The organism is Rhizobium sp. 01L419, assembly GCF_056400025.1.
Map to the genome: position 1 here is coordinate 57,524 of NZ_JBFTSM010000016.1, position 115,343 is coordinate 172,866.

Consider the following 115,343-nt stretch of genomic DNA (forward strand, 5'->3'; position numbering starts at 1 on the left):
TTCAAAGGTGGTCGATCTCGATGAAGAGGACTATCATCGGGAACCGGACGGCAAGTCGCCCTGGTCCGGCAAACAGCTCGGCGACTGATGCGGCGACGTATTGCTGCGCCGGGCGCCCAGGGTTGTAAGCCCATCCCCGAAATGTTAGATGGCGGCACCATCCAATGCCCCTCGAGGAAAATCCCATGGCAGACGACAACAACAGCAACGGTGCAGCGAGCCCGACCCTTTCGATCCTTGCCCAATACGTCAAGGATCTTTCCTTCGAAAATCCGGGCGCACCGCGTTCGCTTCAGGCTCGTGACAAGGCACCGGCGATCAACATCAATGTGAACGTCAATGCCAATCCGCTGTCCGATACGGATTTCGATGTCGTGCTTTCGCTGATCGCTGAAGCCAAGGAAGGCGACAAGACGGTATTCCATACCGAGCTCGTCTATGGCGGCGTCTTCCGCGTTGCCGGCTTCCCGCAGGAGCACATGCTGCCGGTTCTCTTCATCGAGTGCCCGCGTATGCTCTTCCCGTTTGCACGCCAGATCATTGCCGACGTCACGCGCAATGGCGGCTTCCCGCCGCTGATGATCGATCCGATCGATTTCGCGCAGATGTTTGCGCAGCGCGTTGCCGAGGAACAGACCCGTTCCAAGGTTCAGGCCGTTCCGAACTAAGCGGTCTTACCAGACGGATATTCAATGCCCGGGTTTTGCCCGGGCATTTTTGTTTTCAGTTGAGCTGATCGTATTTCGACCAGACCGCCTTTTGACCAAGCTTGGCGATCAAGGCGTCGTGGGCCTCGGCCTCCGCTTCGCTCAATCGCGGCGCCAGTGGACGGGGCCGCTCGATGATGGCGGCGATCACGACCTCCTCGACCGAGACGTCATCAGCGCGCTGTCTCGCGGGGCCGGCAAGACCGAGTGCTGTCTGCCGACCACCGATCATCTCGATATAAACTTCGGCGAGAAGCTCGGAGTCGAGAAGGGCGCCGTGTTTCGTACGGTGCGAGTTGTCGATGCCATAACGACGGCAGAGAGCATCCAGCGAATTCGGACCCATCGGATGCTTGCGTCGAGCAAGCGACAGGGTATCGATGACGCGATCCGGCAGGATCGGCGGCAGGCTGATCCGGGCTAGTTCGGAGTTGATGAAGCCCATATCGAAGGTAGCGTTGTGGGCGATCCATTTGCCGTCGCCGAAGAATTCCAGGACCTGCTCGACGACATCGGCAAAAGGCGGTTTGTCCTTCAGGAATTCATCTGTGATGCCGTGGACGGCGAGTGCGTCGGGATGAACTTTCTGATCGCCCGGATTGACGAAAAGGTGGATCGTCCTGCCTGTCGGAAAATGGTTGAAGAGCTCAATGCCGCCAATTTCGATGATACGGTCCGTGCGATTGTCGAGGCCGGTGGTTTCCGTATCGAAAATGATTTCACGCATGCGGGGCTTCTTCCTTCGCTATCCGTCTTTTCAGGTCGGCGATGATCTCAGCCACCTGTTTTCTTGCCGCCTCGATGCCGTGGCCGGTATCCACGATATAGTCAGCCCGGCGACGCTTTTCCGCATCTGATATCTGGCGGGAGAGAATCATATTGAATTTTTCCTCCGTCATGTTCGGACGCGCAAGCACTCTTTCGCGCTGAATCTGTGGATCAGCGCTGACGACGACGATTGCATCGACCCTTTGTTCGGCGCCGGTTTCGAAAAGCAGGGGTATATCGAGCACCACCATGTCCGCGCCCGCCTGTCGCTGTCGGTCCAGGAATTCGCTTTCTCGTTTGCGGACCAGCGGATGAACGATTTGTTCGAGCCGTTTGAAACTGTCCGGGTTTTGCGCGAGCTGACGGCCGAGCTCCTGACGGTCGACGGCACTGCTTTTCATCGTGCCGGGAAACGCGGCATCGACCAGGGGGGCTGCCTCGCCGGCATACAGATCATGCACGACAGCATCGGAATCGTTGACGGGCACATCGGCTTCGGCAAAGAGCTTCGCCGTCGTCGACTTGCCCATCCCGATAGAGCCAGTCAGGCCGATCCTCAGCATCAGTGTTTTTCCATATCCGCGATGATCAGAGCTCGCAGCGTTTCATCGACGACCGGCCGTTTGCCGAACCATTTTTCAAACCCGGGCGCGGCCTGGTGCAGCAGCATGCCGAGACCATCGACGATGGCGAAACCCTGTTGCGCCGCCTGAGCGAGGATCGGCGTTTTCAGCGGCACGTAGACGATGTCGGTGACCACGGCATCCGAGGCAAGCGGCGAGAAGTCGATCGCGGGCGCCGCCTCGCCATCCATCCCGAGCGATGTGGTATTGATGAACAGCCCCGCACCTTTCATGACTTCACCAAGTGCGCCCGTCGGATGGCCATGGACTTTCGAGCCAAAGCGATCGGCCAGTTCACGTGCTCTCTCGACCGTACGATTGACGACGTGGATTTCTCTGAAGCCGCGCTCGCGAACAGCCTGGATGACAGCACGGCTCGCGCCCCCCGCGCCGAAGATGACGACCTTGTCATGACGGTCCCAGCCGGGGTGACGGTCGTCGAGATTGGCGGTGAAACCGCGGCCATCGGTGTTGGTGGCAAGAAGTCTTCCATCCTCCAGCCACAGCGTGTTCGACGCGCCAAGCTCTTCCGAGAGCTCGTCCGGCTGGTCGGCAAGTTTGGTCGCCAGTTCCTTGTGAGGGATCGTGACGTTGCCGCCGACAAAACCGGCGCTGCCATCCCGCAATGAAGTGATGAAATCCCCAAAGGCTTCCGGGGCAACTTCATGGGCTCGGTAGCTGCCGGGCAGATTGAGCGTTTTCAGCCAATGTCCATGGATCAATGGCGAGCGCGAGTGCTTGACGGGAAAGCCCGTGACAAACGCTTTCGGCCCATGTGTTTCACGTGAATCATCCATCGATCGCTTCCAGTTTCCGGAGTTTTGCAAGAAGGGGTAACATCGGCAGGCCAAGGATCGTGAAATAATCGCCGTCGATCTTCTCGAACAGCTGGATCCCCTCCCCTTCGAGCTGATAGGCGCCGACACTCGCCAGTGCTTTTGTGCCAACGCGTTCCAGATGACGCGCGATAAAATCATCCGCCAATGGGCGCATCGTCAGTTCGGCGTGCGCAACGTACCGCCACAAGACTTCTGCGCCACGGACGATTGCGATTGCGCTATTCAAGCGATGCGTCTTACCCGCGAGTACACGCAGATGATTGGCAGCATCATCCATATCCTTCGGCTTGTGAAAAACCCGCGAACCGAGTGACATTGTCTGGTCGGAACCAATGACCAGCGCGCCGCTGAAACGCCGGCTGACGTCGTTCGCCTTTGCTTGCGCGAGAACGAGCGCCACCTCATCCGGCGTTGCACCCGATTTTTCCAGCGGCGCCTCGATTGACCGTTCGTCGATTTGAGCGGCATGCGCTTCAAACGCAAGGCCCGCATTTTCCATCAGCATCCGCCGGAACGGGCTCGACGATGCAAGAACGAGCTTCGGTGTCATCAAATCCTCGGCAGCGATTCGGTTATTCAGCGCTTAACGTAGCTTCGGCCGCAGGGCAACGATGGCCGCTGCCGTTTCCTCGATCGAGCGTCGCGTCACATCGATCATCGGCCAATTATGCCGGGCGCAGAGAGATCGTGCATATTTCAGCTCCTCGGAGATTGCGGCACGATCAGTGTAGTGTTCGCGGTCGAAACCGGGAGTCGTTCCGAGCAGGCGATTTTCGCGAACTTGAGAAATCCGGTCGGTGGTAGCGATGAGGCAGACGACAAGAGGTTTGGTCGCGGTCAGCAAGCCCTCCGGCAAAGGCACGCCATAGACGATGGGTATGTTCGCAGTCTTGATGCCGCGGTTTGCGAGATAGATGCTGGTCGGCGTCTTCGACGTACGACTGATGCCGACGATGACGACGTCAGCTTCATTATAATCCTCATGCATCTGACCGTCGTCATGATCCATGGTGAAATTCAGGGCTTCGATCCGGGCGAAATATCCGGCGTTCATGACGTGCTGGGCGCCGACGCGACGCCTTGATGGCGCACCAAGATAGATCTGGAACGCACCGATGACTGGCTCCAGGACATTGACCGATGCTACGCCCATCTCCGCGCAACGCTCATCTATGAGGGTTGCGAGTTCGCGGTCGACGATCGTGTAGAGCACGATGCCGGGTTCATTGTCGATTGCCTGTAGGACCGGCAGCAGCTGTTTGCGATTCCTGATCAGCGGGTAGACATGTTCGATTGGCTGGCTTGACTTGAACTGCGCCGATGCAGCGCGGCCGGCAGAGATGAGAGTCTCTCCCGTCGAGTCAGAAATCAGATGCAGATGGAAGAAGTTCGTTCTGTTCTCCACGCTATTTTCCGTCGCCTGTTGAAAAGACTGGATGGCGAAGAGCTAATGGGCCGGGGTGGACCGAGGCAAGGGAAAACCTGCCTCCTTATCCACATTCCGGTTTTTGCGATGTCATATCTTCGATGCTTGTGGATGACGGGGACGATATCGATATGTCCTACATTCATCCACAGTCTATCCACAGAGAGGGTTTCAAACCGGTATCGACGAAGCCTCTGGAATCTCTTCAGGATTCGAATTTTCCATAGTTTTTGAAACGATAGGCGATTTTTTATTCGAGTTGTTCCGGGCTGCGTGACAATTGGCGTCGGCGGTGGATGGATTTTAATCCTTGATAGACACCGACTCTAAGAAATAGAAACCTTTTAAAATATCTTTGATTTTTTATAGGGAAGAAGCGCTTGAGCGAAACGCGCCGGAAAATTATGCGGGTTCTCGATGGTGAGACCCTCACGCCCCCTCCCCTCTGGTTGATGAGGCAGGCAGGTCGTTATCTGCCGGAATACAGGCAAACACGCGCCAAGGCAGGAAGTTTCCTCGATCTCTGTTATTCGCCCGACTATGCGGTGGAGGTCACGCTTCAGCCGATACGGCGCTATGGCTTTGACGCAGCCATCTTGTTTTCCGATATCCTGGTCATCCCTGATGCGATGAAGCGCAATGTGCGCTTTACCGAAGGGCATGGTCCGGAAATGGATCCGATCGATGAGACAGGCATCGCCGGACTGGATGGAGAATATGTCGTGGATTATCTGCAGCCAGTCCTGGAGACGGTGAAGCGTCTGAGGGACGAGCTTCCTCCAGAGACGACGCTCCTCGGCTTCTGTGGCGCTCCCTGGACGGTTGCGACCTATATGATTGCCGGTCACGGCACCCCGGACCAGGCGCCTGCCCGTCTGTTCGCCTACAAGCATCCGCGCGCGTTCGAGCATTTATTGATGCTGCTTGCCGATGTCTCCGCCGACTATCTCGTGGCGCAGATCGATGCCGGCGCCGATGCAGTCCAGATCTTCGATTCCTGGGCCGGCGTTCTCGGCGAGAGGGAATTCGAAGCCTTTGCTATCCGTCCGGTTGCCCGCATGATTGCTTCGATCAAGGCTCGGCGGCCGCAAGCGCGGATCATCGCCTTTGCCAAAGGTGCCGGCTACCAGCTGAAGACCTATCGGCAGAAGACGGGCGCAGATGCGATCGGGCTCGATTGGTCTGTACCGCTTGCCTTTGCGGCCGAGTTGCAGAAGGACGGACCGGTTCAAGGCAATCTCGATCCGATGCGTGTTGTGGCGGGCGGCCGTTCGCTTGAGGATGGTATCGATGATATTCTTCAGGCGCTTGGAAACGGGCCGCTGATCTTCAATCTCGGTCATGGCATTACGCCACAGGCGGACCCGGAGAACGTGCGCCTGCTTGTCGAGCGCGTGCGTGGCGCTGGGGTTGCGTGATGGAAAAGCAGACGGATCAAAAACCGGGTGCCTATGCCCGCCGGCGTGCCCATTTTGCGCTCGCCTTTTTCGCTCTTCTTGCAGTCGGCCTCTTCGTCTGGACCCCCGACAATCTCTATCTCTGGATCAAGGCGCTGCATATCATCGCCGTGATCTCGTGGATGGCCGGGCTTTTCTACATGCCCCGCCTTTTCATCTACCACACGGATGCGGAACCCGGTTCGATTCAATCCGAGACCTTCAAGGTGATGGAACGCCGGTTGCTCAAGATCATCATGAACCCGGCGATGATGCTGACCTGGATCTTTGGCCTTTATCTTGCCTGGTCGGTTTATGATTTCCAGGGCGGGTGGCTGCATGCAAAGATCGGACTGGTTGTTCTCCTGACGGTCGTCCATGTCTTTTTCAGCAGGGCTGTGCGGGCCTTCGAGCGCGATGAAAACCGTCGTTCGGCGCGTTACTGGCGCTTCATGAATGAAGCGCCAACAGCCCTAATGATCCTCATCGTCATCCTGGTGGTGGTGAAGCCTTTTTGAAGCCCAGGAGTTGCTGCAGTTAAATTTCAGTCATTTTAAGCAGCCCCCTTGCGGGAGGGGTTCTGACTCGCTATTTTCCGGCCACCTCATCTTCGTGGCATGTGTGTAGAGTTCAGTCGCCTGCGAGCCCTTTCGCAGTACCGAAAACGACCCAACATCGCCTTTCCCCTTATAAAATAACGAGTATTGGTCACTTCATGGCTGAAATGAAGCTTCAGGAACTTAAGAGTAAATCCCCGACGGATCTTCTGGCTTTCGCCGAATCGCTCGAGGTCGAGAATGCGAGCACGATGCGCAAGCAGGAGCTCATGTTTGCAATCCTCAAGGTTCTTGCCAGCCAGGACATCGAAATCATCGGCGAAGGCGTCGTTGAAGTCCTGCAGGATGGTTTCGGGTTCCTGCGCTCTGCAAATGCTAACTATCTTCCCGGTCCGGACGATATCTATATCTCCCCGTCCCAGATCCGCCGCTTCTCGCTGAAGACCGGCGATACTGTCGAGGGTCCGATCCGCGGTCCGAAAGAGGGCGAACGTTATTTTGCGCTCCTGAAGGTCAACACAATCAACTTCGACGATCCGGAAAAGATCCGTCACAAGGTTCACTTCGACAATCTGACGCCGCTCTATCCGAACGAGCGCTTTAAGATGGAACTGGATGTCCCGACCACCAAGGATCTTTCGCCTCGCGTGATCGATCTCGTGGCGCCTCTCGGCAAGGGCCAGCGCGGCCTGATCGTTGCTCCGCCCCGTACGGGTAAAACGGTTCTCTTGCAGAACATCGCTCACTCAATTACCGCGAACCATCCGGAATGCTATCTGATTGTTCTATTGATCGATGAACGCCCGGAGGAAGTCACGGACATGCAGCGGTCGGTCCGCGGCGAAGTCATTTCTTCCACATTCGACGAGCCGGCCGTCCGCCACGTTCAGGTCGCCGAGATGGTGATCGAAAAGGCTAAGCGCCTCGTGGAACATGGCCGCGATGTTGTCATCCTGCTCGACTCGATCACCCGCCTTGGCCGAGCCTACAATACGGTCGTACCTTCTTCTGGCAAGGTTCTGACCGGTGGTGTTGACGCAAACGCGCTGCAGCGCCCGAAGCGCTTCTTCGGTGCGGCACGTAACATCGAAGAAGGTGGTTCACTGACCATCATTGCGACGGCTCTGATCGACACCGGCAGCCGTATGGACGAAGTCATCTTCGAAGAGTTCAAGGGTACCGGCAACTCGGAAATCGTTCTTGATCGTAAGGTCGCGGACAAGCGTATCTTCCCGGCAATGGATATTCTCAAGTCCGGCACACGTAAGGAAGACCTGCTGGTTCCCCGTCAGGATCTGCAGAAGATCTTCGTTCTCCGTCGTATCCTTGCCCCGATGGGCACTACCGATGCGATCGAATTCCTTATCGACAAGCTGAAGCAGACGAAGAATAATGGTGACTTCTTCGAGTCGATGAATACCTGATTATTAGCCGGATTCTTCGGATCGAGGCTGGTGAGTCGTTCGTGCGACCGCCAGCCTTTTCTGTTTTGAATTGATTCGGAAACGAACCGATAGGCCGAACACAATATGGAAATGTGGAACGACACCATATTCGCTCTCTCCAGCGGTGCTCCTCCGTCAGGCGTATCTGTCGTTCGTGTCAGTGGAGTACAGAGCCAGGAAATCCTTCAGAGACTGATCGGGGAGATCCCGTCACCGCGAAATGCTGCTTATCGAACGATTCGGACTCGGAACGGTTTGCCGATCGACGCCGGACTGGTCCTTTTCTTTCCTGGTCCAGCGTCTTTCACCGGTGAAGACTCTGTGGAATTCCAGATACATGGTTCAAGAGCGGTCATATCGGCTCTCTTGGGCGAATTGGCAACATTTCCCGGGACCCGGCTAGCAATGGAAGGCGAGTTCAGTCGTCGCGCATTCGAAAACGGCAAGCTTGATCTTGTTGAAGTTGAAGGCCTAGCGGACCTAATCGCGGCCGAGACCGAAATGCAGCGTCGTTTGGCGCTCGAGCAGAGCTTAGGTGGTTTGTCGCGCCTATACGATTCGTGGGCGGAACGAATTACGCGATCTCGTGCTCTGATCGAAGCGGAACTTGATTTTCCGGACGAGGATGACATCCCCGGATCTGTTTCCGACCAGGTCTGGGCGTCGTTAATGGAGCTGCGCGGGCAGATAGAGAATCATGTTTCCTATGCCGCAGTAGGAGAGATTGTCCGCGACGGTTTTAAAATTGTCATTGCTGGCGCGCCCAATGCAGGCAAGTCCAGCTTGATGAACTGGTTTGCTCAACGGGACGTGGCAATCGTCACTGATATCGCCGGTACGACACGCGATGTGCTCCATGTTGATATCAATCTGAACGGCTATCTGGTGAGGCTCTACGACACCGCGGGGTTACGAGAGACAGCCGATATCGTCGAGCAGGAAGGCGTCAGGAGAGCACATGTTGCGGTGGGCAATGCCGATCTCGTCGTCTTTTTGGCGGATATGGGATCTCCATCGCCGATAAATCCTTCCGACTTGGAGCGAGCATCGTCGCATGTTATTGTCGGCACCAAGCGAGACCTATATCCTTCCGCTGCCTTATATGACCTTCAAATTTCGACAGTGACGGGTGACGGCCTACTCGAGCTTCGGAGCTTTGTTTCTTCCTTCATCGAGCAGAAGTTCGGAGGATTGTCTTTGTCTGTACCCACCAGGCAGCGACACAGAAATTCGCTCTTTGAATGTTTGAGTGCTTTGTCGATGGCGATTGATCAGACGGGCCAGAGCTTGGAGATCAGAGCGGAGTCTTTAAGACTTGCAGGCGATCATCTGGGGCGTATTACCGGACGGGTTGACGTGGAAGATCTTCTTGGCGTGATCTTCTCGGAATTCTGTGTCGGAAAATGATTCACGTGGAACAATATTCGTCGAGGTCGCGAATAGTTTCACGTGAAACCTTTTGTGGAGTTGCGCATGAGCGCCAATAATTTTGATGTTATCGTAATCGGCGGTGGTCACGCTGGATCCGAAGCAGCTGCGGCTGCGGCGCGGATGGGTGCAAAAACCGCTTTGATCACGCATCGACGCGATACGATAGGTGTCATGTCCTGCAACCCGGCCATTGGCGGCCTGGGTAAAGGACATCTGGTTCGTGAGATCGACGCCATGGATGGCCTTATGGGCCGAATCGCTGATGCTGCCGGAATTCAATTCCGGATGCTGAATAAGAAAAAGGGTGCAGCGGTTCGCGGTCCACGCACCCAGGCGGATCGAAAGCTCTACCGCCTGGCGATGCTGGAGGCGATTGAATCCATCGCGAACCTTGAAGTTGTCGAGGGCGATGCGTTCGATCTCGATGTGAAGGAAAATCGAGTCGCTGGCGTAATAATGCAGGATGGGAGGCTCTTCTCGAGCCCTTCGGTTGTCATTACCACAGGAACGTTTCTGCGGGGACTGATCCATATCGGAAGTGAAAAGACTCCCGCAGGCCGCACCGGAGAGCCGCCTTCGACTGGACTTTCAGCGACACTTGGTCGATTGGGCCTGAAGTTGGGTCGACTGAAGACCGGAACTCCTGCGCGGCTAAGTGGAAAGACGATCGATTGGGATTCGGTCGGGCGCCAGGCGGCGGATGAGGAACTGGTTCCCTTTTCTTTCATGACGGATCGCATTGTGAATCCGCAGGTCGATTGCGGCGTGACGCGGACGACCGAGGCAACGCATCGTATCATCGTCGAGAATCTGCAAAAATCGGCGATGTATTCGGGGCAGATCGAAGGTGTTGGCCCTCGTTATTGCCCTTCGATTGAGGACAAGCTTGTTAAGTTTGGGGAGAGAGACGGTCATCAGATATTCCTGGAGCCAGAGGGGCTGGATGACGATACCGTTTACCCGAACGGGATTTCTACCTCGCTTCCCGCCGACGTGCAGGCGGCGTTCATCCATACAATTCCTGGCCTCGAACGCGTAGAGATCCTGCACCCCGGCTACGCCATTGAATATGACCACGTTGATCCGCGGGAGCTGTCGGCCACATTGGAGGTCAAGAAGCTTCCGGGTCTTTTTCTGGCCGGCCAGATTAATGGGACAACGGGCTACGAGGAAGCTGGTGCGCAAGGGCTCGCGGCTGGCCTTAACGCGGCACTTTCGAGCAGCAACTCAGCGCCCTTTGTCTTCAGTCGCACCAACTCCTATATCGGTGTGATGATTGATGATCTGACATCGCGCGGTGTTACGGAACCGTATCGAATGTTCACTTCACGCGCGGAATATCGGTTGACTCTTCGCGCAGACAACGCCGATGCACGGCTTACGCCGGTTGCACTTGAGCTTGGATGTATTTCCGCTGAGCGAAACAAGCGGTTTACCGACTATCGGGAGATGCTCGATAGCGGCCGGTCGCTGCTTCAGTCGTTGGCGGTGACGCCTACCGAAGCCCGCAAAGCTGGTCTTAATCTAAACCTGGATGGTCAGCGCCGTAGCGCCTATGAACTTCTTTCCTACCCCGAGTATGGCCTGGGTGACCTGGTCAGAGTGTGGAACGACCTAGGCTCTTTCTCCAAAAGGGTGGCGGAAGCACTAGAGATTGAGGCGAGCTACTCGGTTTATATGGATCGCCAGGCAGCTGCTATCGAGATACAACGTCGAGACGAGAGTCGATTGATCCCCGATGGCTTTGATTACAGCACACTATCGGGACTTTCAAACGAGCTGAAAAACAAGCTTGGCGCCCAAAAGCCTTCGAATATCGCGCAAGCTATGAAAGTGGATGGCATGACGCCAGCGGCAATTTCCCTCTTGTTGGTGCATATTCGTCGCCGCCAGGATGGCGGTAAGCATGTTGCGTAGTGACTGCACGGTTTGAGAGTCGGCTGGAATGGAATTAAACGGATTGCGTGTTTCACGTGAAACACAGGAACGGCTACAGCATTTCGCTGATCTCTTCACGAAATGGGCCAAGGCGATCAACCTTGTTGCTCCATCGACCATGGGGGATATGTGGAGCCGGCATATCTCAGATAGTGCTCAGATATTCCAAATCTCCCCTCACCCTCAAAACTGGGTCGATCTTGGAAGTGGCGGTGGCTTTCCCGGCATAATTACGGCGATCTTTCTGGCTGAGCAGCAGGGTGGCTGGGTCCATATGGTGGAAAGCAATAATAAGAAGGCAGCATTTCTGCGAACCGCTCTGCGAGAAACCGGCGCACGAGGCGAGGTGCATGCGATCAGGATCGAGGATGCAGCAGCGGCAATACCCGCTTGCGATGCCATTTCCGCCCGTGCACTGGCTGATCTCGATAAGCTGATCGAATATGCTGCGCCCTGGATGGTCGGTAAGGAAAATACCCGCGCTTTTTTTCACAAAGGGCGAGATTACCAGAGGGAAACCCAGAAAGCGCGTGGTCGCTGGGTCTTCGATCTGCTAGAACATAATAGCGCTGTTGAGCAAGATTCTGTAATTCTCGAAATATCGAAGCTCCAGCGCTTGTTTTAACAAATTGGATAATGCGGCAATGGTTGGCGAACGTAATCGGATTATCACCATAGCAAATCAAAAAGGTGGCGTGGGGAAAACGACCACCGCGATCAATTTGGCCACCGCTCTCGCCGCCATCGGCGAGCGGGTTCTAATTATCGATTTGGACCCACAAGGCAATGCAAGCACTGGTTTGGGAATCGACCGCCGCAATCGTAAGCTTTCCTCTTACGATTTGATGGTCGGGGAAGCTGGTGTCGCTCAGACCGCGCTTGAAACGGCTGTTCCTAATCTTTTCATCATTCCGTCGACGATGGATCTGCTCGGTGTCGAGATGGAAATCTCCCAGGACAGCGATCGCGTCTTCAAGCTCAGGAAGGCATTGTCTTCCTCTGAAGCTCTGGCCTTTTCTTATATTCTTCTCGACTGCCCGCCCTCGTTCAATCTCTTGACGATGAACGCCATGGCGGCAGCTCATTCTGTGCTGGTGCCGTTGCAGTGCGAGTTCTTCGCGCTTGAAGGTTTGAGTCAGCTTCTGGAGACCGTTAATCAGGTCCGTCGAACAGTCAATCCGCAGTTGGATATCCAGGGCATTGTGTTGACGATGTTCGACGCTCGCAACAATCTGGCGCAGCAGGTCGTCAACGATGTTCGGACCCACCTTGGTGAGAAGGTGTATCACACGCTCATCCCGCGGAATGTCCGTGTCTCCGAAGCACCCTCATATGGTAAACCGGCAATTCTCTACGATCTTAAATGCGCCGGTAGCCAAGCCTATCTGCAGCTTGCATCCGAAGTTATCCAGCGGGAGCGGCAAAGACTGGCAGCTTGAAAGAGTGTATGACACAGTAGGCGAGTTTAGACATGAATGACGATACATCAAAAAGACGGCTGGGCCGCGGTCTCGCAGCCCTTATAGGCGAAATGGATCAGCCAGTCGCTGCTGAAACAGATCGGCCGTCGGTGAGCGCCGACCGGATGATCCCGATCGAGTTCGTCACTCGCAACCCTCGCAACCCTCGCCGTTTCTTTGATGATTCCGAACTTCACGACCTCGCGAGTTCGATCCGCCAGCACGGAATCGTGCAGCCGATCGTCGTTAGGACACTCGCCCGGGATCGTTACGAAATCATTGCCGGCGAAAGACGTTGGCGTGCCGCCCAGCTTGCAGGTTTGATCGAAATCCCTGTCATTATCAGGGACGTGGATGATAAGACGGCGCTGGAAATCGCGATTGTTGAGAATGTCCAGCGTTCCGATCTCAACGCACTTGAAGAGGCGCTCGGCTATGAGCAGCTGATAGCCGAATATGGATACACCCAAAACGATCTCGGCGAAATTATCGGCAAGAGCCGAAGCCATGTCGCTAATTCCCTGCGCCTGCTGAAACTGCCGGAACCTGTCCGTGATATGCTGGCCGCTGGCAGCCTTTCGGCGGGTCATGCCCGTGCACTGGTTTCGACGTCGGATCCCTCCGCATTGGCGCGTACAATCGTCTCCAAGGGCATGTCAGTACGCGATGCTGAGAAGCTTGCGCAGAACGACATCAAAGCCCAGTCGGAGCCGCAGGTATCCGTTCAGAAGAATCAGAAGGATTCCGATACGTTGGCTTTAGAGCGTACGCTATCGGATACGCTTGGGCTTGATGTCTCCATCAATCATAAAGCCAGCGGCGGTCAGATCCGGATTTCTTATAAGTCCCTGGAGCAACTCGAGGAAGTCTGCCGACTTCTTGAACGGCGCTGATCAGGCCTGGGGGCGCCTTCCAGATTGCAGTGTCGTGGAGAGCAGCGTCTGCAGGGCGATGCTATCCTCCAGTATTTGGCGTTGTCTCGTTTGCAGTACGGCTGCCTGCAGACGTTTTGTTTCACGAGAAATGGCGTCTGCGCTCCAGGTTTTTAGCGCCTGTTCTATGATCGGCTTGCGACGGAAATGAAGATGCCTGCCCAAGGCCTGCATGATTTGCGCTGCCGGCAGTCTTTTCTCATCCATCTCCGCACGCATCGTGTCGAGAAGCTGGAATTGTCGAAGGCAAGCTTGAAGAACCAGAAAAACCGAGGTTTTGGAACTGGTGATCTTCTGCATCGCGTGTAGGAAGTTATTGCTATTGCCGGTCAATATCGCGTCGACTGCATCATCGACCGAAATGGCGCTGGCGTCACCGATTATTTCGGTAACGTGATGATCTTCAATCGTTCCCATGCCGCGGCAATAGAGAGCCAGTTTGCGAATCTCATTTCTGGACGCGATTCTGTCGCCGCCAATCAGCATGACGAGGGCCTGCCTGGCAGCCGGCGTAATGCCCAGTCCTTCAGGGGCGAGCTCACTGTCTATCAGCGCGTTCAACGCGCGGCCGTCGTCAGCGTAGCAGGGGATGGCGACGGCGATGCGGGCAGCTTCGACCGCCTTGCGCAAGGCCGATCCCTTCTTCAGGTCACCTGCTTCAACGATGATGCTGGCGGCCTCGAGCGAAGCACCTGATAGAAATGAGATAGCGTCGACGAGGTATTTCTCGTTTGCAGCACCCCTCACCCATATCAGCTTTTCACCGCCGAAAAGACCCATGGACTGGGCTTCATCGACCAGCCGTCCGGGCTCTTTCTGGAGATCGCCGACATCGAGCTTGGTGACGGAAAAGGGATCATTCTGATCGATTCCCGTTTTTCCAGCAATCATGCCCGCGCGCTCAGAAACAAGCCCGCGGTCTGGGCCATAGATCAGATAAATGCGATACTGGCGTGAGGATCTCTGCAGAAACCCTTCGAACTCATGGGATTTGATTTCCGCCACGCCACCGCTCCCCTAGCGGCTGAGCGCAGCAGCGAGGTCCGCTCCCACGAATTCGGCCGCCTGATTGGCGGCGCGATTTTCGGCATCGCGGATGGCGCGCTGCTTTGCAAATTCCTGACTTGGAAAGTCTACCAGGGCCGTCGCTTCGCGTCTGCCAGCCTTGATCACCTGATCGTCTTTGGTGGTGCGCAAAGTGTAGCTGACCGAAACAGTCGCACGGCCTGCGCGAGACGTATCCGAGGACTGAACAAGCAAAGTATCGGCAACGTAGGACGAAACCTGCATATCAACCATGTAATCGGGCTTGTCCGGTTCACCAGCACCGCGTGAAGCCAGGAAGATCAGATGGTTGCGAACTTCCTGTCCGACGCGCGTACCTGCTTCGGAAAAGCCAACGGAGCCGAGCTTCTCGTTAACCCCGGTGTTTTCGGAATAGAGTGGCCGAACCTGGCAGGCGGAAACGAACGCCGTGGACACAAGGATCGTGACGATGCCGGCGCGGCGCGCAAGCTTGCGGGCGAAATCAGACGACAATGTTTACAATCCTCTGTGGAACCACGATGATCTTCTTCGGTGCCTGACCGTTCAGGACATTCTTCACCGCGTCCAATTCCAGCACGGCTTCGGTGACGGCATTTTGATCTGCGTCGCGAGAAATTGTCAATTCGGCGCGCTTCTTGCCGTTGATCTGGACGGGCAGGATCACGTCGTTCTCCACGACGAGCGATTCGTCGTAGTCCGGCCAGGCCGCGTGGGCGATAAGATCCTTGTTGCCAAGGGTCAACCAGCATTCTTCGGCCAGATGTGGCGTCATGGGCGCAACGAGCTGGATCAGGATCTCGGCCGCGTTTCGGATGGCAGCCCGATAGCCTGCGTCGCCCTCCCCGGCTGCAACCTTCGTCAGCGGGCCTGCCAGCGCGTTGACCAGTTCGTAGATGCGAGCGACCGCTTTATTAAACCAGAGCCTGTCGTAGTCGTTCTGCACCGCCTTCAGCGTCTTGTGGGCGAGTTGCGAGATCGCCAGCGCTTCGCCTTCCTGTGCCGGCTTGGGTTCGACGGTGGACAGCGCCTCCGCCGCTTCCGACACCAGGCGCCAGAGGCGCTGCGTGAAGCGATGAGCGCCCTCCACGCCGGCTTCGGACCAGATGACGTCACGATCGGGCGGGGAGTCCGACAGAACGAAGAAACGCGCGGTATCGGCGCCGTATGAGGCGATGATATCGTCGGGGTCTACAACGTTCTTCTTCGACTTCGACATCTTTTCGATCGAGCCGATTGCGATTTCTTCGCCGCCTTCCAGCAGATAGGCGCAGCGCTTCCCGTCGATCTCCTCGATGCGAATGTCGGCAGGCGAAATCCATTCGCGGTGCATGCCGGCACCGCGGCTGTAGGTTTCGTGAACCACCATGCCCTGCGTGAAGAGGCCCTTGAACGGCTCCTTGACGTCTACATGGCCGGTCTCGCGCATCGCGCGGGTGAAGAAACGTGAATAGAGCAGGTGCAGGATCGCGTGTTCGATACCGCCGATATATTGGTCGACGGGCAGCCAGCGGTTCGCCGCAGCCGGATCTGTCGGCTGCTTCTCCCAAGGTGCCGTAAAGCGGGTGAAATACCAGCTCGAATCGACGAAGGTGTCCATCGTATCCGTCTCGCGGCGCGCATCCTTGCCGCATTGCGGGCAGGCGACGTGCCGCCAGGTCGGGTGGCGGTCCAGCGGGTTGCCAGGCTGATCGAAAGTCACATCCTGCGGCAGCTTAACGGGCAGGTCCTTCTTCGGAACCGGTATGACGCCGCAATCATCGCAATGAATGACCGGGATGGGGCAACCCCAGTAACGCTGCCGGGAAATGCCCCAGTCGCGCAGGCGGAAATTGACCCTGCGTTCGCCTTGTGGCGCATTGCCAAGAAGAGAGGAAGACAGCTTGTCGGCAACGGCCTGGAAGGCTTCGTCCGTCGTCTTGCCATCGAGGAAGCGCGAGTTGATCATCACACCCTCGCCGTCATAGGCGGTATCGCCGACGGTGAAGCTTGCGGCATCGCCATCCCTGGGCATGACAACCGGAACGACCGGCAGACCGTATTTACGAGCGAAATCCAGATCCCGCTGGTCGCCGGAGGGGCAGCCGAAGATGGCGCCCGTGCCGTAATCCATCAGAACGAAGTTGGCGACATAGACCGGCAGCTCCCAGGAAGCATCCAGCGGATGCTTGACGCGGATACCGGTATCCATGCCCTTCTTTTCGGCCGTCTCAAGGGCGGCAAGAGAGGTACCGGCGCGGCGGCATTCTTCACAGAAGGCTTCGATATCGGGATTCTTGCCCGCTATTTCCTTGGCAAGCGGATGGTCGGCAGCGATCGCCAAGAAGGACGCGCCGAACAGCGTATCCGGGCGCGTTGTATAGACTATGACCTCGGTTTCGCCTGCGGGGGCGGTTTCCGGAACGATTTCCCAGCGGATCGTCAGCCCTTCGGAGCGACCGATCCAGTTCTTCTGCATCAGGCGTACTTTTTCCGGCCATTGGTCGAGCGTGTCGAGCGCGTCCAGCAGGTCCTGGCTGAAATCGGTGATCTTGAAGAACCACTGCGTCAGCTCGCGCTGTTCGACCAGCGCGCCGGAACGCCAGCCCCGGCCGTCGATGACCTGTTCATTGGCGAGAACGGTGTTGTCGACCGGATCCCAATTCACCTTGGACTGCTTGCGGTAGACGAGGCCCTTTTCCAGGAAGTCCAGGAAAAGGTGCTGCTGCTGCTGATAGTATTCGACATCGCAGGTCGCGAATTCGCGCGACCAATCCAGCGACAAACCCATCGCCTTCAGCTGCGCTTTCATCGAGCCGATGTTCTGATAGGTCCAGGATGCGGGGTGTACGCCGCGCTCCATAGCCGCATTTTCTGCCGGCATGCCAAAAGCGTCCCAACCCATCGGATGGAGAACGTTGTAGCCACGGGCGCGCTTGTAGCGCGCCACGACGTCGCCCATGGCGTAGTTGCGGACATGGCCCATGTGGATGCGGCCCGACGGATAGGGGAACATCTCTAGGACGTAATATTTCTCGCGCGGATCGGAGTTGTCGGTCTCGAAGACCTTTTCCTCGTTCCATTTCTGCTGCCAGCGGGGCTCAGCATCGCGCGGATTGTAACGTTCGGTGGCCATGTATCAGAATTTCCGGAAAATCAGGGGAGGTTGGTCGAGACCTTCACCATGAAACCACACAAGCGTCAAGTTTTGCGGGCGCTTCATGCGTTCGATCTTGGCTTTGAGGCGATTTTGCAGAGAGAAGTCTTGGCAAGGCTACGGCAGCCCAGTAGTGCATGCCGATGGATTTAGCCTGATGTCGGGACAAAGCGATGGAACTTCAAGAGCGATTGAACGAAGTACGGTCTAAGGTCGGTGCTGCGGAGCGGGATGCGGGTCGTCAGGCGCACACAGTGCAGCTCGTGGCAGTATCTAAGACCTTCGAGGCAGACACCATTCGCCTGGCAATCGAAGCCGGCCAGCGCATCTTCGGAGAAAACCGCGTTCAGGAAAGCCAGGGAAAATGGCCGGAGCTGAAGGCGGAAACGCCCGGCATCGAGCTGCACCTCATCGGCCCGCTTCAGTCCAACAAGGCTGCCGAAGCGATTGCGCTCTTCGACGTCATCGAGACCATTGACCGTGAGAAGATTGCGCGTGCCATTGCCGAGGAAATGAAGCGGCAGGGCAAGGCGCTACGTCTCTATGTGCAGGTCAATACCGGCCTGGAGCCACAGAAGGCCGGCATAGTGCCTGAGGATACAGCGACTTTCGTAAACTTCTGTCGCGATGAGCTCGGTCTTATCATCGAGGGGCTCATGTGTATTCCGCCGGCGGAAGAGAATCCCGGCCCGCATTTCGCCTTGCTCGCCAAGCTTGCCGAAAAAAGTGGCGTGAAAAAGCTTTCGATGGGCATGTCCGGCGATTACGAAACTGCCATCGCGTTCGGCGCCACCAGCGTGCGCGTCGGCTCGGCGATTTTCGGAGCACGTTAACGAATAGCGGAAATACGCTCTTCGAATCAGAGGATCACTCATGATTGGGATGGGGTATCCAGCGGCCGTTGTTTGGAAAGCGATAATATTCATTAATATGAAAAAAAGTTTAAGCTGGTGGTTTCCCTGGTTAACGCGCTATCACGCGACGGTCGCAAAAATCCCATAAGCTACTTAAATTATTGCGTAATTTTTGTCGATCCTCTTGGCTTTTCCAAAGTTCGTCGAGCGCTGCCGCAAGCCCTAACGAGAGCTTAAATTAAATTTTCCGCAAAGCTAATTGAGGAATTATTAACTATGTTGGGCGCAACCATTCGTTAACGGCAATGACCCGGCTCTCTCGGGTTTTGCATGAAGCGTCGCCGTTACCGGACTCGTCCGGATGACCCCTTTCACTTTGATTGCGGAAAACGGAACATGACAAGCATCCTTACCAACAACGCTGCTATGGCAGCGCTGCAGACCTTGCGCGGCGTAAATGACAGCCTCAAGGATACCCAGGGCCGAGTCTCCTCGGGCTATCGCATCGACAAAGCTGCTGACAACGCTGCCTATTGGTCCATCGCGACGACCATGCGTTCGGACAACAAGGCCCTCTCGGCCGTTTCCGACGCCCTCGGCCTCGGCGCTGCCAAGGTCGATACGGCCTACACCGCCATGGACAACGCCATCGACGTCGTCAGCGAAATCAAGTCCAAGATCGTCGCTGCTACAGAAAAGGGCGTCGACAAGACCAAGATCCAGGAAGAAATCGACCAGCTGCAGGAACAGCTGGTGAGCATTGCTCAGTCGGCCTCCTTCTCCGGTGAAAACTGGGTTGCCGGCGCTTCGGGCACAAAGAGCGTCGTCTCCTCCTTCGTCCGTGACGGTTCCAATGCCGTTTCGGTCAAGATGACGGACTATGTTCTCAATGCAGGTACGCTCGGTAACGTGCTGTTCGGCATGAACAGCAACGGAACGATCCAGACGACCAGCGGCATTATCGGCACCGCATTCAACGGCACCTATGGTAACGTCACCATCGTCATGCCGTCGATTTACGCACTCGACATCACCACCTTCACTCAAGGCCAGCTCGATGGAGCGCTTTCCGGCGTCGAACTCGTGCTTCAGGCCATGACGAATGCGGGCTCGCAGCTCGGCTCGATTTCGACCCGAATTCAGTTGCAGGAAACCTTCGTCAGCGCTCTGGGTGACTCGATCGACTCCGGTGTCGGTCGCCTCGTTGACGCCGACATGGAAGAAGAGTCGTCCAAGCTCTCCGCCCTGCAGACGCAACAGCAGCTTGCTATCCAGTCACTCTCGATCGCCAATTCCTCGGCACAGAACATTCTCTCGCTCTTCCGCAGCTAATAGCGCGCGGGAGAACGGCAACAAAAAACCCCGCCAGTGGCGGGGTTTATTCGTTTCGGGAGCAGACGATCTCAGAACTGGTCGTCTTCATCCTCATCCTTGGGGGCCGAGCGCAGCGAGCTCAGCTTGCGGAAAACGGCATCAGCGTCGATTTCCTTTTCTTCCTCACGCTCGTAGCTCGGCGTCAGACGCTCGGTTTCCTGAGCGGATTGCAGCGTTGCTCCGAGTTCGGCAGCTGTCGGCAGCGGACGGCCCTTGGACGCCTTTTCCACTTCCATGTCGAGATCAATCTGGCTGCAGAGGCCGAGCGTGACGGGATCCATCGGGGCCAGGTTTGCCGAATTCCAATGGGTGCGCTCGCGGATCTGCTCGATCGTCGACTTGGTGGTGCCGACGAGACGCGAGATCTGGGCATCCTTCAGTTCCGGATGGTTGCGAACCAGCCAGAGAATGGCGTTCGGGCGGTCCTGACGCTTGGAAACCGGCGTATAGCGCGGGCCACGGCGCTTGGATTCCGGCACGCGGACCTTCGGTTCTGAAAGCTTCAGCTTGTAGTTCGGGTTGCCTTCGGCGCGGGCAATCTCATCGCGGGAAAGCTGGCCGGTGGCGATCGGGTCGAGGCCCTTGATGCCCTGCGCGGCTTCGCCATCGGCAATCGCCTTGACTTCGAGCGGATGCAGTTTGCAGAACTGAGCGATCTGGTCGAAAGACAGGGCTGTATTGTCGACGAGCCAGATGGCAGTCGCCTTCGGCATGAGCAGCTGTTGAGCCATGGATATAGTCCTTCTATCGTCCGCGCCGGTCGCGGTCCGTGGATTGTCACCACAATGTCCGGGAAATATGGCGCTATATAACCGCACTGTCGCAGAATTGCAATTCTTCAGAAATGAAATGACCTTTGTCTAATTGCCGTCATCAGACTACCTGATATGAATTGCGCAATTCGAGTCCCGGCCGCTTCGAAACGATCGGCCGTCGCATAGCCTTGTGAGGAGGAGTTCCCATGTCGGAGAAGATCTATCCGGTTTCCAAACCGGTAAAGACCCGTGCGCTGATCGATCAGGCCAAGTACGAGCAATGGTACGAGGAAAGCATTGAAAACCCCGACAAGTTCTGGGGCAAGCACGGCAAGCGGATCGACTGGTTCAAGCCTTATACCAAGGTCAAGAACACATCCTTCACCGGCAAGGTCTCGATCAAATGGTTCGAAGACGGCCAGACCAATGTTTCCTACAACTGTATCGACCGTCACCTGAAGACGAACGGCAATCAAACTGCCATCATCTTCGAGGGCGACAACCCCTATATCGACAAGAAGATCACCTATAACGAGCTTTACGAGCACGTCTGCCGCATGGCGAACGTGCTGAAGAAGCATGGCGTCAAGAAGGGTGATCGGGTCACCATCTACATGCCGATGATCCCGGAAGCGGCCTATGCGATGCTCGCCTGCGCCCGCATCGGCGCGGTCCATTCCGTCGTCTTCGGCGGCTTCTCGCCGGAAGCGCTTGCAGGGCGTATCGTCGACTGCGAGTCTACTTTCGTCATAACCTGCGACGAAGGCATTCGCGGCGGCAAGCCGGTCCCGCTGAAAGACAATACGGATACCGCCATCCACATAGCAGCCCGCCAGCATGTGACGGTCAGCAAGGTCCTCGTCGTGCGCCGCACCGGCGGCAAGACGGGTTGGGCGCCGGGTCGCGACCTCTGGCACCATCAGGAAATCGCCACGGTGAAAGCCGAATGCCCGCCGGTGAAGATGAAGGCCGAAGATCCGCTCTTCATCCTCTATACCTCGGGCTCGACGGGTAAGCCGAAGGGTGTCCTGCACACGACGGGTGGTTATCTCGTCTATGCGGCAATGACCCATGAATATGTCTTCGACTACCATCCCGGCGATATCTACTGGTGCACGGCCGATGTCGGCTGGGTGACCGGTCACTCCTATATCGTCTATGGACCGCTCGCGAACTGTGCCACCACGCTGATGTTCGAAGGTGTGCCGAACTTCCCGGATCAAGGCCGCTTCTGGGAAATCATCGACAAGCATAAGGTCAATATCTTCTACACGGCACCGACGGCGATCCGCTCGCTCATGGGCGCCGGCGACCACTTCGTCACCCGCTCCTCGCGCGAGAGCCTTCGCCTGCTCGGCACCGTCGGCGAGCCGATCAATCCGGAAGCCTGGGAATGGTATTATAATGTCGTTGGGGACAAGCGATCCCCAGTCATCGATACCTGGTGGCAAACGGAAACCGGTGGTCACATGATCACGCCGCTGCCGGGCGCCACCGACCTGAAGCCCGGTTCGGCCACGAAGCCCTTCTTCGGCGTCAAGCCACAGCTTGTCGATAACGAGGGCAAGGTGCTCGAAGGTGCGGCTGACGGCAATCTCTGCATTACCGACAGCTGGCCGGGCCAGATGCGTACGGTTTACGGCGACCACGAGCGTTTCATCCAGACCTACTTCTCCACCTATAAGGGCAAGTATTTCACGGGTGATGGCTGCCGCCGCGACGAGGACGGATATTATTGGATCACCGGCCGCGTCGATGACGTTCTGAACGTTTCCGGCCATCGCCTGGGTACGGCGGAAGTCGAATCCGCCCTCGTCTCGCATAATCTCGTCTCGGAGGCCGCCGTCGTCGGCTATCCGCACCCGATCAAGGGCCAGGGCATCTATTGTTATGTTACGCTGATGGCCGGCAATGAGGGCACGGATGAACTGCGCCAGCAGCTCGTCAAACATGTGCGCGCGGAAATCGGCCCGATCGCAGCGCCCGACAAGATTCAGTTCGCGCCGGGGCTGCCGAAGACCCGTTCGGGCAAGATCATGCGGCGTATCCTGCGCAAGATCGCCGAGGATGATTTCGGCTCGCTTGGCGATACATCGACGCTCGCCGATCCGGCTGTCGTCGAAGACCTGATCGCCAACCGGCAGAACAAGGCCACGGCATGAGTTAGAGGGCCGCTTCGAAACGGAGCGGCCTTATTCTTCCGCGCAGGCAAGCTGCGGTTTACGACCGCCATCATAGGCGCGGACCAACCCTTCCGTCAGCAGGTCCTGTGCGGGGTTGCGCCCGTCCATCAATGTGACATTGGCGAGGATACGTCCGAAATATTTGTCGCCGCTGATCTCGGTCAATTTGATCTCGGCGATGCCTGATGTCATTTCTTCCAGAGCATGGCGCGCGTCGATGCCAGCTTTTCTGATCTCAGGGCATTTAGAATGCATTTCGGGCGCGTCGATGCCGCGGATGCGGACGTAGACTTCCATCGTCTGCTGTGGCCAGGGCGTTGCAGCGACCAGCAGCGTGTCTCCATCTATGATCCGGATAATCCTGGCCGAAACCGGCCCTTCGATCTCATCCCGCGCGGCGAAAGCCGGCACGGCGCCAAGAAACAGTAGAAGAATCGGAATTAACTTGCACATGAAAGGAATAAATTCCGCTCACGTCGCAAAGTCAATAGGAATATTTACTTAGAAATCGATCGCGCGGCCATTGATTTCATAGTCGCCGAAACGCGAGGGTTCCGCGCCTCCCCGTCCACCAATCTCCGGCGGCAGTTCGGCAAGCTTAGCATTCTTGCGGCGTTCTTCGGCCTCGGCCAGGGCCCGTCGGGCAGCAGGAGAAAGCATCTTGCGCGTCGGTTCGGAACCTTCAGGCGCCGGGGTTTCCACATTATCGTTATCGGCCGTCTGCATGCTGCACTCCCGCCTGAAAATATTGAAAATGGCTGGCGAATAACCAAATCATAGTGCGTCGGCGGCAGGATTTAAAGCAGCGCGCCGCAATCAAGGAGATGGAGACCTCTGATGAACCTCGTGCGTACTGCCATGTTGCTTGCCTTCATGACGGCGCTTTTCATGTTTGTCGGCTTTTTGATCGGTGGCCGAGGCGGCATGATGATCGCCTTTCTCATCGCTGCAGGCATGAATTTCTTCTCCTACTGGAATGCCGACCGGATGGTGTTGTCGGCCTATCGGGCTCAGGAGGTCGATGAGCGCAACGCCCCGGAATTCTACCGTATCGTGCGCGATCTCGCCCGTAATGCCGGCCTGCCAATGCCGAAGGTTTATCTCTATGACAGCCCTCAGCCGAATGCCTTTGCGACAGGCCGCAATCCGGAGAATGCCGCAGTTGCCGCTTCGACTGGCCTGCTCTCGGCCCTCTCCCCGCAAGAGGTTGCGGGCGTGATGGCGCATGAGCTCGCCCACGTCCAGAACCGCGATACGCTGACCATGACGATCACCGCCACGCTTGCCGGTGCGATCTCGATGCTCGGTAATTTCGCCTTCTTCTTTGGAGGCAATCGCGAAAACAACAACAATCCCCTGGGCTTCGTCGGCGTACTCGTCGCGATGATCGTTGCACCGCTTGCCGCCATGCTGGTGCAGATGGCGATCAGCCGGACGCGCGAATATTCGGCGGACAGGCGCGGCGCTGAAATCTGCGGCAACCCGCTGTGGCTGGCTTCCGCGCTCGGGAAGATCGCCCGCGGGGCGGCACATGTGCCGAACTATGATGCGGAGCGCAATCCGGCCACCGCACACATGTTCATCATCAATCCGCTTTCCGGCGAGCGCATGGACAACCTGTTCTCGACCCATCCGAACACTGAAAATCGTATCGCCGCCCTGCAGGAAATGGCGCAGGGAGGCTTCGACGTCTCGACGCCGCCGGTTCGCGCTGCTAATCCGACACGCAAATCGCGGTCGGTTCCGAATACGGGTTCCGGCGGCGGTGACTCGCAACCACCGAAGGGTCCGTGGTCTTGAATTCAGACGGCAAGAAGAAGCCAGCTCACAAACATAAACCTTCCGCAGAACGCTCGGCGTCGGCGCCGGTAAAACCCGGCCTGCCGGCGCGGGCCACTGCCGCCAAGATCCTTGCCGCCGTAGTCGACAAGAAATTGCCGCTCGATGGAGCGCTGGATCACGAACATGGAAATCCGGCTTACAAGGCGCTCATTGAAAGCGATCGTGCGCTGGTGCGCGCCATTCTGAACACCACACTCAGGCATCTGCCGCGCATCGATGCGGCCATTGCTTCGCTGCTCGAAACGCCGCTGCCAGAAGGTGCGCGCGCTTTGCATCATGTGCTTGCCGTCGGTGCTGCGCAGATTCTCTATCTCGACGTTCCCGATCATTCGGCCGTCGACCTTGCGGTCGAACAGGCCAATCAGGATCCGCGTAACCGCCGTTTCGCCAAGCTCGTCAATGCGATCCTGCGCCGTCTCGGCCGCGAGAAGGAGCAAATCCTTGCGGAGATTGCAGACATTCCGCCGATGCCATCCTGGTTTATCGAGCGGCTCACCAAGGCCTATGGGCGAGAAGCGGCGCTTGCCATTTCCGAATCGCAGCTCGAGCCCGCTGCCATCGATCTCACCGTGAAATCCGATGCTGCTGGCTGGGCGGAACGGCTGAATGGCGTCGTTCTTCCGACCGGCGGCGTGCGACTTGCCGCTTTCGAAGGCAGCATTCCTTCGCTCGCCGGTTTTGAAGATGGCGAATGGTGGGTTCAGGATGCCGCTGCCTGCATCCCTGCAAAGCTCTTCGGGGATCTCACCGGCAAACGGGTTGCCGATCTCTGCGCTGCGCCGGGCGGCAAGACCGCCCAGCTCATCCTTGCCGGCGGCAGAGTGACGGCAATCGACCAATCGGAAAACCGATTGAAGCGTTTGCGCTCCAATCTGGAACGGCTTGGCCTCGAAGCCGAAACGATCGCGGTGGATCTTACAAAATTTGAACCGTCCGAGCGTTTCGACGCGATCCTTCTCGACGCGCCCTGCTCATCGACGGGCACGACCCGCCGGCATCCCGATGTGCTCTGGACGAAAGGGGCCGAGGATATCACCAAGCTGGCTGCGCTGCAGGAACGTCTCCTGCGCCACGCGGTAACGTTGCTGAACCCCGGCGGATTGCTCGTCTTCTCCAATTGCTCGCTTGATCCGCAGGAAGGCGAGGAGGTCGTGGCGCGCGTTCTCGAAGATGTGAACGGCGTTGAACGTGTTCCGATCGATGCCGGAAAATGGCCTGATATGCGCCAGGCCATTACACCGGCGGGCGAGTTCCGCACGCTTCCTACAATGCTGGATATGCCTGATGGTTTTGCGTCGGGCCTGGACGGCTTCTACGCGGCGGTGCTCAGACGCATCTGAATGCTATTATATTCTTATTTCATCACAAAATAATACATCGTGGCTGGTGAAATCGGTTTTGATTCATCTATTCTTAACCACGAGGGTCAATAGACAATTGATATGCAGTCCGGTCGGCGTCTTGCGAGCATGTATGTTCGGGAAGCTTGGCGGCGCGGTACGCGCCGTGCCGCACTTCTGCGCTTGCGTTTCTTCCGCCATGCCATATCTGCGCCGGAACGCCTGATCGTCGCGCCGACGGATCTGAGAGGCGTCGATTCACACGTTGCCGAAGAAATCATGGATGGCCGGTTTCCGCTTGCCGGGCGTATGTTGGAAACCGGCGGGAAGTCCCCCTTCACGCTGACGCTTCCGTCGCGCGCTTTCGCGGTCAGGCTCCATAGCTTCGGCTGGCTGCGGCATATGCGAGCCAACAAGAGCGAGCGCGGTTCGGCTGTTGCCCGCGTGATCGTCGATAGTTGGCTCTCGATCCATGGGGGCCGCATCGAAGGCATCGCATGGGAAACCGACGTCGTCTCGCAGCGCGTCATTGCCTGGCTGGCGCACTCTCCGGTCGTCCTGCAGAATGCCGATCGTGGTTTCTATCGCCGCTTCATGAAGTCGCTCGCCTTTCATATCGGTTATCTGCGCCGCATGGCGCCCTATTCGACTGGTGAAGTCCGCTTCCGGCTCCGCATCGCGCTCGCGACGGCCTCTGTCGCCATGCCGGTGCGTGCCTCGACAGTGCGGCGGGCAGCTCAAGCACTCGACCGCGAATTCGATAGCCAGATTCTGCCTGACGGAGGTCATGTCTCCCGCAACCCGCGTATCGGGCTGGAACTGTTGCTTGACCTGCTGCCGCTCCGGCAGACCTATGTCAATCTCGGCCACGATCTGCCGCAGAAGCTGATTTCGGGCATCGACCGCATGTATCCTGCCCTGCGCTTCTTCCGGCATCAGGACGGCGATCTGTCGCTTTTCAATGGCGCCACCTCGACGCTGGCGGACGAACTGATGTCCGTGCTGCGATATGACGAGACTGCGGGCCAGCCTTTCAAAGCGCTGCCGCATTCACGTTACCAGCGGCTTGCGGCCGGCAAGACAGTGATCATCGCCGACACCGGACCGCCCTCGCCCGGCTGCTTCAGAACAGCCCACGCAGGCAGTCTCTCCTTTGAAATGTCCTCCGGTCGCTACCGTTTCATCGTCAATTCAGGATCGCCAAAATTTGCGGGCCAGCGCTATGTCCAGATGGCCCGCACCACGGCTGCCCATTCCACCGTGGTTCTGAACGATACGTCCTCGAGCCGGTTTTCTCCCTCGGCTTTTCTGGCCCATATGATGACGGAGCCGGTGGAAACGGTCATCGCCGCGCGCGTGGAAACCGAGGATGGCCGTGAAGGCATCAAGGCTAGCCATGACGGCTATCTCGATGTTTTCGGCGTCGTTCATGAGCGGGAGCTGACACTGAATGCTGCCGGTTCCATCGTGACCGGCATGGACCGCTTCGTTGCCGATGACCGGTATCACAGCGAGGGTCCGCTGCGAGCGGTTGCCCGTTTCCACATACACCCCGCCATCGTGCCGCGGCAGAACGATACGGAATCGGTGCTGCTGACGGCGCCGGATGGCGAAAGCTGGCTGTTTTCCTCTCCTGGCAATGAAGTGCTGATCGCGGAAGATATCTTCTTCGCCGATAGCGCCGGCATCAGTAGCTCGGACCAGATCGAGATCGACTTCGATCTTGCGGAGAAACCCGAAATTCGCTGGTTTTTATCGCGCAAGGGATAGAGCATTTCTGTTTTCTTTGAATTACGGAAATCGTCTATCTCTTTGTCTTCATGCAATTCCATACCCAAAACCGCTACACAGTTTTGCTGGAATTGCTTGGTGACTGTTTGCGCCGGCTCCAAGCTGTGCTAACGCGGCCTCATCAAACATCCCTTGCCCGGATGTCTCCCGCGAAGCCCGAACGGAGAAGGTTCATGGCCGTCATTTCCAAGAAAATCCCTGCCCCTGACAAGGTCGAGATCAAGACCGCGCTGCTCTCTGTCTTCGACAAGGCCGGCATCATCGAACTTGCCCGCGCGCTTTCGGTGCGTGGCGTGCGCCTGCTGTCGACCGGCGGCACCTACAATGCTATCGCGGCAGAAGGTCTTGCCGTGACCGATGTTTCCGAAGTGACGCAGTTTCCGGAAATCATGGATGGCCGCGTGAAGACTCTGCACCCCAAGGTGCACGGAGGCCTCTTGGCGATCCGCGACGATGCCGAACACCAGGAAGCCATGAAGACCCATGGGATCGACGGCATCGACCTGTTGGTCGTCAATCTCTATCCTTTCGAGGACGTGCGCGCGGCTGGCGGCGACTATCCGACGACGGTGGAGAATATCGATATCGGCGGCCCGGCAATGATCCGCGCTTCGGCGAAAAACCATGCCTATGTCACCGTCATTACCGACCCGGCAGACTATGCCGAATTGACCGAGCAACTGTCGGCCGATGCCGGCAAGACGATTTATGCCTTCCGTCAGCGCATGGCGGCCAAAGCCTATGCGCGCACCGCTGCCTATGACGCTGCCATCTCCAACTGGTTTGCTGAAGCGCTTTCCATCGATACTCCGCGCCACCGCACCATCGGCGGCGTCCTGAAGGAAGAGATGCGCTACGGTGAAAACCCGCACCAGAAGGCCGCCTTCTACGTGACAGGCGAAAAGCGCCCGGGCGTTTCGACAGCCGTCCTGCTGCAGGGCAAGCAGCTTTCTTATAACAACATCAACGATACCGATGCGGCCTATGAGCTCGTTGCCGAGTTCCTGCCGGAGAAGTCACCGGCCTGTGCCATCATCAAGCACGCCAACCCCTGTGGTGTCGCGACCGGTTCGACGCTTCTGGAAGCCTACAAGCGTGCGCTTGCCTGCGATTCCGTTTCCGCTTTCGGCGGCATCATCGCGCTGAACCAGACGCTCGATGCAGCGACGGCTGAAGAAATCATCAAGCTCTTCACCGAGGTCATTATCGCACCTGACGTTACCGAGGAAGCCAAGGCGATCGTCGCCCGCAAGCCGAACCTGCGCCTGCTGTCGGCCGGCGGCCTGCCGGATGCGCGTGCGGCCGGTATCACTGCCAAGACCGTTTCCGGCGGCCTGCTCGTCCAGAGCCGCGACAACGGCATGGTCGAGGATCTGGAACTGAAAATCGTCACCAAACGTGCCCCGACTGCCCAGGAGCTCGAAGACATGAAGTTCGCCTTCAAGGTCGGCAAGCATGTGAAGTCGAATGCCGTGGTCTATGCCAAGGGCGGTCAGACGGCAGGTATCGGCGCCGGTCAGATGAGCCGCGTCGATTCCGCCCGCATCGCGGCGCTCAAAGCTGAGGAAGCGGCCAAGGCGCTCGGCCTCGCCGTTCCGATGACGCATGGTTCGGCCGTCGCCTCCGAGGCTTTCCTGCCTTTCGCTGATGGCCTGCTGTCGATGATTGCCGCCGGCGCCACCGCCGTAATCCAGCCGGGCGGCTCGATGCGCGACCAGGAAGTCATCGATGCAGCAAACGAACACAATGTCGCGATGGTCTTTACCGGCATGCGCCATTTCCGCCACTGAAGCGAAGTAGCTGATACACCCCGGCCTCGCGGCCGGGGAAATCCCCTAGGCGCGGTCCGCCGGATAAGGTGTGCGGACCAGCAGCACCAGGCCGCCGGCCAGGAACAGGATCAGCGTCGACATGCCGAGATGCGCTGATCCGGTCAAATAGGTCACGATCGAAAACAGCAGCGTCGCCATGAAGCTTGTGGCGCGGCCGGAGAGAGCATAGATGCCGAAATAGCGGCCGGCTTCCTCGATGCTGACGCTGCGGGCCAGATAGGAGCGCGACGAGGCCTGCACCGGTCCAAAGGCAAGGCCGATCAGCAGGCCGTAGAGGATGTAGGCCTTTTCCGCAGCCGTGCCGAATAGCCCGCCACTATCGGCAGCTGAAAGCGGCATCAATCCGAAGAAGGTGTAGCCGGGGCCGGTGGAGATGATGCCGATCGTGGCCAGCAACAGCATAGTGAGGCTGATGATGACGGTCGTCTTCGAGCCGATGCTCTTGTCGATGCGACCCGCAATCAGGCAGCCGAGGATCGCGACGATGTTGAGGACGATGCCGTAGATGCCGATCTCGATCGTCGCCCAGCCGAACATGCCCGCCGCGAAGGCGCCGCCGAGGATCAGCAGGCCGTTGACGCCATCCTGATAGATCATCCGGGCGATGAGGAAAGTCCGGATACTGCGGCGTGTCTTCAGCTCACCGATCGTATTGCGCAATTCCTTGACGCCGAAGCGCACGGCGAAGCCGAAAGGCAGGCCTTTGCGGGCATCCGGCGTGAAGAAAAACATCGGCAGGATGAAGATCAGATACCAGACGGCTGAGATCGGCCCGGTGATGCGTGCGTCTTCGCCAGTGTGAGGATCGAGACCGAAGAGAGGATCGAGGCCCAGAATGGTCTTGCCGCCTTCGAGGCTGCCGGCCAGCAGTGCCACGACAGCGATCAGCACAATCATGCCGCCGAGATAGCCGAGACCCCAGGCGGTGTTGGAAAGCCTGCCCACCTCATCCTTGCTGACAAGGCGCGGCATCATGGAATCGTTGAAGACGATCGAAAACTCCGCCGAAATCGAGGCGAGGATCATGAAGATGACGGGATAGATGACCGGCGAACCGGGCGCCGCAAACCAGAGGCAGCAGAGGCTCACGATCTTGATGACGGCGAAGAAGGCGATCCAGGGTTTGCGTGCGCCGGACTGGTCGGCAATGGAGCCCAATACCGGAGACAGGATGGCGATGATAACAGAGGAGATCGTCGCCATATTGCTCCACATCGTCTGGGCGGCGACCGGATCGGTCGTCAGCCGCGAGACGAAGTAGGGACCGAAAATGAAGGTAGTCACCACGGTGAAGAAAGGCTGGGCAGCCCAATCGAAGAGCATCCAGCCCCATATGCCCTTCTCCGTGGCTTTCGGCGGCTGCGTTCCTGTCCAGTCAATGCGATTCAAGCGTCCGCTCCTTTTTGGGGCGGACTGTCTCATCTCGCCCGGTCGCGCGCAAGATCGGTCAGGATGCCTGCGGCAACAGTGATGCGTGCAAGATTCGGATCGGCGCCATCACTGAGGCTCGCAAGCTCCTCGACGATGCGGTTGATGCGCACCCTGTCCTGCGCATGCCAGGCCTGCACTGGCTGCTTTTCCTTGCCGTGATCGGAAAGCGCAGAGATCACGATATCGCGACGGGCGCTGGCGATCTGGTCGATGCTGCGGGCAAGCGCGAGGTTTTCATAGTGGTCCGACGTAATGATGCGGTTGCCCGCAGCAAGCAGCCGGCCGACGCGGAAGGTCCGGGTGACGGCAAAGTAGTTTTCGGCTGCACGCGGTAGCGCCTCGCCGGTCCGTTCAGCGATCTGCATTATTTCCGGCACGAGCGCGAGGGTCGGCAGGGCTGCAATTTCTGCAGCCAGTTTTTCCGGCAGGCCTGCCTGTTGGTACTCCTGCTGGCGCGCTGAGACTTCGGCTGCCGCTTGCTCCGCAAAGGCCGGTTTGAGCTTTTTCAGGGCAGCCTGCAGCCGGCTAATGATTTCAGCCATACCGTCTCGGGTCATGCCGGTCTTCAGCAGCAGACGCGTCAGCACGGTGAAGCTATTAGTGATTTCCTCGTAAGTCCGGTTCTGGACCTCGCCGGAAACCTTGTTGTCCAAGGCATCGGTTTCGGCCCATAGCCGGTTGAGATCAAAGCCGTCACGGGCGACGATAGCAGCGCGGACGACCTCAGAGGCAGAGGCCGCTGTGGCATCAATCATGCTCACGGCAAAGCCCGGCCCGCCGCGGTTGATCGCCTCATTTGCGAGGACAGTCGCGACGATTTCCCGCTTCAGCCGGTGAGTGTCGATGTCGGATGCGTTCGACTTCTGCATCTTGGCCGGGAAGTAGTTGAAGAGCGTGCTGACGAAATAAGGGTCATCAGGCAATTCACTGGCGATCAGCGCGTCGAAGAGCACGATCTTGGCATAGGAGAGCAGCACGCCGATCTCTGGGCGCGTCAGCGGCCGTCCGGCCGTGTAACGTTCGGACAACGAGGCGTCGTCAGGAAGCGTCTCGACCTTGCGGTTCAGTTGTCCGGCCGCTTCCAGCACGCTCATGAAACGACCGAGTTCCAGGCCGTTTGCCGTTCCCTTGCGGGATGTCAGCGAGATCGCCAGGGACTGCAGGTAGTTGTTGCGCAGCACGAGGCCGGCCACTTCATCGGTCATGCTGCCGAGAAGCTGGTCGCGCTTTGCCCGGCTGAGACGCTGTTCATGCATGGCGTTTGCCAGCGCGATCTTGATATTGACCTCGACGTCCGACGTGTTGACGCCGGCGGAGTTGTCGATAGCATCGGAATTGCTGCGTCCGCCCTTCAGGCCGTAGGCAATGCGGCCCTTCTGCGTGACGCCCAGATTGGCGCCCTCGCCGATGACCTTGGCGCGCACTTCGTCGGCCGTAATGCGGATCGGATCGTTGGCGCGGTCACCCACTTCCGCATCGGTTTCCGACGCGGCCTTTACGTAAGTGCCGATGCCGCCAAACCAGAGCAGGTCGACCGGGCTCTTCAGGATCGCCGTCATGATCTCGAAGGGCGTGGCGACCGCCTTGTCGATGCCGATTGCCGCTACAGCCTCCGGCGTCAGCGTAACCGACTTTGCCGAGCGCGAGATGATCATGGCGCCTTTCGAGAGCACGGACTTGTCGAAGTCCTGCCAGCTCGAGCGCGGAAGGTCGAACAGGCGCTGGCGCTCACGAAGCGTCTTTTCCATATCCGGGTCGGGGTCGATGACGATGTCGCGATGATCGAAAGCGGCGATCAGCCTGATCTTCGGCGAGAGCAGCATGCCGTTGCCGAAAACGTCACCCGACATGTCGCCGACGCCGGCAACCGTAAAGGGTGTCGTCTGGATATCGATGTCCATTTCGCGGAAGTGGCGTTTCACCGTTTCCCAGGCGCCACGGGCGGTGATGCCCATTTTCTTGTGGTCGTAACCGGCCGAACCACCCGAAGCGAAGGCGTCGTCCAGCCAGAAGCCCGCTTCCTGAGCAAGGGCATTGGCGGTGTCGGAAAAGGTTGCCGTACCCTTGTCGGCAGCGACGACGAAATAGGGGTCATCGCCATCCAGACGCACGGTATTGTCAGGCGGGAGGATATCGGCGCCGGAAATGTTGTCAGTGATGGAAAGCAGCGTACGGATATAGGTCTTGTAGGCTTCCCTGCCTGCATTGAAGATCTCATCGCGGCTGCCACCGACCGGGAGTTTCTTGGGATAGAAACCACCTTTTGCGCCGACGGGCACGATCACGGCGTTCTTGACCTGCTGCGCCTTCACGAGACCCAGAACTTCGGTGCGGTAGTCCTCGGCGCGGTCCGACCAGCGCAGGCCGCCACGGGCGACGCGGCCGAAGCGCAGGTGCACCCCTTCTACTTCCACGCCGTAGACGAAGATTTCGCGGAAGGGCTTCGGTTCCGGCAGGCCATCCACCAGGTGCGGGTCAAGCTTGAAGGCGAGCATCGCCTTCGGTGTTCCATCGGCACTGCGCTGGAAATAATTGGTGCGCAGCGTTGCATCGACGATATTGACATAGCGGCGCAGGATACGATCGTCATCCAGGCTCGGCACGTCGGCAAGCTCGGCTTCGATTGCCCGATGCAGTTCGGCGAGCTTCTTGATACGCGCCTTTTCCGACAGCTTCGTATCGAGCGTGTCGTGGAACAGGCGGAAGATCGAAGCGGCGATAACAGGATATTTGTCGAGGGTGGTTGCGATATAATCCTGCGAATAGGCGATGCCGGCCTGGCGCAGATAGCGCGCATAGGCGCGCAGCACACTAACCTCGCGGGCCGAGAGACCGGCCGACAGGATCAGCCTGTTGAAGCTGTCATTGTCGATCGTGTCGCTGAAGGCTGCGACGAAGGCCTCTTCGAGCGGTGCGCCAAAACGTGCGAGGTCAATGTCCGCACCGCTGCGAGCCTCGAGTTCCATGTCGTGCAGCACGACGATGTTGATGGCGCTGTCGGTGGCCGGAATTTCGATATCGAAGGTCCGTTCGCTCAGGACGTTGAAGCCGAGGTTTTCGAGTAGAGGCACGCGGCGCGATAGCGGCAGCTGCTCGCCGCTATGGAAGATCTTCAGCGACAGGATACGGCCGCGTTCATCGTCCTGGCGATAGTAGAATTCGATGCGGATCGGCTCGCCGGCGGCGCATGCGGCGATGTCGGGCAGATCGCCGACCGCTTCATCCGGCGTGAAGGCTTCCTGGAAGGCGTTGCTGACGCCGAGCTTCGGCGCCTTGGGGCCGGCGAGCATCTCGAAGCGGCTGTCCCAGCGCGCGGTGATCTGGCGGATCGTCTCCTCGAGCTTGGCCTGATGGATGCGCGGCGTCTTACCGCCCGAGCGGCCGATGATGAAATGCACGCGCGCCACACCGCCTTCCGGGAAGGCCGGATAATAGGCGGAAACACGGCCATCATAGACGGTTTTCAGATAGGCACCGATGCGTTCACGCACGATCGAGTCATATTCCTCGCGCGGTACGAAGATGATGACCGAGACGAAACGGTCGAAATGGTCGATGCGCGGCAGCACCCGCACGCGCGGGCGATCGGCGAGGTCATTGATCTGCTCTGCAAAGGTCGCGAGCAGCGGCGTATCGATCTGAAAGAGATCGTCACGCGGATAGGATTCCAGGGTGTTGTCGAGCATGCGGCCCGAGTGGCTCATCGGGTCGAAGCCGAAATGCTCCTTCACCTTTTCGATCTTGGACCGCAGCAACGGAATTTCGCTGGCAGAGGAAGTGTAAGCAGTCGAGGTGAACAGGCCGACGATGCGGAGTTCCCCCGTTACGTTGCCCTGTGCGTCGAAGCGCTTGACGCCGACATAATCCATGTAGGCGCGGCGATGGACCGTGGATTTCACGTTGGCTTTAGTGACGATCAGGAAATCGGGACCATCGAGGAAGGCGAGAATTTCGGGTGTCGTCGTCACGGCGTCCTTGCCGGTGCGCAGAACAAGAACCTCGGGGTTGGAGAGTATGCCGAGGCCTGTTCCCTTGTCGCGTTCGACCTTGGAATCGGGACCCTTGCCGGAATAGACGTAGTCGCGCATGCCCAGGAAGGTGAAGTTCTCGTCGTGCAGCCAGGTCAGGAAGGCGATCGCCTCGTCGCGGTCGGCTTTCTTGCGGCTGGCACTGTAATTCGAAAGCTCTGAAATCACCTCATCGACGCGGGCAAGCATCGGCTTCCAGTCGGAAACGGCAAGCTCTACCTGCTCGAGCACTGCCTTGATCCGCTTGATCAGGTCGGCGGCCTGGGAGGGGCTGAGCGGCGAAATGTGAAGCTGGATATGGCTCACCCGCTTTGCCGGATCGCTCGGCACATCGGCGGAATAGAGTTCCGGGGCCTTGCCTTCTTCCAGGATCAGGATCGGATGAACTGCCATGTAGATGTCGCGGTAGGTGCTGGTCACCTCGCCCATGACGGATTCGTAGAGGAAGGGCTTGTTGTGATCGGTCACCGAAAGGATGGAGATTGCGACGCCATCGGGGGTGACGTCGGCGACTGTGTCGATACTGACACGCGGCGTTTTGCCGTTCCAGGCGGCGAGCTCGGCTGCCGAGTGCACGGCGGAAAGCGCAAGCATTTCCGGTGTGTAGAGGTCGAGGTCGTCGCCGCTTGCGCGGCCAAAGAGGAATTCGGGATCGAGATGGGGCTCGCCGGTCGCGGCGGCGATCTTGCGCGCGCTCTCGATCTGTTTTTCCCGTTTCGGATTGTTTCTGGCGGCCATGGATCATCCCCCCGATTTGTTTTGATGTGGGCAAGTTAGCAGAAGGCTCTTCGAAAGAATCCTTAAAAGAGGGCTTCGAAAAGTAGTTTTCGTTCTTTTTTGACGGTGCTGATGAGAGATTTCGAAAGTTTTCGGGTCGTTTTGTGCCGATGGACTGCAAAGCGTCCTTGTCTGGCTTTTCCGACCCGCTGCACATTTCCACGCTCGCATGAAGAATGGTTGACAGCGCCTCGTCAAAAAGATCATCAACGGCGGTCGAAATTCGGAATCGGATGTCATGTCGGAAAACGCATCAGGCGCAGTCATCGTCATCTCCAGCCATGTCGTGCGGGGGTCGGTTGGAAACCGCGCCGCGGTCTTCGCGCTGGAAACGCTCGGCCACCAGGTCTGGGCGCTGCCGACGATCGTGTTGCCTTGGCATCCCGGTCACGGCCGTTCGACACGCCTCACCTTCGCAGAGGCCGATTTCGATGCGGCGATCGACGATCTCATCCGTGCGCCGTGGATCGGCGAGGTCAAGGCTGTCTTGTCGGGTTATTTTGGCAACGCTGCCCAGGCCCGCTCCGTCGCGAAACTCGTTGCATCCCTGCGCGAAAATAACCCGGAACTGCTCTATGTCTGCGATCCAGTCATGGGTGATCTCGGCGGCCTCTACGTGCCGGAAGCGACAGCCGAGGCGATCCGTGACCACCTGATACCGATCGCCTCGCTCGCAACGCCGAACCGCTACGAACTTGCCTGGCTTTCGGGCGCCGCGCTCGATGACAACAGCGCGGTCATGGAAGCCGCACTTGCGCTCGGTCCCTCACGCATGCTGGTTACATCCGCGGTGCCGATGATGGCGGGCGGTACCGGCAATCTCTATCTCTCCGGAAAGCATGCCTTGCTTGCCGAACATCGTGTCGTCGAGAACCCGCCGAACGGGCTCGGCGACCTGCTCGCTGCCCTTTTCCTGTCCCGCCTGCTATCGGGCATGGAGGATGAAAAGGCGCTGCAGCTTGCGACGGCAAGTGTGTTCGAAGTGCTGGCACGCGCCGTCAAGCGCGGCAGCAACGAATTGATGCTGGCAAGCGATGCCTCCAGCCTTTCGACACCCATGGCGATGGTGCAGATGCGTCACCTTGTCCACCCGGCCCAGCGACGGAAGAAATAGGCTTCACGCTTTTGCAGTGCAGCAGTTGATCTTGGGTTCGTCGCGCTGTAATCCAAGGGTATGATGAGCTTTCCCAACTCCCTTCTGGACGGTTATCGCAACTTCATGAACGGGCGCTATGCCGATGCCCGCGATCGGTATCGGCAGCTTGCGGAAAATGGGCAGAACCCGACAACGCTCATGATTGCCTGTTCAGACTCTCGCGCGGCTCCCGAACTGATCTTTGATGCTGGACCAGGTGAACTCTTCGTGATCCGCAATGTCGCCAACCTGGTGCCACCCTATGAGCCGGATGGTCACTTCCATTCGACGTCGGCGGCGCTCGAATTTGCGGTTCAGGCTCTGAAGGTCCAGAATATCGTCGTCATGGGCCACGGCCGCTGTGGTGGCATCCGCGCCGCACTCGATCCGGACGCCGAGCCTTTGTCGCAGGGCGATTTCATCGGCCGTTGGATGTCGCTCGTTCGTCCCGCCGCCGAACAGATCGGCAGCAATGACGTGATGACGCAGGGCGAACGGCAGACTGCGCTGGAGCGGGTTTCGATCCGTAACTCGATCAACAATCTCAGGACTTTCCCCGAAATCAAGGTTCTCGAGGAAGAGGGCAAGCTGGCGCTTCACGGTGCCTGGTTCGATATCTCGACAGGTGAGCTCTGGGTGATGGATTCTGAGACACTCGATTTTGTCCGTCCCGAAATCTAGGGATAGACCGCTTTATCAGTTTTTTAAGATATTCCAATAAGCTCGCTGGCGGGGTGTATACACGCGCGGATTGGTCATGAATTTCGAAGTGGTGAAATTCAAGAATACAAGCAGGGCAGTGCTGGTCGCTATCCTGCTGCCGTTCGTCTTCATGATTGCCGAGGGGGTGGTGCTGATCCGCTCCTCGCTCATGCAGTACCGCGCGCTCGAAACTGACCATCTCTTTGCCGATGTTCTTGCCCGTGGAGGATCGATTGCCGCCAACGAGATCCTGGCAGAGCTCGTGGCGACGCGAATCTACGTCAACAATCCCAATGAGATGACCAGGGCGGCCATGATGGAAAGACGCAGCTCGCTCGACAGCGAACGCGCGCGTTTCAACGCCAGCCTCCCGCCCGTTGAAACGCTCGATCTCGGTCTGCAGTCACAGCTTTCCGATCTCCGCCTTGCTTATAGCCGTATCGTTGCGACGCGTTCGGCCGTCGATCGAGGTTATTACGGCAAAGGTGGCAACCCCGTTCATATCTATGGTCAGGCCGGATTGAAGCAACTTGGTCTCGTCGAGTCGCTTTCGTCGAGGATCCATGATCCGGTGTTGATGCGCAAATCCAGCGAATTGATGAGTATCCTGCTGACCTATTACGGCGAGCGGCTGATCGGCAACCTAGGCCAGCGTTATTTCGACCGAACCGACTTTTCCGCCATGTCGCACGAGCAACTCGTTCAAGGCGAAATGATGCTCGGCAACGGCATGGATCGCTTGCGTTTTCATTCTTCCTCGCCTGTCGTACGGGAGATTCTTGCTTATAGGGCTCAACCCGACGAGGTCTGGGCCGATACTTTCACAAAGGCCATGGTTTCCGGTGCGCTACGGCCGAACAAAGCGATCCGAGACAAATGGATTGGTATCCAGAACGAACGGCTGGATTTCCTGCGACAGAAAATCGCCTCCGTCACCGATGATATTCATGTGACGGGGCAGCAGTTGTCGATGCGCTCGCACATTCACATGACGATCGTGCTCGCGCTGTCATCCGGACTGGTGCTGCTCGTTGCCCTTATTGCGGTGCTCGCGGTTCGGGGCATCCGTCTGGTCGCCCGTGTCACCGAAGAGCGTGAACTGCTCGTGAACGAGTTGCGCAATGCCGCCCAAACCGATCTTCTGACGGGCCTCTACAATCGCCGTGGCTTCGAGGCTGCGGCTTCAGGGCTTCTGATGCAGGCCGAGTATGGATCACGCTGGATTTCCGTCGTCTTGTTCGATCTCGATCACTTCAAGAAGATCAACGACATACATGGCCATGACGCCGGCGATATCGTGCTGAAGCACGTAGCTGGCATTGCACGGGAGAGCTTCCGTTCTTTCGATCTCCTGGTGCGTCACGGCGGCGAGGAGTTCATGGCGTTGTTGCCGGATTCGACACCCGAAGATGCGGTCATCGTTGCGGAACGTGTCCGACTGGCCATCGAGGCTGCTGACATCGCGCTGCCGAGTGGCGAGCTTCTGCGGGTTACGGCAAGCTTCGGCTGCGCGGGGCGCGCAAATGCCGCGAGCAATCGCAATTTCGATGATCTGGTGAAGCGCGCCGACCTGGCGCTCTATGCGGCCAAGGCCTCGGGACGCAATTGCGTTGTTGCAGGGCCTATTGTTCCTGCCGCGGCACTGCAGGAAGAGCGGCGCAAGGCTGCCGGCGGAACCCACGATTTCCGCATATGAAAAACGCCGCATTCACATGCGGCGCTCGTATCATTTTCCTATTGGACGTCTCTTCAGTTGCCGTCGATCTGCTGGCCGATATAGGCGATTGCCTGCTGATAGACCGTCGCGGCATTCCAGCCCTGGATGGCGACGAAATTCGGCTCGCCCGGCTGATAACCGGCGCCGGCACGCCAGCCATGGCCCCTGAGGAAATTGGCGGTCGAGGCAAGCGCATCAGCGCGGGAGCCGACCATATCGACGCGGCCGTCACCGTCACCGTCGGCGCCGAAGCTTACGACGTTGCGCGGCAGGAATTGCGTCTGGCCGATTTCGCCGTGGGCAGCACCTCGAGCTTGCGGGCTGAGATAGCCTTCCGAAACGAGCTGCAGAGCAGCATAGAGCTGGTCAGTGAAATATTCCGAGCGGCGGCAGTCATAGGCGAGGGTGGAGACGGCGGACATCGTATGCTGGTTGCCCATATAGCTGCCGAAGCCGGTTTCCATGCCCCAGATGGCGATCAGCGGACCGGCCGGAACACCGAAGCGGCGCTCGATCGAAGCGAAGAGAGCCTGGTTGGCGGCTTTCATCGAACGGCCGCGGGAGATGACCGCGGCACCGCCACGCTTCTTCATGAAAGCGTCGAAGGACAGCTTGAAGCTCTTCTGGCCCCGGTCGGCGGCGATCGTCGGCTTGTTATAGCTGACATTGGCGAAGGCACGGCTCAGGACCGACTGGCTGATGCCATTGGCCGCTGCCGTCTGCTTGAAGTCGGCGACCCAGGCATCGAAACCGGCACTGGTATTGCCGCATTGCGCGCCCTGCGCAAACGCCGGTACCGCATGGAGGACGCCCATTGCCACGGCGGCCACCAGAAACAACTTTATCATGCGCATTGAGAAACCCCGCTCTCGATCTGCATAGCTTGAAGCCGAGCAAAAGAATGTCAGCCACTCGCGATTTTGTCACGATCACCTTTTAGCGAACGCTTATACGGCCGCATATGCCCGAAAAAGCCCCACCCGTCGAGCAGGGCTTTAGCATATTATGGTTTACAAATGGTATCAGGCCGCCTGCTTGCGCGGCTTAATGAGGCCACGATTGACGAGCAGTTCGGCGATCTGGATGGCGTTGAGAGCCGCACCCTTGCGCAGGTTGTCGGAGACTACCCAGATGTTGAGGCCGTTTTCGACGGTCGCATCTTCGCGGATGCGCGAAATGAAGGTCGCGTCCTCGCCAGCGGATTCGTACGGCGTGATGTAGCCGCCATCCTCGTGCTTGTCGATGACAAGGCAACCCGGCGCATCGCGCAGGATATCGCGGGCCTGATCGGCCGTGATCTCGTTTTCGAATTCGATGTTGACCGATTCCGAGTGGCCGATGAAAACAGGAACGCGCACGGCGGTGCAGGTCACCTTGATCTTCGGGTCCAGCATCTTCTTCGTTTCAGCCAGAACCTTCCACTCTTCCTTCGTGTAGCCGTCTTCCATGAAGGTGTCGATGTGAGGGATGACGTTGAAGGCGATGCGCTTGGTGAACTTCTTGTTCTCGATAGGATCGGCAACGAAGACGGCGCGCGTCTGGTTGAAGAGTTCGTCCATGCCATCCTTGCCGGCGCCAGAAACCGACTGATAGGTAGAAACAACCACACGCTTGATCTTGGCGAAGTCGTGCAGCGGCTTCAGCGCGACGACGAGCTGGGCGGTCGAGCAATTCGGGTTGGCGATGATGTTGCGCTTGGAGAAGAGCGTGATCGCGTCCGGATTTACCTCCGGGACGATCAGCGGCACGTCGGCGTCGTAGCGCCAGGCCGAGGAATTGTCGATGACGACGCAGCCCTGCTGGCCGATCTTCGGAGAAACGCGCTTGGAAACTTCGCCACCAGCCGACATTAGGCAGATATCGGTGTCGGAGAAATCGTAGTTCTCCAGGTTGGAGACCTTCAGCGTCCGGTCGCCGTAGGAAACCTCCGTACCCTGGGAGCGGGCGGAGGCGAGTGCTACGACTTCATCGGCAGGGAAACCGCGCTCGGAGAGAATGTTGAGCATTTCCCGCCCGACATTTCCGGTCGCTCCCGCAACTGCAACTTTGAAACCCATTTCTCAAGCTCTCTTTCTCTTCTCTCCTCTTGTCCGGTGAGGGGAAAGCGCGACATCATCGCAGCTTCCTGTCCCCAGCCGGGCCGGGGAGAGAGCGGCAGGCCAGAGACGTCAGACGGTTTTCGTCGTCGTTTTGGCCTTGGTTTTGGAAGAAACCGGAACGGCAAAATCCAGCCCGGCATTTTCTGCCAGGTCATTGCGCTCAGCGATGGCGTGCTCGTGGCGAACCATGGATATTCCTTTTCCGCTGTTGCTCATAAAAGGTTTTCCACAGGAGTCAAGGTTTTTGCGCGTGCGGCTGGAGCAGGGGAGGGCATCGTAATCCTGCGGCGTTTTGTCATGCCTCTGTCATTGCCGGAGGGTATCCCGGCGCCGTTGTAATGACTGCAACGAAAAACGGGGGTTTTTCCATGCGTATGCTTCTCGCCGCTTTCGCGGCTACCACGATTCTTGCCGGCGCTGCTCAGGCAACTTCGATCTATCCGCTTGATCGTGCTACGATTCTCGCCGGTTCACCGTTCGACTTCAAGGTCGAGCTCAGCAAGCAGGTCAAGCCGGAAGACGTGAAAATTACGGTCAACGGCCAGGATTACAAGACTGTCCTCGGCGGCGAGGCACAGTTCGTCGAGCTGGAAAAGGGCAAGGAAGACAAGGCTCTTGGTTCCGCGCTCCTGCTGCGCGACCTGAAGATTTCCGCTCCGGGCGCCTATAAGGTCGAAATCGTCGCCGGCGACGAGACGAAGTCCGTTACCTGGAACGTCTACGACACCGCTGCCCAGCCGAAGGCAAAAAACATCATCTTCCTGCTTGGTGACGGTCTTTCCGTTGCGCACCGCACCGCTGCCCGCATCATGTCCAAAGGCATGACGGAAGGTAAAGCGAATGGCCGCCTGAACATGGACGATCTCGATCGCATGGCGTTCATCGGAACGTCGGCGACGAATGCAGTCGATACGGACTCGGCCAACACCATGTCGGCTTACATGACGGGCCATAAGACGGCCGTCAACGCTATCGGCGTTTACGCAGATCGCACGCCCTCCTCGCTCGATGATCCGCGCGTTGAAACCTTCGCAGAAGCCGTCCGCCGCCTGACCAAGAAGTCGATCGGCATCGTTGTAACGGCCGAGGTCGAAGACGCGACGCCGGCTGCCGTCGTTGCCCATACCCGCAACCGTAATGACAAGGCGGATGTCGTCGGCATGCTGCTCGACGTCAAACCGGAAGTCCTCCTTGGCGGCGGCTCGGCCTATTTCCTCGGCAAAGAGGTTGCCGGCTCCAAGCGCAAGGACAATCAGGATTACATCAAGCTGTTCCAGGATGCCGGCTACAAGCTTGCGACCGACAAGAACGAGCTCGCAGCCAATGCATCGGCTGAAGGCAATCTGCTCGGTCTTTTCCACACCGGCAACATGGATGTCACGCTCGATCGCGAATTCCTTAAGAAGGGCACCGTCGAAAAATTTCCGAACCAGCCGGGGCTCGTCGACATGACCAAGGTCGCGCTCGACCGCTTGTCCAAGAATCCGGAAGGCTTCTTCCTGATGGTTGAAGGTTCCTCGATCGACAAGATGTCCCATCCGCTCGATTGGGATCGCGCCGTCATCGAAACCATCGAATTCGACAAAGCCATCGGTGTTGCCCGCGAATTCCAGAAGGCCCACCCGGACACGCTGATCGTCGTCACAGGTGACCATACGCACGGCGTTTCCATCATCGGCACTGTCGATGATGAAAAGCCAGGCACGGAAATGCGCGAAAAGGTTGGGACCTATGCCGAAGCCGGCTTCCCGAACTACAAGGACGAAAATGGCGACGGTTATCCCGATAAGATCGACGTCAGCCATCGCCTGTTCCTGAGCGCCAACAACGGACCTGACCACTACGAGACCTTCCGTCCGAAGCTCGAAGGCCCGTTCGTTCCGGCTATCCAGAACGAAAAGAAGGAATACGTCGCCAACGAACAGTACAAGGATGTTCCCGGCGCCGTCTTCGTTCAGGGCAATATCCCGAAGAGCGGCGACAGCGGCGTTCACGCAGTTGACGACGTCGTTTTGCAGTCGGCCGGCCCGGGTGCTGAAGGCTTCCATGGCTACATGGAACAGAGCGATGTCTACCGTGTGTTGGCAGACACCTTCGCTCTCGGCGCCAAGCAGACGAATTGATTCCCAAGCCGATCCGGCATGGCCGCTTGCCGGCCTTGCCTCTTTCATCGATCATGATCCCGGCCGCTTGGCGGCCGGGATTTGGTTCCTGGAGATCGCCGTGGAAAAATTCTCTTCGCTGCAACTCAGCAGACGCCAGCTGATCGGTGCTGCCGTCACGCTCCCCTTCACCGCCTCCCTTGCTCGCGCTGCCGATCCTTCGCTCACTTTCGACGAGCTCTACGGTAAGTTCGGTGTGCTCGGGCTCGAATTCTCTGACAAGGTGAAAACGCTTGCCGGTAAAGACATCAGCATGAAGGGCTTCATGGCCCCGCCACTGAAGGCCGAGGCGCAATTCTTCGTGCTGACCGAAGTGCCGATGTCGCTCTGCCCGTTCTGCTCGTCGGATGCGGACTGGCCGGACAATATCGTCGTCGTTTATCTAGGCGAAAAGCAGACTTTCGTGCAGCCGAGCCAGACGATCGAGGTGCGTGGTACACTGGAATATGGGTCCTGGCAGGATCCTGAGACCGGCTTTGTCAGCCTGCTGCGTATTCGCCAGGCCGAATATTCCAGCGTCTGAGCATCGATGCTGGCTCTTGAGATCGAACATCTGGCCATGGTGTTTCCCGGCCTTTCGGCGCCCGCGCTCGCCATTGATAATCTGTCGATTGCTGCGGGTAGCCGTGTGGCGGTTACCGGCGCCTCGGGCTCCGGCAAAAGTACCTTCGTCAATGTCGTCACCGGACTGGAGCGGGTCCGCGAAGGCCGCATCCGCTGGAACGGCGAGAACATTGCCGCGCTCTCCGAAAGTCGCCGCGACCGCTTCAGGGCTGCCAATATCGGATTGGTCATGCAGGAGTTTCACCTTTTCCCCGGCCTGTCGGCTGTCGAAAACGTGTTATTGCCTGCGCGTCTTGCGCGTGCCGCGACGTCAGCGGCGATCGAGCGCGCGCACGATCTCCTTGGCATCGTCGGCCTTGAGCGCGCAGGGCAGAAAATCGAGACCATGTCGCGCGGCGAAATGCAGCGCGTGGCGATTGCCCGGGCGCTCCTGCGCAAGCCCGGGGTCATCGTTGCCGACGAGCCAACCGCCAGCCTCGATGCGGAAAGCGGCGATTCCGTCGGCGATCTGCTGCTCGATCTTGCGGTGGCCGAAGGCAGTACTCTGATCGTCGTGTCGCATGATCCCCGCCTTGCCAGTCGTCTCGATCGCCGCCTGACGTTCCGCTCCGGCCGTATCATTGACGATTCCGACATCAAGGGAGTGGCTGCGTGATCCGCTTCATCTTCGCCGATCTGCGCCGCTTGTGGGCTGGTTCCCTTGTTGTCGTGCTGCTGGTGGCGCTTGCGACGGCGCTCGGCGTTTCCGTTATCCTGCAGGAACGAGCCCTGCGCCTCGGCAGTGCGCGGGCGGCCGACAAGTTCGATCTCGTTATCGGCGCAGGTGGCAGCGAAACCCAGCTCGTGCTCTCATCCGTCTTCCTGCAACCGTCCGCGTTGCCGCTGATGTCCGGCGACGTTCTGGCTAGGCTTGCCGCCGATCCCCGTGTCGAATGGGCTGCCCCCGTCGGCTTCGGCGATTCCTTTTCGGGTTATCCGATCGTCGGCACGACGAGGGCGTTAACGGAAACGATTTCCGGCGGCTTTTCCGAAGGCCAGGTTTTCGCCAGCGAGGGCGAGGCTGTCATCGGATCGAGCGTGGACCTTGCCATCGGCGGCGAGATCAAGCCGATGCACGGCACGATCGAAACCGGCGGCCATACCCATACGGAGCTCGCCTATCACGTGACCGGGCGCCTGCAGCCGACAGGCACGGCCTGGGACCGCGCTATCCTCGTTCCAATCCAGGCCGTCTGGCATATCCATGGACTGGAAGCGGGCGAAGAGCATGACCATGACCACGCTGCGGAGGCGGGTCATCATGGGGAGGCTGGTGAAGCCGGCGCTGCAGAAGTCGCCCATGAAGATGCCGACCATCATGCGGAGCCTGATCCCTATGCCGGCCTGAACGAGAGCTGGACCGCGGAAACGCCCGGTCTTCCGGCCATCCTCGTCAAGCCGAAGACGATTGCCGATGCCTACAAGCTGCGGCAGGACTATCGCAACGGCACGACGATTGCCGTCTTTCCCGGCGAGGTGTTGACCAATCTTTATGCGACGCTCGGCGATGCCAAGCAGATTCTCGTTGCCGTCGCCTCCGGTGCGCAGGTGCTTGTTGCCGCCTCGCTGATCCTCGTGACCGTCATCCATATCGGCCAGCGCCGGCGGCAGATTGGCGCGCTACGCGCCTTCGGCGCTCCCCGCGGCTCGATCTTCGGCATTGTCTGGGTGGAATTCTTTGTCCTCGTCGCTGTTGGAATTGGGCTCGGCTTTACACTTGGCTATGGCGCGGCGCTCATTCTTTCCGGCTTTTTCTCGCAGAGCAGCGGCGTCAACCTGCCCGTCGGCTTTGCGCGCCAAGACGGGACGCTCGCGATGATCCTTCTCGCCTTCGCTGCTGTCCTCGCCGCCTTGCCGGCGGTGCTCGCTTACCGACAGTCCCCGGCCCAGGCTTTGCGGGGGTGACGATTGCGGCGTGCCGTGCGTGCTCAGCCACGGCAAGAGCCATGCGGCAATCCATGCACAAAAATTAGACTAAAGTCATAATCCCAAAGCATCCCTCTTTCTGGCACTTCTTTTCTGTCAAACTCTCGTCAGGCGTGTCGTGGCCAGGGGTATGCTTTGAGGAGAGCAGGCCGCGACCGTGCTCATCACTCTGTGGAGGACAGACAATGGCAAATGTCGCAAGCGTCGATGGTGCGAAAGCCGGTCCGATGACGGGCGAGGAGAAGAAGGTCATCTTCGCCTCGTCGCTCGGCACGGTTTTCGAATGGTACGACTTCTATCTTTACGGTTCGCTTGCCACCTATATCGGCGCGACCTATTTCACCCAATATCCGGAAGCGACGCGTAATATCTTCACGCTGCTCGCTTTCGCTGCCGGCTTCCTGGTACGGCCATTCGGCGCGCTGGTTTTCGGCCGTCTCGGCGATCTCGTCGGCCGCAAATACACCTTCCTGGTGACCATTCTCATCATGGGCTTCTCGACCTTCCTGGTCGGCATCCTGCCGGGTGCTGCCTCCATCGGCATTGCCGCTCCGATCATTCTGATCGGTCTGCGCCTGCTGCAGGGCCTGGCGCTCGGCGGCGAATATGGCGGTGCGGCCACTTACGTTGCCGAACATGCCCCCAACGGCCGCCGCGGCTATTTCACGTCCTGGATCCAGACGACGGCAACGCTCGGCCTGTTCCTGTCGCTAATCGTCATCGTCACGGTCCAGTCAATCATGGGCACGACCGCCTTTGCTGCCTGGGGCTGGCGCATTCCGTTCCTCGTCTCGGTAGTCCTGCTTGGTATCTCCGTCTGGATCCGGTTGAAGATGAACGAGTCGCCCGCCTTCCAGCGCATGAAGGCGGAAGGCAAGGGATCGAAGGCACCGCTGACTGAAGCATTCGGCCAGTGGAAGAATGCCAAGATCGCGCTGATCGCGCTTTTCGGCGCTACCATGGGCCAGGCGGTCATCTGGTACGGTGGTCAGTTCTACGCCCTGTTCTTCCTGCAGAACGTGCTGAAGGTCGATCTGCAGTCGGCCAACATCATGGTCGCGATTGCTCTCTTCCTCGCCACGCCATTCTTCGTCATCTTTGGCGGACTGTCGGACAGGATCGGTCGCAAGCCGATCATCATGGCGGGGCTGCTCATCGCAGCGGTCACCTACTTCCCGCTGTTCAAGGCGATGACTTATACGGCGAATCCAGCTCTCTATGAGGCGCAGGCGACGATCCGGGCAACCGTGACGGCGGACCCGGCGGATTGCAAGTTCCAGTTCAACCCGACCGGTACCTCCAAGTTCACCAACTCCTGCGATATCGCAACGGCGTTCCTGACCAAGAACTCGGTGCCTTATGACGTGGTGCCGGGTCCTGCCGGCCAGCCGGCAACCGTAAAGGTCGGTGACGACACGATCACCGGTTACGACGCCGTCGCAGCCGGTGCCGATGCCGCCAAGACCAATGCTGCCTTCGAAAAGGGCGTCAATCTTGCCCTTCATGACGCCGGCTATCCGCTGAAGCGCGGTGCTGCCAAGGTTGCCGATGCCAAGCTCGATGCTTTCATCGCCGCCAATCCGGAACTCACCCTTAATGCCGATGCGATACGCGCCGGCCAGAAGGAAACGCTGCCGGCCGACAAACTCGTTGCCGGCAAGCTGCTGACGGCGGATGAAGCGAAAAGCGTCACCGACATGGCCGTCTACACGATCCCTGGCGGCGGTTCGTTCGCGATGGTTGCCGATCCTGCTCGTGTCAATTGGGCTGGCACGATCGCCATCCTGTTCGTGCTCGTGTTCTACGTGACGATGGTTTACGGCCCGATCGCAGCGCTGCTGGTCGAGCTCTTTCCGACCCGCATTCGCTATACCGGCATGTCGCTGCCCTATCATATCGGCAACGGCTGGTTCGGCGGCTTGCTGCCTGCTACGGCCTTTGCGATGAGCGCTGCCGCCGGCAACATCTATTACGGCCTCTGGTATCCGATCGTCTTCGCATCGATCACGCTGGTCATCGGCGTGCTGTTCCTGCCGGAAACCAAGAATCGGGATATTCATGCGCTGGACTAAGGCGCGGCGAATATCCTGAAATCAAAGACCCGGCGCTCGAAAGGCGTCGGGTTTTTCATGCGCTATTTTTTCTCATGCGTCCGGGAAGTATCGCTTGGACATAGGCCAGCCATCTGGCGCAAGTCTGAAAAGCAGGCCGTAGCGGGCATAGACGATTGCCGTCAGCAGCGAGAACCAGGCGCCGAAGGCGAGGCCGGCAATGACATCGCTCGGATAGTGCGCGCCGACCATGACACGCGTCATGCCGAGCCAGATGGCACCGGCGATGAAGGGAACCCGGTAGCGCGGGAAGAGCAGAGCGAAGGCAGCGAAGAAGGCGCCCACGGTGGTCGAATGTCCTGACGGAAAGCTCTCCAGTGCTGCATGGCCGGAGAAAGGCGTGAAGGAAAGCACCCCGAGGTCCTGAAAATGTTCGGGGCGCGCGCGGCCGATCGTGCGTTTCAGCAGGTTGGCGAGCAGGCCGGAAAAGACGACGGTCGTAAACAGGAAGGCGCCGATCCAGCTCACATAGAGTGCCTGGGCTCTTGCCTTTGCGCTGTTTAAAAGCTTGTAGCCAGCCCTGCCGTGGAAGAAGAGCAGGACGCTGGTGAGGATCAGCCAGGCGGAATCGCCGAAATCGGTCAATATCTCCCCGAAACGCTGAATAGGCTCAGGCAGATGGCCAGCCCCGATCGGCGCATCGAATATCAGCATGGAAAGGATAACGGCGTTCAGCGTAATAAAAAGGCATGCGCGCCACCGCAATGGTGGCATGACGCACCCATTTCTGCGCCAGCGCCTGTCCAAGGAGACTAGAAGTTCCCGCATTCCTACTATCCGTATAACCCTTGGGTATGAGATAGGCCGTAAAAATGCACAGGATTACGACAGAGAACGGGCTTCCTCAGATAATTCTAATCAATTTTGGTTATGGCCAATCCGTACTCCTGAAGGAGAGGACGAGACGAGGCAGTGAGCCGATAGCGGTGGCACATGCGACCAATGCGCCAAACGCCAGACCTGCTGGCTTCAATAAAAAAGCCCTCCGCACGAAGTGCGAAGGGCTGAAAAGCGTTTCACGTGAAATATCAGGCAGAAAGGGTCTTGAACTCGTCAAGGATGGCGTCGCCCATCTCGACGGTGCCGACCTGGCGGCTGCCCGGTGCCATGATGTCGCCTGTGCGGATGCCCTTGTCGAGCACGTTGGCGATTGCCTTTTCCAGGTTGTCTGCTTCCTTGACCAAATTAAAGGAGTAGCGAAGGCACATGGCGAAGGAGGCAATCATGGCGATCGGATTGGCGATGCCCTTGCCGGCGATATCGGGTGCCGAGCCGTGAACCGGCTCATAGAGCGCCTTGCGCTTGCCGGTCTTACCGTCAGGTGCTCCGAGCGAGGCCGAGGGCAGCATGCCGAGCGAGCCGGTCAGCATGGCGGCAACGTCGGAGAGCATGTCGCCGAAGAGGTTGTCGGTGACGATGACGTCGAACTGCTTCGGCTGGCGCACGAGCTGCATGCCGCCAGCATCCGCCAGCATATGCTCCAGCTGCACGTCGGAATATTTCGCCTTATGCGTTTCGGTCACGACCTGGTTCCAGAGCACGCCTGATTTCATGACATTGCGCTTTTCCATGGAGCAGACGCGGTTGTTGCGGGTGCGGGCCATTTCAAAGGCGACACCGGCGATGCGCTCGATCTCGTAGGTATCGTAGACCTGCGTATCGATGCCGCGCTTCTGGCCATTGCCGAGATCGATGATTTCCTTCGGCTCGCCGAAGTAAACACCGCCCGTCAACTCGCGGATGATGAGGACGTCGAGGCCTTCGACCAGTTCCGGCTTCAATGAGGAAGCGGAGGCGAGTGCAGGATAGCAGATCGCCGGGCGCAGGTTTGCGAAAAGTTCCAGATCCTTGCGCAGGCGCAGCAGGCCGGCTTCCGGGCGCACTTCATAGGGAACGCTATCCCACTTCGGGCCGCCGACGGCGCCGAAAAGCACAGCATCAGCGGCAAGTGCCTTTTTCATGTCGTCTTCGGAGATTGCCGCACCATGCGCGTCGTAGGCGCTGCCGCCGACGAGGCCTTCATCGGTGACGAAGCCGGCATTCATCGCCTCGTTCATATAGGCGATGATCTTGCGGACCTCACCCATGGCTTCAGGGCCGATGCCGTCGCCCGGCAGCAGGAAAAGATTGCGCACTGTCATGAAACCCTCCGCGGAAAAACAAGCTGCGGCTTCTTAGACCCCGGAAATCGGCATTTCAAGCGAGAGAAGGGGTGAATCGGTACGCTTGCCTCCGCGTCATGTGATGTCTGATGTGGTTGCTCCCGCACCTTCAAACAGGCTAGAACAACAGCTCTTCCTTTCTTTCCCCGGATATTCTTCCATGTCTTTTGCACCCCTTCATCTCGACACGCCCCTCATCCAGACAGCGCCCGATTACAGCGCCAGCGGCAAGCCGCTTTGGTTGAAGCTTGACGCACTGCAGCCTTCCGGCAGCTTCAAGCTGCGCGGCGTCGGCCGGCTATGCCAGCACGAGGTGGAAAGCGGCGCGCGTGAGATCTTCTGCGCCTCCGGTGGCAATGCCGGCATTGCGGCAGCTTATGCCGGGCGGGCGCTCGGTGTACCGGTCACGATCGTGGTGCCGGAGACGACGGCGTCTGATGTGCGCAAGACGATCGCTGCAACGGGTGCCAGTGTGCTGGTTCACGGGTCCGTCTTTGATGAGGCAAATGCGCATGCGATCGAACTCGCCGAGAGCCGCAAGGCAACCTATGTGCATCCTTTCGACCATCCGCTTTTGTGGGATGGCCATGCCACGTTGATCGATGAGGTCGTCGCGAAGGGCGCAAAATTCGATTGCGTGGTCACGAGTGTCGGCGGAGGCGGGCTGCTTGCCGGCATTGTCGAGGGGTTGAAGCGGAACGGGCTTGCCGATGTGCCTGTTATCGCCGTCGAGACGGAAGGGGCGGCGTCTTTCAATGCCAGCCTCAAGGCCAATGAGCGTATTTCGCTACCGGCCATCACCTCGATTGCCACGTCGCTCGGGGCGCGGCAGGTGGCGCCCCATGTCTTCGACCTGCCGAAGCATCACCCGATCGAAAGCGTTCTCGTCAGCGATGCCGATGCCGTGGCTGCCTGCCTGAAATTTGCCGATGCGCAGCGCATCCTGGTCGAGCCGGCCTGCGGTGCGGCGCTTGCCGTCGCCGATGTGCATGCCGGCCTGCTCTCACGCTTCGACAATCCGCTCATCGAAGTCTGCGGCGGCATCGGCGTGTCGCTCGAAAAGCTCAGGGTCTGGAAAGAGAAGTTTCTCTGATCGCCGGCCAAAGAAAAAGCCGGGCGAGAGCCCGGCTTGATCGAAAGCAATTTTGATTTTGCTCAGGCGGCCCAAGGGTGCGAGGCAGCATTCTTCTTTTCGAAGTCGTCGATCGCCTTGCTCTTTTCCATCGTCAGGCCGATATCGTCGAGACCGTTCAGCAGGCAGTGACGCCTGAATTCATCGAGACCGAACTTGATCGAGCCGCCATCCGGGCCGGTGATTTCGAGGTTTTCGAGGTCAACCGTAAGAACAGCGTTGGAACCGCGCTCGGCGTCATCCATCAGCTTGTCGAGGTCTTCGTGGCTGACCTGGATCGGCAAAATGCCGTTCTTGAAGCAGTTGTTGTAGAAAATGTCGGCGAAGCTGGTGGAGATCACACAGCGGATACCGAAATCGAGCAGCGCCCACGGAGCGTGCTCACGCGAAGAGCCGCAGCCGAAGTTGTCACCGGCAACCAGGATCTTGGCATCGCGGTAGGCCGGCTTGTTCAGTACGAAATCGGGGTTTTCGGAGCCGTCTTCATTATAACGGGCTTCGGCGAAAAGGCCCTTGCCGAGGCCGGTGCGCTTGATGGTCTTCAGATAGTCCTTCGGAATGATCATGTCGGTGTCGATGTTGACGACCGGCAGAGGGGCTGCAACGCCCGTGAGCTTCACGAATTTATCCATGACCCATGCTCCATTTCAGCAAACGTACTTTCTATTTTTGCATCTAGTCCAGTTTTCAGCCGAAATGAAGAAGAATCTTTCGCTGACGCAGGCCACGCGACGTTTCGCGCAGCCGGCCAATTGTGTGTCTTCTTACTTCGACGGGGCATTCAGACCCCAGAGGACGCCAAACGGATCGCGAAGCTGGCCGTAGCGATCGCCCCAGAACATCAGCTCGACCGGCATGACGACTTCGGCGCCGGCAGCGACGGCGCGATCCCACCAGCTATCGATATCGTCGATAATCAGCTGGATGGCGAAGCCCTCATGGCCTTTGAAGGGATGGCCGTATTCGGGATAGGCATCCGACAGCATGAGCGAGCTGCCGTTGATGTAGAGATGCACATGCATCGTCCGGCCGCTTTCGTCTGATGGTACGAGATAGGCTTCCTCTGCACCGAAAGCCTTCTTATAGAATTCTGCAGCCTTTAGCGCGCCGTCGACCGTCAGATAGGGCAGCAGGCCATTCTTGACCGGCGGCATCTTGGTCGGGCTGTTTTCCGTCGCATCCATGCTCATCCTCCATTTGTTTTCAAACGCCGGTCAATGCCTGGCTGCTTCAAAGACGTTACGGGGGAGCGTGAGCCGACAATGTCGGTCAGAATTTTCAGCGAAAAGTGATCAGAGATCGATGATCGTGCCGCGGCCGTCGTTCCAGACGCGCATCTCGCGCTTTCCATCGGCACGGGCGCGGGCGCGGACGGGAGCGGGCTTCATCTTCATCGAAAGGGCGCGGCCGACCATAAGCACGGTCAGGATGCCGCCAACGGCGAGCGTGACCGAGAAGGTGAGGAGCAGCATAGCCACAAAAACGGTGGCGCCGGCAAGCATGAAGAAGATGGAGCGAATGTTCTGCATTGGTTTGAAACCTTTCTAAGGAAAGGAATGTGGTCCTTCTTTTTCCTCTCTGCAAGTCAAGCATGGCTTTTTGTTGTCTTGCCGGGCTTTGCGAAGCTTGGCACTAATGGCCCATGAGCCGAACACCACCTCTCCGTTCCCTGCGTCTGCGCCGCTCTGTGCTGAGCGTACCCGCCATCAATGTGCGGGCGCTTAGAAAGACCCATTCCCTTGATTGCGATGCGGTAATTTTCGATCTTGAGGATTCCGTCACGCCTGAAAAAAAGGCGGAAGCACGCGACAATCTGAAGACGTTTTTTTCGGGACCGCCACTCGAGGGTAAGGAAAGGATCATCCGTATCAACTCTTTGTCATCCGGCTTCGGGCTGGCGGATCTGGAACTGGTCAAGGCACTGTTGCCAGATGCCGTTCTGCTGCCGAAGGTGGACGAGCCGCAGGATGTCACTGATATCAGCGATCCTCTTGCCGATGCGGATGTGCCGGAGGAGCTGCGCATCTGGGCGATGATCGAAACGCCGCGCGGCGTGCTGAATGTCGCAGCCATCACCGAATCCGGCCGCACGCCGGGATCGCGGCTCGATTGCCTCGTCGTCGGACTCAACGACCTGCGCAAGGAGACGGGCGTCTTGCCGCAGCTTGGGCGGACCTATCTCGTACCCTGGCTGATGCAGGTCATTCTGGCGGTCAAGGCCTACGGGCTCGATGCGCTCGACAGCGTCTTCAACGATTTTCAGGATGGGGAAGGTTTCGATGCCGAGTGCGGGCAGGGCCGCGCCATGGGCTTTGCGGGCAAGATGCTGATCCATCCGGCGCAGATTACAGCCGCCAACCGGCATTTCGGGCCGAGCGCGGAAGAAATCGCGGAGGCTGAGGCTATCATCGCCGCCTTCGCCGATCCGGCTGCCGAGGGGCTGAACGTCATCAATGCGGACGGGCGGATGATCGAGCGGCTGCATCTTGTCCAGGCCGAGGCTCTGGTTCATAAAGCGCACCTGATTTCTGCAAGAAAGCCCGCCTGATGAAACTCTACCGCTTCCTGACCGGTCCCGACGACGCTTCCTTCTGCCACAAGGTGACGGCGGCGCTGAACAAGGGCTGGTCAATGTCCGGCTCGCCCACCTATGCCTTCAACGCTGCGACCGGCCAGATGCAGTGCGGCCAGGCTGTCGTCAAGGAGGTCGAGGGCAAGGACTATGACCCGGACATGAAGCTGTCCGAGCAATAGGTCAGCGTTCAGCAGCCTCTTCGGCGCTTGCCTCGATGCGCTCCATGTCATCGTCGCTGAGGCCGAAGTGGTGGCCGATCTCATGGATCAGCACATGGGTGATGATGTCACCCAGCGTCTCGTCGTTTTCTGCCCAGTAGTCGAGGATTGGACGGCGATAGAGACGAATGCGGTTCGGCATCTCGCCGGTTTCCAGGGTGAAACGCTCTGAAATGCCGCGGCCCTCGAAAAGACCGAGCAGGTCGAAAGGTGTTTCCAGCGCCATATCCTCGAAGACCTCGTCATCGGGAAAGTCTTCGATTTCGATGGTCAGATTGGTCGTCAGCTTGCGAAATTCGTCCGGCAGATGGCTATAGGCCTCCATTGCCAGCGACTCGAAGGTGCTGATCGTCGGCGCATGGCGGTCCCCCCAATCATCGCTCTGGTCTATGCGGGCCATTAATATTCCTTCCTTTGCGGCCCATATAGAACCTTTATCGCCGATTTTCGAGTGCGGAATCAAAGGCAGGAATAAATTCTTATAAAATGGCCGTTGACTCTTCATTAGAGCTCTGGAATCTATAAGAACATAACAGGAACAATACGGATGGAGAGAACGCCATGGCGCAGACCGCCCTGGCGCGCGAGCGGCTTTTTGCGCTCCGCGAAACCATTGCCCGACTGGAGGGAAAACCCGCACCGGCGCTTGCCGCGGCGGAACGGGAAGCCTTTGCAGAAGGACGTGAGAGGCGGCAGGAGCGCATTCTGCCACGCTTGCCTTTCGGTGTGGGATTACTCGATGACGCCTTGGAAGGCGGCCTGCAGCTCGATGCGATTACCGAGTTCCGCGCGGCAGGCTCCCGCGGTGCGGGAGCGGCAAGCGGCTTGGCGATGGCCGTTGCAGCACGGCTGCAGAGGCAGGAGGAGGATGCCGGCAGGCTGCTGCCGCTGCTCTGGATCGGTGATGCCGTCGGCACACTGGAGGCGGGTCGCCCCTATGCTCCGGGGCTGAAGGATTTCGGGCTGAAGCCGGAAAGGTTTTTCCATGCCGCGCCGCGCAAGCTGGAGGATGCGCTCTGGCTGGCGGAAGCGGCCATCGAAAGTGCTGCCTTCTCGGCTGTCGTCTTCGAAATGCGCGGCAATCCCTTGCATTTCGGCCTGACCGAAAGCCGGAGGCTCAGTCTCAGGGCGCGCGCCGTCCGGCGTCCGCTCTTTCTCGTCCGCCAGGCCGGGGAGGAGGAGGCGAGCAGCGCTGCCTTCCGTCTGCATGTCGAGCCGGCGCCGTCTGACCTGCGATCGTTGCCGGATGGATCAAAATTTGCCGGCAGCATCGGCAATCCGATTTTCCGTCTTACGCTGGAGAAGAGCCGCAATCCGGCCCCGCTCTCCTGTCTTCTGGAGTGGAACCCCCATGAACGCGAATTTCTCCCCGTCGACGAACCAAGCTTCGCTCGCCCTCCAGGCGAACAGTCAGCGCATTCTGGCGCTCAGCTTTCCACATCTGGCGACGGACCGCATCGCACGCAGGCGATGGGGTCTCTCCTGGCGTTCGAAAGGGCGTCCTGAAGCGTCACCGATCGTCTGTTCGGGCAAGCTCAACAATGCCATGCGGCTGACGGCGCTGGACGAGTTCGCCGAGAGGCTGGGGCTGAGGAAGGAACAGGGCGTTGCCGAAGCGCGCGCCATGTATCCAGCGCTCGATGTCGTGGAAGAGGATCTGGCGGCCGACCGCCGGCTGCTGGAAGCGATCGCCGACTGGTGCGACCGATATACACCGATGGTGGCGCTCGATGGCAAGGACGGGTTATTTCTCGACATTACCGGCTGTGCCCATCTCTTCGGCGGCGAAAAGGCGCTTCTGAGGGATATCCTGTCGCGGCTCTTCCATATGGGGCTCGATGCGCGTGGCGCGATCGCCTCATCACCGGGCCTTTCCTGGGCTGTCTCCCGCTTCGGACAGGGCGGCGTGGTGGAGGATGAGGAGACGGAGCGCATGCTGATGCCGCTGCCTGTCGCAGCCCTCCGACTGGAAGGTCAGACCGTCGATGCCCTGAAGAAGCTCGGCCTCAAATATATCGGCGATATCGTTCATGCGCCGCGGGCGCCGCTGACCCGCCGCTTCGGACCGACACTGCTTCTGCGCCTCGATCAAGCACTGGGTCGCGAGGAGGAGCCGATCTCCCCCCGGCTTCCCATCGCCAGCCTCTCGTCCGAACGCCGCCTGGTCGAACCGATCGGAACGGAAGAACAGATCCTTGCCGTCACCAGCCAGATCGCCGTGTCGCTGAAACCGTCGCTGGAGGCGCGTGGAGCCGGCGGGCGAGTGTTCGAGCTGGTGCTGTTTCGCGTCGACGGCAGGGTTTTCCGCATCTCCGTCGGCGCCTCGCAGCCGCTTCGCGAGCCCAAACTCGTTGCCGGCCTTTTTTCCGAGCGGCTGCAAGTGATCCATGACGATCTCGATGCCGGCTATGGCTTCGAGATCCTGCGCCTGAATGTGCTGCGGCATGATCCGTTCAAGGAGACGCAGGGTGATTTCGAGGGCGACCGGCAGGGGGAGATCTCGCTTTCGAGCTTTGTCGACCGTGTTGCGGCCCGGCTTGGTGCGGACTGCCTGCAAAGCTTCCAGCTTCGCGAGAGCCATGTGCCGGAGCGCGCCGTGATCACGGTGCCGGCAATGGAGAGCCTTCCTGCACGGCGCAAGGCAGAGCAGGAAAGCGCTCTTCCTTTCCGTCAGGAGCGCCCCTTGCGGCTCTTTGCAACACCGGAACCTGTCGAGGTCGTATTTGCCGAAGTGCCTGACGGTCCGCCGCAGATTTTCCGCTGGCGACGTCTGCAGCATCAGGTGGCAAGAAGTGAAGGACCGGAACGGATTGCCATGGAATGGTGGATCGACGGAGATGGTGCCGAGGCGCGCGACTATTTCCGGATCGAGGATGAGAACGGGCACCGCTTCTGGATCTATCGCCGCGGCTTCTATGGTCAGGAATTCGATCCCCGCTGGTTCATGCATGGGGTCTTTGCATGAGGCCCGAATCCGCATTCTTTGAGATCGGCACGAGGACGAATTTCTCGTTCCTCGAAGGCGCGTCGAAGCCGGAAGAGATGGTCGTGCAGGCCGCTTACCTGAAGCTCGGCGGCCTCGGTATTGCAGACCGGAATTCGGTTGCCGGCGTGGTGCGAGCACATGCGCAGGCAGAGCAGCTTGAGGAGAGATACAAGAACAGAGATGAAGTTCTGGCCCAGGCGAAGAAGGAAGGAAAAAAGGAGGTGATCCTCGATTCTATCCGGGTTCAGCCGGGCGCCCGCCTCGTCTTTTGCGATGGAACGCCTGATATCCTTGCCTATCCGCGCAACCGGCGAGGTTGGGCAAACCTCTGTCGCCTGCTCAGCGCCGGCAACCTGAAGGAAGAATCGGTCAAGGGAACCTGCATCCTGACGGAAGCAGAGCTCATGGAATGGGGCGATGAGATGATGCTTGCTCTCGTCCCCGAGCGAGCCATTGTGAATGACATCACCAAACAGCCGGAATTCGAAGATTATCTCGAGCGGTTTCGCAAACGCTTTCGCAAGGCATTTTTCATGGCGCTGTCGCCGGCCTATGACGGTCGTGATCGGCAGGCTTTTGCGGTGCTTGCCATGCTTGCTGCTCGAAATCGCGTGCCGCTGATTGCAAGCAATCAACCGCTCTATCACCACCCCGAGCGCCGACCGCTTTCGGATATCGTCATCGCAATCCGGGAGCATGTGGAGATATCGAAAGCCGGATTCCTTCTAGCGCCGAATGGAGAGCGGTATCTCAAGGATTCACGTGAAATATCCAGGATCTTCCGGGATTACCCTGACGCGGTTGAGAACACCCAGGTCTTTTTCGGCAAGCTGAGCTTTTCGCTGAACGAGCTAAAGCACAATTATCCACCTGAAAATGATCCCGGTGAAACGCCGCAGGAGACTCTCGAAAGGCTGACAAGAGCGGGTGCGGTAAAACGTTATCCTGATGGTGTTCCTGAAAAAGTGGCGAAACAGATCGATTACGAACTGAGGCTCGTCGGCGACAAGAACTACGCCTCCTACTTCCTGACGGTTCACAGGATCATTCACCACGCCCGCCATGTGCTCGAAGTTCTGTGTCAGGGGCGAGGGTCGGCGGCTAATTCGGTTGTTTGTTACTGCCTTGAAATTACTGAAGTCGATCCTCAAAAGAGCACGCTCCTCTTCGATCGTTTCATTTCAATGGATCGGGACGAACCGCCGGATATCGACGTTGATTTCGAGCATGAGCGGCGGGAAGAGGTGATTCAGTCTATTTATAAAAGATACGGCGTTGATCATGCCGGGCTGACGGCTGCCGTCACCAGCTATCGCACTCGCTCGGCTGGCCGTGAGGTCGCCAAGGCTTTTGGCCTATCGGAGGATGTTCAGTCGGCGATCAGCAGCCTCGTCTGGGGCTGGTCGGAGGACAACCTCTCGGAACGAGACGCGAAGGCGGCCGGCCTCGATATCAAGGATCCGGTGACACGAAACGTACTGAAATATGCATCTGAGCTTCTGAGCTTTCCACGGCACCTTACCCAGCATGTCGGTGGTTTCGTCATCACGCGTGACCGGCTCGATGAGGTTGTGCCCATCATGAAGACGGCAATGCCGGATCGCTATATGATTGAATGGGATAAGGATGATCTCGACAACGTCAAAATCCTCAAGGTGGATGTCCTGGCACTTGGTATGCTCACCTGCTTGCGCAGAGCTTTCACGCTGCTTGAGTTGCATTACGACGTGAAGAAAACACTCGCCGATCTCGGCCATAAGGAGCACGGAGAGGAGGGCGAGCCGGTTTACGATATGATGGGCCGGGCCGACACACTAGGCGTCTTCCAGATCGAAAGCCGGGCGCAGATGAGCATGCTGCCGCGCCTGAAGCCGAGGGTGTTTTACGACCTTGTCATTGAAGTGGCGATCGTCCGGCCGGGACCGATCCAAGGCGACATGGTGCATCCCTATCTGAAACGCAGAGAGCTGCGGAATAAAAATCTGCCAATCGAATATCCAAGCGATGAGCTGAAGACTGTTCTTGAAAGAACCCTGGGGGTTCCGCTGTTTCAAGAGCAAGCCATGCAGATCGCAATCACCGCGGCGGGTTTCAAGCCAGCAGAAGCCGACCGGCTTCGTCGGGCAATGGCGACCTTCAAAAGGACTGGCACTATCGGCAATTTCGAGCAGCGATTCATCGATGGAATGACGGCAGATGATCGCTACACAAAAGAGTTTTCCCAGCAATGCTTCAACCAGATCAAGGGCTTCGGCGAGTACGGGTTCCCAGAAAGCCATGCCGCTTCCTTCGCGCTGCTTGTCTACGCTTCCTCATGGCTGAAAGCCTACTATCCCGACGTCTTCTGCGCGGCGATGCTGAATTCGCAGCCGATGGGGTTTTATGCGCCGGCACAGCTGGTACGGGATGCGCGTGAGCATGGTGTGAAAATCCTACCGGTCGACATCAATCACTCGGACTGGGAGTGCACACTGGAAGCGGCGGCCTTCGACCGGTCGGCTGTCGATTTCCGCCATGGCGAGATGCGAGGTGTCATCAAGACCCGTCATGCTGTGCGGCTCGGTCTTCGGCAAATCAAGGGCGTTTCCTCTGATGATATGAAGCAGCTCGTAAAAAAACGTGATGACAAATACCACTCAGTGCGTGACCTCTGGCTGCGTTCCGGCTTGCAAAAGTCCGCCATCGAGCGGCTGGCAGATGCGGATGCCTTCCGGTCCATCGGGCTATCGCGACGTGAGGCGCTTTGGGCGGTCCGGGCACTGGATGTGAAGAGCGCGACCGAGGAACTGCCGCTCTTCGAACAGGTCCGCCATATCGACCTCCAGCCCGAGCCTGCTGCAAAGTTGCCGGACATGCTGCCGGGAGAGCAGGTCATCGAGGATTACCGCTACCTGTCGCTGTCTTTGAAGGGGCATCCCGTTTCCTTCCTGCGCGAGGAATTTCGCAAGGCAGGCGTGACGCGCAATGTCGATCTGCTTCGAGTCCCAAATGGACGGAGAGTCACGATTGCAGGGCTGGTGCTGGTGCGCCAGCGGCCGGGCTCGGCCAATGGCGTGATCTTCATGACGCTGGAGGACGAAACCGGTGTTGCCAATGCGATTGTGTGGTCAAAGATGTTCGACAAATATCGCTCGGTCGTCATGGGCGCGCGGCTGGTGAAGATCTATGGCCGCCTGCAAAGCCATAGTGGTGTCATCCATACCGTCGTCGAACATATCGAAGATATGACACCGCTGCTCGGCATCCTTCAGCGGGAGACGAAACGCTTCGGCGTTAGCGAGCGTTCGGATGAGGTCTTGCGGCCAACCCAGGATCATAGACAACAGAAAAAAGCGGATGCACTGGCAAGAGAGGGGTTGGTCAGAAAGATCGCAGACGGGCGCTCGTCGGAGAGGGGTAGGGGTGGCGATATCGCCGAGACGGCAAGCGTAATGCCGCGTGGCCGCAATTTCCACTGACACGCCCTTGAATCCCCGATCGTCATCTTTCTCAAGAGCTTAGGCATAGGCTCACCGGCGTGTGATCGTTGACTGCGGAACAGTGAACGGTTTCGATTGCGAATTTTCTTGACAGTTCCTATCTTCTTTTGCAGAAAACACGATAGTAAGTGTCATGTTTGGAATGAAGACGTGCTCGTCTGCAGTTGCAACTACATAACCGACAAGGAAATCCGGGAGGTTATCAACAACCTTCTCGATGAGGATTGCTGGCAGCTTATCGTGCCTGCGAAGGTCTATCACGCCATGGCCAAGCGTGGCCGTTGCTGTGGTTGCTTCCCCAATGTTGTCGATATCATCATCCAGACAACCGAAGATTATCACGCCCGTCGCCACTCGACGGAGACCGAAATATTTGATTTCATGTCTCGCTTGAAACAATTCCACGAGGAAAACAGGAGAGCGGACATTGAAAGGCGACAAAAAAGTCATCGAGCGGCTTAACGAGGCCCTTTTTCTAGAACTCGGCGCAGTCAACCAGTATTGGGTTCACTATCGTCTCCTCGAGGACTGGGGTTACACCAAGCTCGCCAAGAAGGAACGTGCCGAATCGATCGAAGAAATGCATCATGCAGACCGTCTGGTCGCGCGTATCATCTTCCTCGAAGGCCATCCCAATCTACAGACACTCGCGCCGCTGCGCATCGGTCAGAACGTCAAGGAAGTTCTGGAGGCGGATCTTGCCGGCGAATACGACGCCCGCGCCGCTTACAAGAAGTCGCGTGACATCTGTCATGACGCCGGCGACTACGTTTCCATGAAGCTTTTCGAAGAACTGCTGGCAGACGAGGAAGGTCATATCGACTTCCTCGAGACGCAGCTCGACCTCCTCGGAAAGATCGGTGAAGGGAAGTACGGACAGCTCAACGCGGACTCGGCCAACGAAGCCGAATAACCTGCCACTGGTAATGGAAGTTCAGCCGGCCGCCCTTGAGGCGGCCGGTTTCATTTGGGAGCCTTGATCCGCCGGTTTGGCCGATCGCTCAATCCTCGGGGATCAGGCCGGGGAGGTGCTTGAATTCCGCCACCACGCGCTCATAGACGGCACGCTTGAAGGGAACGATCAGGCCGGGCAGGTCTTCCATCGGCTTCCATTCCCAGGCGTCGAATTCCGGCTCATGGCCGCCGGGCGGCGGGTTGATGGCGATCTCATTTTCGTCGCCCTCGAAGCGGAAGGCGAACCAGCGCTGCGTCTGGCCGCGGTACTTGCCCCTCAGGCCGATACCGATCAGTTGCGGGGGCAGGTCGTAATTGATCCAGTCCTTCGCCTCGGCGAGCAAGGTCACGGTCTTGATGCCGGTTTCTTCATAAAGCTCTCGATAGGCCGCCTCCAGCGGGTCTTCGCCCTTGTCGATGCCGCCCTGCGGCATCTGCCAGAGTTGGGGAGAGCCGTCATATTCGGAATTGCCGTCGGGAATGCGTCGTCCAGCCCAGACCAGGCCCTCACGGTTCAGGATCATCACGCCGACGCAGGGGCGATAGGGCAGATCCTCGGCTCTTACGGTCGCCTGGCTCATGGGTTTCTCCGCTCAGGGATTCTTGGGGTCATTGACGAGCGCTGCAATGCCGACAATCTCGATGCCGCGCATGGTCGCTTCCTCGCTCCATTTGGAGATCGCGTCAATGCTCTCGTCGAAAGCCGAGGCGACGCCGATCGCCTGGCCATTACGGCGGGCGATGCGCTCAAGTTCATCGAGCTTCTGCAGGATGGTGTTCACATCGACCTGACTGTCCAATTGCAGATCGGCGAAGGCGTAAGGAAGCTCCGTGCCCTTGGCGACCACGGCGGTCTTGGATTGCGCCGAAGTGCCGTCGTCGAGAAAGAGCAGACCGCGCTTGCCAATGTCCCGCATGACCGGTTCCATGGCCTTGGGATCGGAGAGGAAACGTCCGCCCAGATAGTTCATGATGCCGGTATAGTTGGTGATCTCGCCCATCGCCCGGTGCAGGCTTTCGATATTCCTCGTCACGGGCTTCGACGTCAGCAGCGTATCCGGTCCCGGATCGTTAGCTGGATAATCGAACGGCTCCAGCGGCACCTGCAGCAATATTTCATGGCCGCCGCGCCGCGCATCCTGCATCCAGCGCTGCAGGCTGTTGCCGCTGGCGGCAAAGGCAAAGGTGATTTCTTCCGGCAATTGCTTTATGGCGCGCTGCGTGCCAGTCTGGCTGAGACCGAGGCCGCTGAGGACGATTGCTATGCGGGTGCCGCGCGTGCCGGACCATGGCCGCGCATATTGATCCATCGCCCGCTGGCCATCAGGACCTGTGATCGGTAGGCGGCCGAAGGGCGTATCTTCAATGAGATTGTCGTTGGGGATGGCCGCCATACGCGGATCCTGTCCCCTCTGCGTGGCATCGACCAGAACCGGGCCGCTGCCGTCGCGTGGACGAGGGCTGTATTTGGTGACGACGGAACCGTCGCCGGTCACCATGTGCTCTACGTTGGCGCCGGATTGCGGCTCGGAACGCGGTATGCCGTTTGCAGCCTGATTGCCAGATGCCTGCGGCTCCTGGATCGTATCGGTCGGCGGCGCGGCAGACCTGTCCTGCGATGCCGGAGGCTTCGACTGTTCGAGGCCATCATTGCGAAATGCCGTGTAAAGGGAAAAGCCGCCAATCGCGACAAGACAGACGCTCGCGGCAATCTGTCCGATCCGCAATATGCCTGGGCGCTTTCGCGTGGCCTTGCGGTTGCGGCCTAGAGGTGCATGCAGGTCCGTTCCCAATTCGTTGCCACTCCAAAACCGGGAAACAGCAGAAAGCCTCAAGGCCGGGCGGGTGCCCGGCCTTGAGAACGATGAATTACTTGGCGACGACGGCCTTCTCCGGGTCCGGTGGGAAGGACGGGTCAGTCTTCTTGCCGCGCAACAGATCGAGCGCGTAGTTGAGCTGTACGTCATCCTTCGGATCCGGCGGGACGTAGGCAACCGAGCCCGAACCTTCGTCAGTCTCGCTCTGGCCCTTGATGTGACCGCGCAGGCTGGATTCGCCTTCGGTTACCATCTTGCCCTGCAATTCCTGGGGCAGCGGCTCCTCGACCTTGATGTCAGGCGTGATGCCGGTGCCCTGGATCGAGCGGCCCGACGGCGTGTAGTAGAGCGCCGTCGTCAGGCGCAACGCGCCGTTTTCGCCAAGCGGAATGATCGTCTGGACCGAGCCCTTGCCGAATGAACGCGTGCCGAGAACGGTGCCACGGCGCAGATCCTGCAGGGCGCCGGCGACGATTTCCGATGCCGAAGCCGAGCCGCCGTTGATGAGGACGATCAGCGGCTTACCATCCGTCAGATCGCCCGGGCCAGCGTTGAAGCGGCGGGTTTCGTCCGGATTGCGGCCACGGGTGGACACCACTTCGCCGCGCTGCAGGAAGGCGTCCGAAACGTTGATCGCCTGATCGAGCAGACCGCCGGGGTTGAGACGCAGGTCAAGGACGAAGCCCTTGAGCTTGTCGGCCGGAACGGTCGCTTTGATCTTCTGGATCGCCTTTTCGAGGTCTGGATAGGTCTTCTCGGTGAAGGAGATGACGCGCAGGTAGCCGACATCATCCTCAACGCGCGACTTGACCGCCTGAACGGCAACGACGTCACGTACGATCGTCAGTTCGATCGGCTTGTCGGCGCCCTTGCGGATGAGCGTCAGCTTGATCGGCGTGTTGACGGCGCCGCGCATCTTCTCGACGGCGTCTTCGAGCTTCAGGCCGCGAACGGACTGGCCGTCGATTTCCGAGATGTAGTCGCCGGCTAGAACGCCGGCTTTGGCAGCCGGGGTGTCGTCGATCGGGGTGATGACCTTGACGAGCTCGTCTTCCATGGTGACTTCGATACCGAGGCCGCCGAACTCACCCTTGGTCTGGGTGCGCATGTCTTCGGCGTCCTTCGCATTCATGTAGCTGGAATGCGGATCGAGCGAGGAAAGCATACCATTGATGGCGCTTTCGATCAGCTTGTCCTCGGCCGGCGGCGTCACATATTGCGCACGTACGCGTTCGAAGACATCACCGAATACCGAAAGCTCCTTATAGGTCGATGCTCCCGCCGCCTCTGCAGGCACACCTGCCGAGTAAATGACGCTCATGGCGGTCGCGCCCATCAGTGCGCCGACCAGAACAAGAGAAGCCCTACGAATCATTGCGTGCCTTTCCAGTGTCTTTGGCGGTCCACCACGGTCGGGAATCGACCGGTTTACCGTCCTTTCGAAACTCAATGTAAAGCGTTGGCCGATCTGTTTCCAGCGCCAATGCTGTTGCGCTTGCCACTCTTTTCGCACCCATCACGGCCAGGGGCTCGCCGGAGAAAACAAATTTTCCCTGACGGGTGTTGATCGTATCCATGCCTGAAAGAACCAGGTGGTATCCGTTGCCAGCGTCGAGGATGATCATCTGGCCATAGCTGCGGAAAGCACCGGCAAAAACCACCAGCCCATCAGCAGGGGCCGTCACCACCGTTTCCGGGTTGGTCGCGACCGTCATTCCCATGGCCTCGTGTCCGGTGCCGTCGGCATCGCCGAACTGACGCAGAGTATCGCCTGCCACAGGCAGCTCCAGTTTCGCCTTCAATTCTCCGAAGGGATATGCGGGCGCAATGCGGTTTTTATCGGGCACACCGCTGTCGGCAAGGGCCTTTGCCTGGGCGCGCTGTTCGTCCGTCAGAAGCTTGCGGTTCTCCTCCGCCTGTCGGGCGGCAGCCGCGGCGTCGCGCACCGACGCGATCTCCGTCTCCATCGAGGCGACGAGGCTTTCCAGTGTGGTCGCTTTGCTCGCCAGCTCCTCTGAGCGCTGCTTTTCGGCTCCCAGCTCCGCTGCGTTGGAGCGGCTCAGCTTGTCGTTTTCGGCAAGCAGCAGGTCCATGCGCCGTTCCTCCTCCAGGCTGTTTGCCATGGTGGTGGTCAGGCCTTCCTTCTCCTTGGCGCTTGCCGTCTGCAGTGCTGCAAGGCCGGCAAGATCAGCCGCCAGCTTTTCCGTCTCGTTGCGGATGCCGGGCACTACGGCGCCAAGCAGAATGGCGCTGCGAACGGAGGCAAGTGCATCGTCGGGGCTGACGAGAAGGGCGGGCGGCGGGTTGCGGCCCATGCGCTGGAGAGCGGCGAGAACCTCAGCAAGGACGCCGCGACGTTCGTGCAGCGAGCGGCGGATGCCGTCTTCCTTGACGCCGAGCTCAGCGAGCTTCTTTTCGCTTTCGAGGATCTTGCCTTCCAGGGATTTGCGCCGCGCAGCGGATTCGATCAGCGCCTGGCGGATGCTCGCGGTGCTCTTTTCCAGATTGCCGATGCTGCTTTGAAGCTCGGTCACCTTGTCGGAGGAAAGGCTGATCGTCTTCGACAGCGCTTCCAGCTGGGTTCTCGTCTCGTCGCGCTTCTTCGCAAGTTCAGCGGCAGGATCAGGCGGCTGCTGTTCGGCGGGTGTTGCGGGAGCAGCTGTTTCGGCAGCGGCAGGCGGTGGCGGAGCATCCTGCGCCATTACAGCAAAGGGGTTTCCCGAAATGGCAATGCTGGCCGCGCCGAGCCCTGCGGCAACGGCCGGCAGGAACAGGCGGGATCGCTTGGGGGCAGCTCTCGTCATGCGTGTCGGGGTTTACTCGTTCAAATCGCCCGGAACCTAAGCTGATTTGGGGCTGTTGACCAGAAAGTTTGAAGGAGAAGGGGCCGGACGCAAAACACGGCTGCGTGACCATTTTCGGCTGTATCAGACGCGATGATAGGGGTGGCCGGACAGGATGGTGACAGCGCGGTAGAGCTGTTCGGCAATCAGCGTGCGAACAATCTGGTGCGGCCATGTCATCTTGCCAAGGCAGATCGTCATGTTGGCCCGGTCGTAGAGGGAAGGATCAAGGCCGTCGGCGCCGCCGATCGCGATCGTCAGGTCGCGCTTGCCCTGATCGCGATAGCCACCCAGAAGATTGGCGAAGGCTTCGCTGTCCAGCGCCTTGCCGCGTTCGTCGAGGAGAACGAGGATACTGCCTTCGGCAAGCGATTTCAGCAATATTGCCGCTTCCTCACGCTTGCGGGTCTCCGCATTTGAAGCGCGGCTTTCGGCCACTTCGGCGATACGAGAAAATTCGAGGCCGACGGCGGGACCGGCCTTCGCAAAACGGTCGAAATAACGGGCCGCAAGATCCTTTTCGGGGCCGGACTTCAGCCGTCCCACCGCAAAAAGACCAATCCGCATTCCTCCGCTCCTGCTATGCCGCGCTTTAGAAGCGCAGCGTGGACTTTCCGGCCGGCTATCGAAAGCCGGCCCGGTCAGTTACCACGTTTCAGGCGCCGGACGAATGCCTGGCTGCCTGTCAGTGCCGGGTTTCTTCGTCCATATCCGGAGCCGCCCACATCTTTTCGATGTTATAGAACTCGCGGATTTCGGGACGGAACACATGCACGATGATGTCACCGGTGTCGATCAGGATCCAGTCACCACCTTCCTGACCTTCGACGCGGGCAGTACCGAAGCCCTCGTCCTTGAGATCAGTCAGAAGATGATCGGCGATCGCCATGACATGCCTGTTCGAGCGGCCGGAGACGACAACCATGTAGTCTCCCAGCGCCGATTTTCCGGCAATGTTTATGGTGACGATATCTTCAGCTTTGGAATCCTCGAGGCTCACGAGGACGGCGTCCAGAGCACGGGCAGCGGCATCGGCGCCACGTTCTGCACTCTTCGGGATAACGGCCAGCGTTTTTCCCTTGGCGTGTACTGTTGTCAGTGCTTTCCCTTTCCTGGAATGACAAACCATGCACAACACAGATCCGATAGAACCGGATCATGGTTAAGATAGGCATCAAACTATTAATGTTTCAAGACGCGGCGCAGCGCGCGAACGGCCGAAAGCCGTATTTGGCGTCACGAAATCGAGATTTCGACCCTCGGTCGAGATGGAGGGGCTGTGTACAGCGTCAGCGGTCGGGCGTAAAGTGTCGCTGACTTCTGCAAATCCCGATCGATATGACCGAAACCACCAAAAATCCGCTCACACCCGTCCTGCGAATCACCTTCCCCGACGACGATCGCCTCGGCCACGGCAAGATGGAACTGCTCGAGCATATCCGCGAGACAGGTTCGATCTCGGCGGCCGGTCGGGCAATGGACATGTCCTATCGCCGCGCATGGATGCTGGTTGCCGAGATGAACCGCATGTTCAAGGCCCCGGTGGTGGAGTCGCAGCGCGGCGGCCAGAAGGGTGGGGGAGCGGCGCTGACGCCATTCGGGGAGGAACTGCTGGCGCGCTTTCGCGAAATGGAAGAGACGGTGCGCGCCAGCCTTGCCGACGATCTCGTCTGGCTGCAGAACAACCGCAATCTGCAGCACGAAGGCCAAAGCTGATCAGCCTTCCAGCGCAACCGTCTTGATGACCGCGAAGGCCGCCATGCCAGGATGCAGGCCCAGGCGCTCGCAGGACAACGCGGTAATGCGCGAAAGTATGGCGTCGCCTGTGCAATCGAGGCGGATCTCGACAGTACCCTCCTCCACCGGCGACACCTGCGTGATGGTTCCTGCCAAAATGTTGAGAGCGCTCAATCCTTCCGGCTTCTGTGTTGCCAGCATCACGTCGCGCGCGGGGATGCGGATGCGCACAGGCTTTCCAGCAGCAGGCGCGACACCTGGAACATAGAGTCTGCCCGCCTTCAGCAACACCGTTGCGATTCGGTTGGCCGGATCGACGCTCTCGACCGTGCCCTCCAGCACGGCACCGGCTTCCTTTCGGTCCTCCGGAAGAAGTGACGAACGGCTGAGGACATCCACAGCGGGGCCGGCCGCTTCGACCTTGCCGTCGCGCATGACGACGACCTTGTTGGCCAGGCGGGTTACTTCGGCAATCGAGTGGCTGACATAGACGATCGGAATATCCATCTCGTCGCGCAGGCGCTCGAGATAGGGCAGAATTTCGGCCTTGCGGGCTTCGTCCAGTGCTGCCAGCGGCTCGTCCATCAGGAGCAGACGGGGTGAGGAAAGAAGTGCACGGCCAATCGCCACACGTTGCTTCTCGCCTCCCGACAGCTTTGAAGGGCTGCGGGCGAGCAATTGACCGAGGCCGAGCAGGTCGACGACGCGATCGAAATTTTCGGCGCGTGTGGATTTCGGCGCGAACCAGCGGCCGTACGAGAGGTTCGCCCGGACGCTCAGGTGCGGAAAGAGCCGCGCTTCCTGGAAGACATAGCCGAAACGGCGCCGGTGACGGGGAATAAAGGTACCCTTTGCCGTATCCATCAGCACCTCGCCACCAAGCAGGACACGACCTTCTGCCGGTCGGGTGAGGCCGGCGATGATGCGGATCATGGAGGTCTTGCCGGAGCCGGATCGCCCGAACAGCGCCGTCACGCCGCGCTCGGAGGTGAAGGCGGCGTCGAGTGCGAAGGCGCCGAGACGATGTCTTGCTTCGACGATGAGCGTCATTCCGGATCGATCCTCCGGCCGGCGAGATGGGCAAGAAATTCCGAAGCGAGGAGCGCGAGCATGGAAATGACGATGGAAACGAGGGTGAGCCGCATGGCATTCGCATCGCCGCCCGGCACCTGTGTAAAGGTATAGATGGCCGCAGACAGTGTCTGCGTTTCGCCCGGGATATTGGAGACGAAGGTGATGGTGGCGCCGAACTCGCCCATCGCCTTGGCAAAGCAGAGGATCATGCCGGCAATGATGCCGGGAATGATCAGGGGCAGCGTGATGGTCAGGAAAACCCATGTCGGGCTCGCGCCGAGTGTACCGGCCGCCTCCTCGAGCTTGCGGTCGACGGCCTCGAGGGACAGGCGGATGCTGCGCACCATCAACGGAAAGCCCATAACGCCGCAGGCGAGCGCCGCACCCGTCCAGCGGAAGGAGAGCACGATACCCAGATATTGATCCAGCAGGCTGCCGATCGGGCCACGCCGGCCGAAAAGGATGAGGAGGATGAAGCCGGTGACGACGGGTGGCAGGATCAGCGGCAGGTGAACGATGCCGTTCACTATGGACTTGCCCCAGAAGCGGCCGCGGGCGAGCAGCAGGGCGATGAGGATGCCGAGTGGCAGGCCCGCCACCGTGGCGACGAAGGAAATGCGCAGGCTGAGCAGGATTGCCGTCCACTCCTCATCGCTCAAGCCGAACATATTCAAACGTTGTCTTCTCCCGAAACATCGAAGGCCCGCCGAAGCGAGCCTTCACGCTAAGCTCTCACCGCAGATTGCGGGATTATTTCAGGATGGTGAAGCCCTGTGCAGTGAAGAAGGAGGCTGCCTTGTCCGACTTAAGGAAGTCGAGATAGGCAACGGCGTCCGGATTCTTGCTCTCGGCGAGGAGAGCGATCGGATAGATAATCGGCGGGTGGGACTCGGCCGGGAAGGTGCCGACGATCGCAACGCCCTTATCGGCAGCGGCATCCGTCTGGTAAACGATACCGAAAGGTGCTTCACCGCGGGAAACGAAGGCGAGGGCGGCGCGCACGCTCTCCGAATAGGCAACCTTGGTTTCGACAGACTTCCAGACGCCGAGCTTGTCGAGCGCCGCTTGACCGTATTTGCCGGCCGGAACCGACTTCGGCTCACCCATGGCGAGTTTACCGTCGCCGATGAGGCCGGCGAGATCGAAGCCGGACTTTATTTCGACAGGCTTCTGCTTGCCGTTTTCCGCAACCAGGACGAGGCGGTTGCCGAGCAGGTTGGAGCGTGTGTCCGGCTTGATCAGTTTTTTATCGGCGACGTAATCCATCCAGTTCAGGTCGGCAGAAATGAAAACGTCAGCGGGGGCGGCATTTTCGATCTGCTTGGCCAGCGCACCGCTTGCTGCATAGGAGGCAACGGCTTCCTTGCCGCTTTCCTTGGCCCAGGCCGCGTTGGCGGCATCAAGCGCATCCTTCAGGCTTGCCGCGGCAAAGACAGTTACCTTTTCCGCGGCTGCGGCAGACGTCGAAAGCGCTGCTGCGCCAAGCCAGATGGCCGAGATCGCGACAGTTGCCAGTTTCATCCAGTGGCGGCGGCTCTGCATGATTTCTTCACTCCGAAGTTCGAAATATTTAGACGAATATAACGGCGTGTGAGCTTTGGCTAGAGTTGTATTTCATAAAACATAACGATAGCGGAGCCGCAATTTCCCGGGGTCGCCTCTTCACGCATTCGTGAGGTGCATGGCTCCCGCCAAAGCGAGAGCTCGTGAGGCAAAAATGTGGCGCTTCTGCTTGGCAAACAGCAAGAGATCTGGCCGATCAGTTTGGATCAATCTGCTTTTGCTGATTAAACCGGCAGCGAATTCGATCTGTTCCGCGGAGGTTTGCATTTTTTGCATTGCTGCAATGCACCGGTATATATTCACCTTCTGAACAAATGTGCTAAATGACAATCATCCGACGGCTTCTCCTCCTCCCATAGCCGTCCGATAGGATCGACAACACTCCTCCTCCCAGTTGTCGATCAAGTTTTAAGCCCGACGCACCTCCTCCCGCGTCGGGCTTTTCATTTCTGGGAACTTTCAAACAAACCGATTTATTCTGCGGCCTTGTGCTGATCGCCGTTGCGGATGGCCGTCGAGCTCAAAGTCGAGCGAGGACCGTGAATGAAGGTCCAGGCGGGCGCCCGCTTCTTCCAGAGAACACGGGCATCATCTTCGTCGATTCGGGCAAAGGCAAAGGTCTTGGCCATTTTCGAGGAAAGGTAAGAAAGCGTCGAGCCTGGCCGGTCGATGACAGCGATCGGGAAGGTTCGCGCGATATTCTGCCATTTCTGCCAGCGATGGAAATTTTCCAGGCTGTCGGCGCCCATGATCCAGATGAAATGCACATGCGGATTGCGCGCCTTCACGCGGGCAAGCGTATTGGCCGTGTAGCTTACACCAAATGCCTGTTCGAAGGCGGTGACCTTGATATGCGGGTCGGTGGCGATGCTTTCGCTGCGCGCCAAACGCTCCGAAAGTGGTGCCAGATGATTGCGGCTTTTCAGCGGATTGCCGGGAGTCACCATCCACCAGAGCTGATCCAGGCCCAGGCGGCGGATGGCGATTTCGGCGACTAGGCCGTGGCCTTCATGTGGCGGATTGAACGAGCCGCCGAATAGACCGACGATCATGCCGCGTTCGCTATGCGGCATGCGGAGATAACGCCGGTCTATATGCTCCGTGGTCACGTCAGGGCCGCGTCTGTCCGTGACCGCGAACGCGGTATTTGAAGGAGGTGAGTTGCTCGACGCCAACAGGGCCACGCGCATGCATCTTGCCGGTGGCGATACCGATCTCCGCACCCATGCCGAATTCGCCGCCATCGGCAAACTGGGTGGAGGCGTTGTGCAGCAGGATGGCCGAGTCGATCTCCGTGAAGAAGCGTTCGACTACCTCAGGGTCTTCGGCAAGCACGGCTTCGGTATGGTTCGACGAATATTTCTGGATATGGTCGATCGCACCGGAAATGCCGTCAACGACGGCAACGGAAATGATGGCATCCAGATATTCGGTCGACCAGTCTTCGTCGGTGGCAGGCTTCAGGCCCGGCACGACCTTGAGAACCGTGGCCGAGCCGCGAACCTCGCAGCCGGCTTCAATGAGAGCCTCGATCAGCGGCGTCAGGTGCGTTCCGATGGCGGCGCCGTCGACCAGCAGGGTCTCGGCTGCGCCGCAGACGCCGGTGCGGCGCATCTTGGCATTGACGACGATCTTCTTCGCCATATCGATATCGGCTGATGCATCGACATAGATATGGCAGAGGCCTTCGAGATGGGCGAAAACCGGTACGCGTGCCTCGCTCTGAACGCGAGCAACGAGGCTCTTGCCGCCGCGCGGCACGATGACGTCGATTGCACCATCAAGCCCGCGCAGCATGGCGCCGACAGCGGCACGGTCGGTCACGGGCACGAGCTGGATCGCATGTTCCGGCAGGCCTACGGCTTTCAGGCCCTCGACCATGCAGGCATGGATGGCGGCTGAGGAACGACGCGAATCCGAACCGCAGCGCAGGATCACGGCATTGCCGGCCTTCAGGCACAGCGCGCCGGCATCCGCCGTCACGTTCGGCCGGCTTTCGAAGATCACGCCGATGACGCCGAGCGGGGTGCGGACGCGCTCGATCTTCAGGCCGTTCGGCCGATCCCAGGCGGTAATCACTTCGCCAACAGGATCGGGAAGGGCGGCGATGGCGCGGATGCCTTCGGCCATTTCCGTGACGCGCTTGTCGTTCAGCGTCAGGCGATCAATGAAGGAGGCGAGCATGTCGGTGCCCGCCACATCCTTCAAGTCCTTGGTGTTTTCCGAGAGTATATGAGCCTTGTTCGCCAGGATGGCGTCGGCCATGGCGTCCAGAGCCTTGTTCTTGGCATCGGTGGAAGCAAAGCCCAATGGTCGCGCGGCGGCCTTGGCCTTGCGGCCGATGTCGTTCATCAGCACGTCAATGTCAGGGCTCTGCGCAACTGTATCAAGCATAACTTGCGTCCTTCTTCTGCCTTTCAGATTTGGAGCCGATCTGCGCCGTCATGACCATATCGTCGCGATGGACCATGGCGGCGCGGCCGGGATAACCGAGGATGGCCTCGATCTCCGCCGATTTGCGGCCGGCGATCTGGCGGGCTTCCTCTGCGTCGTAACTGACGAGCCCACGGGCGATCTCGCGGCCGGAGGGGGCGATGATTGCAACAGTATCGCCGCGGGAAAAATTGCCGGAGATGCTGCGCACGCCTGCCGGCAGCAGGCTCTTGCCTGCGCCGAGAGCCGTGACGGCACCTTCATCGAGATGGAGCGTTCCGGCGGGCTGAAGCTGTCCTGCAATCCAGGTTTTGCGAGCAGTCACGGGCGTACCAGACGGTGCAAACCAGGAAGAGCGCGCACCATTTTCAATGGCCGAAAGCGGGCTTTCCGTCTTGCCTGACGCGATGATCATGGCGCAGCCTGAAGTCGTGGCGATCTTGCCGGCATCGATCTTGGTGCGCATGCCGCCACGGGAGAGTTCGGAGGCTGCGCCGCCAGCCATGGCCTCGATCTCGGGGGTAATTTCCGCAATGGTTTCCAGGAATTGCGCATTCGGATCGAGATGCGGCGGAGCGGTATAGAGACCGTCGATATCGGAGAGAAGGATCAGCAGGTCGGCGCCAGTCATGGTGGCGACGCGGGCGGCGAGGCGGTCGTTATCGCCGTAGCGGATCTCGCTGGTCGCGACCGTGTCATTCTCGTTGATGATCGGCACGGCGCTGATCTTCAGAAGCTGGTTGATGGTGGCGCGGGCATTGAGGTAACGGCGCCGCTCTTCGGTATCACCCAAGGTCAGCAGGATCTGGCCGGCGATGATCGCATCACGCGAAAGGCTTTCCGACCAGGCTCTCGCCAGCGCGATCTGGCCGACGGCCGCTGCCGCCTGGCTCTCCTCGAGCTTCAGGGCGCCGGAGGGAAGGTCGAGTACCGAGCGGCCAAGTGCGATAGCGCCGGAGGAGACGACGAGGATATCGGCGCCTTTGGACTTCAGCGCGGCGATGTCTGCGCACATGGCATCAAGCCAGTCTTTCCGCAGGCCGGTCTTGCGGTCCACCAGCAGGGCGGAACCGATCTTGATGACGACGCGGCGATAGCGGTCCAGAGGCTTGCGGTTACTCATCCACCTCGTCCTCGTCGCTCGCGATCATGTCGCGATGGCGCAGCTTCGGCGTCTTGGCAGGCTTTTCCTCGGTATTGGCTTCGACGATGATGTCGCGCAGCGCGCGCAACACTTCCGTCATTCCCTTGCCGGTGACGGCAGAAATCTGGAAAGGCGTCTTGCCGCAGGCCTTGGCGAGTTCCTTGGCCTTCTTCTTCAGTGTCGCATCATCAAGCACATCGATCTGCGACAGTGCGACGATCTCCGGCTTGTCGGCCAGCTCGTTGCCATAGGCTTCGAGCTCATGCTTCACCGTCTTATAGGCTTTGCCGACCTTTTCTTCCTGGGCGGAGACGAGATGCAGCAGCACGCGGGTGCGCTCGACATGGCCGAGGAAGCGGTCGCCGATACCCACACCTTCATGCGCGCCTTCGATGAGACCGGGAATATCGGCAAGGATGAATTCCCGCTCGTCGATGGTCGCGACACCGAGGTTCGGATGCAGCGTCGTGAAGGGGTAATTCGCGATCTTCGGACGGGCGCGCGTTACCGAAGCAAGGAAGGTGGACTTGCCGGCATTCGGCAGCCCGACGAGGCCGGCATCGGCAATCAGCTTCAGATGCAGCCAGAGGGTCTTTTCCTCGCCGGCGAGGCCGGGATTGGCCCAGTCCGGCGCCTGGTTGACCGAAGACTTGAAGTGGGAGTTGCCGAAGCCGCCATTGCCACCCTTGGCGAGACAGAAGCGCTGGCCCTCTTCGGTGAGGTCGCAGATCAGGGTTTCTTGATCCTCTTCGAGGATCTGCGTGCCGACGGGAACCTTGAGCGTCACGTCGTCGCCATTGGCGCCGGTGCGGTTCTTGCCCATGCCGTGCATGCCGACCTTGGCCTTGAAGTGCTGCTGGAAGCGGAAATCGATCAGCGTGTTGAGGCCGTTGACGGCCTCCACCCAGACGTCGCCGCCGCGTCCGCCGTCGCCGCCGTCAGGCCCGCCGAACTCGATGAATTTCTCACGGCGGAAGGAAACGCTGCCAGCGCCACCATCACCCGACCGGATATAGACCTTTGCTTCATCGAGAAATTTCATTTTACTTCCAGTACTCAGTGCGTTTGGGCGACCCCTCTTGGGCCACTCGATATAGGCGGTTCAAGCGGAGGTCAAAGAATATCGTGATTTTTGCGAGCTATAACATACAGTACGGCTTCGGTCTCGATGGTAGATACGATCTGGAACGCATCGCCAAGAGTCTCGAAAGCGCCGACGTCATAGCCCTGCAGGAGGTGACGAGAGGCTTCGTCCGGAACGATTATGCCGATATGCCGGCTACTATCGCGGCCCTGTTTCCCGACTATTTCTGGGTCTATGGAGCGGCCTGCGACATTCATGCTGTGGCGCCGGAAGGCCAGGTTTCCCCGCCGCGCGGCACCCGTTTCCAGTTCGGCAACATGGTGCTGTCGCGCTGGCCTATCCTGTCGACGCGGACGCTGCTTCTGCCGCGCAGCCGCACCGTCGACAAGATCAATCTGCAGCGCGGCGCGACGGAAGCCGTTATTGCAATGCCCGATGGTGCTGTCCGCTTCTATTCCGTCCATCTCGACCATGTTTCCATCGACGAGCGCATTGCGCAGCTCCACCATCTCGGCGACCGCATCAATGCGTTCATTCAGGAAGGCGCATCGCTGACCGGAGCCTACGAATTCGGGCTTCCCGAGCCGCCACTGCCGGAGGATTACGTCATCATGGGCGATTTCAACATGGAGCCGGAATCGCCGGAATACTGTATTTTTGCCGGCGCTTTCGACGGCTTTTACGGCCGCACGGCGCGGATCGGCACGCCGATCGATGCCCTTGCGGCGCTCGGGGCCTATACGCCCGGAAGCTATAGCTGGATGGATCCGGAAGATCACGGCAAGCGCATGCATATCGATTACTGTTTCGTCAGCTGCGGCCTCAGGGACCGGTTGAAATCCGCTGTCATCGATACGAATTCCCTGGGTTCCGATCATTTTCCCCTGCGGGTCGAGATCCGCGATTGAAAGGACGCCGCCTTTGGCGCGGCGTCCTTATTCTTATGTCAGGCGACTTTTTTCTGCTGCAGCGCGCCCGGCTGCAGTAGGGTCTCGATATGGGCGACCATGGTGTTGCGGGCGAAAGAGTAGATTTCGCTGCAACCGGTCATCCGGAACCCGAGCTTTTCCTGCAGCCGGAGCGAGGCAGGATTGTCGGCAAAGACACCCGAATGAACCGGGACGTCGGGCATGCGCCGCGAGAAACGCTCCAGCACGGCTTCCGCCGCCTCGCCCATATAGCCGCGCCGCCAGTAGTAGCGGTTCAGCCAGTAGCCGAGGTGCCAGCGACCGTGACGAAGTTCGATCGACACATTGCCGATATGAACGTCGTCACTACCTGTTATCGCCAAAGTCCAGTCCGGCAGGACGCCCGACGTGACCGGAACCAGCCAGTCCAGCGCGTCCTGCCGATCAAAAGGGGCAGGAACGCGGGCCAGCATGCGGGTGACCGCGAAATCGGAAAGCGATTCCGCGATCGCAGGAGCGTCGCTCAGCCTATGCGGGCGAAGCGTCAGCCTTGCCGTTGATATGACCGGCACGGGGCCGGGCACCATGGGATTGATCCTCGGCCTCTGCAGGGGTGCAGCACTCATGAGATTGCCCCCCAGCTTCTCAGCGACATCCAGGTCTTGCGGTCGAGCCGGTACCATTCGACTGGCACGTTGCTGCCGAGCGCCAGCGAAGCGGCAAGGCCGGATCCCTGGAACTGGAAGCCGCACTTCTGGATGACGCGACGCGAAGCAACGTTCATGACCCGGCAGCGCGCGTCGATTTGCTCGACCTGCTGCCGCGTCCTGAATACCATGTCGACGAGGGCGTGGCAGGCTTCGGTCATATAGCCCTGGTTCCAATAGGGCTCGCCCAGCCAGTAACCGATCTCGACGGTCTTCTCGTCGGTATGCGGTTCCACGCCGCAGCAGCCCATAAAGGCACCGTTTTCGGCCTTGGTGATGGCATAGACGCACTTGCCAATCTCGCCATTTCGCGTACGCCAAACAAAGTCGGCGGCATCATTGGCGGTATATGGGTGCGGCATACGCGATACCATGGTGGCGACTTTGGCGTTGTTGGCGAGATGGGCAAGGGCGTCAATGTCTTCTTCGTGGGGCGCGCGCATGACGAGCCTTTCCGATAACAAGACAGGGCAATCGGTCCTTAACCGCTCCGGCCTCAGCCGTTCCATGGGAGACTTTTGGTCCTCCCTGGTCGACCGTGATTGGTCGACCCTTATCATTTCGCCTTGCATGTTCAGTCCTCCTGTTTGGACAAAGAAAAAGGGGAGATGGCGCCCCATCTCCCCTGTTTTCTGGACTGAACCTGGTATGGCCAGCCGGGTCGATGAGACGCCGGCTGTTTTAGAGCGCTACCGGCTTATTCCGCTGCTTCCGCTTTCGGCATTACAGACACGTACACGCGACCATTGGCCTTCGTTCGGTAGTCCACATTGCCTGCCGTAAGCGCAAAAATAGTATGATCCTTGCCGAGGCCGACATTGGCGCCCGGGTGCCACTGCGTACCGCGCTGGCGAACGATGATGTTGCCAGCTACGACGTTCTCGCCGCCAAACTTCTTCACGCCGAGGCGCTTGGAATCGGAATCGCGACCGTTGCGCGAGGAACCGCCAGCTTTTTTATGTGCCATTGGAGTTCTCCTTTAAACCTGAAACCCGTTGATCTTACTTGGCGGCCACGATGTCCGTGATACGGACAACCGTGTGATGCTGGCGATGGCCGCGCGAACGCTTCGAATTCTGACGACGACGCTTCTTGAAGGCGATGACCTTCTTGCCGCGGGTCTGGTCGACGACTTCCGCCTTGACGGAGGCGCCGGTTACGAAGGGCGCACCGATCGCTGCGTCGGCACCTTCGCCGATCACGAGGACTTCGGTGAATTCAATGGAGTCGCCAGCGGTGGCTTCAAGCTTCTCGATGGTCAGCACGTCGTTGGCTGCCACACGGTACTGCTTACCGCCGGTCTTGATGACTGCGAACATTATTTTATCCTTTCATGTTCGATCCAGCTCTCCCCGCAATACGCAGGTGGCTGTCTTCTTATCAGTCGAAGTTAAGCAGAGATTTCAGGGAACTGACCCGGAACTCTTGTCTGCCGGTGAACCCCGCGCGAGCGCGAGGCGGGCAAGGCGCGGAATACTCCGCCCCTATTGCGAAAGCGGGATACGCGAGTGACAAAAAGGTGTCAAGGCAAAAGGATGGAAAAGCTTGAGATTTCGGCTTGCCAGCCTGTCATTTGCTCGTTATGAGAACGCCCGCGCCGAACAAGCGCCGACCAAATATGCGGAGAGGTGGCAGAGTGGTCGAATGCACCGCACTCGAAATGCGGCATGCCTGCAAGGGCATCGTGGGTTCAAATCCCACCCTCTCCGCCATTTTATATCGCCTAAACCCTTGTAATGTAGGTGCTTTTTAACCTAACCCAAACCTGATCCTAGAAGCGATCCTAGCAGGCTATTGCGTCCAGCTTTTTTTCGCCGGGGGTCTCGTGCTGATTCACAACATATCCTAGATATTTGTCAGGGACGTAATGTCCCGAGCGAACTGGGGTATGTCTTGGAAACTCTATTGGCAGCTATGGGGCGGGAAACGCTTCGCTTTATTGTAGTGGAGATCTGGGCTTACTGGCGCAAGCAGCGTCAAGAGCGCAAGTACGAAGCCGACATGGCCGCTTTCAGGGCTGGCGAGGGCAACCTTCGGCGCCTGTCAGCGACGAGGCCCGGTAACGTCGATCAGCGGCGAACCGCCTCCTTCGCTTCTGGCACCAACACCCCGTCAACCAACCACCGCCATTAAAGCAAGCTCGCAAACGGCGTCAGCCGGCGTATCGTCGCCTCCGGCTTCAATACTGGCAACCTTCATGCCATTGAGCGTTTCGCCTTGGCGGGCGAAGAACCGGCCCAGGTCTTCGGCGCGCTGCTTGCCGATGCCGAGAGAGCCCATATAGGCACGTTCCTTCGCCGGGAGGGAAGCAAAGCCGCTTTGCGCCGCCATCTCGGCATTCGCCAAAATGCGGTTCCGGATCATTCGCGAGGCAAGCGTTTTTTTGAAAATCATCCCAGTGCAGCAGGCGGGTCATAAGCGAGAAGCCGACTGTCAGATTGCCCAGGAAGCGCTCGAACACGGCGCCGTGGGCATACCGATGTCACAGATCAAACCTGCGGTGCTCACAACATCCGTTCTGCCTAGCGATCATTTATTCTTCAAGAGCCACATCTTGCCTGCCATGGTAATGCCCTGCGCGGAGGTCTCCGGGGCCGCATCTGCGTCTAGGCTTTGCAGAAAGCCGTAGTCTCGCAATTCGTTCAACGTGGCCGTTGTCAGGAATTTCACCTTGATCGGCCGCTCCTTGAAACGGTCGGTCCTGGCATAGGTGACGGTCGCGTTCAGATGGGTCCACTTGTTGGCGTCCTGGGCGAACAGGTCACCGTCCTTGGCGAGCTTCAACCCCCTGATCTGGGTCGGTGTCAGCGAAACAATCGTCGCCACCACGGTGCCTGTGCTGTTTTTTTCGGTCGTAGTCAAAGTTCGGTCCTTGAATGGTGTAATCGTTTTGAAATGCGGGTCTGTGGCATTCTCTGCAGTCGCCGCTTATCGTTGCGCCGCATCATGGATATGGCAGGCCTGACAGCGGGTTTGCGACCGGCATCTTCGATTTCGACCCAGCACGGGGCGTTGGAAGCCGGCGGTGTAGGCAGCTCTTCGGCATGGGCAGATTGCGGATCGGCGGCAGTTCAATACCAACGAAAAAGGCCAGACATCCGCCTGGCCTTCCATGCCTTCATCACCCATGCCAGTACATCCGTGGTCATGGGGAGTTAAGCCTTAAGCGGCCTGAAGCTGGCCTGCGGACATTTTGCCCGACCTTTGGTCCTGCTCAAGTTGATAGCCAAGCTTCTGACCTTCAACGATTGAGCCCATGCCGGCGCGCTCGACTGCGGAGATGTGAACGAAGACGTCCGCACTGCCGTCGTCAGGCTGAATGAAGCCGAAGCCCTTGGTGGCGTTAAACCATTTAACTGTGCCGGTGGCCATAACAAACCCTTTCATAGCAACGACTAATCTGCCGCCGGGCGACGCACGGCGGTTGTTTCGACTTTTGAGAGGGAAAGTTGATCAAGAAGCGCAAAGCGCAGCAAAAACAAATAACGGCAAACAAAGTATCGATGGCGCTCTATATCCATCATGGGTTATCTCGTCAACCTTTGTTCCTCAAAGTTTTGGATTTGCTACTAAGGGGTGTGTTTCAGCGCCGTTGATCTGGATCTCCTCTAGTCGGCTCCGGAGATCGATATTGCGTTCGCGGGTTGGGTTGTGTGTGCGACCGACAAGATCAGCTTTCTCTTCGAGACGGCAAGCATCCTGACATTTCATCCAGCGTACCCGTAACGGATTTACCCCTCCCCGGTTTCTCTTGAGAAACTATGCAATCATCTGCGGTGGTGCAGCTGTTCAGGGCTTCAAGGCTTCAAGGGCTGTGATCATCGCTCTTCTTCCGTGCAAATTTCGCAACGATTCGAAAAAAGCTTTTCACTCAGAAAATCGACGAGGACGCGGACCTTGGGCGAGAGATGACGGTTAGAGGGCCAGAGCAGGTGGAACTGGGCGGGGCCGTCTATATGGGTATCAAGCACAGTGCGCAGCCTGCCATCGGCCAATGGATCGCGGGCGAGGAAATCCGGCATGCAGCCGATGCCCATTCCGCTGATGGTGGCACCGCGCAGCGCTTCCATGTTGTTGCAGGTCAGCACGGTTCGGGTTCTGATTTCCGGATGGTCGGGCGAGAGGCTGAGCGGCCAGGGCTGCAGTTTTCCGGAGTTGGGAAATCTGAACCGGACGCTGAGATGACCCTCGAGGTCGCGGAGGCAATCCGGGGTTCCGTGTTTATCCAGATAGGCCGGCGCGGCGCACAGCAGGAGCTGAAACGGGCGAAGTGCGCGCGACATCAGTCTCGAATCCGGCAAGGTCCCGCTGCGGATCGCGACATCGACGCCTTCTTCGATCAGATCGACGATCCGGTCGTTGAAGTCGAGATCCAGTTCGATCTCCGGATAGAGCCCAACGAATTCCGGCAGGATCGGCAGGATCAGATGGTAGCTGACGAGGGGTACGCTGACGCGCAATCGTCCCCGAGGAGCCGCAACAGCCTGTGCCAGTGAGGCCTGGGCATCTTCCAGGTCGTCGAGTATGCGCCGGCAGCGCTCGTGAAACAGCCGGCCTTCCTCCGTCAGCCGCAAGCTCCGCGTCGAGCGTTGGAACAGACGAACACCGAGCTGTTGTTCAAGCGCCGTAACGGCCTTGCCGACAGCGGAGGCCGATAGGCCGAGAGCGCGGCCGGCGGCGACGAAACTTCCAAGATCGGCAGTCCTGACAAAGGCCGTGAGGCTACCAAAGGGTTGGTCCATGTAGAGATCCATTCGAGCGATTTCTTCCGTTATATGCGGAACAAACCGTAGGTTATTGATGGATTGTCTGTAATTTATGCTGCTTTCCGCATTCGAAGTCCAGGCGTCTGAACGCCTTCTCACACGCGAGCCTCCCAAGCGCGTCCCACCCTCGAACCAGCGGAAGTCTTATGACCGTTCCCTACAAGCCCAAACCAACCGGCATTGCGGAAAAAATCTTCGTTTTGATTGCCGTCTGCTCCGCGGCTGCGGCCATGCCTCTCACCTTTACCGGTCCCGCCGTGGCCCTGCCGGCGATCAGTGCTGAGCTCGGCGGCAGCCCGATCGCCCATAACTGGGTCACCAATGCCTTCATGCTGACCTTCGGCAGCACATTGATGGCTGCCGGCGCGCTGGCGGACAGCTACGGCCGCAAACGCGTCTTCCTGTGTGGTCTTGCGGCCTTCATCCTGTTTTCCGGCGGGCTGGCCTTTTCGCCTGATATTGTCTGGTTCGACAGCCTTCGCGCGCTCCAGGGCTTCGGCTCGGCTGCGGCCTTTTCCGGCGGAATGGCGTCGCTGGCGCAGGAATTCGACGGGAAGGAGCGGATGCGCGCTTTCAGCCTTGTCGGGGCGAGCTTCGGCGTCGGCCTGGCGTTCGGGCCGATGGCATCAGGTATGATGATCGAGGCTTTCGGCTGGCGGGCGATCTTCGCTCTTGTGCTCGGCCTCAGTATCATTGCCTTCATTCTCGGGGCGATATTCCTGACGGAAACCCGAGATCCCGAGGCCAGCGGGCTCGACTGGCCGGGCGCGATCAGCTTCACGCTAGCCTTGTCGCTTTTCACTTACGGTGTGTTGCGAGCGCCTGAAAGCGGATGGAGCGATGCGCTGACACTTGGACTCGTTCTGGGTTCAATGCTCCTTATGGCCCTCTTCTGTTTCATCGAACGCCTTGTGAAGCGACCGATGCTTGATCTGACGCTTTTCCGGTACCCCCGATTTGTCGGTGTGCAGTTGCTGGCAGCCGCTCCCGCCTATGCTTTCGTTGTGTTGCTCATCCTGTTGCCGGTGCGTTTTGTCGGTGTCGAGCGCCTGAGCGCGGTTGCTGCCGGACAGATGATGATCGCGCTTTCCGGCCCCTTGCTCATCCTGCCCATTGCGGCCGGATTGCTGACCCGGTGGTTGCCGGTAGCGACGATCTGCAGTGTCGGTCTTTTCATTTCCGCGGCCGGTCTCTTCTGGCTCGCGCATATTCCCGTTGGTTCGGATCATGCGGCGCTCATTGCACCGCTGCTGACGATCGGTATCGGTATCAGCCTGCCCTGGGGCCTCATGGATGGGCTCGCGGTCAGCGTCGTGCCCAAGGAACGCGCTGGGATGGCAACCGGGATATTCAGCACGACGCGCGTCGCCGGTGAAGGCGTGGCGCTCGCCATCGTCAGTGCGCTCCTGTCCGGACTGACACAATCCTATCTTGGATCAAGCCATGAGGCGACAATTGCGGCACAGCGATTGGTGACGGGGGATATCAACGGTGCGGGCCAGGCTCTCTCCGGCATGGGCGAACTGGAGCTCATCCATGCCTATAACAATGCATTCAGCCTGCTTTTGTGGCTTCTGACCGGTATTACGATCCTGACGGCGATCGTTATTTTCACCTTCATGGGTCGCGGTACCGGCGAGGCCGACGAAGTGGCTGAAGAAACCATCGCTGCCTGATGATATGAGGGTGGAGGAACGTTTCCACCCTTTTAACTATAGCTACCGAAAAACTACTCTTCCTGATGCAATTTATCCTGCAAAATTACATACCGCAGTAACGACTCCTAAAGTCCCCTTTGCCACTTTATTCCCATCAATATTGCGTTCGCCTATTTACTCGCTGGGGTTTTCTAATGAGTCGTAATCGGGATGATTGGGTCAGCCAGCGGGCATACTCCATCTGGGAAGAAGAAGGCCGGCCGCATGACCGGGGCGAAAGCCACTGGGCACAGGCGCTCCGGGAATTCGAGCAGCTTGAAGCCACCAAGGCATCCGTCGATGGAAGCGATCTCATCGAGAGGCTCAAGGCTGCCGGACGGATTTTGCGGACCTATGACGAGGCGTCCAGCGAGCAGGAAAATCAGAGTGGCCGGCGCAAGGCAGCCAGCCGCCGCCTAGGCTGAAGCCGACGCCGCCGAGGCACTTTTGTGTGTTCAATGCTATGGGCCGCCGCTCATCGAGTCGGCGGCTTACGCTTTTATCAGGCCTGCCTGTCCGAAAATTTATGCGGGCGTTCTTCAGCTCCGACTATTCGTTGAGGCCACGCTGGCCGCGCATCGCAGCTCATTCCAATCCTACTCCGATTACTGTCGAGCGGCCCAGCTGAGGCCGCGCCGGAGAATGAGGGGCATGTAGGGATGGCTGAATTCGGCCGCGACATGGCCAAGTGCGGAATAGAAAACGCGTCCCTCGCCGAAATGCCGCTTGAAGACGACGGGCATCACGACATTGCGCGCGGCAGCATCGTATTGGCCGGTAAAGGTCGTGGCGGCTAGGATCTCGACTGAGGGGTCGTAGTGCAGATAATACTGCTCCGAGTGGTAATCGAAATCCGGAATGCCTTCCATTAGCGGATCATCTTGCCGCGTCACAGCAACCCGGAAGTCGATGATATTGCCGGGATGGGCAACCCAGGTGACGCCGGAGACGTAACGGAAGGGTGCGCTTTCCTTGAAGGAGGTGGCAAGACAGCCATGGTGTCCACCGAGGCCGAGGCCCCCGCGGACAGCTTTGACCAGAGCATCCGCATGCGGCTTTTCCAGCTTCTCGCCGGTAATGACCGGCACCAGAAGATCGGCCCCGGTCAGTTGCGGTGAGCCGAAGATGTCGAGATCATTGGTGATTTCGACTGCAAAGCCGTCCTCGCGCAGCAACTCGCCAACGATGTTGGCGCAGGGTTCCGGCTCGTGGCCCGACCAGCCGCCCCAGACGATGATCGCCTTTCTCATATTTCCTCCCCTGGTTACGAATTAAGCAGGCTTTCGACGGTAACACTATAGCGCAACGGCTCGTCTGCCAGATGTCGCGCGATCTCTTCGACCACTAAAAGACCGAAACGGCAGCGTTCATTGCCGATGACGCCAGCGATATAATGAATGTCTTCGACGTGGAAGCCGTACCGGCGGACCTGCCGGCGACTCGGTGCACGCCGGTTTTCGATGGGGCCGGCAACGCAATCGTCCTGTAAGCAGGCGCATTTCGTATGAAAGACATCTCTAATCTTCTTCTTTTTGCAGATATGTAACCGAGATAACTTTTTACTGACGTGTAACTTGGCTAATGTCCGTGCATCTGTGGCTTGTAAGAGGTGAAATGCATGGCAGGTGAAACGGTTCTTGTGGTCGGTGGCGCTGGTTATATCGGCTCGCATACGTGTCTCGATCTGGCGAACAAGGGCTACACGCCCGTCGTCTTCGATAATTTCTCCAACGGCCATCGCGAATTCGTCAAATGGGGACCGGCGGAAGAGGGCGATATTCGCGATCGCGCCCGGCTCGATGAGGTGCTGGCAAAACACAAGCCGTCGGCAATCCTGCATTTTGCGGCGCTGATCGAAGTCGGTGAGTCGGTCAAGGATCCGGTCTCCTTCTACGAGAACAATGTCATTGGCACGCTGACGCTCTTGTCGGCGGCGCAGGCAGCCGGCATCAATGCGTTCGTCTTCTCTTCCACCTGCGCGACCTATGGTCTGCCGCAGAGCGTGCCGCTCGACGAGACGCACCGTCAGGTGCCGATCAATCCCTACGGACGCACCAAGTACATCGTCGAGCAGGCGCTTGCCGATTACGACCAGTACAAGAGTCTTCGCTCCGTCGTGCTGCGCTATTTCAATGCCGCCGGCGCCGATTTCGAGGGCCGTATCGGCGAATGGCACCAGCCGGAAACGCATGCCATCCCGCTGGCGATCGATGCGGCGCTGGGCCGCCGCCAGGGCTTCAAGGTGTTCGGCAGCGATTATGAGACGCGCGACGGCACCTGCGTGCGCGATTACATCCACGTTTTGGATCTTGCCGATGCGCATGTGCGCGCCGTCGAATATCTCCTGAAGGGTGGAGATTCCGTTGCGCTGAACCTCGGCACCGGCACCGGCACCACGGTGAAGGAATTGCTGGGCGCCATCGAAGACGTTTCCAACAAGCCGTTCCCCGTCGAGTATATCGGTCGTCGTGAAGGCGATTCGCACACACTGGTCGCCAATAACGACAAGGCGCGGGACATACTGGGCTGGGTGCCGCAGTATGATCTCTCGCAGATCATCCAGTCGGCCTGGAACTGGCATGCGAGATCAAATCAGCACTGAACGCGGGCCGAAGCCCAACGTTCTCATCATCACTGCGGATCAATGGCGCGGCGATTGCCTCTCGGCTGTGGGGCACGCCTGCGTCAGGACGCCTGCTGTGGACGCTCTGGCGAAAGAGGGGACGCTCTTCCGGCGGCATTATGCCGGGGCTGCTCCCTGCTCGCCGGCGCGCGCGACACTTTATACCGGCCTCTACCAGATGAACCACCGCGTCTGCCGGAACGGATCGCCGCTCGACCGGCGGTTCGATAATCTGGCGCTGGCGGCAAGGCGGGCAGGTTATGATCCGACGCTGTTCGGCTATACCGATACGGCGCCCGATCCGCGGGAAATGGACGCCAATGATCCACATCTGACGACCTATGAAGGCGTGCTGCCCGGCTTCACAGTTCGCCAGCTCCTGCCCGAACATGAGAGACAGTGGCTTTCCTGGCTGCGCTCGCGCGGTCGCACCGGCGCTGTCAGCCGCGATATCCATATTCCGGTGGGTGCCGCGGCCGGGGAAATTTCCAACGGGGCTCCCGTCTATTCACGCGAAGAGACACAGACGGCCTTCCTGACCGGCGAATTCATCCGCTGGATGGGCGAGCAGGACGCACCGTGGTTCGCGCATATTTCTTTCCTGCGGCCGCATCCGCCTTTCTCTGTGCCGGAGCCGTTCAACCGGATGTTCAAACCAGGTGAAGGTCCGGCCTTTGCGCGTGGGACAGACCGCGAAACGGAACAGCGCAGCCATCCCTATCTCGCCTATGCCATGCCGCGTGCTGGCAAGGGCAGTTTCATCCATGGGGCTGAAGGGCCGCTCAGCGACTGGAATGCTGCCGATTTCGATGCTGTCCGGTCGATCTACTATGGCATGATCGCTGAAGTGGACGATCAGCTCGGTCGCATCTGGCAAGCAGTGAAGGATGCCGGTGAATGGGATAACACGATCGTCGTCTTCACCTCCGATCACGCGGAGATGGCGGGCGATCACTGGACGCTCGGAAAAGGCGGCTATTTCGACGGCAGCTATCATATTCCGCTCGTCATCCGAGATCCCAGCGGGGCCGCAGCCGGTGGTATCGTTGATGATTTCACCAGCGCTGCCGATGTGTTCCCTACGCTCTGCGATCGGCTTGGGATCGCGCCTGCTAACGGCATCGACGGGCACTCGCTTGCGCCTTTCCTTGATGGCGGCAAGGCACAGAGGTGGCGGGATGCGGCCTTCTGGGAATTCGATTTCCGCGACATCGCCCATGGCGAAACGGAGCGGCATTTCGGCCTTGGGTCGAACGAATTGAACCTCGCCGTCATCCGGGACAAGCGGTTCAAATACGTGCATTTCGCCGCATTGCCGACGCTGCTCTTCGATCTGGTCACGGATCCGATGGAACTGCGCAACATCGCTGACGATCCGGCCTATGCGTCGGTAAGGCTCGGTTATGCAGAACGGCTGCTGTCGCTTCGGGCGCGGCATCTCGATCAAACGCTTGCCTATACCGAACTGACGGAAAAAGGGCCGGTGACGCACCGGCCCTGATCAGGCTCAGAAGTTTCCGAGGAAATCCCGCTTGCCAACGGGTGCACCCTGGTTGCGCAGGATGGCATGTGCCGTCGTCACGTGGAAATAGAAATTCGGCAATGCGAAGAGGGCGATGTATTCGAGGCCGGGAACAACCGAGCCGTTGCGGCCTGGCACGGTGATATCCTTGACGTCGCTTCCTTCCAGAGCCTCTGAAGAGAAGCCGGCGAGATAGGCTTCGGTTTTCGCCATACGTTCGCGCAATTCGGCGATCGTCGTTTCATTGTCCTCGAATTTAGGCGCTTCGGTTGCCGTCAGGCGGGCGAGCGCAAACTTGGCGCTGTCACTGGCACGCTGGTACTGGCCGGAAAGCGGCAGCATATCCGGTGCCAGCCGCGCGTTTACAAGAATGGCGGGGTCGATCTTCTTTTCCACGGCATAGGCTTCCGCCTTATCGAGATAGGTTTTCAGGCTGGCAATGCCGCGCTGGAACATGGGAACGGTGAGGCGATACATCGAGATGGACATTTGTTCTGTCTCCAAAAATCTTCAAATAAACGGCCGGTGTGCGCAAGCCGTTCTGGGCTCCGACTAGATGGGGATCTCTACGGCTTTCACAATAAGTGTCTGTGACGGTTCCTCTGCCATCATGGCCGGATTGCAACGGGCCGATCACGCCAAATCGCTGTTGGCGACGGCTTCCTCCAGCGATGGTGCCCGAAAACGGCAAAGAGGCTTGACGCCGTTTCGATAAAATGGAATGAATATTCCGCAAAACAAATTTTACGGTTTGTTTGTTCCGTTTTGGCGGAGCTGCCACGGGAGAGGCAGCGCGGGATTGAGGCCTGCGGACGGATGTCCAAGGCCCCGGCGTGAGGAGGGTGCAGCCGGGCACCGCTTTGTGGAGGGAATACACATGAAGAAGTTCATCCTGAGCACCGCAATGGCGCTCGTCCTGTCGACGGCCGCACATGCGGAAACCGTCGGCGTTTCAATGGCCAAGTTCGACGACAACTTCCTGACCGTTCTGCGCAACGGCATGACAGATTATGCGAAGACCTTGAGCGGCGTGACGCTGCAGGTCGAAGACGCACAGAACGACGTTTCCAAGCAGCAGAGTCAGATCCAGAATTTCATCGCTTCCAAGGTCGACGCAATCATCGTCAACCCTGTCGATACCGATGCGACGACGGCAATGTCGAAGCTTGCGGCAGATGCCGGCATTCCGCTGGTTTACGTCAACCGTCAGCCGGTCAATGTCGATACGCTGCCGGACAAGCAGGCTTTCGTCGCATCCAACGAGCAGGAATCCGGCACGCTGGAGACGAAGGAAATCTGCCGCATTCTCGGTGGCAAGGGCAAGGCCGTCGTTATCATGGGCGAGCTTTCCAATCAGGCCGCCCGCATGCGCACCCAGGACGTCCATGACGTCATCAAGACCGACGAGTGCAAGGGCCTGGAAATCGTCGAAGAGCAGACGGCGAACTGGGATCGTACCCAGGGCTCCGACCTGATGACGAACTGGCTGTCCAGCGGCATTGAATTCGATGCCGTCATCTCCAACAACGACGAAATGGCGATCGGCGCCATCCAGGCGTTGAAGGCGGCTGGCAAGGACATGACCAAGGTCGTCGTTGGCGGTGTCGACGCCACGCAGGACGCACTTGCGGCCATGCAGGCAGGCGATCTCGATGTGACGGTGTTCCAGGATGCCGCCGGCCAGGGCAAGGGCTCGCTCGATGCGGCGCTCAAGCTCGCCAAGGGCGAGAAGGTCGAGAAGAAGGTCTACATTCCCTTCCAGCTCGTCACGCCTGACAACGTCAAGGATTTTGTCGCCAAGAACTGAGGCGAACGCCAGGAGGGATGCGGGTAAAGCCCGCGTCCCTTTCACCTGCCCGTATCCGGAGGAGATCTTATGGCCGTCAGCCCGACAACCATGGCTGCCGTTCGCGCGAGCGGTGCAATTCCGAATGCGGAATATCTCTTGAGCGCCGAGGGCGTTCGCAAGGAGTTTCCGGGTGTCGTCGCACTCGATGACGTGCAGTTTCGCCTGAAGCGCGCCTCCGTGCATGCGCTGATGGGTGAAAACGGCGCCGGCAAATCGACATTGATGAAGATCCTCGCTGGCATCTATACGCCCGACAAAGGCGAGATTCGGCTGAAAGGGGTCGAAATCCAGCTGAACTCTCCGCTCGACGCGCTGGAAAACGGTATCGCGATGATCCATCAGGAGCTGAACCTGATGCCGTTCATGACGGTGGCTGAAAATATCTGGATACGCCGCGAACCGAAGAACCGTTTCGGTTTCGTCGATCACGGCCGGATGCACCGCATGACCGAGGAGCTTTTTGCCCGGCTCAATATTGCGATCGATCCCGAGATCGAAGTCCGATACCTCTCCGTCGCCAGCCGGCAAATGGTCGAGATTGCCAAGGCGGTTTCCTATAATTCCGACGTGCTCATCATGGACGAGCCGACTTCGGCGCTGACGGAGCGTGAAGTCGAGCATCTTTTCCGCATCATCCGCGATCTCAGAGCCCAGGGCATCGGCATCGTCTACATCACCCACAAGATGAACGAGCTCTTCGAGATCGCCGACGAGTTTTCTGTGTTCCGCGACGGCCGGTATATCGGTACGCACGCCTCGACCGAGGTCACCCGCGACGACATCATCCGTATGATGGTCGGGCGCGAGATCACGCAGATGTTCCCCAAGGAGGAGGTACCGATCGGGGAGGTCGTGCTTTCCGTCAAGGACCTCTGTCTCAACAGGGTCTTCCGCGACGTCTCCTTCGAAGTGAGAGCCGGCGAGATTCTCGGTGTGGCAGGATTGGTCGGCTCCGGGCGTTCGAATGTCGCCGAAACGCTTTTCGGTGTAACGCCGGCAAGCTCCGGCACGATCGAGCTCTTTGGCAAGCCCGTGACGATTTCTTCGCCGACTGCCGCCATTCGTCACCAAATGGCGTTCCTGACCGAGGATCGGAAAGATACGGGCTGCCTGCTGATCCTCGATATTCTCGAGAACATGCAGATCGCTGTCCTGCAGGACAGATACGTCAAGGGCGGTTTCGTGCAACAGCGCGCGGTCGAGGCGACCTGTGAAGACATGGCGAAAAAGCTGCGGGTGAAGACGCCCAACCTTTACGAGCGTGTAGAGAACCTTTCAGGCGGCAATCAGCAGAAGGTGCTGATCGGACGATGGCTGCTCACCAATCCGAAGATCCTGATTCTCGATGAACCGACACGCGGCATCGATGTCGGCGCCAAGGCTGAAATTCACAGGCTGGTCACTGAAATGGCGCGGAACGGCGTCGCAGTCATCATGATCTCGTCGGAAATGCCTGAGGTGCTCGGCATGAGCGACCGCATCATGGTCATGCACGAGGGGCGCGTGACCGGTTTCCTCAATCGCGACGAAGCAACGCAGATCAAGGTGATGGAACTGGCTGCGCAGTGATGCGCTCCAGCACCCGTCCAAGGGAGGTTTGACATGACAACCAAGGCAGCAGAGGGCACGGCTCCGCTCGCAACCCGACAAAGGCGACGACGCATGCCGCCGGAACTGAGCATATTCCTGGTGCTTGTCGGTATCGCGCTCGTGTATGAAATCCTCGGCTGGATCTTCATCGGCCAGAGCTTCCTCGTGAATTCGCAGCGCCTGACGATCATGATCCTGCAGGTCTCCGTCATCGGCATCATCGCCGTCGGCGTCACGCAGGTCATCATCACCGGCGGCATAGATCTTTCGTCGGGCTCGGTCGTCGGCATGACGGCGATGATTGCAACAAGCTTTGCCCAGTCCTCCACCTGGGGAAGGGCCGTCTTTCCCTCGCTGACGGACCTGCCTGCTTTCGTGCCGATCGTCGTAGGCCTGCTGATCGGGGCGACAGCCGGTCTCGTGAACGGCGCGCTCATCGCCTACACGAAGATCCCGCCGTTCATCGCAACGCTTGGAATGTTCGTTTCTGCGAGGGGCGTGGCGAAGTGGTACACGAAGGGACAACCGGTCTCCGGGATCACCGAGCAGTTTCATTTCATCGGAACGAAAGCATGGCCGGTTGTCGTCTTCCTAGTCGTGGCTCTGATATTCCACATTGCGCTCCGCTACACCCGCTATGGGAAGTTCACCTATGCCATCGGCGCCAATCCCCAGGCGGCGCGCGTTTCCGGCATCAATATCGAGGCGCATCTCGTCAAGGTCTATGTGATCGCGGGATTGCTGGCCGGCCTTGCCGGTATCGTCACGGCGGCGCGCGCTGAAACCGCACAGGCGAGCATGGGCGTCGGTTATGAACTCGATGCGATCGCAGCGACCGTCATCGGTGGCACGTCGCTCACCGGCGGCGTCGGGCGAATTACCGGCACTGTCATCGGCACCGTCATTCTCGGAGTAATGACCTCGGGCTTCACCTTCCTGCGCGTCGATGCCTACTATCAGGAGATCGTCAAAGGCGTGATCATCGTCGCTGCCGTCGTGGTCGACGTCTACAGGCAGAAGAAACGGTCCAAGCACTGATCCGAAAAAGGGGCTTCGGCCCCTTTTCACTGACTTAGATATGGAATGCCCGTCGTCACGGCGATGGATCCCCGGTTTCCGATTTTCTCAAGTACCGTGTGAGTTTCTCGCGATCACCCAAAATCATCTCGGGAGGAATCTCCGCCGGGTAGAAGAGGCAGGCTTCCAGTCCTTCCGCGACAGCATCATCTGTTGGCTCCGGGAGTTCTTCCTCATGCATCCGGGCTTCAAAGACGGCGAGAAGGAAGTCGAAGGTTTCGCCTTGTGGTGAGATAAACTTTTTCCGCTCAACTTCGGTCAGATAAGGCACATCCAGAGACACGCCGATCTCTTCGACGATCTCGCGTCGAAAGGCGACCGAGAAATCCTCGCCTTCTTCAACCGTTCCGCCGGGCAGAGCCCAGCCTGCATGCATACCGCTTCGCTTGACCAAGACGATCTCGCCTTTGGCGTTGCTGATGATGCCGATCGCTCCACCCAACGCCCGGCGGGAAAAATGCTTGTGTTTCTGCGCCTGAAAATCGGCCTCCGATAATGGTTGATCGGCGCCGGTCAATCGAACATTCGGGTATTGCCGAGTAAGGCCGTCGAGAATTTCTTGATCCATATTGATGCCTTTGGGATCGTTGGCAAAAAGGGCATTCCGCCGAGATTAGGCCGGCGGAGCGCAAATCACGAAGACATTGCCGATTTCACCACTTTCTGCATCAAGAAATTGCAGTGCATCCATATTGCGCATAGGTGAAAAAATAGGTGGCGCTTTCTGTCAGCTTTTCTATTCTTGCCGCTTCGACCCGCCCGTTCGGGCAGCGCAGGAAGACAAATGCAACTCGTATTCGACGGCCACAACGACGTTCTCCTTCGGCTCTGGACACATGCGAAAGACGGAAGCGATCCGATTGCGGAATTCGCCAACGGCACGACGGCAGGCCATATAGATGCTCCCCGTGCGAAGGCGGGTGGTCTGGCGGGCGGCCTCTGCGCCATCTATATTCCATCGGGCGATCTGGTCTTTGCCGATCCCGATGCGAACGGCCATTACGCGACGCGGCTTGCCGCTCCTCTCGATCCACTGCCGTCGCTTGCGATCGGCACAGAAATGGCAGCGATCGCGCTCAGGCTCGACCGTGCCGGTGCCTGGCGGCTCTGCCGCTCGGTGAAGGACATCCGCAAGGCGATGGCGGAGGGCATTTTCGCTGCCGTCATGCATATCGAAGGCTGCGAGCCGATCGGCGCCGATCTTGCTGCGCTCGAAGTCTTCCATGCGGCCGGCCTGCGCTCGCTCGGCCCAGTCTGGAGCCGCCACAATATTTTCGGCCATGGCGTGCCCTTCGCCTTCCCAAGCTCGCCGGATACGGCGCCTGGCCTGACGGAGGCCGGGTTCGCGCTGGTGCGCGAGTGCAACCGTCTCGGCATCATGATCGACCTCGCCCATATCACCGAAAAGGGTTTCTGGGACGTAGCGAAGACGAGCGACCAGCCGCTCGTGGCAAGCCATTCCAACGTCCATGCGCTGACACCGGTCGCGCGCAACCTCACCGACAGGCAGCTCGATGCGATCCGCGAAAGCCGCGGTCTCGTCGGCGTGAATTATGCCACCGCGATGTTGCGGGCGGACGGCCGTTCCGACGTCGCCACGCCGCTTTCCGACATGGTCAGGCATATCGACTACCTCGTGAACCGGGTCGGAATCGATTGCGTGGCGCTCGGTTCGGACTTCGACGGCGCTACCATTCCGGAGGAAATCGGCGATGCTGCCGGTAATCAAAAGCTGATTGTCGCTCTTCGGCAAGCTGGCTATGGTGGGGAGGAACTAGCGAAGATGGCCAGCGAAAACTGGCTTCGCATCCTGGCTTCGGCGTGGAGGGAAGAGGACGTCTGAAACCAAATAACACTTTGTAATCAATCAAAAACAGGGGAACAGACCATGATGATTACCAAACTGAACCGCAGCTTCCGCCTTCTTTCCGCCGGGGCTGCCCTTTCGCTCCTGATGGTGGCGGCACCTGCTGCCTTTGCAGAGACGCCGAAGGATACGCTCGTCGAAGGTTTTGCCATCGACGATATCATCTCGATGGATCCGGGCGAGGCTTTCGAGCTTTCGACAGCTGAGGTTACCAGCAACACCTATAGTCTGCTCGTTCGTCTCGACATGAACGATACGTCGAAGATCAAGGGCGATCTCGCCGACAGCTGGACCGTTTCCGATGACGGCCTGACTTATACGTTCAAGCTGAAACCGGACCTGAAGTTTGCTTCCGGCAACCCGATCACCGCCGAAGACGTTGCCTGGTCCTTCGAACGCGCCGTCAAGCTCGACAAGAGCCCAGCCTTCATTCTCACCCAATTCGGCCTGACCGGCGACAACGTGACCGAAAAGGCAAAGGCTGTCGATCCGGCCACCTTCACCTTCACCGTCGACAAGCCTTATGCGCCGAGCTTCGTGCTGAATTGCCTGACGGCAACCGTCGCTTCCGTCGTCGACAAGAAGCTGGTTCTCGATCACGTGAAGCCGGTGACCGTCGATGCCGACCACAAGTACGACAACGATTTCGGCAATGAATGGCTGAAGACGGGTTATGCCGGCTCCGGTACCTACAAGCTGCGTGAGTGGCGCGCCAACGAAGTCGTCGTCCTGGAGCGTAACGACAATTATTACGGCGATAAGGCGAAGCTTAACCGCGTCATCTACCGCTACATGAAGGAAAGCTCTGCCCAGCGCCTGGCGCTGGAGGCCGGTGATATCGATATCGCCCGCAACCTCGAGCCTGGTGATCTCGACGCCGTTTCCAAGAATGCGGATCTGGCGACCACCAGCGCACCGAAGAGCACGGTCTATTACGTCAGCCTCAACAGCAAGAACGAGAACCTGAAGAAGCCTGAGGTCCAGGAAGCCTTCAAGTATCTGGTCGATTACGATGCGATCGGCGCAACCCTCATCAAGGGCATCGGCGAGATCCATCAGACTTTCCTGCCGACCGGTCAGCTCGGTGCGCTGAACGACACGCCTTACAAGCTCGACGTCGCCAAGGCGAAGGAATTGCTTGCCAAGGCTGGCCTGCCGGATGGCTTCTCCGTCACTATGGATGTACGCAACACCCAGCCGGTCACCGGCATTGCCGAATCCATCCAGCAGACGCTCGCCCAGGCCGGCGTGAAAATGGAAATCATCCCCGGCGACGGCAAGCAGACGCTGACGAAGTTCCGCGCCCGCACCCACGACATGTATATCGGCCAGTGGGGATCGGACTATTTCGATCCGAACTCAAACGCCGATACTTTTACCTCCAACCCGGACAATTCCGACGCGGGCACGGTGAAGACGCTAGCATGGCGCAATACGTGGGAAGCGCCCGAGCTTGACAAGGAGACGAAGGCTGCCCTGCTCGAGCGTGACGCCGCCAAGCGCGCTGCCATGTATGAGGATGTCCAGAAGAAGTTCCTGGCCAACAGCCCCTTCGTCATCATCTTCCAACAGATCGAAGTGGCCGGCTATCGCAAGAGCCTTAACGACTTCAAGCTGGGGCCTAGCTTCGACACGAACTATGTAGGCCCGATCGCGAAGTGATGAGCCAGCCAGGCTGATCCCGTGAGCATCATTGAAACAAGACAGGAAGCGCGGCCCCGCAAGGGCCGTGCACTCTCCTTTGCGAAGGCGCTGGGGCGCTTCCTCTTCGCCGCCGCTACCACCTATCTCGGTCTTCTGGCCGTCACTTTCTTCATCGGCCGAGTCGTGCCGATCGATCCCGTGCTCGCCATTCTCGGCGATCGCGCGCCGACCCATGTCGTGGAACGTGTTCGCCGGGAGATGGGCTTCGACCTGCCGCTCTACGAACAGTTCTACATCTATCTGAAAGGCATTCTATCGGGCGATTTCGGCAATTCCGTCCTGACCACCAATCCGGTCATGGTCGATATTCGCCGCGTTTTCCCGGCGACTCTGGAGCTTGCCACCGTCGGCACGATCATCGGTTCCATCATCGGCGTGCCGCTTGGCGTGCTCGCCGCCGTTCGGCGCGGCAGCATTGCCGACCAGATCGTGCGTGTCGTCGGTCTTGTCGGCTATTCGGTGCCGATCTTCTGGCTTGCGCTGATTTCGCTCGTCATCTTCTACGCCCAGCTGCGTTGGGTGGCCTTTCCCGGCCGTATCGATATCGTTTATGAATACAGTTTCACGCCGGTCACCGGTTTCTATCTCCTCGACAGCGCGTGGCAGGGGCAGTGGGATGTCTTCTATGACGTCTTCCGCCATATCATCCTGCCGGCCTCGCTGCTTGGCTATTTCTCGCTCGCCTATATCAGCCGCATGACCCGCAGCTTCATGCTGAACGAACTGTCGCAGGAATATGTGGTGGCAGCCCGCGCCAAGGGCCTGTCGGAGACGCGGGTGATCTGGGGCCATGCCTTGCGGAACGCGGCGGTGCCGCTCGTGACCGTCATCGCGCTTTCCTATGCCGGCTTGCTTGAAGGCTCGGTGCTGACGGAGACGGTCTTCTCCTGGCCCGGCATCGGCCTTTACATCACCAACTCGCTGCAAAACGCCGATATGAACGCCGTGCTCGGCGGGACGATCGTCATCGGCACGGTCTTTGTCGGCATCAACCTTATCTCCGATCTTCTCTATCGGATACTCGACCCGAGGACGCGAAACCGATGACGGTTCCGACCACGCCTTCCATGCCCCTGAGCCGCCGCGAGTGGTTGCTGTCCGATCGGCCGCAGTCGCGCATGCAGGCCCGGCTGGGCCGCGCCTATATCACCTGGCGGCAATTTACTGCGAACCGGCTCGCCGTCGTCGGCCTGCTGATCATCGTGGCGCTGCTGTTGATTGCCGCCTTTGCCAATGTCATCGCCACGCACAATCCCGTTGTCGGCGATCTCAGGAATGCGCGCCTGTTGCCGCCCGGCAGCACCGGCTACCTGCTCGGCACCGACGATCAGGGCCGCGACATCTTCTCGCGTCTGGTCTATGGCTCGCGGCTGACGCTGCTCGTCGTGGTGCTGGTCGCCGTCATCTCTGCGCCGGTCGGCCTCATCGTCGGTACGGTATCGGGTTATGCGGGCGGATGGGTGGATGCGACGCTGATGCGCATCACCGATATTTTCCTTGCCTTCCCGAAGCTCGTGCTGGCGCTTGCCTTCGTAGCCGCCCTCGGGCCTGGCATCCAGAATGCCATCATCGCCATCGCCATCACCTCCTGGCCGCCTTATGCGCGCATCGCCCGCGCCGAGACGCTGACCGTCCGGCGGTCCGACTATATCTCGGCAGTCAAGCTGATGGGCGCTTCGCCGCTACGAATCATCGTCCGGCACGTCATGCCGCTCTGCATCTCCTCGCTGATCGTGCGGGTGACGCTCGACATGGCGGGCATCATCCTGACAGCGGCCGGCCTCGGTTTCCTTGGTCTCGGCGCACAACCGCCGTTGCCGGAATGGGGTGCGATGATCGCTTCCGGCCGCCGCTTCATCCTCGACCAATGGTGGGTCGCCGCCATGCCCGGCATCGCCATCCTCGTCGTCAGCCTCGGCTTCAACCTTCTGGGCGACGGCCTGCGCGATGCGCTCGATCCGAAGGAGGCCGGCCAATGAGTTTGCTTCTGACCGTCGACAACCTGCGCGTCAGCTATCCGACCCGCACTGGCGTCATCGAGGCCGTGCGCGGCGTCTCCTTCACGCTCGGCAAGGAGCGTCTCGGCATCGTCGGCGAATCTGGCTCCGGCAAGTCGCAGACCGGCCGCGCCATAATGGGGCTGACGCCGAAACACGCTGTTGTCACCGCCGACACGCTGGATTTTAGTGGCCTCGATCTGACGAGGGCATCGGCCTCGGAGCGGCGCAAGCTGCGCGGAAAACGCATCGCCATGATCCTGCAGGATCCGAAATATTCGCTCGATCCCGTCATGACCATTGGCAAGCAGATCTGCGAGACGCTACGCACGCATGAGAGGGTCGGCAGAGGTGAGGCACGAGACCGCGCGCTCAACATGCTGGAAGCGGTGCAGATCCGCGATCCCAAGCGTGTGTTCGATCTCTATCCGCATGAGGTTTCGGGCGGCATGGGCCAGCGCGCAATGATCGCCATGATGCTGATCGCCGGGCCGGAGCTTTTGATCGCCGACGAGCCTACTTCGGCGCTCGACGTTACGGTTCAGCTCGATGTGCTCAGGATCATGGATCGGCTGGTGTCCGAACGCGGCATGGGGCTGATCTTCGTTTCCCATGATCTGAGGCTCGTCTCCTCTTTCTGCGACCGCGTCATCGTCATGTATGCCGGCCGCATCGTTGAAGAGATAGCCGCGTCCGAGCTTCACAATGCGAAGCATCCCTATACGCAGGGCTTGCTCAATTGCATGCCGCAGATCGGCGAAAACCGCCATCCTTTGCCGGTTCTCGACCGCAAGCCGGAGTGGGCAGCATGAGCACAGCTCTATCCGTCGACCATCTCGGCGTCGTCTACGACCATTTCCATGCCTTGAAGGATGTGAGCGTTTCGATTGAAGGTGGTGAGTCCTTCGGTCTCGTCGGCGAGTCCGGCTCAGGCAAGTCGACGCTGCTGCGGGCCGTTGCCGGGCTTGCACCTGTTAGCGAGGGGGCGATCCACATCGATGGTGAGGTGCTTAAAGGTTCCAAGCGTAGCAAAAGCTTCTACCGAAGCGTGCAGATGGTTTTCCAGGACCCTTATGGCTCTTTGCATCCGCGTCAGACCATCGATCGGCTGCTTCTGGAGCCGCTTGCCATCCACGCTATCGGCGACAGCGAGAAGCGTATAGCCCGCGCGCTCGATGAAGTCGGCCTCGGCAACGGCTTCCGCTTCCGCTATCCGCACCAGCTTTCCGGTGGCCAGCGGCAGCGTGTGGCGATTGCCCGCGCGCTCATCGTCGAACCGTCGATCCTGCTGCTCGATGAGCCGACGTCGGCGCTCGATGCCTCCGTCCAGGCAGAGGTTCTTAATCTTCTGGAGCAGATTCGGCGGGACCGGAAACTCACCTTTGTTATGGTCAGCCACGATCTCGGGGTCATCACCCACATGTGCGAGAGGCTTGCGGTGATGCGCGGCGGTGCCGTCGTTGAACGGTTGACCTCGGCCGAACTTGCCGCCGGGAGCGTTCACGAGGACTATACGCGAAATTTGATGGTGGCCAGCAAAGGTTTCGTGAAAGCTTGAAATCCAGTATTTTCAAGCCTTTGAAAAATCTCGCGCAGCGACGGCGTTAAGGATAATGATTCCCTAAAAGACGACCATTCGACTAGACTATTGACAGCTGCCTTGGTTCTGTCATGATCCCGTTAACGACCGTTAGCTTTCGTGATCGATGGAGGTTGAGGCATGTTCTTTCTCGGTGGGATGACCATGGGTTACCTCGATCCGCCTGTTAAGGCCGAGCGGAGGGAAACTGCCTCCGTCACCATTCCGGCGGAAAAAGATCGCCGATTGATCGAAACATCCCCTAATGCACCCCAGGACGAAAACGCCGCCGAGCGTTCCTGGATCTGGGCATGGCGTACGCTCTGCTGAGCGAAAGCCTGGGTGGATTTTCTCTTCCGTCTGCTATGGACGGAAATTTATCTCTACCTACCTTATAGAGAATAAGAATAAGAATGCGAGCTGGCAGTCCGGCCGCAAACAAACAGACGGAGGCGACACATGGCAAATCTGGGTATTTCGCATACTCATGTGCACCAGTACGGATCCGTGCCGGCCAAGAAGCCGGCCACCACGCGGCACAAAATCCAGACCGCGGTCCATGCAACGATTTTCACGGCGGCATTTCTTTTCGTTGTCGCAATGGTGTGTGGCGTCGTCGGCTGAGACCAACGACCTTCATTTGATCGATTATTTCTCCATACGGAACAATTGGAGTGCGCCGGCATTCTCCTGACACTTTGGTGTTCACATAAGGAGAGTGGCCTTGCGGGGGTACCCTACTTTGGCCGATCGGTATCCGATCCCGGTCCTCATCCTTCTCTATCTGTTCCATGCAATCTTACCCATCACGAAATCTAAGCGTGAGGCGTTGATGACGCCGGGAACGCCGTTCAGGCGCATGGATATCGTCCATGGGCCTTTTCATGCGGCTGATCTAGAGCGCGGAAACGGATCCTTTCACTTGAATTATCGCTGATGTGTCCAACTTTTCTGAATGGCTTCGCAGGGGCTCGGGCAACCACGACCATTCGAAAATTCACGTCCGAAACGGGTCTGTCCGTTGCTACAAAGCGCGCCGACCGTCCGTTTATCTCGCTTTTCCCGGGCTTCGAGGATGACTGGTCTGTTCATGCGAGAGTCATCACAAGCAGTGCAGAACCTAGCTAAAATCATAGTGTTTTTTTGGATCCAGAACCGAACCCATGGCCATTTCCAGTCCGTCTCCGAGCCTGTCGCGCGCGCCCGAGAAGAAGCAGATCGACCATAGTGACTCGATCCGTTCGACCTACCTGTCCAACGAGGACATCAGGGTCATGGGTGAAAGCGTCGCCTGTCGCACCGTGAGTGAACTGCCAGGCTTCGCACCGTTCGATTTCTTTGCGCGCCACAAGGAGAATGAGAAGGAAATCCTGCGCGTCTATCGCACGACCGCGACCGACGTCGAGGCCGGAGAGACGATCACGCCAGCCGCCGAATGGCTGCTCGACAACCATTACATCGTCGAGGAAGCAATTCAGGAAGTCCGCCGCGACTTCCCGCGCCGATTCTACCTCGAGCTCCCGCTGATGAAGGTTGGCGGTGTCGAGGTCCCGCGCACGCTCGTGCTTGCCTGGCTCTATGTTGCCCATACCCACGGCACCATGTCGCAGGAAAGCCTGACAACGTTGGTCGAGGGTTTCCAACAGCACGAAACTCTCAAGATCGGTGAGCTCTGGGCGCTGCCGTCTCTGGTGCGCTACGTGCTGGTTGAAAACCTTCGCCGTATTTCGAGCCGCGTCGAGCGTAGCCGCCATATGCGTCGCCGTGCCAATGAGGCGGCCGATGAACTGGTGCGCCTTGCCGACACGGCAAAGGCTGCGGCCTACCTGAAGACGCTGGAGGAGCTTGCCGAGGACAACACCTTCTCGACCCAATTCCTCTATCGCATGCGTGACGGCTCGCAGACATCGAGCTTGGCGATCTCCTGGCTCGACGAGCGCTTAGAAAAGCTCGGGCGTGATAGCGAAGAAGTGACGATGGCGGAGCATAGCCGCCTCTCCGCCGGCAATGTCACGATGGGCAACATCATCCGCAGTCTGCGCGAGATCAACGATGCGGAATGGTCGGTCTGGGTCGAGCAGGTCAGCCATGTCGACAGGCTGCTCTGGGATCAGTCCGACTACGGCGACCTCGACTCCGGTTCGCGCAACAGCTATCGCAGACAGATCGAAAAGCTTGCCAGGCGCTCGCCGTTGAGCGAGGTGCAAATCGCCCAGCTCGCCGTCGACATGGTGGCTGAGGTCAGGCATTCCGGCGAGGCGCAACCGCATGAGCCTGATATCGGCGGCTTCATTACGGGTGCTCAACGTCTGAAACTCGAAGCGCGCGCGAATTACCGCCCAACATTGCCGCAGCATGTCGTCCGCGCCGTACGCAAGTTCAATTGGATGGCGATCGCCGTTCCGGTCGCGCTGATCACCATCATCGCCATGGCTGTTGTCGGCGGGTTCATGGCCAATGCCGGAATGGCACCGATTGAAATCGCCCTGCTGCTCATCCTGTTCTCTTTGCCGGCCTCGGAAGGTGCGAGCGGCCTCTTCAATACCGTGCTCTCCTTCTTCGTCACGCCGGCGCGGCTCGTCGGCTATGAGTTCAAGCGGGGTGTCCCGGAGGATGCGCGTACGCTCGTCGTGGTGCCTTGTCTGATTTCCAATCGCGACAGCGTGGACGAGATGGTGCGCAATCTCGAGGTCCATTATCTCGCCAATCCGCGCGGCGAAATCCACTTTGCGTTGCTCAGCGACTGGCCCGACAGCGATGTGGAGGAAAGCTCCGCTGATCTGGAAGTGCTGGAATATGCCCGCCGTGAGGTTGCCAATCTCTCAGCCCGTTATGCCTATGACGGCAGGGTGCGCTTCCATCTTCTGCATCGCCGCCGCCTCTACAATCCATCCGAAGGCGTATGGATGGGCTGGGAGCGCAAGCGCGGCAAACTCCACGAGCTGAACCTGCTGCTGCGCGGCGACCGCGACACGACCTACCTGCCAGGCGCCAACACCGTGCCTGCCGATATCAAGTACGTCATGACGCTCGATGCCGATACCCGCCTGATGCGCGATACCGTCACCAAGCTCGTCGGCAAGCTCTGTCACCCGATCAACCGCCCGGTCATCAACCCGGAAACTGGTCGTGTCGAAAGCGGTTATGGCATTCTGCAGCCGCGGGTGACGCCGTCGCTGACGACGGGCAAGGATGCGTCGGTCTTCCAGCGCGTCTTTTCGATCAACCGCGGTCTCGACCCCTATGTCTTCACGGTTTCGGATGTCTATCAGGATCTTGCCGGCGAGGGCACGTTCACCGGCAAGGGCCTCTATCACGTCGATGCCTTCGAGGCTTCGCTGAAAGGCCGCATTGAGGAGAATTCGGTCCTCAGCCACGACCTTCTCGAAGGCTCGATGGCGCGCTGCGCGCTCGTCACCGATCTCGAACTCGTCGAAGATTTCCCGGTTCGTTACGAGGTCGAGACCTCGCGGCAGCATCGCTGGGCCCGCGGCGACTGGCAGCTCCTGCCCTATATGCTCAATCCGAAATACGGCGTCACCGCGCTCGGTCGCTGGAAGATGTTTGACAATTTGCGCCGATCGCTGACACCGATCGCCTGGTTCTTCGCTTCCGTGCTCGGCTGGTATCTGATGGAGCCGTTCGGCGCGCTGATCTGGCAGATTCTGCTGATCTTCTGCCTGTTCGTGGCGCCCACCCTGTCGCTCATCAATGGCATCATTCCACGTAGCAGCGATATTGTTGCCAGCGCTCATCTCCATAACGTCTGGTTGGATATCACGGCCGCCAATGCGCAGGTGGCGTTGCGTATCATCTTCATCGCCGACACTGTCTGCATGATGACGGATGCGATCAGCCGTTCGCTGTATCGCCTGTTCGTCAGCCACAAGCTGATGCTCCAGTGGCGTACCGCGGCCAGCGTCCAGGCGGGCAAGCAGGGCACCATTTTCTCCTATTATGGAGCGATGTGGCATGCGCCGGTCCTTGCGGTCCTGGCGATAGGTTTCGCGGCGCTGTCAGGTAACGACGCCTTCCTCGTCGGCATTCCTTTCGCGTTGCTCTGGATCCTTTCGCCCGCCGTCGCCTGGTATGTAAGCCAGTCGGCCGAAACGGAAGATCGTCTTGACGTGCCGGATGAAGTCTCCAGCGAGTTGCGAAAGATCGCGCGCCGCACCTGGCGCTACTTCGAAATCTTCACGACGGCGGAGCAGAACTACCTGCCGCCTGACAACGTGCAGGAAACGCCCCATGTCATCGTAGCGGCGCGTACTTCGCCCACAAATATTGGCGTCTATCTCCTGTCCGTCATTTCCGGGCGTCATTTCGGCTGGTTCTCCTTCGAGGAGACGATCGAGCGCCTGGAGCAGACTATTGCCACGGTCGACCGTATGGAAAAGTTCCGCGGCCACCTCTTCAACTGGTATCACACCGATACGCTGCAGACGCTGGGGCCCCGCTACGTTTCGGCGGTCGACAGCGGCAATCTCGCCGGCCACCTGATTGCCATTTCTTCAGCTTGCCGCGACTGGGCGGAAGCCCCCTCGGCACATGTCCAGGGCAACCTCGACGGCGTTGGCGACACGGCCGGCATTCTCGATGAAGTTCTGGCCGACCTGCCTGACGACCGCAAGACCGTGCGGCCGTTGCGCCGCCGTCTCGAAGAGCGTATCGCCGGCTTCCAGAATGCACTTGCCGCCGTCAAGCGCGAGCACGAGTTTGCCTCGATCCGTGTCATCAACCTTGCGGTCCTGGCGCGCGACATCCAGAACCTTGCAGGCAACCTGCATCACGAGGTGAAGTCGAAGCAGACGGAAGAGGTCACGTTGTGGGCGGCCTCGCTGGTCAAGGTCTGCGAGGCACACATTTCCGATAGTACCTTCGACCTTTCCAATATCGATGCGCTGCGCCCCCGCCTGGCCGCGCTTCGCGACAAGGCCCGCGATCTGGCGTTTTCAATGGATTTCGCCTTCCTGTACCGCCCGGAGCGCCGCCTGCTGTCGATCGGCTACCGTGTGGAAAGCGGCGAGCTCGACGCGGCCTGCTACGATCTTCTGGCTTCAGAATGCCGGCTTACCTCGCTCTTCGGTATCGCCAAGGGCGACCTGCCGACCGAGCATTGGTACAAGCTTGGTCGCCAGGTCGTGCCGGTCGGCTCGCGCGGGGCACTGGTCTCCTGGTCCGGCTCGATGTTCGAATATCTGATGCCGCCGCTCGTCATGCAGGAGCGCGGCGGAGGCATTCTCAACCAGACCAATAATCTCGTCATCATCGAACAGATGAATCATGCCCGCAAGCTTGGTACGCCGTGGGGCATCTCGGAAGCGGCTTTCAATGCCCGCGACCATAACCTCAACTATCAGTACACGAATTTCGGTGTACCGACGCTCGGCCTTAAGCGCGGTCTCGGCCACAATGCCGTCATCGCGCCCTATGCCTCGCTGCTCGCCAGCCAGTATCGTCCGGAGGCTTCGCTTGAAAACCTCCAGAGGCTTCGCAAGCTCGGTGCTCTCGGCAAGTTCGGCTTTCATGACGCCGTCGACTTCACGCCGACACGCGTACCTGACGGCAAGAAGTGTGCAGTGGTCTACAACTACTATGCCCACCACCATGGCATGTCGATTGCGGCTGTCGCCAACGTCGCCTTCGACGGCATGTTGCGCGAACTCTTCCACGCCGATCCGGTCATCGAAGCGGCCGAACTGCTGCTACAGGAAAAAGCGCCGCGCGACATCCCGGTCATGAGCGGCAAGGATGAATCCGATACGCCCGCCAGCATCCAGGACGAATTGATGCGGCCTGTCATCCGCAAGATCGCCGATCCTGTATCGCGCGACCGTGAGCTCGTTTTCCTGTCGAACGGCCACTATTCCCTGATGCTGACGGCGACGGGGGCGGGTTATGCCCGCTGGAACGGTCTTTCCGTTTCCCGCTGGAAGCCCGATCCTACCGAAGACCGCTGGGGCAATTTCATTTTCCTGCGCGATACGGTGACCAACGAGTGGTGGTCGGCAACCGCGGAACCGAAGAGCGTCGACGGCGAAAAGATCTGGGTGGAATTCGCTGACGAGAAGGCCGTCTTCAGCAAGGTAGTCGGCGATCTCATGAGCGAGGTCGAATGCATCGTCGCCACCGAGCATGATGCCGAAGCCCGCCGCCTGACACTGTTCAATATGGGCGCGGAAGACCGTTTCATTGAAGTGACCTCCTACCTCGAGCCGGTCATAACATCCGACGATACGGACAATGCGCATCCGGCTTTCGCCCGCATGTTCGTCAGGACGGAGATCGACAAGCGTGGCGACGTCGTCCGCGCCGAGCGTAACAAGCGCGATCCGAACGAAGCGAACATGAACATCGCGCATTTGATCGTCGACAATGCCGGCGATACGCGCCACACGGAATTCGAAACCGAGCGGCGCAAGTTTCTCGGCCGTGGCCGCAGCCTTGCGAACGCCGCCGCCTTCGATCCAGGCATGACTCTTTCAGGCACCGACGGCTTTACGCTGGATCCCGTCCTGTCGCTTCGCCGCAGGGTGCGCGTGCCGGCCGGCAAGAGGGTCAGCGTGATCTTCTGGACGATCGCAGCACCTGATCGTGCCGAGGTGGACAAGGCCGTCGACCGTTATCGCCATCCGGACGCTTTCAGCCATGAACTCGTGCAGGCCTGGACGCGCACCCAGGTGCAGATGCGCCATGTCGGTGTCAGCTCACGACAGGCGGCCGCCTTCCAGCATCTCGGCCGCTACCTTGTCTATCCCGACATGCAGCTTCGTGGCGACGATGGCGTCGTCCGCACCGGCCTGCAATCGCAGTCTGCGCTCTGGCCACTGGCGATTTCGGGCGATTTCCCGATCTTTACGCTGCGCATCGATGACGACATGGATCTCGGAATCGCCCGTGAAGCACTGCTGGCACAGGAATATCTGCGTTCACGCGGCGTGACTGCAGATCTCGTTATCATGAACGAACGGGCCTCTTCCTATGCACAGGATATGCAGCACGCGCTCGACGCCATGTGTGAGGGCGTGCGCCGCATGGGCCAGGCTGACGGGCTGCGCCAGCATATCTTCGCGGTCCGCAAGGACTTGATGGAAGACAACACCTATCAGGCGCTGATCGCCGCTTCGCGCGTGACGCTGCATGCCAAGAATGGCAAGGTGATCGATCAGATCAATCGCGCCCTCATGCTGTCTACGCCCGTCAAGGAAGAACCGGAGGACGCCGAAAGGGCCGAGCGCGCGATGACGCCAGTCAAGCGCTTACAGCCTCTGTCGGCGCCGGCTATCCAGACCGTTGCCATCGAGGAGGAAGGCGATCTCGACTTCTGGAATGGCATCGGTGGCTTTGCCCGCGACGGCCGCGAATATGTCGTGCGCCTGCCGGGCGGACACGCGACGCCGCAGCCATGGATCAATGTCATCTCGAACGACCGGTTCGGCTTCCATGTGTCGGCGGAAGGTGCCGGTTTCACCTGGAGCGTCAATTCGCGCGATTACCAGCTTACCCCCTGGTCGAACGATGCAGTCATCAACCGTTCCGGCGAAGCCCTCTATATAGCGGATCGCGAAAGTGGTGCGATCATGACGCCATTTGCAGCGCTTTCCCGCCGCAACGACATTCGTTTCGAAGCACGCCACGGTCTCGGCTACTCTACCTTCTCCAGCACGCAGGACGGGATCGTGCTGGAAGTGACGCAGACGGTGCATCGCGAGAAGCCGGTAAAGCTGCAGCGGCTGCGCCTGCGCAATGCCGGTTCGGCAGGCCGCAAGCTCCGGCTCTACGCCTATGTCGAATGGGTCCTTGGGAATAATCCACAGAAGACCGCTTCCTTCATCCTGTCGAAACGTGACGAGGAGACAGGGGCGTTGTTTGCGACAAATCCCTACAGTATCGACTATTCGGGCCGTACTGCCTTCTTTGCCGCAAGCGAGCCGATTTCGAGCTTCTCGGCAAGCCGTCGCGAGTTCATCGGCAAGACCGGAACGATTGAGGCGCCTGTCGCAGTGACTGCATCAGCTGCTCTTTCGGGCTCCGCGGACCTCGACGGCGATCCGGCAGCTATCCTTGCGATCGATATCGAGCTCGGTGCCGACGAAGAGCATGAGGTCACTTTCCTCCTGGGTGACGCGCCCACAGAAGAGGAGGCGCGCGCCCTGCTTGCCGATATTCGAAAGGGCTCGTTCGATGATGCAGTGCAGGCGAACCGGGGCTTCTGGCAGGAATTCATCGGCAAGCTGCAGATCTCGACGCCGGATCACGGCATGAACAATCTCGTCAACACCTGGCTGCCCTACCAGAGCCTCGGCTGCCGCATCATGGCCCGCACCGCCTTTTATCAGGCGAGCGGCGCCTTCGGCTTCCGGGATCAGTTGCAGGATACGCTGGCCTTCGTGCTGCAGCAGCCAGACATCGCGCGAGGCCAGATCATCAATGCCGCCTCGCGCCAGTTCCGGGAGGGCGACGTGCAGCACTGGTGGCTGCCGGGAACGGGCGCCGGCGTGCGCACCATGATTTCCGACGATGTCGTGTGGCTCGCCTATGCGATCGATCATTATTGCAACGTCAGCGGCGACAAGAGCGTGCTCGACGAGCAGCTGGCATTCCTCGAAGGCCCGGCTCTTTTGGAAAGCCAGCATGATTCCTTCTATAAGCCCGAGATTTCCGAGGATACGGCGAGCGTCTACGAGCATGCCGCGCTGGCGCTCGATCTTGCCATTGGCCGCAAGGGAACGAACGGCCTGCCGCTCTTTCTCGGCGGTGACTGGAATGACGGGATGAATCGCGTCGGCATCGACGGCAAGGGCACGAGTGTCTGGCTCGGCTGGTTCCTTGCCGGCGCGCTGCGCTCCTTCATTCCTTATGCTGAGGAGCGGGGCGACAAGGACCGCGCCGAGCGCTGGAAGATGCATCTCGTCGAGCTCAAGAAAGCGCTTGGGAGCGCGGCCTGGGATGGTGGCTATTATCGCCGCGGCACATTCGACGACGGCACGCTGCTCGGCTCGAAGGAAAGTCTGGAATGCCAGATCGATTCGATCGCTCAGTCCTGGAGCGTCCTGTCAGGCGAAGGCGATCCAGAGCGAGTTACCAAGGCGATGGATGCGGCGCTCGATCAGTTGGTGGATGAAGACGCGCGGATCATCCGGCTCTTCACGCCGCCTTTCGAGAAGTCGCCCAGGGATCCCGGCTATATCAAGGCCTACCCGCCCGGCGTTCGCGAGAATGGCGGCCAATACACACATGCCTCGGCCTGGCTGGTCATGGCGCTGGCCGAATTGAAACGCGGTGATGATGCCCTGCGTTGCTTCCAGATCCTCAATCCGATCACCCATTCGCTGGACAAGGCGGCAGCCGAACGGTACCGCGTCGAGCCCTATGTCGTGGCGGCCGATGTCTACGGACAAGAGCCCTATGTCGGGCGCGGAGGCTGGACCTGGTACACGGGCTCCGCCGGCTGGCTCTACCGCGCGGCGGTAGAAGGCATTCTCGGTATCCGGCTAAAGGGTGGAAAACTATACGTTCGCCCGTCGCTTCCTTCCAATTGGGACGGGTTTGCGGCAGAGATCGAACGCGGTGGACGCAAATACCGCATTTCGGTCTCAAAAGCGTCCAATGCTGACGGTTACACTCTGTCAATCGACGGCATCGAAGTCGCCAATCCCCACGAGGGATATCCGGTCGGATAACAGCAATCTCCAAGCTGACTTTCCGGCGATTCGCGCGGCCAAAGGGGGAACCCTTTTGGCCGGCGTAGCGTTTGCAAAACGGATAACAGGAGAGACACCATGGCAGGTATGCCGACCAAAGCCATTGGCGCCCAACGAAACTCCATATCAGTGGCGGCGTCCAAGCGTGACACGAGGCTTGATGTGATTCGTGGTCTTGCTCTCATCACGATCTTCATCAATCACGTTCCGGGGCAGATTTTCGAATATATTACGACGAAGAACTTCGGCTTTTCGGACGCCGCGGAAGCCTTCGTGCTGATCTCGGGCATTGCGGTCGGCCTTGCTTACGGCTCGCGCTTCAAGGCGGGCAAGCGGCTGGAAATGGCGATCAAGGCGGCAAAGCGCGCTTTTACGCTTTACCTCGCCCATATGATCACCACCTTCGTGACGCTGGCGCTCTTCATCTGCGGGGCCTGGCTGTTCCACCGGCCGGGGTTGTTAGTCGAGATCAACATTCTGGCGGTGCTTATGAATCTGAAGGAGGGCGTTCCGGCGCTGCTCCTGCTCGGTCATCAGATCGGATATAACAATATCCTGCCCATGTACGGCGCGCTCATGCTGATGGTGCCGTTGATCCTGCTTCTGAACGAGAGAAGCACGCTGCTGGCGCTTGCCGTCTCCGGTACGGTCTGGCTGCTTGCGGGCATCTACCAGATTGCGCCGCAGAACATGCTGTTCGAGGGAGACTGGTTCCTCAACCCCTTCTCCTGGCAGTTCCTGTTCACGATCGGCATCGTCTCGATGATGCATGTCAAGCGTGGCGGCACGCTCCCCCGGCATCCGCTGCTTTTCGCGCTGGCACTGGCCTATGTCGTGCTTTCGTTTGTCTGGGTTACGGCCCACCTCTGGGATCTCGGAAATTATCTTGCAGCTCTCGGCCTGCCTGCGGTGCTGACCGGTTTCGACAAGACCTTCCTGTCGCTGCCACGCCTGTTGCATGTGCTGGCGCTCGCCTATCTGGTGATAAATATTCCTGTCGTATCGCAGGCTTTTCGCCGCTCGGCCGATCACCCACTGACGATCCTCGGCAGGCACTCGCTGAACATCTTCGTCGCCGGCACCATCCTTGCGATGGCGGGGCAGGTGCTGCTCTACATCACCAATCGCGACCAGATCATCGGCCCGATCTTCGTACTTGTCGGCATCGCGGTACAGTTCGCCTATGCCTATTACCTGGAAGATAAACGCGAGCAAGAGAAGGCTCGGCCTCTCGCCGGCGGCGCCGTTCCGGTGCCGGTTCGCGTCAATCGCGCGATGGATAGCCAGGGCAAGCGTCAATAGGCAACGACGTCTTTACGATATTGTTAAGCTGGCGGCCGAGGAGGCAGCCGGCTTTCCTTTAATGCGGGCCCGGCTTTTGATTGTACAAACTTTAAAGCCAGCCTGATTTTCTGAATCGCCAGAAGAGGATGCTGCACAGGCCTAAAATGACGGCGATGACGACGTAATAGCCGTATTCCGTCTTCAGTTCGGGCATGTTGGCGAAGTTCATGCCGTAGATGCCTGCGATGGCGGTCGGCACTGCCGCAATGGCAGCCCAGGCTGCGAGCTGGCGGGTGATCACGCCTTGCCGCTGCTGTTCCAATAGATTGCTGGCTTCGAAGACTGAGGTGATGACGTCCTTCAGCCCGCCAGTCGTGGTTTCGACGCGCCTGATGTGATCGTTCACGTCTCGGAAATATTTCCGCGTCTCGCTATCGATGCAGGGCAGATCGAGATGGACCAGCTTCCCGCACACTTCCGACATGGGTCCGAGTACGCGTTGGAAGCGGATGATCTGGCGCCTCAACTGGAAGAGCCTCTTGATTTGCTCGCGGCTGAGGAAGGCATCCAGCATTCGCCGTTCCATCTCCAGCACCCGATCCTCGATCGCCTGGACGATAGGGAGATAGCCGTCAACGATGAAATCCAGCACGCCGTGAAGCACATAGTCGGGACCGTTCTTGAGCGTCTCGGGTGCGGCTTCGAGCTGTTTGCGAAGGGCGCCATGACCGCGATCGGAACCGTGCCTGACGGTGATGACATGATTGTCGCCGACGAAGATCGCTGTCTCGCCATATTCGATAGCGTCGTCCTCCAGATGGGCGGTCTTGGTGATGAGGAAGAGCTGCTTGTCGTAGATATCGAGCTTCGGAACCTGGCTGGGGTTCAGGGCATCCTCTACCGCCAGGTGATGGAGACCGAAGGTTTTCTGCAGAGCAAAGAGTTCTCGTTCCTCCGGATCGTGGAGGCCGACCCAGACAAACTCGTTTTTTCCCGCCGGTACGGTGCCGGTTTCGATGTCGAAGGATCCTGCCCGCTGACCATCGCGGTACAAGTACGAGGCAACAATGCTCATTTACACTCCGCTCGATCATGCGTCTGCGATCCCGGTCATCTCGCGGCGCTCCAGGAGGAATGTGCAGCCCCGGGCCGGAACGACAAGACCTCGCGCATCACTATGAGATTTTGATTTTTTAGCCGCCCATCACGAATGGAATGGCTACGTGTGTCGATCCATTTTTGCTCCCAAAGGCAACGCCAATGATAGGGAGCACGAGGATGTACTTCGAACTCAAGGATGCCACAGCAGATATCCTTGCCAAAAGCCGTCGGCACAACGAACTCTGCGATCTGCCACTCGACCTGATTTCCTCCGATCGCGAGGCCTATGACATACAGGCGACTGCGCAGGACGCGCTGGGTTTCGAACGCAAGGGTTATGCGCTTGTCGGAACGAGCGAGGAATCTCGCCGCACTCTCGGTCTTGCAAGGCCGATTTATTCCGACATTCCCGCCTCCGCGCTGTTTGCAGGCACGAAGGAATTCCGGCTGCCGCAGGGCACGATTGGTGTCCAGTGCGAACTGGTCTTCACGATGCTGCGGTCCTATCCGGACGCTGGCGAGCCGCTCAACCTCACCACTGCCGCCGACGCGGTGCTCAATTGCCGCCCTGCTATCGGCATCCTCGGACGACGCACGCGGCGGGTCTTCATGGGAGACAAAGCAGCGATTGCCGATTTCGGCCTGCATGTCGCAACCATCTGCGGTGATCATGCCGGTGCGATGACATCAGCTGATCTCGCCGGCATCGACATCACTACCTTCCTGTTCAAGCAGACGGTCTTTGCCGGGAGATCGGCCTCGGTCATGGGCAATCCGCTCAATGCCGTCGTGTGGCTGGCGGACCAGCTTTCGGCGAACGGCAGCCAGCTTCAAGTTAACGATATCGTCGCGACGGGATCGTGCACGACCATCCTTCAGGTCTGGCCCGGCCAACATCTGGCGGCCGATTTCGGACCACTTGGACAGGTCGAATGCATCTTTGCGTGACACGCATTTCAAACTGAAAGGACAGATTATGAGGCCGCAGCGAAAGCCATTCATTGTCGAGATCAAGAGGACGAAATCGTTTTGCCGCAAACCGGGTCCGGTTGAAGCCAATCCTCGGGATGCCGCAATGCAGAGAGGGACGATGACGACTGTCGGCCTGGCCATCCGGCGCGAGGGGCGTGCCTGATGGTCAGCCGGAACGTCCCTCACGAATATTTTCTGCTCCACATCGCAAAGGCAGAAGGCCCTGTGGTCGGTCATTTTCGCGGCAAACCGATTTCTGCCGTGGTCATCGACCGGAACGGTGGCCGCTATCGCTTTGTCGGCGTTGCCGCCAGAGACGGCCGCGGCAGGCTGGATGTCATGTCGCTCAAACAGGGCGAATGGATCCTTGCGTCTGATCTGGTCTATACGGAAGCGGCTTAGAGGATCGCTTCTTGCCGAGAATGACAAGCGGGCCTGCCCACGGCGATCCCAGGGAAACCCACGCAACAAAAAAGCCGGAAGAGCGGTGCCCTTCCGGCTTTTCATCGTGTCCTTGCGACGCAGATCAGGCGGCTTCGGTCGTATGGGCCTTGCGGACTTCGTCGTCCGTCAGGATGCCGCTGGCGCGCAGCAGGGCGGCGAAGCGACCGTTGGAGTGGCTAAGTTCATCGAAACTGCCATGCTCAACGATGCGGCCATTGTCGAGGAACAGCACCATATCCGCCTCGCGGACCGTCGAGAGACGGTGAGCGATGATGAAGGTCGTGCGGTTCTGGCGCAGGTTGTCGATGGCAGCCTTGACGCGGGCTTCGGTCTCGACGTCGAGCGCGGAGGTCGCTTCGTCCAGCACCAGGATCGGGGCATCCTTGAGAATGGCGCGGGCGATCGCGATACGCTGACGTTCACCGCCGGAGAGCTTGTTGCCGCGTTCGCCGACATGAGTGTCGTACTGCTCGTCGCGGTTTTCGATGAAGTCGGACGCGGCGGCGGCTTCGGCGGCCCGGCGCATATCCTCTTCCGAGGCATTCTCACGGCCGAGGCGGATGTTGTCGCTGATCGAGCGGTTCAGAAGGCCGGCATCCTGGAAGACGGTGGCGATATAGCGGCGCAGCGACTTGCGCGTGACCTTGCTGATATCCGCACCGTCGACGAGGATCTTGCCGCCCTGCGGATCATAGACACGCTGGAGCAGGTTGACGAGCGTCGTCTTGCCGGCACCGGTCGGGCCGACGATGGCAACCGTCTGGCCAGCCTTCACCTTGAAGGAGACGTTGTGCAGCCCCTGCGAGCTATTGGCGAAGCCGAAGGAAACGTCACTGAACTCGACGTCGCCCTTGACGTCCTTGATCTCGCCGTTGCCAGCCGGCTCTTCGCGCTCCCGAACGGAATCCTCCAGAGCGTAGAAGTCTACGAGCTTGGAACGGGCCTCGAAGATCTGCGTGGCGAACTGGCGCATCAGGTCCAGGCGGGCGATCAGCAGATTGGCGAAGCCGATGAAGGCGATGACCTCGCCGACGCGCAGTTCGCCATTCTGGACAAGCAAGGTGCCGATGACGAGCACGATCATCATGGCGATCGTCGAAGCCATGCGGTTCAGCGCACTGGCAATTGCCCACCAGTCGAGCACCGGATACTGCGCCTGCAGCAGACGGTCGGCGAAGGACTTCAGCGCACGTGTCTCGGCATCGATGCGGTTATAGCTATGCAGCACCGAGACGTTGCTGATGGAATCGCTGACGTGGCCGAAGACGGTATGATAGTGGTTTTCGACCGAAGCCTGGCCGTCCTTGGTTCGGCTCATGACCACACGGCCGATGAGCCAGTAGGCAATACCGAGCACGATCAGGACCGCGGAGAGACGCAGATCCATGGACATGGCGGTCGGGATGAGCAGGCCAAGCGCAATAACCGTCGAAAGATGGTTGCGCATGAACTCCAGCCACAGGCCGAACAGGGTTTCGCAGGCGCGCAGCAGCGTGTGCAGCGCATTGGACGTACCCCGCTGATGGTGCCAGGCGAGCGGCATGGAGATGATACGGCCGAATGCCTCCGTCAGAAGCGTCGCGCGACGGCCATGGGCCAGCCTGTCGGCTTCGCGTGCCACGAGGACGAAGGCAATGGTGTTGAAGACCGCAAAGGCGGCCCACATCATGAGGATTGGCTTGACCTCACCCTTGCCGGAAATCGCATCGATGATACGGCCGAACAGGATCGGCTCGGCAATGGTGATGGCCGCCAATACGATGTTCGCGATAACGACGAGGGATACGCGGAGCTTGTAGGCGCCGAGATAGCGCAGAGCCCTTGCATAGACCTTGAATAATGACACGTCGGAACCTCTTTTTGCATCTGCGAAAAACGGGATGGTGCGATGCTACGAAAATCTACCTGAACCGACGATTAACAGGATATTCAGTTTTGGAATCCGCCTTCGAAATTCGCGTGTCTGGCGCGATCGTAAAGTGCGATAAATGACCATGGTTTTGAAATTGTTGCTTAGGCATACATCGCGACAATTTGCGCTTGCATTCGCTGGAGGGTCTAGCGCACCATCCAATTTGCGGACTGCAATTTTTAGGAAAGACCGTTCAACGGCGGGTTAACGGGCCTGCTCCGGCGGTCTCGTTGGTCCGGGCAAGGGGCATTTTTGTGCAAATTAATTCTTTAATTCAATTGCTTATTATTCTCGAGGAAACTTCCGACAGCCAACGCGTGGTCGACGAACTTGAGCAGGTGATCCGCTCGAGCGGATTCGATTTCTATGGCCTGCTTCGCCATCCCAAACAGGGAGACAACCCGTGGGGTGTGACCATGGCCAGCCGGTGGCCGG

Annotated in this window: 103 protein-coding genes, 1 tRNA gene and 1 pseudogene (2 of these 105 running past the window's edge); 56 read left to right on the top strand and 49 right to left on the bottom strand. The window is 59.1% G+C overall.

Features of this window, described 5'->3' with window-relative positions:
• A protein-coding gene (locus tag AC1DUP_RS26960; protein WP_477835738.1) for an FxsA family protein crosses the window boundary here: on the top strand, window positions 1-88 show its end. The gene continues 431 nt to the left of window position 1, outside the view; only the last 88 of its 519 coding nucleotides appear in the window; its start codon lies off the left edge, out of view; its stop codon occupies window positions 86-88.
• A 97-nt stretch (window positions 89-185) separates the two neighbouring features.
• On the top strand, window positions 186-668 hold the full coding sequence (gene secB, locus AC1DUP_RS26965; protein ID WP_113300843.1) for a protein-export chaperone SecB: 483 nt from the start codon (window positions 186-188) through the stop codon (window positions 666-668).
• A gap of 55 nt (window positions 669-723) precedes the next feature.
• Here the strand turns inward: secB and dnaQ are convergent, their stop codons facing one another.
• Genes dnaQ through AC1DUP_RS26990 form a run of 5 tightly spaced genes read right to left on the bottom strand, consistent with a single transcriptional unit; the run spans window position 724 to window position 4,342 of the window.
• Window positions 724-1,434, bottom strand: a complete 711-nt coding sequence (dnaQ, locus tag AC1DUP_RS26970; protein ID WP_113300842.1) for a DNA polymerase III subunit epsilon — start codon at window positions 1,432-1,434, stop codon at window positions 724-726.
• Window positions 1,427-2,038 carry a dephospho-CoA kinase gene (gene coaE / locus AC1DUP_RS26975; protein WP_113508704.1) on the bottom strand — a complete coding sequence of 204 codons (612 nt, stop codon included), beginning with the start codon at window positions 2,036-2,038 and terminating at the stop codon, window positions 1,427-1,429. The genes dnaQ and coaE overlap by 8 nt, the downstream gene beginning before the upstream one ends.
• Window positions 2,038-2,895 (bottom strand): shikimate dehydrogenase, encoded by an 858-nt coding sequence (locus tag AC1DUP_RS26980; protein ID WP_477835741.1) that lies wholly within the window; start codon window positions 2,893-2,895, stop codon window positions 2,038-2,040. Before AC1DUP_RS26980 ends, coaE begins: the two co-directional genes overlap by 1 nt.
• Window positions 2,888-3,487: a Maf-like protein gene (locus AC1DUP_RS26985; protein WP_477835743.1), complete on the bottom strand. Its 600-nt coding sequence runs from the start codon at window positions 3,485-3,487 to the stop codon at window positions 2,888-2,890. The genes AC1DUP_RS26980 and AC1DUP_RS26985 overlap by 8 nt, the downstream gene beginning before the upstream one ends.
• Window positions 3,488-3,520: 33 nt before the next feature.
• Window positions 3,521-4,342, bottom strand: coding sequence for a pyruvate, water dikinase regulatory protein (locus AC1DUP_RS26990; RefSeq protein WP_477835745.1), 822 nt, complete (start codon window positions 4,340-4,342; stop codon window positions 3,521-3,523).
• A gap of 401 nt (window positions 4,343-4,743) precedes the next feature.
• Between AC1DUP_RS26990 and hemE the strand changes: the two genes are divergently transcribed.
• The 8 genes from hemE to AC1DUP_RS27030 all read left to right on the top strand — a co-directional run bounded on the left by hemE (window position 4,744) and on the right by AC1DUP_RS27030 (window position 13,523).
• Window positions 4,744-5,781: a uroporphyrinogen decarboxylase gene (gene hemE / locus AC1DUP_RS26995; RefSeq protein WP_477835747.1), complete on the top strand. Its 1,038-nt coding sequence runs from the start codon at window positions 4,744-4,746 to the stop codon at window positions 5,779-5,781.
• Window positions 5,781-6,317, top strand: coding sequence for a protoporphyrinogen oxidase HemJ (gene hemJ / locus AC1DUP_RS27000; protein ID WP_477835749.1), 537 nt, complete (start codon window positions 5,781-5,783; stop codon window positions 6,315-6,317). The genes hemE and hemJ overlap by 1 nt, the downstream gene beginning before the upstream one ends.
• A gap of 197 nt (window positions 6,318-6,514) precedes the next feature.
• Window positions 6,515-7,780: a transcription termination factor Rho gene (gene rho / locus AC1DUP_RS27005; protein ID WP_113300835.1), complete on the top strand. Its 1,266-nt coding sequence runs from the start codon at window positions 6,515-6,517 to the stop codon at window positions 7,778-7,780.
• A 105-nt stretch (window positions 7,781-7,885) separates the two neighbouring features.
• Window positions 7,886-9,208: a tRNA uridine-5-carboxymethylaminomethyl(34) synthesis GTPase MnmE gene (gene mnmE, locus AC1DUP_RS27010; protein ID WP_477835751.1), complete on the top strand. Its 1,323-nt coding sequence runs from the start codon at window positions 7,886-7,888 to the stop codon at window positions 9,206-9,208.
• Between the two features lie 66 nt (window positions 9,209-9,274).
• A complete protein-coding gene (gene mnmG, locus AC1DUP_RS27015) occupies window positions 9,275-11,149 on the top strand; it encodes a tRNA uridine-5-carboxymethylaminomethyl(34) synthesis enzyme MnmG (protein ID WP_113508698.1) in 1,875 nt (624 codons plus the stop codon).
• 28 nt (window positions 11,150-11,177) lie between these two features.
• Window positions 11,178-11,795: a 16S rRNA (guanine(527)-N(7))-methyltransferase RsmG gene (rsmG, locus tag AC1DUP_RS27020; protein WP_113300832.1), complete on the top strand. Its 618-nt coding sequence runs from the start codon at window positions 11,178-11,180 to the stop codon at window positions 11,793-11,795.
• Between the two features lie 19 nt (window positions 11,796-11,814).
• Window positions 11,815-12,609 (top strand): ParA family protein, encoded by a 795-nt coding sequence (locus AC1DUP_RS27025; protein ID WP_477835754.1) that lies wholly within the window; start codon window positions 11,815-11,817, stop codon window positions 12,607-12,609.
• Between the two features lie 32 nt (window positions 12,610-12,641).
• Complete coding sequence (locus tag AC1DUP_RS27030; RefSeq protein WP_113300830.1) at window positions 12,642-13,523, top strand: ParB/RepB/Spo0J family partition protein; 882 nt, start codon at window positions 12,642-12,644, stop codon at window positions 13,521-13,523.
• Here AC1DUP_RS27030 and holA read toward each other — a convergent pair whose 3' ends face one another.
• Genes holA through leuS form a run of 3 tightly spaced genes read right to left on the bottom strand, consistent with a single transcriptional unit; the run spans window position 13,524 to window position 17,721 of the window.
• Window positions 13,524-14,567: a DNA polymerase III subunit delta gene (holA, locus tag AC1DUP_RS27035; RefSeq protein ID WP_477835756.1), complete on the bottom strand. Its 1,044-nt coding sequence runs from the start codon at window positions 14,565-14,567 to the stop codon at window positions 13,524-13,526.
• Between the two features lie 12 nt (window positions 14,568-14,579).
• Window positions 14,580-15,101, bottom strand: a complete 522-nt coding sequence (gene lptE / locus AC1DUP_RS27040) for an LPS assembly lipoprotein LptE (protein WP_113300828.1) — start codon at window positions 15,099-15,101, stop codon at window positions 14,580-14,582.
• A complete protein-coding gene (gene leuS, locus AC1DUP_RS27045) occupies window positions 15,091-17,721 on the bottom strand; it encodes a leucine--tRNA ligase (protein ID WP_477835759.1) in 2,631 nt (876 codons plus the stop codon). The genes lptE and leuS overlap by 11 nt, the downstream gene beginning before the upstream one ends.
• 194 nt (window positions 17,722-17,915) lie before the next feature.
• Here leuS and AC1DUP_RS27050 point away from each other — a divergent pair, with 194 nt between their 5' ends.
• Both AC1DUP_RS27050 and AC1DUP_RS27055 read left to right on the top strand, forming a co-directional pair.
• The gene (locus AC1DUP_RS27050) at window positions 17,916-18,575 is read left to right on the top strand and encodes a YggS family pyridoxal phosphate-dependent enzyme (protein ID WP_477835761.1); all 660 of its coding nucleotides are present in this window, start codon (window positions 17,916-17,918) and stop codon (window positions 18,573-18,575) included.
• A 417-nt stretch (window positions 18,576-18,992) separates the two neighbouring features.
• Window positions 18,993-19,928 carry a flagellin N-terminal helical domain-containing protein gene (locus tag AC1DUP_RS27055; RefSeq protein ID WP_113300825.1) on the top strand — a complete coding sequence of 312 codons (936 nt, stop codon included), beginning with the start codon at window positions 18,993-18,995 and terminating at the stop codon, window positions 19,926-19,928.
• A 71-nt stretch (window positions 19,929-19,999) separates the two neighbouring features.
• Here AC1DUP_RS27055 and AC1DUP_RS27060 read toward each other — a convergent pair whose 3' ends face one another.
• Complete coding sequence (locus AC1DUP_RS27060) at window positions 20,000-20,701, bottom strand: DUF1013 domain-containing protein (RefSeq protein ID WP_113300824.1); 702 nt, start codon at window positions 20,699-20,701, stop codon at window positions 20,000-20,002.
• A gap of 230 nt (window positions 20,702-20,931) precedes the next feature.
• On the opposite strand from AC1DUP_RS27060, the gene acs reads away from it, so the two are divergent.
• Window positions 20,932-22,887: an acetate--CoA ligase gene (acs, locus tag AC1DUP_RS27065; RefSeq protein ID WP_113300823.1), complete on the top strand. Its 1,956-nt coding sequence runs from the start codon at window positions 20,932-20,934 to the stop codon at window positions 22,885-22,887.
• Between the two features lie 30 nt (window positions 22,888-22,917).
• On the opposite strand, the gene AC1DUP_RS27070 is transcribed toward acs, so the two are convergent.
• Both AC1DUP_RS27070 and AC1DUP_RS27075 read right to left on the bottom strand, forming a co-directional pair.
• Window positions 22,918-23,361 carry a thermonuclease family protein gene (locus AC1DUP_RS27070; RefSeq protein WP_477835764.1) on the bottom strand — a complete coding sequence of 148 codons (444 nt, stop codon included), beginning with the start codon at window positions 23,359-23,361 and terminating at the stop codon, window positions 22,918-22,920.
• A 48-nt stretch (window positions 23,362-23,409) separates the two neighbouring features.
• On the bottom strand, window positions 23,410-23,634 hold the full coding sequence (locus tag AC1DUP_RS27075; RefSeq protein WP_113300821.1) for a DUF1674 domain-containing protein: 225 nt from the start codon (window positions 23,632-23,634) through the stop codon (window positions 23,410-23,412).
• A gap of 111 nt (window positions 23,635-23,745) precedes the next feature.
• Between AC1DUP_RS27075 and htpX the strand changes: the two genes are divergently transcribed.
• The 4 genes from htpX to purH all read left to right on the top strand — a co-directional run bounded on the left by htpX (window position 23,746) and on the right by purH (window position 29,671).
• Window positions 23,746-24,708 (top strand): zinc metalloprotease HtpX, encoded by a 963-nt coding sequence (gene htpX, locus AC1DUP_RS27080; protein WP_113300820.1) that lies wholly within the window; start codon window positions 23,746-23,748, stop codon window positions 24,706-24,708.
• Complete coding sequence (locus AC1DUP_RS27085) at window positions 24,699-26,090, top strand: RsmB/NOP family class I SAM-dependent RNA methyltransferase (RefSeq protein WP_113300819.1); 1,392 nt, start codon at window positions 24,699-24,701, stop codon at window positions 26,088-26,090. Before htpX ends, AC1DUP_RS27085 begins: the two co-directional genes overlap by 10 nt.
• Before the next feature lie 102 nt (window positions 26,091-26,192).
• Window positions 26,193-27,860, top strand: coding sequence for a heparinase II/III domain-containing protein (locus AC1DUP_RS27090; RefSeq protein ID WP_113300818.1), 1,668 nt, complete (start codon window positions 26,193-26,195; stop codon window positions 27,858-27,860).
• Window positions 27,861-28,054: 194 nt separating this feature from the next.
• Window positions 28,055-29,671, top strand: a complete 1,617-nt coding sequence (purH, locus tag AC1DUP_RS27095; protein ID WP_115036048.1) for a bifunctional phosphoribosylaminoimidazolecarboxamide formyltransferase/IMP cyclohydrolase — start codon at window positions 28,055-28,057, stop codon at window positions 29,669-29,671.
• Between the two features lie 45 nt (window positions 29,672-29,716).
• On the opposite strand, the gene AC1DUP_RS27100 is transcribed toward purH, so the two are convergent.
• Window positions 29,717-31,135, bottom strand: a complete 1,419-nt coding sequence (locus AC1DUP_RS27100) for an MFS transporter (protein WP_477835768.1) — start codon at window positions 31,133-31,135, stop codon at window positions 29,717-29,719.
• Window positions 31,132-35,910 carry an NAD-glutamate dehydrogenase gene (locus tag AC1DUP_RS27105; protein WP_477835770.1) on the bottom strand — a complete coding sequence of 1,593 codons (4,779 nt, stop codon included), beginning with the start codon at window positions 35,908-35,910 and terminating at the stop codon, window positions 31,132-31,134. The genes AC1DUP_RS27100 and AC1DUP_RS27105 overlap by 4 nt, the downstream gene beginning before the upstream one ends.
• Before the next feature lie 277 nt (window positions 35,911-36,187).
• Between AC1DUP_RS27105 and pdxY the strand changes: the two genes are divergently transcribed.
• The 3 genes from pdxY to AC1DUP_RS27120 all read left to right on the top strand — a co-directional run bounded on the left by pdxY (window position 36,188) and on the right by AC1DUP_RS27120 (window position 39,482).
• Window positions 36,188-37,063, top strand: coding sequence for a pyridoxal kinase PdxY (pdxY, locus tag AC1DUP_RS27110; RefSeq protein WP_113300814.1), 876 nt, complete (start codon window positions 36,188-36,190; stop codon window positions 37,061-37,063).
• Window positions 37,064-37,123: 60 nt separating this feature from the next.
• Window positions 37,124-37,765: a carbonic anhydrase gene (locus tag AC1DUP_RS27115; RefSeq protein WP_113300813.1), complete on the top strand. Its 642-nt coding sequence runs from the start codon at window positions 37,124-37,126 to the stop codon at window positions 37,763-37,765.
• A gap of 91 nt (window positions 37,766-37,856) precedes the next feature.
• Complete coding sequence (locus AC1DUP_RS27120) at window positions 37,857-39,482, top strand: GGDEF domain-containing protein (RefSeq protein ID WP_477835864.1); 1,626 nt, start codon at window positions 37,857-37,859, stop codon at window positions 39,480-39,482.
• A 53-nt stretch (window positions 39,483-39,535) separates the two neighbouring features.
• Here the strand turns inward: AC1DUP_RS27120 and AC1DUP_RS27125 are convergent, their stop codons facing one another.
• The 3 genes and pseudogenes from AC1DUP_RS27125 to AC1DUP_RS27135 form a co-directional block, all read right to left on the bottom strand.
• Window positions 39,536-40,357: a lytic murein transglycosylase gene (locus AC1DUP_RS27125; protein ID WP_477835773.1), complete on the bottom strand. Its 822-nt coding sequence runs from the start codon at window positions 40,355-40,357 to the stop codon at window positions 39,536-39,538.
• A 168-nt stretch (window positions 40,358-40,525) separates the two neighbouring features.
• Complete coding sequence (locus tag AC1DUP_RS27130; RefSeq protein WP_113300811.1) at window positions 40,526-41,560, bottom strand: aspartate-semialdehyde dehydrogenase; 1,035 nt, start codon at window positions 41,558-41,560, stop codon at window positions 40,526-40,528.
• A 111-nt stretch (window positions 41,561-41,671) separates the two neighbouring features.
• Window positions 41,672-41,901: pseudogene (locus tag AC1DUP_RS27135) on the bottom strand (hypothetical protein).
• A 69-nt stretch (window positions 41,902-41,970) separates the two neighbouring features.
• On the opposite strand from AC1DUP_RS27135, the gene AC1DUP_RS27140 reads away from it, so the two are divergent.
• The 5 genes from AC1DUP_RS27140 to AC1DUP_RS27160 all read left to right on the top strand — a co-directional run bounded on the left by AC1DUP_RS27140 (window position 41,971) and on the right by AC1DUP_RS27160 (window position 48,365).
• The gene (locus AC1DUP_RS27140) at window positions 41,971-43,725 is read left to right on the top strand and encodes an alkaline phosphatase (RefSeq protein WP_477835775.1); all 1,755 of its coding nucleotides are present in this window, start codon (window positions 41,971-41,973) and stop codon (window positions 43,723-43,725) included.
• A 100-nt stretch (window positions 43,726-43,825) separates the two neighbouring features.
• Window positions 43,826-44,287: a hypothetical protein gene (locus AC1DUP_RS27145; RefSeq protein WP_113300896.1), complete on the top strand. Its 462-nt coding sequence runs from the start codon at window positions 43,826-43,828 to the stop codon at window positions 44,285-44,287.
• Window positions 44,288-44,293: 6 nt separating this feature from the next.
• On the top strand, window positions 44,294-44,983 hold the full coding sequence (locus AC1DUP_RS27150; RefSeq protein ID WP_477835777.1) for an ABC transporter ATP-binding protein: 690 nt from the start codon (window positions 44,294-44,296) through the stop codon (window positions 44,981-44,983).
• On the top strand, window positions 44,980-46,272 hold the full coding sequence (locus AC1DUP_RS27155) for an ABC transporter permease (protein ID WP_477835779.1): 1,293 nt from the start codon (window positions 44,980-44,982) through the stop codon (window positions 46,270-46,272). Before AC1DUP_RS27150 ends, AC1DUP_RS27155 begins: the two co-directional genes overlap by 4 nt.
• Before the next feature lie 206 nt (window positions 46,273-46,478).
• Window positions 46,479-48,365 (top strand): MFS transporter, encoded by a 1,887-nt coding sequence (locus tag AC1DUP_RS27160; RefSeq protein ID WP_477835781.1) that lies wholly within the window; start codon window positions 46,479-46,481, stop codon window positions 48,363-48,365.
• A gap of 72 nt (window positions 48,366-48,437) precedes the next feature.
• Here the strand turns inward: AC1DUP_RS27160 and lpxE are convergent, their stop codons facing one another.
• Window positions 48,438-49,172, bottom strand: coding sequence for a lipid A 1-phosphatase LpxE (gene lpxE, locus AC1DUP_RS27165; protein WP_477835783.1), 735 nt, complete (start codon window positions 49,170-49,172; stop codon window positions 48,438-48,440).
• A 260-nt stretch (window positions 49,173-49,432) separates the two neighbouring features.
• Complete coding sequence (leuB, locus tag AC1DUP_RS27170; RefSeq protein WP_113310225.1) at window positions 49,433-50,545, bottom strand: 3-isopropylmalate dehydrogenase; 1,113 nt, start codon at window positions 50,543-50,545, stop codon at window positions 49,433-49,435.
• Window positions 50,546-50,726: 181 nt separating this feature from the next.
• Between leuB and AC1DUP_RS27175 the strand changes: the two genes are divergently transcribed.
• Window positions 50,727-51,659 carry a pyridoxal-phosphate dependent enzyme gene (locus AC1DUP_RS27175; protein WP_477835785.1) on the top strand — a complete coding sequence of 311 codons (933 nt, stop codon included), beginning with the start codon at window positions 50,727-50,729 and terminating at the stop codon, window positions 51,657-51,659.
• Between the two features lie 62 nt (window positions 51,660-51,721).
• Here AC1DUP_RS27175 and leuD read toward each other — a convergent pair whose 3' ends face one another.
• The 3 genes from leuD to AC1DUP_RS27190 all read right to left on the bottom strand — a co-directional run bounded on the left by leuD (window position 51,722) and on the right by AC1DUP_RS27190 (window position 53,227).
• Window positions 51,722-52,330: a 3-isopropylmalate dehydratase small subunit gene (gene leuD, locus AC1DUP_RS27180; protein WP_113300804.1), complete on the bottom strand. Its 609-nt coding sequence runs from the start codon at window positions 52,328-52,330 to the stop codon at window positions 51,722-51,724.
• A gap of 132 nt (window positions 52,331-52,462) precedes the next feature.
• Window positions 52,463-52,882 (bottom strand): VOC family protein, encoded by a 420-nt coding sequence (locus AC1DUP_RS27185; protein WP_113300803.1) that lies wholly within the window; start codon window positions 52,880-52,882, stop codon window positions 52,463-52,465.
• A gap of 108 nt (window positions 52,883-52,990) precedes the next feature.
• Window positions 52,991-53,227 (bottom strand): hypothetical protein, encoded by a 237-nt coding sequence (locus AC1DUP_RS27190; RefSeq protein ID WP_113300802.1) that lies wholly within the window; start codon window positions 53,225-53,227, stop codon window positions 52,991-52,993.
• Window positions 53,228-53,340: 113 nt separating this feature from the next.
• On the opposite strand from AC1DUP_RS27190, the gene AC1DUP_RS27195 reads away from it, so the two are divergent.
• Window positions 53,341-54,246, top strand: a complete 906-nt coding sequence (locus tag AC1DUP_RS27195; RefSeq protein ID WP_477835788.1) for an HpcH/HpaI aldolase/citrate lyase family protein — start codon at window positions 53,341-53,343, stop codon at window positions 54,244-54,246.
• Entirely contained in the window at window positions 54,246-54,452 is a 207-nt protein-coding gene (locus AC1DUP_RS27200) for a DUF1737 domain-containing protein (protein ID WP_113300800.1), read from the top strand. Before AC1DUP_RS27195 ends, AC1DUP_RS27200 begins: the two co-directional genes overlap by 1 nt.
• A 1-nt stretch (window position 54,453) precedes the next feature.
• Here the strand turns inward: AC1DUP_RS27200 and AC1DUP_RS27205 are convergent, their stop codons facing one another.
• Window positions 54,454-54,891 (bottom strand): metallopeptidase family protein, encoded by a 438-nt coding sequence (locus AC1DUP_RS27205; protein WP_113300799.1) that lies wholly within the window; start codon window positions 54,889-54,891, stop codon window positions 54,454-54,456.
• Between the two features lie 161 nt (window positions 54,892-55,052).
• Between AC1DUP_RS27205 and AC1DUP_RS27210 the strand changes: the two genes are divergently transcribed.
• From AC1DUP_RS27210 to bfr, 5 genes are all read left to right on the top strand, one after another.
• Complete coding sequence (locus AC1DUP_RS27210; RefSeq protein ID WP_477835791.1) at window positions 55,053-55,997, top strand: ImuA family protein; 945 nt, start codon at window positions 55,053-55,055, stop codon at window positions 55,995-55,997.
• A 10-nt stretch (window positions 55,998-56,007) separates the two neighbouring features.
• The gene (locus AC1DUP_RS27215) at window positions 56,008-57,456 is read left to right on the top strand and encodes a Y-family DNA polymerase (protein ID WP_477835865.1); all 1,449 of its coding nucleotides are present in this window, start codon (window positions 56,008-56,010) and stop codon (window positions 57,454-57,456) included.
• Window positions 57,453-60,935, top strand: coding sequence for an error-prone DNA polymerase (locus AC1DUP_RS27220; RefSeq protein WP_115036056.1), 3,483 nt, complete (start codon window positions 57,453-57,455; stop codon window positions 60,933-60,935). Before AC1DUP_RS27215 ends, AC1DUP_RS27220 begins: the two co-directional genes overlap by 4 nt.
• Window positions 60,936-61,031: 96 nt before the next feature.
• Window positions 61,032-61,418: a (2Fe-2S)-binding protein gene (locus AC1DUP_RS27225; RefSeq protein ID WP_113310217.1), complete on the top strand. Its 387-nt coding sequence runs from the start codon at window positions 61,032-61,034 to the stop codon at window positions 61,416-61,418.
• On the top strand, window positions 61,384-61,869 hold the full coding sequence (bfr, locus tag AC1DUP_RS27230; protein WP_113300795.1) for a bacterioferritin: 486 nt from the start codon (window positions 61,384-61,386) through the stop codon (window positions 61,867-61,869). The genes AC1DUP_RS27225 and bfr overlap by 35 nt, the downstream gene beginning before the upstream one ends.
• Before the next feature lie 88 nt (window positions 61,870-61,957).
• Here bfr and AC1DUP_RS27235 read toward each other — a convergent pair whose 3' ends face one another.
• From AC1DUP_RS27235 to rsfS, 6 genes are all read right to left on the bottom strand, one after another.
• Window positions 61,958-62,491 (bottom strand): RNA pyrophosphohydrolase, encoded by a 534-nt coding sequence (locus AC1DUP_RS27235; protein WP_477835794.1) that lies wholly within the window; start codon window positions 62,489-62,491, stop codon window positions 61,958-61,960.
• Between the two features lie 12 nt (window positions 62,492-62,503).
• Window positions 62,504-63,703 (bottom strand): divergent polysaccharide deacetylase family protein, encoded by a 1,200-nt coding sequence (locus AC1DUP_RS27240; RefSeq protein WP_113310215.1) that lies wholly within the window; start codon window positions 63,701-63,703, stop codon window positions 62,504-62,506.
• Between the two features lie 76 nt (window positions 63,704-63,779).
• Window positions 63,780-65,102 carry a S41 family peptidase gene (locus tag AC1DUP_RS27245; protein ID WP_113300792.1) on the bottom strand — a complete coding sequence of 441 codons (1,323 nt, stop codon included), beginning with the start codon at window positions 65,100-65,102 and terminating at the stop codon, window positions 63,780-63,782.
• Window positions 65,092-66,501 (bottom strand): murein hydrolase activator EnvC family protein, encoded by a 1,410-nt coding sequence (locus tag AC1DUP_RS27250; RefSeq protein ID WP_113310250.1) that lies wholly within the window; start codon window positions 66,499-66,501, stop codon window positions 65,092-65,094. Before AC1DUP_RS27250 ends, AC1DUP_RS27245 begins: the two co-directional genes overlap by 11 nt.
• Before the next feature lie 153 nt (window positions 66,502-66,654).
• Window positions 66,655-67,137, bottom strand: coding sequence for a 23S rRNA (pseudouridine(1915)-N(3))-methyltransferase RlmH (gene rlmH / locus AC1DUP_RS27255; protein WP_113300791.1), 483 nt, complete (start codon window positions 67,135-67,137; stop codon window positions 66,655-66,657).
• Window positions 67,138-67,255: 118 nt separating this feature from the next.
• Window positions 67,256-67,699 (bottom strand): ribosome silencing factor, encoded by a 444-nt coding sequence (gene rsfS, locus AC1DUP_RS27260; protein ID WP_113300790.1) that lies wholly within the window; start codon window positions 67,697-67,699, stop codon window positions 67,256-67,258.
• A gap of 209 nt (window positions 67,700-67,908) precedes the next feature.
• On the opposite strand from rsfS, the gene AC1DUP_RS27265 reads away from it, so the two are divergent.
• A complete protein-coding gene (locus tag AC1DUP_RS27265; protein WP_113300789.1) occupies window positions 67,909-68,286 on the top strand; it encodes a winged helix-turn-helix domain-containing protein in 378 nt (125 codons plus the stop codon).
• On the opposite strand, the gene modC is transcribed toward AC1DUP_RS27265, so the two are convergent.
• The 7 genes from modC to obgE all read right to left on the bottom strand — a co-directional run bounded on the left by modC (window position 68,287) and on the right by obgE (window position 75,563).
• Window positions 68,287-69,357, bottom strand: a complete 1,071-nt coding sequence (gene modC, locus AC1DUP_RS27270) for a molybdenum ABC transporter ATP-binding protein (RefSeq protein WP_113310214.1) — start codon at window positions 69,355-69,357, stop codon at window positions 68,287-68,289. It lies immediately after the preceding gene.
• Complete coding sequence (modB, locus tag AC1DUP_RS27275; protein ID WP_113300787.1) at window positions 69,354-70,055, bottom strand: molybdate ABC transporter permease subunit; 702 nt, start codon at window positions 70,053-70,055, stop codon at window positions 69,354-69,356. Before modB ends, modC begins: the two co-directional genes overlap by 4 nt.
• 76 nt (window positions 70,056-70,131) lie before the next feature.
• Entirely contained in the window at window positions 70,132-70,923 is a 792-nt protein-coding gene (modA, locus tag AC1DUP_RS27280; RefSeq protein ID WP_113310213.1) for a molybdate ABC transporter substrate-binding protein, read from the bottom strand.
• Between the two features lie 494 nt (window positions 70,924-71,417).
• Window positions 71,418-72,017, bottom strand: coding sequence for a nicotinate-nucleotide adenylyltransferase (locus AC1DUP_RS27285; protein ID WP_477835800.1), 600 nt, complete (start codon window positions 72,015-72,017; stop codon window positions 71,418-71,420).
• Window positions 72,018-72,054: 37 nt separating this feature from the next.
• On the bottom strand, window positions 72,055-73,338 hold the full coding sequence (locus tag AC1DUP_RS27290; protein WP_113310210.1) for a glutamate-5-semialdehyde dehydrogenase: 1,284 nt from the start codon (window positions 73,336-73,338) through the stop codon (window positions 72,055-72,057).
• Window positions 73,331-74,500, bottom strand: coding sequence for a glutamate 5-kinase (gene proB / locus AC1DUP_RS27295; RefSeq protein WP_113310209.1), 1,170 nt, complete (start codon window positions 74,498-74,500; stop codon window positions 73,331-73,333). Before proB ends, AC1DUP_RS27290 begins: the two co-directional genes overlap by 8 nt.
• Entirely contained in the window at window positions 74,493-75,563 is a 1,071-nt protein-coding gene (obgE, locus tag AC1DUP_RS27300; protein WP_113300781.1) for a GTPase ObgE, read from the bottom strand. The genes proB and obgE overlap by 8 nt, the downstream gene beginning before the upstream one ends.
• 83 nt (window positions 75,564-75,646) lie before the next feature.
• Here obgE and AC1DUP_RS27305 point away from each other — a divergent pair, with 83 nt between their 5' ends.
• Entirely contained in the window at window positions 75,647-76,513 is an 867-nt protein-coding gene (locus tag AC1DUP_RS27305; RefSeq protein ID WP_113310208.1) for an endonuclease/exonuclease/phosphatase family protein, read from the top strand.
• A 38-nt stretch (window positions 76,514-76,551) separates the two neighbouring features.
• Here the strand turns inward: AC1DUP_RS27305 and AC1DUP_RS27310 are convergent, their stop codons facing one another.
• From AC1DUP_RS27310 to rplU, 4 genes are all read right to left on the bottom strand, one after another.
• Entirely contained in the window at window positions 76,552-77,139 is a 588-nt protein-coding gene (locus AC1DUP_RS27310; protein ID WP_113310207.1) for a GNAT family N-acetyltransferase, read from the bottom strand.
• Window positions 77,136-77,792, bottom strand: coding sequence for a GNAT family N-acetyltransferase (locus tag AC1DUP_RS27315; RefSeq protein ID WP_113204273.1), 657 nt, complete (start codon window positions 77,790-77,792; stop codon window positions 77,136-77,138). Before AC1DUP_RS27315 ends, AC1DUP_RS27310 begins: the two co-directional genes overlap by 4 nt.
• A 125-nt stretch (window positions 77,793-77,917) precedes the next feature.
• Window positions 77,918-78,187 (bottom strand): 50S ribosomal protein L27, encoded by a 270-nt coding sequence (gene rpmA, locus AC1DUP_RS27320; RefSeq protein WP_007824841.1) that lies wholly within the window; start codon window positions 78,185-78,187, stop codon window positions 77,918-77,920.
• 34 nt (window positions 78,188-78,221) lie between these two features.
• A complete protein-coding gene (rplU, locus tag AC1DUP_RS27325) occupies window positions 78,222-78,539 on the bottom strand; it encodes a 50S ribosomal protein L21 (RefSeq protein WP_037102071.1) in 318 nt (105 codons plus the stop codon).
• 303 nt (window positions 78,540-78,842) lie between these two features.
• Here rplU and AC1DUP_RS27330 point away from each other — a divergent pair.
• A tRNA-Ser gene (locus tag AC1DUP_RS27330) sits at window positions 78,843-78,932 on the top strand.
• A 400-nt stretch (window positions 78,933-79,332) separates the two neighbouring features.
• On the opposite strand, the gene AC1DUP_RS27335 is transcribed toward AC1DUP_RS27330, so the two are convergent.
• The 5 genes from AC1DUP_RS27335 to AC1DUP_RS27355 all read right to left on the bottom strand — a co-directional run bounded on the left by AC1DUP_RS27335 (window position 79,333) and on the right by AC1DUP_RS27355 (window position 81,962).
• Entirely contained in the window at window positions 79,333-79,566 is a 234-nt protein-coding gene (locus AC1DUP_RS27335) for a hypothetical protein (RefSeq protein ID WP_162748646.1), read from the bottom strand.
• A gap of 183 nt (window positions 79,567-79,749) precedes the next feature.
• Window positions 79,750-80,037, bottom strand: a complete 288-nt coding sequence (locus tag AC1DUP_RS27340) for a hypothetical protein (RefSeq protein WP_113300894.1) — start codon at window positions 80,035-80,037, stop codon at window positions 79,750-79,752.
• A 345-nt stretch (window positions 80,038-80,382) separates the two neighbouring features.
• Window positions 80,383-80,592, bottom strand: a complete 210-nt coding sequence (locus AC1DUP_RS27345; protein ID WP_113300893.1) for a cold-shock protein — start codon at window positions 80,590-80,592, stop codon at window positions 80,383-80,385.
• Window positions 80,593-80,615: 23 nt separating this feature from the next.
• Window positions 80,616-80,744, bottom strand: a complete 129-nt coding sequence (locus tag AC1DUP_RS27350; RefSeq protein WP_477835805.1) for a hypothetical protein — start codon at window positions 80,742-80,744, stop codon at window positions 80,616-80,618.
• Between the two features lie 294 nt (window positions 80,745-81,038).
• On the bottom strand, window positions 81,039-81,962 hold the full coding sequence (locus tag AC1DUP_RS27355) for a LysR family transcriptional regulator (RefSeq protein ID WP_113300892.1): 924 nt from the start codon (window positions 81,960-81,962) through the stop codon (window positions 81,039-81,041).
• 170 nt (window positions 81,963-82,132) lie between these two features.
• On the opposite strand from AC1DUP_RS27355, the gene AC1DUP_RS27360 reads away from it, so the two are divergent.
• Window positions 82,133-83,662, top strand: a complete 1,530-nt coding sequence (locus tag AC1DUP_RS27360; protein ID WP_113311982.1) for an MFS transporter — start codon at window positions 82,133-82,135, stop codon at window positions 83,660-83,662.
• 176 nt (window positions 83,663-83,838) lie between these two features.
• Window positions 83,839-84,108, top strand: a complete 270-nt coding sequence (locus tag AC1DUP_RS27365; protein ID WP_113311983.1) for a DUF2934 domain-containing protein — start codon at window positions 83,839-83,841, stop codon at window positions 84,106-84,108.
• A gap of 180 nt (window positions 84,109-84,288) precedes the next feature.
• On the opposite strand, the gene AC1DUP_RS27370 is transcribed toward AC1DUP_RS27365, so the two are convergent.
• Entirely contained in the window at window positions 84,289-84,933 is a 645-nt protein-coding gene (locus AC1DUP_RS27370; RefSeq protein WP_113300773.1) for a ThuA domain-containing protein, read from the bottom strand.
• 368 nt (window positions 84,934-85,301) lie between these two features.
• On the opposite strand from AC1DUP_RS27370, the gene galE reads away from it, so the two are divergent.
• Complete coding sequence (gene galE / locus AC1DUP_RS27375; protein WP_113311984.1) at window positions 85,302-86,285, top strand: UDP-glucose 4-epimerase GalE; 984 nt, start codon at window positions 85,302-85,304, stop codon at window positions 86,283-86,285.
• Window positions 86,263-87,807 carry an alkaline phosphatase family protein gene (locus AC1DUP_RS27380; protein WP_113311985.1) on the top strand — a complete coding sequence of 515 codons (1,545 nt, stop codon included), beginning with the start codon at window positions 86,263-86,265 and terminating at the stop codon, window positions 87,805-87,807. The genes galE and AC1DUP_RS27380 overlap by 23 nt, the downstream gene beginning before the upstream one ends.
• Before the next feature lie 6 nt (window positions 87,808-87,813).
• Here AC1DUP_RS27380 and AC1DUP_RS27385 read toward each other — a convergent pair whose 3' ends face one another.
• Complete coding sequence (locus AC1DUP_RS27385) at window positions 87,814-88,317, bottom strand: DUF1993 domain-containing protein (protein WP_113311986.1); 504 nt, start codon at window positions 88,315-88,317, stop codon at window positions 87,814-87,816.
• 388 nt (window positions 88,318-88,705) lie between these two features.
• Here AC1DUP_RS27385 and AC1DUP_RS27390 point away from each other — a divergent pair, with 388 nt between their 5' ends.
• The 3 genes from AC1DUP_RS27390 (at window position 88,706) to AC1DUP_RS27400 (ending at window position 92,305) form a co-directional block, all read left to right on the top strand.
• Window positions 88,706-89,635, top strand: coding sequence for a sugar ABC transporter substrate-binding protein (locus AC1DUP_RS27390; protein WP_113300768.1), 930 nt, complete (start codon window positions 88,706-88,708; stop codon window positions 89,633-89,635).
• A 69-nt stretch (window positions 89,636-89,704) separates the two neighbouring features.
• Window positions 89,705-91,246: a sugar ABC transporter ATP-binding protein gene (locus AC1DUP_RS27395; RefSeq protein WP_113300767.1), complete on the top strand. Its 1,542-nt coding sequence runs from the start codon at window positions 89,705-89,707 to the stop codon at window positions 91,244-91,246.
• 33 nt (window positions 91,247-91,279) lie between these two features.
• Window positions 91,280-92,305, top strand: a complete 1,026-nt coding sequence (locus tag AC1DUP_RS27400; RefSeq protein WP_113300766.1) for an ABC transporter permease — start codon at window positions 91,280-91,282, stop codon at window positions 92,303-92,305.
• A 55-nt stretch (window positions 92,306-92,360) separates the two neighbouring features.
• On the opposite strand, the gene AC1DUP_RS27405 is transcribed toward AC1DUP_RS27400, so the two are convergent.
• Window positions 92,361-92,912, bottom strand: coding sequence for an NUDIX hydrolase (locus AC1DUP_RS27405; RefSeq protein ID WP_477835812.1), 552 nt, complete (start codon window positions 92,910-92,912; stop codon window positions 92,361-92,363).
• Between the two features lie 216 nt (window positions 92,913-93,128).
• On the opposite strand from AC1DUP_RS27405, the gene AC1DUP_RS27410 reads away from it, so the two are divergent.
• The 10 genes from AC1DUP_RS27410 to AC1DUP_RS27455 all read left to right on the top strand — a co-directional run bounded on the left by AC1DUP_RS27410 (window position 93,129) and on the right by AC1DUP_RS27455 (window position 110,497).
• Complete coding sequence (locus AC1DUP_RS27410) at window positions 93,129-94,187, top strand: dipeptidase (RefSeq protein WP_113311987.1); 1,059 nt, start codon at window positions 93,129-93,131, stop codon at window positions 94,185-94,187.
• A gap of 45 nt (window positions 94,188-94,232) precedes the next feature.
• Window positions 94,233-95,873 (top strand): ABC transporter substrate-binding protein, encoded by a 1,641-nt coding sequence (locus AC1DUP_RS27415; protein ID WP_113300763.1) that lies wholly within the window; start codon window positions 94,233-94,235, stop codon window positions 95,871-95,873.
• Window positions 95,874-95,894: 21 nt separating this feature from the next.
• Complete coding sequence (locus AC1DUP_RS27420; protein WP_477835815.1) at window positions 95,895-96,962, top strand: ABC transporter permease; 1,068 nt, start codon at window positions 95,895-95,897, stop codon at window positions 96,960-96,962.
• The gene (locus AC1DUP_RS27425; protein WP_477835817.1) at window positions 96,959-97,894 is read left to right on the top strand and encodes an ABC transporter permease; all 936 of its coding nucleotides are present in this window, start codon (window positions 96,959-96,961) and stop codon (window positions 97,892-97,894) included. Before AC1DUP_RS27420 ends, AC1DUP_RS27425 begins: the two co-directional genes overlap by 4 nt.
• Window positions 97,891-98,724, top strand: coding sequence for an ABC transporter ATP-binding protein (locus AC1DUP_RS27430; protein WP_477835819.1), 834 nt, complete (start codon window positions 97,891-97,893; stop codon window positions 98,722-98,724). The genes AC1DUP_RS27425 and AC1DUP_RS27430 overlap by 4 nt, the downstream gene beginning before the upstream one ends.
• Complete coding sequence (locus AC1DUP_RS27435) at window positions 98,721-99,470, top strand: ABC transporter ATP-binding protein (protein ID WP_477835821.1); 750 nt, start codon at window positions 98,721-98,723, stop codon at window positions 99,468-99,470. Before AC1DUP_RS27430 ends, AC1DUP_RS27435 begins: the two co-directional genes overlap by 4 nt.
• A gap of 162 nt (window positions 99,471-99,632) precedes the next feature.
• A complete protein-coding gene (locus AC1DUP_RS27440; RefSeq protein ID WP_477835823.1) occupies window positions 99,633-99,821 on the top strand; it encodes a hypothetical protein in 189 nt (62 codons plus the stop codon).
• Between the two features lie 129 nt (window positions 99,822-99,950).
• Window positions 99,951-100,115 (top strand): hypothetical protein, encoded by a 165-nt coding sequence (locus tag AC1DUP_RS27445; protein WP_477835825.1) that lies wholly within the window; start codon window positions 99,951-99,953, stop codon window positions 100,113-100,115.
• A gap of 539 nt (window positions 100,116-100,654) precedes the next feature.
• A complete protein-coding gene (locus tag AC1DUP_RS27450; protein WP_477835827.1) occupies window positions 100,655-109,174 on the top strand; it encodes a glycoside hydrolase family 94 protein in 8,520 nt (2,839 codons plus the stop codon).
• 99 nt (window positions 109,175-109,273) lie between these two features.
• Complete coding sequence (locus AC1DUP_RS27455; RefSeq protein ID WP_477835829.1) at window positions 109,274-110,497, top strand: OpgC family protein; 1,224 nt, start codon at window positions 109,274-109,276, stop codon at window positions 110,495-110,497.
• Between the two features lie 91 nt (window positions 110,498-110,588).
• Here AC1DUP_RS27455 and AC1DUP_RS27460 read toward each other — a convergent pair whose 3' ends face one another.
• A complete protein-coding gene (locus tag AC1DUP_RS27460; protein WP_113300755.1) occupies window positions 110,589-111,554 on the bottom strand; it encodes a magnesium and cobalt transport protein CorA in 966 nt (321 codons plus the stop codon).
• A gap of 203 nt (window positions 111,555-111,757) precedes the next feature.
• Between AC1DUP_RS27460 and AC1DUP_RS27465 the strand changes: the two genes are divergently transcribed.
• Entirely contained in the window at window positions 111,758-112,528 is a 771-nt protein-coding gene (locus AC1DUP_RS27465; protein ID WP_477835832.1) for a 2-keto-4-pentenoate hydratase, read from the top strand.
• Between the two features lie 186 nt (window positions 112,529-112,714).
• The gene (locus tag AC1DUP_RS27470; protein WP_477835834.1) at window positions 112,715-112,954 is read left to right on the top strand and encodes a hypothetical protein; all 240 of its coding nucleotides are present in this window, start codon (window positions 112,715-112,717) and stop codon (window positions 112,952-112,954) included.
• 124 nt (window positions 112,955-113,078) lie between these two features.
• Here AC1DUP_RS27470 and AC1DUP_RS27475 read toward each other — a convergent pair whose 3' ends face one another.
• Window positions 113,079-114,842: a glucan ABC transporter ATP-binding protein/ permease gene (locus AC1DUP_RS27475; RefSeq protein WP_113300752.1), complete on the bottom strand. Its 1,764-nt coding sequence runs from the start codon at window positions 114,840-114,842 to the stop codon at window positions 113,079-113,081.
• Window positions 114,843-115,162: 320 nt separating this feature from the next.
• Here AC1DUP_RS27475 and AC1DUP_RS27480 point away from each other — a divergent pair, with 320 nt between their 5' ends.
• On the top strand, window positions 115,163-115,343 hold the beginning of the coding sequence (locus AC1DUP_RS27480) for a LuxR family transcriptional regulator (protein WP_477835868.1). Its footprint extends 560 nt past the window's final position; 181 of the gene's 741 nt are visible here — the first part of the coding sequence; the start codon lies at window positions 115,163-115,165; its stop codon lies beyond the right edge, outside the window.

Bases quoted from the DNA above. Each gene is read 5' to 3' on its own strand.
- secB (WP_113300843.1), top strand. From the start codon at position 186: ATGGCAGACGACAACAACAGCAACGGTGCAGCGAGCCCGACCCTTTCG.
- dnaQ (WP_113300842.1), bottom strand. From the start codon at position 1,434: ATGCGTGAAATCATTTTCGATACGGAAACCACCGGCCTCGACAATCGC.
- coaE (WP_113508704.1), bottom strand. From the start codon at position 2,038: ATGCTGAGGATCGGCCTGACTGGCTCTATCGGGATGGGCAAGTCGACG.
- AC1DUP_RS26980 (WP_477835741.1), bottom strand. From the start codon at position 2,895: ATGGATGATTCACGTGAAACACATGGGCCGAAAGCGTTTGTCACGGGC.
- AC1DUP_RS26985 (WP_477835743.1), bottom strand. From the start codon at position 3,487: ATGACACCGAAGCTCGTTCTTGCATCGTCGAGCCCGTTCCGGCGGATG.
- hemJ (WP_477835749.1), top strand. From the start codon at position 5,781: ATGGAAAAGCAGACGGATCAAAAACCGGGTGCCTATGCCCGCCGGCGT.
- rho (WP_113300835.1), top strand. From the start codon at position 6,515: ATGGCTGAAATGAAGCTTCAGGAACTTAAGAGTAAATCCCCGACGGAT.
- mnmE (WP_477835751.1), top strand. From the start codon at position 7,886: ATGGAAATGTGGAACGACACCATATTCGCTCTCTCCAGCGGTGCTCCT.
- mnmG (WP_113508698.1), top strand. From the start codon at position 9,275: ATGAGCGCCAATAATTTTGATGTTATCGTAATCGGCGGTGGTCACGCT.
- rsmG (WP_113300832.1), top strand. From the start codon at position 11,178: ATGGAATTAAACGGATTGCGTGTTTCACGTGAAACACAGGAACGGCTA.
- AC1DUP_RS27025 (WP_477835754.1), top strand. From the start codon at position 11,815: ATGGTTGGCGAACGTAATCGGATTATCACCATAGCAAATCAAAAAGGT.
- AC1DUP_RS27030 (WP_113300830.1), top strand. From the start codon at position 12,642: ATGAATGACGATACATCAAAAAGACGGCTGGGCCGCGGTCTCGCAGCC.
- leuS (WP_477835759.1), bottom strand. From the start codon at position 17,721: ATGGCCACCGAACGTTACAATCCGCGCGATGCTGAGCCCCGCTGGCAG.
- AC1DUP_RS27050 (WP_477835761.1), top strand. From the start codon at position 17,916: ATGGAACTTCAAGAGCGATTGAACGAAGTACGGTCTAAGGTCGGTGCT.
- AC1DUP_RS27055 (WP_113300825.1), top strand. From the start codon at position 18,993: ATGACAAGCATCCTTACCAACAACGCTGCTATGGCAGCGCTGCAGACC.
- AC1DUP_RS27060 (WP_113300824.1), bottom strand. From the start codon at position 20,701: ATGGCTCAACAGCTGCTCATGCCGAAGGCGACTGCCATCTGGCTCGTC.
- acs (WP_113300823.1), top strand. From the start codon at position 20,932: ATGTCGGAGAAGATCTATCCGGTTTCCAAACCGGTAAAGACCCGTGCG.
- AC1DUP_RS27070 (WP_477835764.1), bottom strand. From the start codon at position 23,361: ATGTGCAAGTTAATTCCGATTCTTCTACTGTTTCTTGGCGCCGTGCCG.
- AC1DUP_RS27075 (WP_113300821.1), bottom strand. From the start codon at position 23,634: ATGCAGACGGCCGATAACGATAATGTGGAAACCCCGGCGCCTGAAGGT.
- htpX (WP_113300820.1), top strand. From the start codon at position 23,746: ATGAACCTCGTGCGTACTGCCATGTTGCTTGCCTTCATGACGGCGCTT.
- AC1DUP_RS27090 (WP_113300818.1), top strand. From the start codon at position 26,193: ATGCAGTCCGGTCGGCGTCTTGCGAGCATGTATGTTCGGGAAGCTTGG.
- purH (WP_115036048.1), top strand. From the start codon at position 28,055: ATGGCCGTCATTTCCAAGAAAATCCCTGCCCCTGACAAGGTCGAGATC.
- AC1DUP_RS27100 (WP_477835768.1), bottom strand. From the start codon at position 31,135: ATGAGACAGTCCGCCCCAAAAAGGAGCGGACGCTTGAATCGCATTGAC.
- AC1DUP_RS27105 (WP_477835770.1), bottom strand. From the start codon at position 35,910: ATGGCCGCCAGAAACAATCCGAAACGGGAAAAACAGATCGAGAGCGCG.
- pdxY (WP_113300814.1), top strand. From the start codon at position 36,188: ATGTCGGAAAACGCATCAGGCGCAGTCATCGTCATCTCCAGCCATGTC.
- AC1DUP_RS27115 (WP_113300813.1), top strand. From the start codon at position 37,124: ATGATGAGCTTTCCCAACTCCCTTCTGGACGGTTATCGCAACTTCATG.
- AC1DUP_RS27125 (WP_477835773.1), bottom strand. From the start codon at position 40,357: ATGCGCATGATAAAGTTGTTTCTGGTGGCCGCCGTGGCAATGGGCGTC.
- AC1DUP_RS27130 (WP_113300811.1), bottom strand. From the start codon at position 41,560: ATGGGTTTCAAAGTTGCAGTTGCGGGAGCGACCGGAAATGTCGGGCGG.
- AC1DUP_RS27140 (WP_477835775.1), top strand. From the start codon at position 41,971: ATGCGTATGCTTCTCGCCGCTTTCGCGGCTACCACGATTCTTGCCGGC.
- AC1DUP_RS27150 (WP_477835777.1), top strand. From the start codon at position 44,294: ATGCTGGCTCTTGAGATCGAACATCTGGCCATGGTGTTTCCCGGCCTT.
- AC1DUP_RS27160 (WP_477835781.1), top strand. From the start codon at position 46,479: ATGGCAAATGTCGCAAGCGTCGATGGTGCGAAAGCCGGTCCGATGACG.
- lpxE (WP_477835783.1), bottom strand. From the start codon at position 49,172: ATGCGGGAACTTCTAGTCTCCTTGGACAGGCGCTGGCGCAGAAATGGG.
- leuB (WP_113310225.1), bottom strand. From the start codon at position 50,545: ATGACAGTGCGCAATCTTTTCCTGCTGCCGGGCGACGGCATCGGCCCT.
- AC1DUP_RS27175 (WP_477835785.1), top strand. From the start codon at position 50,727: ATGTCTTTTGCACCCCTTCATCTCGACACGCCCCTCATCCAGACAGCG.
- leuD (WP_113300804.1), bottom strand. From the start codon at position 52,330: ATGGATAAATTCGTGAAGCTCACGGGCGTTGCAGCCCCTCTGCCGGTC.
- AC1DUP_RS27185 (WP_113300803.1), bottom strand. From the start codon at position 52,882: ATGGATGCGACGGAAAACAGCCCGACCAAGATGCCGCCGGTCAAGAAT.
- AC1DUP_RS27190 (WP_113300802.1), bottom strand. From the start codon at position 53,227: ATGCAGAACATTCGCTCCATCTTCTTCATGCTTGCCGGCGCCACCGTT.
- AC1DUP_RS27195 (WP_477835788.1), top strand. From the start codon at position 53,341: ATGAGCCGAACACCACCTCTCCGTTCCCTGCGTCTGCGCCGCTCTGTG.
- AC1DUP_RS27200 (WP_113300800.1), top strand. From the start codon at position 54,246: ATGAAACTCTACCGCTTCCTGACCGGTCCCGACGACGCTTCCTTCTGC.
- AC1DUP_RS27205 (WP_113300799.1), bottom strand. From the start codon at position 54,891: ATGGCCCGCATAGACCAGAGCGATGATTGGGGGGACCGCCATGCGCCG.
- AC1DUP_RS27210 (WP_477835791.1), top strand. From the start codon at position 55,053: ATGGCGCAGACCGCCCTGGCGCGCGAGCGGCTTTTTGCGCTCCGCGAA.
- AC1DUP_RS27220 (WP_115036056.1), top strand. From the start codon at position 57,453: ATGAGGCCCGAATCCGCATTCTTTGAGATCGGCACGAGGACGAATTTC.
- AC1DUP_RS27235 (WP_477835794.1), bottom strand. From the start codon at position 62,491: ATGAGCCAGGCGACCGTAAGAGCCGAGGATCTGCCCTATCGCCCCTGC.
- AC1DUP_RS27245 (WP_113300792.1), bottom strand. From the start codon at position 65,102: ATGATTCGTAGGGCTTCTCTTGTTCTGGTCGGCGCACTGATGGGCGCG.
- rlmH (WP_113300791.1), bottom strand. From the start codon at position 67,137: ATGCGGATTGGTCTTTTTGCGGTGGGACGGCTGAAGTCCGGCCCCGAA.
- rsfS (WP_113300790.1), bottom strand. From the start codon at position 67,699: ATGGTTTGTCATTCCAGGAAAGGGAAAGCACTGACAACAGTACACGCC.
- AC1DUP_RS27265 (WP_113300789.1), top strand. From the start codon at position 67,909: ATGACCGAAACCACCAAAAATCCGCTCACACCCGTCCTGCGAATCACC.
- modC (WP_113310214.1), bottom strand. From the start codon at position 69,357: ATGACGCTCATCGTCGAAGCAAGACATCGTCTCGGCGCCTTCGCACTC.
- modA (WP_113310213.1), bottom strand. From the start codon at position 70,923: ATGCAGAGCCGCCGCCACTGGATGAAACTGGCAACTGTCGCGATCTCG.
- AC1DUP_RS27285 (WP_477835800.1), bottom strand. From the start codon at position 72,017: ATGCCGCATAGCGAACGCGGCATGATCGTCGGTCTATTCGGCGGCTCG.
- AC1DUP_RS27290 (WP_113310210.1), bottom strand. From the start codon at position 73,338: ATGCTTGATACAGTTGCGCAGAGCCCTGACATTGACGTGCTGATGAAC.
- proB (WP_113310209.1), bottom strand. From the start codon at position 74,500: ATGAGTAACCGCAAGCCTCTGGACCGCTATCGCCGCGTCGTCATCAAG.
- obgE (WP_113300781.1), bottom strand. From the start codon at position 75,563: ATGAAATTTCTCGATGAAGCAAAGGTCTATATCCGGTCGGGTGATGGT.
- AC1DUP_RS27310 (WP_113310207.1), bottom strand. From the start codon at position 77,139: ATGAGTGCTGCACCCCTGCAGAGGCCGAGGATCAATCCCATGGTGCCC.
- AC1DUP_RS27315 (WP_113204273.1), bottom strand. From the start codon at position 77,792: ATGCAAGGCGAAATGATAAGGGTCGACCAATCACGGTCGACCAGGGAG.
- rpmA (WP_007824841.1), bottom strand. From the start codon at position 78,187: ATGGCACATAAAAAAGCTGGCGGTTCCTCGCGCAACGGTCGCGATTCC.
- rplU (WP_037102071.1), bottom strand. From the start codon at position 78,539: ATGTTCGCAGTCATCAAGACCGGCGGTAAGCAGTACCGTGTGGCAGCC.
- AC1DUP_RS27345 (WP_113300893.1), bottom strand. From the start codon at position 80,592: ATGGCCACCGGCACAGTTAAATGGTTTAACGCCACCAAGGGCTTCGGC.
- AC1DUP_RS27350 (WP_477835805.1), bottom strand. From the start codon at position 80,744: ATGATGGATATAGAGCGCCATCGATACTTTGTTTGCCGTTATTTGTTT.
- AC1DUP_RS27355 (WP_113300892.1), bottom strand. From the start codon at position 81,962: ATGGACCAACCCTTTGGTAGCCTCACGGCCTTTGTCAGGACTGCCGAT.
- AC1DUP_RS27360 (WP_113311982.1), top strand. From the start codon at position 82,133: ATGACCGTTCCCTACAAGCCCAAACCAACCGGCATTGCGGAAAAAATC.
- AC1DUP_RS27365 (WP_113311983.1), top strand. From the start codon at position 83,839: ATGAGTCGTAATCGGGATGATTGGGTCAGCCAGCGGGCATACTCCATC.
- AC1DUP_RS27370 (WP_113300773.1), bottom strand. From the start codon at position 84,933: ATGAGAAAGGCGATCATCGTCTGGGGCGGCTGGTCGGGCCACGAGCCG.
- galE (WP_113311984.1), top strand. From the start codon at position 85,302: ATGGCAGGTGAAACGGTTCTTGTGGTCGGTGGCGCTGGTTATATCGGC.
- AC1DUP_RS27380 (WP_113311985.1), top strand. From the start codon at position 86,263: ATGCGAGATCAAATCAGCACTGAACGCGGGCCGAAGCCCAACGTTCTC.
- AC1DUP_RS27385 (WP_113311986.1), bottom strand. From the start codon at position 88,317: ATGTCCATCTCGATGTATCGCCTCACCGTTCCCATGTTCCAGCGCGGC.
- AC1DUP_RS27390 (WP_113300768.1), top strand. From the start codon at position 88,706: ATGAAGAAGTTCATCCTGAGCACCGCAATGGCGCTCGTCCTGTCGACG.
- AC1DUP_RS27395 (WP_113300767.1), top strand. From the start codon at position 89,705: ATGGCCGTCAGCCCGACAACCATGGCTGCCGTTCGCGCGAGCGGTGCA.
- AC1DUP_RS27400 (WP_113300766.1), top strand. From the start codon at position 91,280: ATGACAACCAAGGCAGCAGAGGGCACGGCTCCGCTCGCAACCCGACAA.
- AC1DUP_RS27405 (WP_477835812.1), bottom strand. From the start codon at position 92,912: ATGGATCAAGAAATTCTCGACGGCCTTACTCGGCAATACCCGAATGTT.
- AC1DUP_RS27410 (WP_113311987.1), top strand. From the start codon at position 93,129: ATGCAACTCGTATTCGACGGCCACAACGACGTTCTCCTTCGGCTCTGG.
- AC1DUP_RS27415 (WP_113300763.1), top strand. From the start codon at position 94,233: ATGATGATTACCAAACTGAACCGCAGCTTCCGCCTTCTTTCCGCCGGG.
- AC1DUP_RS27425 (WP_477835817.1), top strand. From the start codon at position 96,959: ATGACGGTTCCGACCACGCCTTCCATGCCCCTGAGCCGCCGCGAGTGG.
- AC1DUP_RS27430 (WP_477835819.1), top strand. From the start codon at position 97,891: ATGAGTTTGCTTCTGACCGTCGACAACCTGCGCGTCAGCTATCCGACC.
- AC1DUP_RS27435 (WP_477835821.1), top strand. From the start codon at position 98,721: ATGAGCACAGCTCTATCCGTCGACCATCTCGGCGTCGTCTACGACCAT.
- AC1DUP_RS27440 (WP_477835823.1), top strand. From the start codon at position 99,633: ATGTTCTTTCTCGGTGGGATGACCATGGGTTACCTCGATCCGCCTGTT.
- AC1DUP_RS27445 (WP_477835825.1), top strand. From the start codon at position 99,951: ATGGCAAATCTGGGTATTTCGCATACTCATGTGCACCAGTACGGATCC.
- AC1DUP_RS27450 (WP_477835827.1), top strand. From the start codon at position 100,655: ATGGCCATTTCCAGTCCGTCTCCGAGCCTGTCGCGCGCGCCCGAGAAG.
- AC1DUP_RS27455 (WP_477835829.1), top strand. From the start codon at position 109,274: ATGGCAGGTATGCCGACCAAAGCCATTGGCGCCCAACGAAACTCCATA.
- AC1DUP_RS27460 (WP_113300755.1), bottom strand. From the start codon at position 111,554: ATGAGCATTGTTGCCTCGTACTTGTACCGCGATGGTCAGCGGGCAGGA.
- AC1DUP_RS27465 (WP_477835832.1), top strand. From the start codon at position 111,758: ATGTACTTCGAACTCAAGGATGCCACAGCAGATATCCTTGCCAAAAGC.
- AC1DUP_RS27470 (WP_477835834.1), top strand. From the start codon at position 112,715: ATGGTCAGCCGGAACGTCCCTCACGAATATTTTCTGCTCCACATCGCA.